Source organism: Mesorhizobium sp. ISC15 (genome assembly GCF_037162615.1).
Taxonomy (GTDB): Bacteria; Pseudomonadota; Alphaproteobacteria; order Rhizobiales; family Rhizobiaceae; genus Mesorhizobium; species Mesorhizobium mediterraneum.
On the sequence record NZ_JAVSPX010000001.1, the window covers coordinates 3711985 to 3823271 of the forward strand.

Annotated in this window: 109 protein-coding genes, 2 tRNA genes and 2 pseudogenes (2 of these 113 only partly in view); 67 read left to right on the forward strand and 46 right to left on the reverse strand. The window is 62.7% G+C overall.

The annotated features are described in order from the left end of the window. The 3 genes from metH to RPG13_RS17805 all read left to right on the forward strand — a co-directional run. On the forward strand, nucleotides 1–1286 hold the 3' end of the coding sequence (metH, locus tag RPG13_RS17795) for a methionine synthase (protein WP_292649828.1). It extends 2524 nt beyond the left edge of the window; only the last 1286 of its 3810 coding nucleotides appear in the window; its start codon lies off the left edge, out of view; it ends in the stop codon at nucleotides 1284–1286. 19 nt (nucleotides 1287–1305) lie between these two features. Beyond that, the gene (locus tag RPG13_RS17800; RefSeq protein ID WP_164897610.1) at nucleotides 1306–1455 is read left to right on the forward strand and encodes an HK97 family phage prohead protease; all 150 of its coding nucleotides are present in this window, start codon (nucleotides 1306–1308) and stop codon (nucleotides 1453–1455) included. 1237 nt (nucleotides 1456–2692) lie between these two features. Next, nucleotides 2693–2962, forward strand: a complete 270-nt coding sequence (locus RPG13_RS17805) for a hypothetical protein (RefSeq protein WP_337125651.1) — start codon at nucleotides 2693–2695, stop codon at nucleotides 2960–2962. Between the two features lie 186 nt (nucleotides 2963–3148). On the opposite strand, the gene RPG13_RS17810 is transcribed toward RPG13_RS17805, so the two are convergent. The 3 genes from RPG13_RS17810 to RPG13_RS17820 all read right to left on the reverse strand — a co-directional run bounded on the left by RPG13_RS17810 (nucleotide 3149) and on the right by RPG13_RS17820 (nucleotide 6004). Beyond that, nucleotides 3149–3222: transfer RNA gene (locus tag RPG13_RS17810), tRNA-Gln, on the reverse strand. 548 nt (nucleotides 3223–3770) lie between these two features. Then, nucleotides 3771–4703 carry a lysylphosphatidylglycerol synthase domain-containing protein gene (locus RPG13_RS17815; RefSeq protein WP_337125652.1) on the reverse strand — a complete coding sequence of 311 codons (933 nt, stop codon included), beginning with the start codon at nucleotides 4701–4703 and terminating at the stop codon, nucleotides 3771–3773. Nucleotides 4704–5017: 314 nt separating this feature from the next. After that, nucleotides 5018–6004, reverse strand: coding sequence for an IS5 family transposase (locus RPG13_RS17820; RefSeq protein WP_126103272.1), 987 nt, complete (start codon nucleotides 6002–6004; stop codon nucleotides 5018–5020). Between the two features lie 392 nt (nucleotides 6005–6396). Between RPG13_RS17820 and RPG13_RS17825 the strand changes: the two genes are divergently transcribed. Both RPG13_RS17825 and RPG13_RS17830 read left to right on the forward strand, forming a co-directional pair. Next, nucleotides 6397–7776, forward strand: coding sequence for a Ppx/GppA phosphatase family protein (locus tag RPG13_RS17825; protein WP_337125653.1), 1380 nt, complete (start codon nucleotides 6397–6399; stop codon nucleotides 7774–7776). A 306-nt stretch (nucleotides 7777–8082) separates the two neighbouring features. Further along, the gene (locus RPG13_RS17830) at nucleotides 8083–8778 is read left to right on the forward strand and encodes an RlmE family RNA methyltransferase (protein WP_128244389.1); all 696 of its coding nucleotides are present in this window, start codon (nucleotides 8083–8085) and stop codon (nucleotides 8776–8778) included. A 194-nt stretch (nucleotides 8779–8972) separates the two neighbouring features. Here the strand turns inward: RPG13_RS17830 and RPG13_RS17835 are convergent, their stop codons facing one another. Beyond that, a complete protein-coding gene (locus tag RPG13_RS17835; protein ID WP_337125654.1) occupies nucleotides 8973–10391 on the reverse strand; it encodes an MFS transporter in 1419 nt (472 codons plus the stop codon). 409 nt (nucleotides 10392–10800) lie between these two features. Between RPG13_RS17835 and guaB the strand changes: the two genes are divergently transcribed. Further along, nucleotides 10801–12303 carry an IMP dehydrogenase gene (guaB, locus tag RPG13_RS17840; RefSeq protein WP_095485726.1) on the forward strand — a complete coding sequence of 501 codons (1503 nt, stop codon included), beginning with the start codon at nucleotides 10801–10803 and terminating at the stop codon, nucleotides 12301–12303. 25 nt (nucleotides 12304–12328) lie between these two features. Then, the gene (locus RPG13_RS17845; RefSeq protein ID WP_164897609.1) at nucleotides 12329–12868 is read left to right on the forward strand and encodes a hypothetical protein; all 540 of its coding nucleotides are present in this window, start codon (nucleotides 12329–12331) and stop codon (nucleotides 12866–12868) included. Nucleotides 12869–12892: 24 nt separating this feature from the next. On the opposite strand, the gene rnd is transcribed toward RPG13_RS17845, so the two are convergent. The 3 genes from rnd to RPG13_RS17860 all read right to left on the reverse strand — a co-directional run bounded on the left by rnd (nucleotide 12893) and on the right by RPG13_RS17860 (nucleotide 16059). Further along, nucleotides 12893–14044, reverse strand: a complete 1152-nt coding sequence (gene rnd, locus RPG13_RS17850) for a ribonuclease D (protein ID WP_095485728.1) — start codon at nucleotides 14042–14044, stop codon at nucleotides 12893–12895. A gap of 97 nt (nucleotides 14045–14141) precedes the next feature. Beyond that, entirely contained in the window at nucleotides 14142–15386 is a 1245-nt protein-coding gene (locus tag RPG13_RS17855; RefSeq protein WP_337125655.1) for an MFS transporter, read from the reverse strand. A 166-nt stretch (nucleotides 15387–15552) separates the two neighbouring features. Continuing rightward, nucleotides 15553–16059 carry a DUF3280 domain-containing protein gene (locus tag RPG13_RS17860; protein ID WP_095485730.1) on the reverse strand — a complete coding sequence of 169 codons (507 nt, stop codon included), beginning with the start codon at nucleotides 16057–16059 and terminating at the stop codon, nucleotides 15553–15555. A 247-nt stretch (nucleotides 16060–16306) separates the two neighbouring features. Between RPG13_RS17860 and RPG13_RS17865 the strand changes: the two genes are divergently transcribed. Together RPG13_RS17865 and aspS are read left to right on the forward strand one after the other, a co-directional pair. Continuing rightward, nucleotides 16307–17101 (forward strand): GNAT family N-acetyltransferase, encoded by a 795-nt coding sequence (locus RPG13_RS17865; protein WP_337125656.1) that lies wholly within the window; start codon nucleotides 16307–16309, stop codon nucleotides 17099–17101. Nucleotides 17102–17299: 198 nt separating this feature from the next. Further along, nucleotides 17300–19090 carry an aspartate--tRNA ligase gene (gene aspS, locus RPG13_RS17870; protein ID WP_167391070.1) on the forward strand — a complete coding sequence of 597 codons (1791 nt, stop codon included), beginning with the start codon at nucleotides 17300–17302 and terminating at the stop codon, nucleotides 19088–19090. A gap of 81 nt (nucleotides 19091–19171) precedes the next feature. Here the strand turns inward: aspS and RPG13_RS17875 are convergent, their stop codons facing one another. Further along, nucleotides 19172–20362, reverse strand: coding sequence for a hypothetical protein (locus tag RPG13_RS17875; protein WP_095485733.1), 1191 nt, complete (start codon nucleotides 20360–20362; stop codon nucleotides 19172–19174). 284 nt (nucleotides 20363–20646) lie between these two features. Between RPG13_RS17875 and parC the strand changes: the two genes are divergently transcribed. Together parC and RPG13_RS17885 are read left to right on the forward strand one after the other, a co-directional pair. Beyond that, nucleotides 20647–22899, forward strand: a complete 2253-nt coding sequence (parC, locus tag RPG13_RS17880; RefSeq protein WP_337125657.1) for a DNA topoisomerase IV subunit A — start codon at nucleotides 20647–20649, stop codon at nucleotides 22897–22899. A gap of 244 nt (nucleotides 22900–23143) precedes the next feature. Continuing rightward, nucleotides 23144–24364 carry an AI-2E family transporter gene (locus tag RPG13_RS17885; RefSeq protein WP_337125658.1) on the forward strand — a complete coding sequence of 407 codons (1221 nt, stop codon included), beginning with the start codon at nucleotides 23144–23146 and terminating at the stop codon, nucleotides 24362–24364. Here RPG13_RS17885 and RPG13_RS17890 read toward each other — a convergent pair. The 3 genes from RPG13_RS17890 to RPG13_RS17900 all read right to left on the reverse strand — a co-directional run bounded on the left by RPG13_RS17890 (nucleotide 24352) and on the right by RPG13_RS17900 (nucleotide 26748). Further along, nucleotides 24352–25245: a DMT family transporter gene (locus RPG13_RS17890; RefSeq protein WP_337125659.1), complete on the reverse strand. Its 894-nt coding sequence runs from the start codon at nucleotides 25243–25245 to the stop codon at nucleotides 24352–24354. The two genes, RPG13_RS17885 and RPG13_RS17890, sit on opposite strands and share 13 nt — an antisense overlap. Before the next feature lie 129 nt (nucleotides 25246–25374). Next, nucleotides 25375–26139 (reverse strand): arginyltransferase, encoded by a 765-nt coding sequence (locus RPG13_RS17895; protein ID WP_095485737.1) that lies wholly within the window; start codon nucleotides 26137–26139, stop codon nucleotides 25375–25377. A gap of 138 nt (nucleotides 26140–26277) precedes the next feature. Beyond that, nucleotides 26278–26748, reverse strand: a complete 471-nt coding sequence (locus RPG13_RS17900; RefSeq protein ID WP_095485738.1) for an RDD family protein — start codon at nucleotides 26746–26748, stop codon at nucleotides 26278–26280. Nucleotides 26749–27057: 309 nt separating this feature from the next. Between RPG13_RS17900 and sthA the strand changes: the two genes are divergently transcribed. After that, a complete protein-coding gene (gene sthA / locus RPG13_RS17905) occupies nucleotides 27058–28446 on the forward strand; it encodes a Si-specific NAD(P)(+) transhydrogenase (RefSeq protein ID WP_127206314.1) in 1389 nt (462 codons plus the stop codon). Nucleotides 28447–28458: 12 nt separating this feature from the next. On the opposite strand, the gene RPG13_RS17910 is transcribed toward sthA, so the two are convergent. Continuing rightward, entirely contained in the window at nucleotides 28459–29130 is a 672-nt protein-coding gene (locus RPG13_RS17910; RefSeq protein WP_337125660.1) for an alpha/beta hydrolase, read from the reverse strand. Between the two features lie 270 nt (nucleotides 29131–29400). On the opposite strand from RPG13_RS17910, the gene RPG13_RS17915 reads away from it, so the two are divergent. Continuing rightward, nucleotides 29401–30594, forward strand: a complete 1194-nt coding sequence (locus RPG13_RS17915; RefSeq protein WP_337125661.1) for an OpgC family protein — start codon at nucleotides 29401–29403, stop codon at nucleotides 30592–30594. Between the two features lie 10 nt (nucleotides 30595–30604). On the opposite strand, the gene RPG13_RS17920 is transcribed toward RPG13_RS17915, so the two are convergent. Continuing rightward, on the reverse strand, nucleotides 30605–31687 hold the full coding sequence (locus tag RPG13_RS17920) for a LacI family DNA-binding transcriptional regulator (protein WP_337125662.1): 1083 nt from the start codon (nucleotides 31685–31687) through the stop codon (nucleotides 30605–30607). 144 nt (nucleotides 31688–31831) lie between these two features. Between RPG13_RS17920 and RPG13_RS17925 the strand changes: the two genes are divergently transcribed. Together RPG13_RS17925 and RPG13_RS17930 are read left to right on the forward strand one after the other, a co-directional pair. Beyond that, nucleotides 31832–31975, forward strand: coding sequence for a hypothetical protein (locus tag RPG13_RS17925; RefSeq protein WP_126106915.1), 144 nt, complete (start codon nucleotides 31832–31834; stop codon nucleotides 31973–31975). A 62-nt stretch (nucleotides 31976–32037) separates the two neighbouring features. Next, nucleotides 32038–32202: a hypothetical protein gene (locus RPG13_RS17930; protein WP_164547228.1), complete on the forward strand. Its 165-nt coding sequence runs from the start codon at nucleotides 32038–32040 to the stop codon at nucleotides 32200–32202. Nucleotides 32203–32276: 74 nt separating this feature from the next. On the opposite strand, the gene RPG13_RS17935 is transcribed toward RPG13_RS17930, so the two are convergent. Both RPG13_RS17935 and RPG13_RS17940 read right to left on the reverse strand, forming a co-directional pair. Further along, nucleotides 32277–32651, reverse strand: coding sequence for a DUF423 domain-containing protein (locus tag RPG13_RS17935; RefSeq protein ID WP_126106914.1), 375 nt, complete (start codon nucleotides 32649–32651; stop codon nucleotides 32277–32279). A 41-nt stretch (nucleotides 32652–32692) separates the two neighbouring features. Next, complete coding sequence (locus RPG13_RS17940) at nucleotides 32693–33952, reverse strand: multidrug efflux MFS transporter (protein ID WP_337125663.1); 1260 nt, start codon at nucleotides 33950–33952, stop codon at nucleotides 32693–32695. A gap of 182 nt (nucleotides 33953–34134) precedes the next feature. Here RPG13_RS17940 and RPG13_RS17945 point away from each other — a divergent pair, with 182 nt between their 5' ends. Next, nucleotides 34135–34800, forward strand: coding sequence for a GntR family transcriptional regulator (locus RPG13_RS17945; protein WP_337125664.1), 666 nt, complete (start codon nucleotides 34135–34137; stop codon nucleotides 34798–34800). An 85-nt stretch (nucleotides 34801–34885) separates the two neighbouring features. Continuing rightward, nucleotides 34886–35119, forward strand: coding sequence for a DUF982 domain-containing protein (locus RPG13_RS17950; RefSeq protein ID WP_245329884.1), 234 nt, complete (start codon nucleotides 34886–34888; stop codon nucleotides 35117–35119). 55 nt (nucleotides 35120–35174) lie between these two features. On the opposite strand, the gene RPG13_RS17955 is transcribed toward RPG13_RS17950, so the two are convergent. After that, the gene (locus RPG13_RS17955; protein WP_023798419.1) at nucleotides 35175–35333 is read right to left on the reverse strand and encodes a hypothetical protein; all 159 of its coding nucleotides are present in this window, start codon (nucleotides 35331–35333) and stop codon (nucleotides 35175–35177) included. Between the two features lie 204 nt (nucleotides 35334–35537). Between RPG13_RS17955 and RPG13_RS17960 the strand changes: the two genes are divergently transcribed. Further along, nucleotides 35538–36509, forward strand: a complete 972-nt coding sequence (locus RPG13_RS17960) for a glycosyl transferase family 90 (RefSeq protein ID WP_095485748.1) — start codon at nucleotides 35538–35540, stop codon at nucleotides 36507–36509. 33 nt (nucleotides 36510–36542) lie between these two features. Here the strand turns inward: RPG13_RS17960 and RPG13_RS17965 are convergent, their stop codons facing one another. Further along, nucleotides 36543–37586 (reverse strand): aldo/keto reductase, encoded by a 1044-nt coding sequence (locus RPG13_RS17965; RefSeq protein WP_127206263.1) that lies wholly within the window; start codon nucleotides 37584–37586, stop codon nucleotides 36543–36545. A 260-nt stretch (nucleotides 37587–37846) separates the two neighbouring features. Between RPG13_RS17965 and ppk2 the strand changes: the two genes are divergently transcribed. After that, nucleotides 37847–38767 (forward strand): polyphosphate kinase 2, encoded by a 921-nt coding sequence (gene ppk2 / locus RPG13_RS17970; protein WP_095485749.1) that lies wholly within the window; start codon nucleotides 37847–37849, stop codon nucleotides 38765–38767. A gap of 238 nt (nucleotides 38768–39005) precedes the next feature. On the opposite strand, the gene RPG13_RS17975 is transcribed toward ppk2, so the two are convergent. After that, complete coding sequence (locus tag RPG13_RS17975) at nucleotides 39006–39650, reverse strand: dihydrofolate reductase family protein (RefSeq protein WP_095485750.1); 645 nt, start codon at nucleotides 39648–39650, stop codon at nucleotides 39006–39008. Nucleotides 39651–40028: 378 nt separating this feature from the next. Between RPG13_RS17975 and RPG13_RS34975 the strand changes: the two genes are divergently transcribed. After that, nucleotides 40029–40217, forward strand: a complete 189-nt coding sequence (locus RPG13_RS34975) for a transposase (RefSeq protein ID WP_127206270.1) — start codon at nucleotides 40029–40031, stop codon at nucleotides 40215–40217. 23 nt (nucleotides 40218–40240) lie between these two features. On the opposite strand, the gene RPG13_RS17980 is transcribed toward RPG13_RS34975, so the two are convergent. The 3 genes from RPG13_RS17980 to RPG13_RS17990 all read right to left on the reverse strand — a co-directional run bounded on the left by RPG13_RS17980 (nucleotide 40241) and on the right by RPG13_RS17990 (nucleotide 42856). Further along, nucleotides 40241–40714, reverse strand: a complete 474-nt coding sequence (locus RPG13_RS17980) for a nucleoside deaminase (RefSeq protein WP_126106909.1) — start codon at nucleotides 40712–40714, stop codon at nucleotides 40241–40243. Nucleotides 40715–40907: 193 nt separating this feature from the next. Continuing rightward, entirely contained in the window at nucleotides 40908–41939 is a 1032-nt protein-coding gene (gene hemB, locus RPG13_RS17985) for a porphobilinogen synthase (RefSeq protein WP_337125665.1), read from the reverse strand. Nucleotides 41940–42037: 98 nt separating this feature from the next. Continuing rightward, nucleotides 42038–42856 (reverse strand): DUF2066 domain-containing protein, encoded by an 819-nt coding sequence (locus tag RPG13_RS17990; protein ID WP_337125666.1) that lies wholly within the window; start codon nucleotides 42854–42856, stop codon nucleotides 42038–42040. Nucleotides 42857–43018: 162 nt separating this feature from the next. On the opposite strand from RPG13_RS17990, the gene RPG13_RS17995 reads away from it, so the two are divergent. From RPG13_RS17995 to RPG13_RS18085, 19 genes are all read left to right on the forward strand, one after another. After that, nucleotides 43019–44062 carry an enoyl-CoA hydratase/isomerase family protein gene (locus tag RPG13_RS17995; protein ID WP_337125667.1) on the forward strand — a complete coding sequence of 348 codons (1044 nt, stop codon included), beginning with the start codon at nucleotides 43019–43021 and terminating at the stop codon, nucleotides 44060–44062. Further along, on the forward strand, nucleotides 44059–44481 hold the full coding sequence (locus tag RPG13_RS18000) for a DUF6163 family protein (RefSeq protein ID WP_337125668.1): 423 nt from the start codon (nucleotides 44059–44061) through the stop codon (nucleotides 44479–44481). The genes RPG13_RS17995 and RPG13_RS18000 overlap by 4 nt, the downstream gene beginning before the upstream one ends. A 256-nt stretch (nucleotides 44482–44737) precedes the next feature. Further along, on the forward strand, nucleotides 44738–45253 hold the full coding sequence (ldtR, locus tag RPG13_RS18005; RefSeq protein WP_126106904.1) for a transcriptional regulator LdtR: 516 nt from the start codon (nucleotides 44738–44740) through the stop codon (nucleotides 45251–45253). 332 nt (nucleotides 45254–45585) lie between these two features. Next, on the forward strand, nucleotides 45586–46839 hold the full coding sequence (locus RPG13_RS18010; RefSeq protein WP_126106903.1) for a L,D-transpeptidase family protein: 1254 nt from the start codon (nucleotides 45586–45588) through the stop codon (nucleotides 46837–46839). 107 nt (nucleotides 46840–46946) lie between these two features. After that, on the forward strand, nucleotides 46947–48593 hold the full coding sequence (locus RPG13_RS18015; protein ID WP_337125669.1) for a Na+/H+ antiporter: 1647 nt from the start codon (nucleotides 46947–46949) through the stop codon (nucleotides 48591–48593). Nucleotides 48594–48711: 118 nt separating this feature from the next. After that, the gene (glyA, locus tag RPG13_RS18020; RefSeq protein ID WP_337125670.1) at nucleotides 48712–50025 is read left to right on the forward strand and encodes a serine hydroxymethyltransferase; all 1314 of its coding nucleotides are present in this window, start codon (nucleotides 48712–48714) and stop codon (nucleotides 50023–50025) included. Between the two features lie 85 nt (nucleotides 50026–50110). After that, entirely contained in the window at nucleotides 50111–50677 is a 567-nt protein-coding gene (locus tag RPG13_RS18025) for a hypothetical protein (protein ID WP_442921390.1), read from the forward strand. A 150-nt stretch (nucleotides 50678–50827) separates the two neighbouring features. Then, nucleotides 50828–51319: a transcriptional regulator NrdR gene (gene nrdR / locus RPG13_RS18030; RefSeq protein ID WP_095485765.1), complete on the forward strand. Its 492-nt coding sequence runs from the start codon at nucleotides 50828–50830 to the stop codon at nucleotides 51317–51319. A 2-nt stretch (nucleotides 51320–51321) separates the two neighbouring features. Beyond that, nucleotides 51322–52452 carry a bifunctional diaminohydroxyphosphoribosylaminopyrimidine deaminase/5-amino-6-(5-phosphoribosylamino)uracil reductase RibD gene (gene ribD / locus RPG13_RS18035; protein WP_337125672.1) on the forward strand — a complete coding sequence of 377 codons (1131 nt, stop codon included), beginning with the start codon at nucleotides 51322–51324 and terminating at the stop codon, nucleotides 52450–52452. After that, nucleotides 52452–53069, forward strand: coding sequence for a riboflavin synthase (locus tag RPG13_RS18040; RefSeq protein ID WP_337125673.1), 618 nt, complete (start codon nucleotides 52452–52454; stop codon nucleotides 53067–53069). Before ribD ends, RPG13_RS18040 begins: the two co-directional genes overlap by 1 nt. A 342-nt stretch (nucleotides 53070–53411) precedes the next feature. Further along, nucleotides 53412–53906, forward strand: coding sequence for a 6,7-dimethyl-8-ribityllumazine synthase (gene ribH / locus RPG13_RS18045; protein ID WP_095485768.1), 495 nt, complete (start codon nucleotides 53412–53414; stop codon nucleotides 53904–53906). Then, complete coding sequence (nusB, locus tag RPG13_RS18050) at nucleotides 53903–54403, forward strand: transcription antitermination factor NusB (protein ID WP_095485769.1); 501 nt, start codon at nucleotides 53903–53905, stop codon at nucleotides 54401–54403. Before ribH ends, nusB begins: the two co-directional genes overlap by 4 nt. Next, on the forward strand, nucleotides 54400–55620 hold the full coding sequence (locus RPG13_RS18055) for an MFS transporter (RefSeq protein ID WP_095485770.1): 1221 nt from the start codon (nucleotides 54400–54402) through the stop codon (nucleotides 55618–55620). Before nusB ends, RPG13_RS18055 begins: the two co-directional genes overlap by 4 nt. Before the next feature lie 251 nt (nucleotides 55621–55871). Further along, nucleotides 55872–56783: a glycine betaine ABC transporter substrate-binding protein OsmF gene (osmF, locus tag RPG13_RS18060; RefSeq protein ID WP_337125674.1), complete on the forward strand. Its 912-nt coding sequence runs from the start codon at nucleotides 55872–55874 to the stop codon at nucleotides 56781–56783. Nucleotides 56784–57035: 252 nt separating this feature from the next. Then, nucleotides 57036–58202 (forward strand): ABC transporter permease, encoded by a 1167-nt coding sequence (locus RPG13_RS18065; RefSeq protein ID WP_095485773.1) that lies wholly within the window; start codon nucleotides 57036–57038, stop codon nucleotides 58200–58202. After that, complete coding sequence (locus RPG13_RS18070; protein ID WP_337125675.1) at nucleotides 58199–59137, forward strand: ABC transporter ATP-binding protein; 939 nt, start codon at nucleotides 58199–58201, stop codon at nucleotides 59135–59137. The genes RPG13_RS18065 and RPG13_RS18070 overlap by 4 nt, the downstream gene beginning before the upstream one ends. Continuing rightward, the gene (locus tag RPG13_RS18075) at nucleotides 59134–59898 is read left to right on the forward strand and encodes an ABC transporter permease (protein WP_337125676.1); all 765 of its coding nucleotides are present in this window, start codon (nucleotides 59134–59136) and stop codon (nucleotides 59896–59898) included. The genes RPG13_RS18070 and RPG13_RS18075 overlap by 4 nt, the downstream gene beginning before the upstream one ends. A gap of 26 nt (nucleotides 59899–59924) precedes the next feature. After that, on the forward strand, nucleotides 59925–60128 hold the full coding sequence (locus tag RPG13_RS18080) for a hypothetical protein (protein WP_292625329.1): 204 nt from the start codon (nucleotides 59925–59927) through the stop codon (nucleotides 60126–60128). A gap of 232 nt (nucleotides 60129–60360) precedes the next feature. Further along, entirely contained in the window at nucleotides 60361–62502 is a 2142-nt protein-coding gene (locus RPG13_RS18085) for a sodium-translocating pyrophosphatase (protein WP_292625331.1), read from the forward strand. Nucleotides 62503–62707: 205 nt separating this feature from the next. Here RPG13_RS18085 and RPG13_RS18090 read toward each other — a convergent pair whose 3' ends face one another. Continuing rightward, entirely contained in the window at nucleotides 62708–63250 is a 543-nt protein-coding gene (locus RPG13_RS18090) for an outer membrane protein assembly factor BamE (RefSeq protein WP_292625333.1), read from the reverse strand. A gap of 114 nt (nucleotides 63251–63364) precedes the next feature. Between RPG13_RS18090 and RPG13_RS18095 the strand changes: the two genes are divergently transcribed. From RPG13_RS18095 to RPG13_RS18125, 7 genes are all read left to right on the forward strand, one after another. After that, nucleotides 63365–63907 carry a ubiquinol-cytochrome C chaperone family protein gene (locus RPG13_RS18095; RefSeq protein WP_095485779.1) on the forward strand — a complete coding sequence of 181 codons (543 nt, stop codon included), beginning with the start codon at nucleotides 63365–63367 and terminating at the stop codon, nucleotides 63905–63907. 7 nt (nucleotides 63908–63914) lie between these two features. Beyond that, a complete protein-coding gene (locus tag RPG13_RS18100; RefSeq protein WP_292625335.1) occupies nucleotides 63915–64463 on the forward strand; it encodes a YceD family protein in 549 nt (182 codons plus the stop codon). A gap of 130 nt (nucleotides 64464–64593) precedes the next feature. Next, a complete protein-coding gene (gene plsX / locus RPG13_RS18105; protein ID WP_292222056.1) occupies nucleotides 64594–65664 on the forward strand; it encodes a phosphate acyltransferase PlsX in 1071 nt (356 codons plus the stop codon). Between the two features lie 9 nt (nucleotides 65665–65673). Beyond that, entirely contained in the window at nucleotides 65674–66645 is a 972-nt protein-coding gene (locus RPG13_RS18110) for a beta-ketoacyl-ACP synthase III (protein WP_127206621.1), read from the forward strand. Nucleotides 66646–66750: 105 nt separating this feature from the next. Beyond that, the gene (locus tag RPG13_RS18115; protein ID WP_095485783.1) at nucleotides 66751–67074 is read left to right on the forward strand and encodes an integration host factor subunit alpha; all 324 of its coding nucleotides are present in this window, start codon (nucleotides 66751–66753) and stop codon (nucleotides 67072–67074) included. A gap of 195 nt (nucleotides 67075–67269) precedes the next feature. Beyond that, nucleotides 67270–67812, forward strand: a complete 543-nt coding sequence (locus RPG13_RS18120) for a MerR family transcriptional regulator (protein WP_095485784.1) — start codon at nucleotides 67270–67272, stop codon at nucleotides 67810–67812. 76 nt (nucleotides 67813–67888) lie between these two features. Next, nucleotides 67889–68227: a hypothetical protein gene (locus tag RPG13_RS18125; protein ID WP_337125677.1), complete on the forward strand. Its 339-nt coding sequence runs from the start codon at nucleotides 67889–67891 to the stop codon at nucleotides 68225–68227. Nucleotides 68228–68282: 55 nt separating this feature from the next. Here the strand turns inward: RPG13_RS18125 and RPG13_RS18130 are convergent, their stop codons facing one another. Then, nucleotides 68283–68558 carry a hypothetical protein gene (locus tag RPG13_RS18130; protein ID WP_095485786.1) on the reverse strand — a complete coding sequence of 92 codons (276 nt, stop codon included), beginning with the start codon at nucleotides 68556–68558 and terminating at the stop codon, nucleotides 68283–68285. 461 nt (nucleotides 68559–69019) lie between these two features. Here RPG13_RS18130 and RPG13_RS18135 point away from each other — a divergent pair, with 461 nt between their 5' ends. From RPG13_RS18135 to RPG13_RS18150, 4 genes are all read left to right on the forward strand, one after another. Beyond that, nucleotides 69020–69304 carry a helix-turn-helix domain-containing protein gene (locus RPG13_RS18135; RefSeq protein ID WP_127206755.1) on the forward strand — a complete coding sequence of 95 codons (285 nt, stop codon included), beginning with the start codon at nucleotides 69020–69022 and terminating at the stop codon, nucleotides 69302–69304. A gap of 180 nt (nucleotides 69305–69484) precedes the next feature. Further along, nucleotides 69485–69561 (forward strand) — tRNA-Pro (locus tag RPG13_RS18140). Nucleotides 69562–69819: 258 nt separating this feature from the next. After that, entirely contained in the window at nucleotides 69820–70080 is a 261-nt protein-coding gene (locus RPG13_RS18145) for a hypothetical protein (protein ID WP_337125678.1), read from the forward strand. Next, the gene (locus RPG13_RS18150) at nucleotides 70080–70547 is read left to right on the forward strand and encodes a hypothetical protein (RefSeq protein WP_337125679.1); all 468 of its coding nucleotides are present in this window, start codon (nucleotides 70080–70082) and stop codon (nucleotides 70545–70547) included. Before RPG13_RS18145 ends, RPG13_RS18150 begins: the two co-directional genes overlap by 1 nt. A gap of 328 nt (nucleotides 70548–70875) precedes the next feature. Here RPG13_RS18150 and RPG13_RS18155 read toward each other — a convergent pair whose 3' ends face one another. The 8 genes and pseudogenes from RPG13_RS18155 to RPG13_RS18190 all read right to left on the reverse strand — a co-directional run bounded on the left by RPG13_RS18155 (nucleotide 70876) and on the right by RPG13_RS18190 (nucleotide 78907). After that, nucleotides 70876–71208 carry an RNA polymerase subunit sigma-70 gene (locus RPG13_RS18155; protein ID WP_128242149.1) on the reverse strand — a complete coding sequence of 111 codons (333 nt, stop codon included), beginning with the start codon at nucleotides 71206–71208 and terminating at the stop codon, nucleotides 70876–70878. Nucleotides 71209–71397: 189 nt separating this feature from the next. Beyond that, on the reverse strand, nucleotides 71398–72114 hold the full coding sequence (locus RPG13_RS18160) for a gamma-glutamylcyclotransferase (protein ID WP_127290711.1): 717 nt from the start codon (nucleotides 72112–72114) through the stop codon (nucleotides 71398–71400). Nucleotides 72115–72221: 107 nt separating this feature from the next. Continuing rightward, nucleotides 72222–72889, reverse strand: a pseudogene (locus RPG13_RS18165) (phage major capsid protein). 439 nt (nucleotides 72890–73328) lie between these two features. After that, nucleotides 73329–73970 (reverse strand): peroxiredoxin-like family protein, encoded by a 642-nt coding sequence (locus RPG13_RS18170; RefSeq protein ID WP_091590900.1) that lies wholly within the window; start codon nucleotides 73968–73970, stop codon nucleotides 73329–73331. Between the two features lie 337 nt (nucleotides 73971–74307). Further along, on the reverse strand, nucleotides 74308–75567 hold the full coding sequence (locus RPG13_RS18175) for an O-antigen ligase family protein (protein ID WP_292502552.1): 1260 nt from the start codon (nucleotides 75565–75567) through the stop codon (nucleotides 74308–74310). Continuing rightward, complete coding sequence (locus RPG13_RS18180) at nucleotides 75564–77099, reverse strand: undecaprenyl-phosphate glucose phosphotransferase (protein ID WP_095485790.1); 1536 nt, start codon at nucleotides 77097–77099, stop codon at nucleotides 75564–75566. Before RPG13_RS18180 ends, RPG13_RS18175 begins: the two co-directional genes overlap by 4 nt. Before the next feature lie 108 nt (nucleotides 77100–77207). Continuing rightward, nucleotides 77208–78338, reverse strand: coding sequence for a glycosyltransferase family 4 protein (locus RPG13_RS18185; RefSeq protein WP_126106885.1), 1131 nt, complete (start codon nucleotides 78336–78338; stop codon nucleotides 77208–77210). A 5-nt stretch (nucleotides 78339–78343) separates the two neighbouring features. Further along, a complete protein-coding gene (locus tag RPG13_RS18190; RefSeq protein WP_095485792.1) occupies nucleotides 78344–78907 on the reverse strand; it encodes a polysaccharide biosynthesis/export family protein in 564 nt (187 codons plus the stop codon). Between the two features lie 359 nt (nucleotides 78908–79266). On the opposite strand from RPG13_RS18190, the gene RPG13_RS18195 reads away from it, so the two are divergent. Next, entirely contained in the window at nucleotides 79267–81459 is a 2193-nt protein-coding gene (locus RPG13_RS18195; RefSeq protein WP_126106884.1) for a GumC family protein, read from the forward strand. 45 nt (nucleotides 81460–81504) lie between these two features. Here RPG13_RS18195 and RPG13_RS18200 read toward each other — a convergent pair whose 3' ends face one another. After that, nucleotides 81505–82734, reverse strand: a complete 1230-nt coding sequence (locus tag RPG13_RS18200; RefSeq protein WP_337125680.1) for a GNAT family N-acetyltransferase — start codon at nucleotides 82732–82734, stop codon at nucleotides 81505–81507. A gap of 91 nt (nucleotides 82735–82825) precedes the next feature. Here RPG13_RS18200 and RPG13_RS18205 point away from each other — a divergent pair, with 91 nt between their 5' ends. After that, nucleotides 82826–83881, forward strand: coding sequence for a polysaccharide deacetylase family protein (locus tag RPG13_RS18205; RefSeq protein WP_126106882.1), 1056 nt, complete (start codon nucleotides 82826–82828; stop codon nucleotides 83879–83881). A gap of 316 nt (nucleotides 83882–84197) precedes the next feature. Here the strand turns inward: RPG13_RS18205 and RPG13_RS18210 are convergent, their stop codons facing one another. Then, nucleotides 84198–85943, reverse strand: coding sequence for an adenylate/guanylate cyclase domain-containing protein (locus RPG13_RS18210; RefSeq protein ID WP_337125681.1), 1746 nt, complete (start codon nucleotides 85941–85943; stop codon nucleotides 84198–84200). Between the two features lie 560 nt (nucleotides 85944–86503). On the opposite strand from RPG13_RS18210, the pseudogene RPG13_RS18215 reads away from it, so the two are divergent. Both RPG13_RS18215 and RPG13_RS18220 read left to right on the forward strand, forming a co-directional pair. Then, nucleotides 86504–87101: pseudogene (locus RPG13_RS18215) on the forward strand (tyrosine-type recombinase/integrase). Between the two features lie 255 nt (nucleotides 87102–87356). Beyond that, nucleotides 87357–88709, forward strand: a complete 1353-nt coding sequence (locus RPG13_RS18220) for a phosphatase PAP2 family protein (protein ID WP_337125682.1) — start codon at nucleotides 87357–87359, stop codon at nucleotides 88707–88709. A gap of 226 nt (nucleotides 88710–88935) precedes the next feature. Here the strand turns inward: RPG13_RS18220 and RPG13_RS18225 are convergent, their stop codons facing one another. Beyond that, nucleotides 88936–89154: a DUF2842 domain-containing protein gene (locus tag RPG13_RS18225; RefSeq protein ID WP_337125683.1), complete on the reverse strand. Its 219-nt coding sequence runs from the start codon at nucleotides 89152–89154 to the stop codon at nucleotides 88936–88938. Between the two features lie 152 nt (nucleotides 89155–89306). On the opposite strand from RPG13_RS18225, the gene RPG13_RS18230 reads away from it, so the two are divergent. Further along, a complete protein-coding gene (locus RPG13_RS18230; protein ID WP_095485798.1) occupies nucleotides 89307–90398 on the forward strand; it encodes a COX15/CtaA family protein in 1092 nt (363 codons plus the stop codon). Here RPG13_RS18230 and RPG13_RS18235 read toward each other — a convergent pair. Genes RPG13_RS18235 through speB form a run of 3 tightly spaced genes read right to left on the reverse strand, consistent with a single transcriptional unit; the run spans nucleotide 90388 to nucleotide 93204 of the window. After that, complete coding sequence (locus RPG13_RS18235; protein WP_337125684.1) at nucleotides 90388–91227, reverse strand: aminoglycoside phosphotransferase family protein; 840 nt, start codon at nucleotides 91225–91227, stop codon at nucleotides 90388–90390. The two genes, RPG13_RS18230 and RPG13_RS18235, sit on opposite strands and share 11 nt — an antisense overlap. Beyond that, nucleotides 91228–92160, reverse strand: a complete 933-nt coding sequence (gene argC, locus RPG13_RS18240; protein WP_337125685.1) for an N-acetyl-gamma-glutamyl-phosphate reductase — start codon at nucleotides 92158–92160, stop codon at nucleotides 91228–91230. Between the two features lie 36 nt (nucleotides 92161–92196). Continuing rightward, on the reverse strand, nucleotides 92197–93204 hold the full coding sequence (gene speB / locus RPG13_RS18245) for an agmatinase (RefSeq protein ID WP_337125686.1): 1008 nt from the start codon (nucleotides 93202–93204) through the stop codon (nucleotides 92197–92199). Between the two features lie 405 nt (nucleotides 93205–93609). Between speB and RPG13_RS18250 the strand changes: the two genes are divergently transcribed. Next, nucleotides 93610–94668, forward strand: a complete 1059-nt coding sequence (locus RPG13_RS18250) for a glycerophosphodiester phosphodiesterase family protein (protein ID WP_337125687.1) — start codon at nucleotides 93610–93612, stop codon at nucleotides 94666–94668. 49 nt (nucleotides 94669–94717) lie between these two features. Here RPG13_RS18250 and RPG13_RS18255 read toward each other — a convergent pair whose 3' ends face one another. After that, entirely contained in the window at nucleotides 94718–95590 is an 873-nt protein-coding gene (locus tag RPG13_RS18255; RefSeq protein ID WP_337125688.1) for an aldo/keto reductase family oxidoreductase, read from the reverse strand. Between the two features lie 94 nt (nucleotides 95591–95684). On the opposite strand from RPG13_RS18255, the gene RPG13_RS18260 reads away from it, so the two are divergent. After that, nucleotides 95685–96593 (forward strand): LysR family transcriptional regulator, encoded by a 909-nt coding sequence (locus tag RPG13_RS18260; protein ID WP_337125689.1) that lies wholly within the window; start codon nucleotides 95685–95687, stop codon nucleotides 96591–96593. A gap of 78 nt (nucleotides 96594–96671) precedes the next feature. On the opposite strand, the gene rpsI is transcribed toward RPG13_RS18260, so the two are convergent. The 5 genes from rpsI to RPG13_RS18285 all read right to left on the reverse strand — a co-directional run bounded on the left by rpsI (nucleotide 96672) and on the right by RPG13_RS18285 (nucleotide 99016). Beyond that, a complete protein-coding gene (gene rpsI, locus RPG13_RS18265) occupies nucleotides 96672–97154 on the reverse strand; it encodes a 30S ribosomal protein S9 (protein WP_023717316.1) in 483 nt (160 codons plus the stop codon). A gap of 1 nt (nucleotide 97155) precedes the next feature. Continuing rightward, the gene (rplM, locus tag RPG13_RS18270) at nucleotides 97156–97620 is read right to left on the reverse strand and encodes a 50S ribosomal protein L13 (RefSeq protein ID WP_091591498.1); all 465 of its coding nucleotides are present in this window, start codon (nucleotides 97618–97620) and stop codon (nucleotides 97156–97158) included. 281 nt (nucleotides 97621–97901) lie between these two features. Then, a complete protein-coding gene (locus RPG13_RS18275; RefSeq protein WP_126106872.1) occupies nucleotides 97902–98300 on the reverse strand; it encodes a type II toxin-antitoxin system HicB family antitoxin in 399 nt (132 codons plus the stop codon). Nucleotides 98301–98318: 18 nt separating this feature from the next. Next, nucleotides 98319–98510, reverse strand: coding sequence for a type II toxin-antitoxin system HicA family toxin (locus tag RPG13_RS18280; protein WP_126107518.1), 192 nt, complete (start codon nucleotides 98508–98510; stop codon nucleotides 98319–98321). A 50-nt stretch (nucleotides 98511–98560) separates the two neighbouring features. After that, nucleotides 98561–99016 (reverse strand): PaaI family thioesterase, encoded by a 456-nt coding sequence (locus tag RPG13_RS18285; protein WP_292222091.1) that lies wholly within the window; start codon nucleotides 99014–99016, stop codon nucleotides 98561–98563. Nucleotides 99017–99183: 167 nt separating this feature from the next. Here RPG13_RS18285 and RPG13_RS18290 point away from each other — a divergent pair, with 167 nt between their 5' ends. The 6 genes from RPG13_RS18290 to RPG13_RS18315 all read left to right on the forward strand — a co-directional run bounded on the left by RPG13_RS18290 (nucleotide 99184) and on the right by RPG13_RS18315 (nucleotide 103641). Continuing rightward, nucleotides 99184–100005 (forward strand): enoyl-CoA hydratase, encoded by an 822-nt coding sequence (locus tag RPG13_RS18290; protein WP_337125690.1) that lies wholly within the window; start codon nucleotides 99184–99186, stop codon nucleotides 100003–100005. A gap of 2 nt (nucleotides 100006–100007) precedes the next feature. Then, nucleotides 100008–100430 (forward strand): VOC family protein, encoded by a 423-nt coding sequence (locus RPG13_RS18295; protein WP_337125691.1) that lies wholly within the window; start codon nucleotides 100008–100010, stop codon nucleotides 100428–100430. Between the two features lie 10 nt (nucleotides 100431–100440). Next, complete coding sequence (locus RPG13_RS18300; protein ID WP_095485807.1) at nucleotides 100441–101223, forward strand: AAA family ATPase; 783 nt, start codon at nucleotides 100441–100443, stop codon at nucleotides 101221–101223. Continuing rightward, nucleotides 101220–101741 (forward strand): CoA-binding protein, encoded by a 522-nt coding sequence (locus RPG13_RS18305; protein ID WP_337125692.1) that lies wholly within the window; start codon nucleotides 101220–101222, stop codon nucleotides 101739–101741. Before RPG13_RS18300 ends, RPG13_RS18305 begins: the two co-directional genes overlap by 4 nt. 247 nt (nucleotides 101742–101988) lie before the next feature. Continuing rightward, nucleotides 101989–103269 carry an O-acetylhomoserine aminocarboxypropyltransferase gene (locus RPG13_RS18310; protein ID WP_337125693.1) on the forward strand — a complete coding sequence of 427 codons (1281 nt, stop codon included), beginning with the start codon at nucleotides 101989–101991 and terminating at the stop codon, nucleotides 103267–103269. 21 nt (nucleotides 103270–103290) lie between these two features. Then, nucleotides 103291–103641 carry a cupin domain-containing protein gene (locus tag RPG13_RS18315; protein ID WP_337125694.1) on the forward strand — a complete coding sequence of 117 codons (351 nt, stop codon included), beginning with the start codon at nucleotides 103291–103293 and terminating at the stop codon, nucleotides 103639–103641. Here RPG13_RS18315 and RPG13_RS18320 read toward each other — a convergent pair. After that, nucleotides 103638–104369, reverse strand: a complete 732-nt coding sequence (locus RPG13_RS18320; RefSeq protein ID WP_337125695.1) for a transporter substrate-binding domain-containing protein — start codon at nucleotides 104367–104369, stop codon at nucleotides 103638–103640. The two genes, RPG13_RS18315 and RPG13_RS18320, sit on opposite strands and share 4 nt — an antisense overlap. A 25-nt stretch (nucleotides 104370–104394) precedes the next feature. Further along, a complete protein-coding gene (locus RPG13_RS18325) occupies nucleotides 104395–105645 on the reverse strand; it encodes a cytochrome P450 (protein ID WP_337125696.1) in 1251 nt (416 codons plus the stop codon). Between the two features lie 257 nt (nucleotides 105646–105902). Here RPG13_RS18325 and RPG13_RS18330 point away from each other — a divergent pair, with 257 nt between their 5' ends. Further along, on the forward strand, nucleotides 105903–107006 hold the full coding sequence (locus RPG13_RS18330; RefSeq protein WP_337127030.1) for an NAD(P)/FAD-dependent oxidoreductase: 1104 nt from the start codon (nucleotides 105903–105905) through the stop codon (nucleotides 107004–107006). 1 nt (nucleotide 107007) lies between these two features. On the opposite strand, the gene RPG13_RS18335 is transcribed toward RPG13_RS18330, so the two are convergent. Beyond that, nucleotides 107008–107595: a hypothetical protein gene (locus RPG13_RS18335; RefSeq protein WP_337125697.1), complete on the reverse strand. Its 588-nt coding sequence runs from the start codon at nucleotides 107593–107595 to the stop codon at nucleotides 107008–107010. 332 nt (nucleotides 107596–107927) lie between these two features. Between RPG13_RS18335 and clpP the strand changes: the two genes are divergently transcribed. The 3 genes from clpP to lon all read left to right on the forward strand — a co-directional run. Further along, nucleotides 107928–108557: an ATP-dependent Clp endopeptidase proteolytic subunit ClpP gene (clpP, locus tag RPG13_RS18340; protein ID WP_337125698.1), complete on the forward strand. Its 630-nt coding sequence runs from the start codon at nucleotides 107928–107930 to the stop codon at nucleotides 108555–108557. Between the two features lie 295 nt (nucleotides 108558–108852). Continuing rightward, complete coding sequence (gene clpX, locus RPG13_RS18345; protein ID WP_095485846.1) at nucleotides 108853–110127, forward strand: ATP-dependent Clp protease ATP-binding subunit ClpX; 1275 nt, start codon at nucleotides 108853–108855, stop codon at nucleotides 110125–110127. A gap of 286 nt (nucleotides 110128–110413) precedes the next feature. Then, nucleotides 110414–111287, forward strand: the 5' portion of a protein-coding gene (gene lon, locus RPG13_RS18350; RefSeq protein WP_337127031.1) for an endopeptidase La. 1538 nt of this gene lie beyond the right edge of the window; 874 of the gene's 2412 nt are visible here — the first part of the coding sequence; it begins with the start codon at nucleotides 110414–110416; the stop codon falls past the right edge of the window.

Genomic DNA, 111287 nt, shown 5'->3' on the forward strand with positions numbered 1-111287 from the left:
CGCTCGACGAGATGGCGCACATGGCCGCCGAGATGGAGCGCGAAGGCTTCGACATTCCGCTGTTGATCGGCGGCGCGACGACCAGCCGTGTGCACACGGCGGTAAAAATCCATCCGCGCTATGCCAGGGGCCAGACGGTCTACGTCACCGATGCCAGCCGCGCGGTCGGCGTGGTGTCGGCGCTGCTGTCGAACGAGACCAAGGGCGGCTATGTCGACAACGTCCGTGCCGAGTACAAAAAGGTTGCCGATGCGCACGCGCGCAGCGAAGCCGACAAGCAGCGCCTGCCGCTGGCCAAGGCGCGGGCCAACGCCCACAGGATCGACTGGTCGGCCTATAAGCCGCCGAAACCATCCTTCCTCGGCCTGAAAGTCTTCGAAGGCTGGGACCTGGCCGAGCTCGCGCGCTATATCGACTGGACGCCGTTCTTCCAGACCTGGGAGTTGAAGGGGCGCTATCCCAAAATCCTCGACGACGAGGCGCAAGGGCCGGCGGCGCGGCAATTATTCGAAGACGCCCAGGCGATGCTCAAGAAGATCATCGCGGAAAAATGGTTCGCGCCGAAGGGCGTGATCGGCTTCTGGCCGGCCAACGCCGTCGGCGACGACATCAGGCTGTTCACCGACGACGCGCGCTCGCAGGAGCTGGCGACCTTTTTCACGCTACGCCAGCAGCTGACCAAGCGCGACGGCAAGGCGAACGTCGCGCTGTCGGATTTCGTAGCACCCGCCGACAGCGGCAAGGCCGACTATCTCGGTGGCTTCATCGTCACCGCCGGCATCGAGGAAGTGGCGATCGCCGAGCGCTTCGAGCGAGCGAACGACGATTACTCGTCGATCATGGTCAAGGCGCTGGCCGACCGTTTCGCCGAAGCCTTCGCCGAGCGTATGCACGAGAAGGTGCGCAAGGATTTTTGGGCCTATGCGCCAGCCGAGAACCTGGCGCCGGACGAGCTGATCGGCGAACCCTATCGCGGTATCCGCCCGGCGCCCGGCTATCCGGCGCAGCCCGATCACACCGAGAAAGCGACGCTCTTCCGCCTGCTCGACGGCGAGCGCAATGCGGGCGTGAGCCTGACCGAGAGCTTTGCGATGTGGCCGGGCTCCTCGGTGTCCGGCATCTACCTGTCGCATCCCGAAAGCTATTATTTCGGCGTGGCCAAGGTCGAACGCGACCAGGTCGAGGACTATGCGCGGCGCAAGGCCATGCCACTAGCCGAGGTCGAGCGCTGGCTCGGGCCGATCCTCAACTATGTGCCGGCGCAGGGGCTGGATGCGGCCGCGTGAGCATAGTCGCAGACGGCCCTTGGGCTGGTTCGACGTCGAGACGCCAACCGGCATGTCGTTTGGATTCATGGCCAGGGCCGAGGATTGGACAGAAACCTCAGGGCTGCCGCTTAGAACGCTGACCGGCATCGATCTGTTGGAGGTAGCGCTTACCGGCTTCCCAGCCTAACAAGCGACCAGCGCAGCCTTGCGGCCTTTCGCCGTAGCAATGCTGCAACGAAGGTGCGCATGAAGATGGAGCTAGATCAGCGTGTGCGTGGTGTCCATTGATCGCATCGTCTTAGCTCCAGATGAACGCGAGGACGAAACCGGCAATAGCAATTGCCGAGATGACATTGGGCCATACGGCATCGTGGGCCGGTTTGGCTGGCTTGTACCTGTGCCCCGTGCGGGGCAGCAGGTCCGGATCGTAGCGCACGTGGCGCTTAAGATAGTATTTGATTGGCCGTTTCATCGCGGGCCTTGACCACCAGCGAGCTTAAGAGGAGGCGCTGTGCTGGCTGACCAAAAACTTGCGCTCAAGGCAACGGAATAGCATCATTCGAACGAACACTGTTCGTCATGACGAGTAGGGAAGTGAATGCGGTCGGCGCCGCTTTCAAAAAATCTAACCGCGCGTTCTGGCTTTCGGTTCTGGCGCGCTTTCCGACGGATTTTCAGTCAACTTTTCAGATCGCCGATCCCTTGCCAACAGGGACTTCTTTTTTCTCGCCGGCAGCTCATCACCCTCAGCGGTCGCGCGGCCATGCTTCGCGGCAATCGCATAGTCGGCTCTGTTCGTTCGATAGTCTTTTTTTGCACAGCTATCTCCCGATTCAGAAGATTAACGCGGCATAGCGCCAGGCAGTTCCGAAGGTCGCTAATGTACAGCGACAGCACGCTTCGCTCTGGGGCGGCCCAGCGGCTTGGTTAGGGGGTGAGGGCGCTGGGCCTGACCAGCGAGTCTTCGGGGCGCGCGCTCGACTGGCTGTTTAATATTTTAGCTAAATCTAATGTAATCGAAACATGCGAACGAAGTACGCGGCGGCAATGGTCGACGTTCGGTGAGGAGACCCGCGCTAGCCCTTCAGCCTCACGCCCGGCCCGCCTCGAAATTACAAGCACAATCAGCAAGTAGGCGGTTTCGCATATCACGACTAGACTTTTAAGGCGAAAATGCCTTATGATTTCAATATCTTACAAGATATTGCTCTTGCGTCAGCTTCGATTCTCCGCCATGCTTTCTGGCGAGGGAAGGGTCACATGGGTCGACGCGGCGGCGGACCAGACCTTGGCCGGGGTGGCATAGCTATGTCCAAGGTCGAGACCTAAAAGCTTGCCGGCGATTTCCAGGTCGTCTCACACCACCGGCTGCCGGTGCCACTTCCGGCTTGGCTTTGTGAGAGCCGCAACCTGGAGACTTGCAAATGAACTTCCACGTAAACGCTGCCGGCATCGACGCCGACTGGCAATTCGAACTAGGGGCATGGATCACACACCGCGACCAGCCCATGCCGTCGCTGGTGCTGTCTCGAGCGAAAGCCGGAAAGCTAGGAGATGTTTACGGCGTGCGCTCATTCGCAACCGTGGATCCGAATAGAGACAGGATGATATTGGGTAGCCTCAAGCCGATCGATGACGCGGCTTGGGCGGTTTGCTTGTTAACACCGAAATGGGCCGCCGAACTTGCGGCCTAGCTGGTGGGCGAAGCACCGGCAAACGACAAAACCCCGCTCCGACGGGAGTTTTTCATGTCGCCATGTTGCTATTCGCAGCCTCCGCTCATTACCAAGCCTTACAAATCAATGGCTTATGTTGCTGCCAATTCCAGCGCTAGCAACATGGTTTTTGGCGATTTAGGCAGCTAAGTGCTTGATTTTGTTTGGCTGGGGAACCTGGATTCGAACCAGGACTAACGGAGTCAGAGTCCGTGGGTCTACCGTTAACCTATTCCCCAGCAGGCGCGGTTGAAGAAAACCGCGCGGGCAGGGCGGCGATGGCGCCGCGCGTGCCTTGTAGCCGCCGCCGGAAAATAGTCAAGCCTGTGCCATGCTTCATTTGGGGCAATCGCGTCAGGTTTTTGATGCGTCCCTTACCCTTACACATTCCTCGACGAGACAGTGAAGCCACTGCATCGCTGCGTTCTTCGGCCACTGTAACGGCATGGATCCTAGGGTCTGCGCGACGTCGCTTCGCTCCTGCTTCGCCCTAGGATGACGAAAGGAGTGTAGTTTCGGCCAATCTCCAAGGTTGGAGATTTGCCATTAGCGTCAGCTTGGTTTGCGACCGGTGCTAATTTTCAACATTTGCGACTAGCCGTAAGCCAACACGCCTTCGTCATCCTAGGGCGGAGCAGGAGCGAAGCGACGTTGCGGAGACCCTAGGATCCATGCCGTTACCTCTGGGCGTCGCGGCGTTGAACAGCAGGGGGCCGCGCCTCACTCAGCGTTGCGGCCCTCTTCCCCATTCTTCGCGCATCACCGTCTGAAACGATTGCCCGGCATCTCACTTCCCACCCCGCCCGAGCTGCGAATGCTCGAAGTACAGCACCACGCTGAGCGCGATCACCAGCGGGATGATCAGGTAGAACAGCCGAAACACCAGGAGTGCGGCCAGCACGCCGACCGGGTCCATGTGCGACAGGCCGGCGAGGAAGACCACCTCGAACACGCCGAGCCCGCCCGGCGCATGCGAGATCTGCGCGATCGAGAACGACACCAGGAAGACGCCGAGCACGACGAAATAGCCGGGATTGCCTGATACGGGCAGGGCGAAGAAGATGATCGCCGCCGCTGCCAGAAGCTCGATCGGGCCGATCAGCAATTGCCGCGCGACGATCGGCAGGGCCGGATAATGAACCTGGAAGCTGCCGATCTTCAGTGGCCTGAGATGTAGCCAGCTGCCGAAGATGTAGGCCGCCACCAGCAGCAACATGGCGACGCCCGCGGCAATCGTCAGGCCATGGTGCGGCGCGCCGGAGAACCGGTCGATGATCTCCGGCTCGAAGACCAGCACGAGGCCGGAAACGAGGATCGTCGACAGCACGAAGGTGATCCAGCAGATCGCCACCAGGACGCCGACATCCTTTCCGGTCAGGCCCCTTGTGCCGTAGGCGCGGTAGCGGATCACGGCGCCTGAAAATACCGAGCCGCCGATATTGTGCGACAGCGCGTAGGTGGTGAAGGAGCACAGGGTGACGAACAGCCAAGAAACCTTCTTGCCGATATGCAGGAGCGCGATGTGGTCGTAGCCGGCCAGCGACGCATAGGCGATGACCGAGCTCAGCGCGGCGAGCACCCAGCCGCGGGCCGGGATGGCGACGATGCCGTCCCAGACATCGTCGAGCGAAATGCCGCGCAGCTCGTGCAGCAGCAGCCACAGCGAGAAGACGACCGCCGCAATGCCGACGACCGGCCAGAAATAGCGCCTCCAATTCATGACGTGACGATCATGCGTTGCAGCCCCGTTGCCCCTTTTTCGGTTCGCGTCGGGAAAACTGTCCGCGATTCCGAATGTTCCATCCCCGCCATTTCAGAAATGCCTTATCGAAGCCGGCTATTCAACCGGCAAGGCGCGCTGCGGCGGCCTCTTCTTCCCTTCTCCCCTTGTGAGGGCTTTGCACGGGGAGCGAAGTGGATTTCGGTGGTCAGTGAGGGCCTTTTTGAAGGCCGGCAGAGCGGTTTTCCGCGGCCCTTGCGGGGCCTTTGTCGGTTTAGGCAGCCATCCTGCCGGATTGTGGACGCACTCCTCCCTCATGTCCGCCTCTCATCGGGTGGATAGAGGACGCCAATCATGGTGCGCAGATTGTAAGCGCAGGCGGCCAGTATGCACTGCGTGCGGTTGGTGGCGAGGTTGAAGAAGCGCAGGCGTCGCATGCCGTAACGCTCCTTGAACACGGCGAAAGGCCGCTCCACTGCCGCCCGCACCTTGGCGATCAGCCGGTTGCGCAGCTTGTGGCGCGGCGGCAACTCGGGGTGATGCTTGTTGGGCCGCCGCATCAGCCGGTCCTTAATGTTGGCGGCGGCGAGCCGGGCATGGCGGGCGTGGGTGTAATAGGCTTGATCGCCATAGGCCGCCTTCTCGTCGCCGCAGATCAACTGGTCGGCCGGCTCGGTGTCGGTGACCGAGGCGTCGCTCGCCTCGACACGCCGGATCAAGGTGTGCTCCTGGTCGACGCCGATGTGCATCTTGTAGCCGAAGGTGCTCTTCTTGCCCTTCTTGCCCCAACGCGCATCCTTGTCGGCCGACGGCTTGACCGGACCTTGGTGGCCCTTTTTCGGCTGCTTGGGCGGACGGCCACGAGCCTGCAGGAACGTGGCATCGACCAAGGTGCCGCGCTTGACGATCAGGCCCTTCTCCTCCAGCTGACGGTTGATCTCCTCAAAGACCTTGTCGATCAGTCGCTCACGCGTCAGCTCCTCGCGGAAGCGCCACAGTGTCGAATGGTCGGGCGTGCGGTCCGAAAGGCTGAAACCGGCAAAGCGGCGGAACGACAATCGGTCCCGGATCTGCGCCTCAAGCGCCGGATCGCTCAGCCCATGCCACATGCCCAGCAAAAGACAGCGCACCAGCGGTTCCGCCGGATAGCTGGTGTTGCCCGAGCCAGGACCGCTGCGCTGACCCAGCAATGTTCGGATCGGCGCCCAGTCCAGTTCCTTCGATACTAGGTCGAAAATCGTCTCATCCGACGCCGCCAGACCGTCCGCCAGACTCAACTGACCCAAAACACGATCCGCCATCCCGAATCTCCCTGCTCCAACCTTCACCACAGAATCACCGTTCGGCTTCTGTGCAAAGGTCTCCTTGTGGGAGAAGGTGGATCGGCGCGTAGCCCCGAGACGGAAGAGGGGTGTTGCAAGAAACTCGGCGCTGATGCCAAGCTGGAACACCCCTCATCCGACCGAGGAGCCTGTCCTCGGGCTTGCCGGAGGCAAGACCCGTGGGCTCGGCCACCTTCTCCCACAAGGGGAGAAGGGGTCACCAACGTCGCCGCATTTCATGCCACCCCAAAATTCGCCCCCTGCGCTCTTGGTGATCCGGGCCGGCGCTGCTAGTCTGGCGGCAACTTAGAACACATGACAGCGCCTGCTGCGTCCGGTCTCCGGTTCGCGCGGCGCCGGAAGGAACTGAAGTGGAAGACCACGACACCGGCGCTGGCGCGCCGGAAGTGGGCGTGTCCAGGGCTACGCCGCCGCCATCAGGCCAGGCAAGCCCATCCGCCGGCCGGCACAATGGCCGCCCGGTGCAGCCTTGGTCCGGTCATGGACAGGCAGGCGACGCGCCCCAGCATCAGAATGGCCAGCACAAGGCCAAGACCAGGAAGCGACGCAAACGCCGGCGCGGCCGCAAGGTTTTTGTGCGCGATGACGCTCAGCTCGCAGCGGCCGGACTGTCGGCGCCCGCCGCCACCGGCGCTCCAGCCAGCCGTCCGCCCGAGGCGATCGTCGTGCCTTCGCCCTCGGCTGCGCCGAGCAGGCCGGAGCAGGACATTCGCCGCCCGCCGGTGCAGGAACTGCCGGTGTTTGCCGCACTTGACCTCGGCACCAACAATTGCCGGCTGCTGGTGGCGGTGCCGACGCGGCATGGCCAGTTCCGCGTCATCGACGCTTTCTCGCGCATCGTCCGGCTGGGCGAGGGCCTCACCGCCAATGGTCGGCTCGGCCAGCCGGCGATGGACCGCGCGGTCGAGGCGCTGAAGATCTGCGGCGACAAATTGCGCAGCCGCAAGATCAGGAAGGCCCGGCTGATCGCCACCGAAGCCTGCCGCACGGCCGCGAACGGCGCCGAATTCCTCGACCGAGTCGAGCGCGAGGCGGGTTTGAAGCTCGAGATCATCGACCGCCAGACCGAGGCGCGGCTGGCGGTTTCGGGCTGCGGTTCGCTGGTCGACCGCGACACGCAAGGCGTCGTCCTGTTCGACATCGGCGGCGGCTCCTCGGAAATCGCGCTGATCGATCTCACCGGCCACCGCTCGCCGAGGCTCGCCAACCATATCGTCTCGTGGACGTCGCTGCCGGTCGGCGTGGTTTCGCTGGCCGAGCGCTTCGGCGGCCGCACCGTCACCCGCGAGATCTTTGCCGCCATGGTCGAGGATGTGGCTGTGCGCTTGCACGCCTTTGACGGACGCGACCGGCTGAGCCATGTGCTCGCCAGCCCGAAATTCCATCTGCTCGGCACCTCGGGCACGGTGACGACGCTGGCCGGCGTCCACCTCGACCTGGACCGCTACGACCGCCGCCGGGTCGACGGGCTGTGGATGGACCGCGACAGCGTCGACCGCATGGTCGAAAAACTGGTCGGCTGGGACTTTCAGCAGCGCGTCGCCAACCCCTGCATCGGCGCCGATCGCGCCGATCTGGTGCTGGCCGGCTGCGCCATCCTGGAAGCGATCCGCGCGGTATGGCCGTCGGAAAGGCTGCGCGTTGCCGACCGCGGCCTGCGTGAAGGCATATTGAGCGAATTGATGGCCGACGACGGTGTCTGGCGCAACAGTGGACGTGGCAGAGCATGATCCCGAACCGAAGGACCGCGTCAGCGAAAAGTGGCAACCGGTTTTCTCGGACCCAAGCGGAAGCATTGCTTAGGTGAACAGTCGACCCCCACTCCGTCGAGCTTCGCTCGACACCTCTCCCCCGATCGACGGGGTAGAGGAAGGGCGCGAGCTTATGCAGGCTGGCGCCCTTCCTCTCCCTCCGGAGGGGGGAGAGGTGGCGCTGCGAAGCAGCGACGGAGTGGGGGAAGCCGTTCACGAAACGCGCAGCCGCCGAAAAACGGCCGCAACTCGGCGAGCGAGAAAACTCAAACAAGAAATCAAGCAATGACCAAGAAACCGGAAAAACCAGGCTCTGCCAGCATTCGCGTGCTGAAAACGCGGATCAAGAAGAAAAGCGGGCTGAAGGAATCGTCACGCCGCTGGCTGCAGCGTCACATCAACGATCCCTATGTCCAACGCTCCAAGGCCGACGGCTACCGCTCGCGTGCGGCCTACAAGCTGATCGAGATCGACGACAAGCACCATCTGCTCAAGCCCGGCATGAAGGTCATCGACCTTGGCGCGGCACCCGGCGGCTGGTGCCAGGTCGCCGCCGCGCGCACGAAATCGACGGCCGAACACCCGCATGTCGTCGGCATCGACTATCTCGAAATGGATGCGGTGCCCGGCGCGCCGGTGCTGTTAATGGATTTTCTCGACCCCCAGGCGCCGGAAAAGCTCGCCGAAACGCTGGGCGGCCGACCGGACATCGTTTTGTCCGATATGGCGGCGCCGACCACCGGCCATCGCCGGACCGATCACATCCGCACCATGTATCTGTGCGAAGTGGCTGCCGATTTCGCGCTGTCGGTGCTCAAGCCGGGCGGTCATTTTCTCGCCAAGACTTTTCAGGGCGGCGCCGAGAACGAATTGCTCGCCAGGCTCAAGCAGAATTTCCGCTCGGTCCATCACGTCAAGCCGCCGGCCTCGCGGGATGAATCCGTGGAGCTTTATCTGCTGGCGAAGGATTTTAAGGGATAGGGGCTTTTCCTTCTCCCCTTGTGGGAGAAGGTGGCCTCGCGAAGCGAGGTCGGATGAGGGGTGTTCCAGCTTGGCGCAAACTCTCGTATACATCGGCAAAATCGCCAACGCCGCATTCCGTCCAGCACCCCTCAACCGTCTCGGCGCTGCGCGCCGATCCACCTTCTCCCACAAGGGGAGAAGGGAAGGAGTTCTCAACTCCCCGGTGGGCCCACCTCCAGCGCCTTCGGCGCTGTCAGCCCGCCATATCCCGACACCGCGTTGCCGGCGTCCGGCGCCAGCCGCATGAATGACAGCGATGCAGCCGCCGACACGGCGGCGACGATGAAGAACGCGATGTGGAAGTCGCTTAGCGTCAGCGGCCCGCCATGGATTGTCGTCGACACTTCCAGGATGCCGCCGGCCAGCGCCACGCCAAGCGCGATCGACAGTTGCTGGAACACCGCGGCGATCGGCGTTGCCCTGCTGGTGTCGGCGGTCGAAATCTCGGCATAGGCGAGCGCGTTGATGCCGGTGAAGAACATCGAGCGGATGAAGCCGCCGACGAGCAGGGCGGCGAGGATCAGCAGATAGGGCGTCTCCGGCGTGAGCAAGCCGTTGATGGCAATCGACGCCGCCGCGATCAGCGAGCCGAAGATCAGCACACGGCGGAACCCGGCGACCCTGAAGATCAGTGCCGTGACAAATTTCATGCCGATGGCGCCGATCGCCGCCACGAAGGTGATCATTCCCGATTGGAACGGCGTCAGCCCGAAGCCGATCTGGAACATCAGCGGCAAAAGAAAAGGCACGGCGCCTATGCCGATGCGGAACAGTCCGCCGCCGAGAACCGAGGAGCGGAACACTTGGTTGCGGAACAGATCGAGCGCCAGCAGCGGGTTCTTGGCGCGGCGCGCATGCAGGAGGTAAAGCACCGCTGCTACCAGCCCGACCGCCACCGTGAGAAAGCCGGCAATCGGCGGCAAGGCGGGCAGGCTGACCACCGACAGGCCGAACACGATGCCCGATGCCGCCAGCCCGCTCAGCACGAAGCCGACGAAATCGAGCGGCGGCGTCTGCGCCGATTCGGTTTTCGGCAGGAAGCGGGTGGCGAGCCAGATGCCGATCAGCCCGATAGGCACATTGATCAGGAATATCCAGTGCCAGGTGAAATAGGTGGTGATGAAACCGCCGACCGGCGGCCCGACGAGCGGCCCGACCAACGCGGGAATGCTCAGCCAGGACATCTCGGCGACGAGCTCGCTTTTCGGCGTGGCGCGCACCAGCACAAGGCGTCCCACCGGCGTCATCATGGCGCCGCCAATGCCTTGCAGGAAGCGCGAAACCACGAAAGCCGGCAGCGAATTGGATACGGCGCAAGCGATCGAACCGACGATGAACACGGCGATTGCCGCGCGAAACACGTTCTTGGCGCCGAAGCGGTCGGCCATCCAGCCGCTGATCGGAATAAAGACCGCCAGAGAGACAAGATAGGCGGTCAGCGCCAGCTTGAGCGCGACCGGACTGGTCTGCAGGTCGACGGCGATCGCCGGCAGCGACGTCGCGATCACGGTCGAATCCATGTTTTCCATGAAAAGAGCGACCGCCAGGATAAGCGGAATGGTGCGGTTCATGGAACGCGTCCGGATTGAATGTTCACCGCCGATTGCTTGCCGGTCCCTCGGGGGCAAAGGAGTGGGCAGGCAGGGCGGTTACCACGGCATAGGTCGGCTGTCGCCTTACTTTGCCGTCACATTTGTGCGACCAGGGCAGCGGTGCCAGTCCGGAGCCCTGCGGAGAATGGCGCCGAAACAAAAAACCCGCCTCGGCGGCGGGTCGCTGGCGCAAATCAGCACCATGAATAAATTCCTAGCATAGTTGCCGTCACAAAGCAAGGGTCACGAGCCCGCATACGTGCACAAGCAATCGGCTTTTCATCGGCGACGGGACGTGTTACGAGCCAGCGCCAATCCTGAAAGGGAAGAAGACGAGTCGGCGCTGTCCATCCGGTCCAGCGCTTTTCATGCATTCCGAGGGCTGGCCATGGCAAAAATTATCGAAACGTCCACGGGCGCGTTGGCGCTGACCTTTGACGACGTGCTGCTTCAGCCGGGTCATTCCGAAGTCATGCCCGGCGAGACCGATATCCGCACCCGCATCGCCGGCGACATCGACCTGAACGTGCCGATCCTTTCCGCCGCCATGGATACCGTCACCGAGGCGCGCCTTGCCATCGCCATGGCCCAGGCCGGCGGCATCGGCGTCATCCACCGCAATTTCTCGCCGGCCGAGCAGGCCGAGCAGGTGCGGCAAGTGAAGAAATTCGAATCCGGCATGGTCGTGAACCCCGTCACCATCGGCCCCGAGGCGACGCTCGCCGATGCGCTGGGCCTGATGCGCACCTACAGCATCTCGGGCATTCCCGTGGTCGAGAATGGCGGCGCTGGCGGGCATACGGTCGGACGGCTGGTCGGCATCCTGACCAACCGCGACGTGCGCTTCGCCTCCGATCCGGCCCAGAAAGTTTACGAATTGATGACCCGTGAGAACCTGATCACGGTCAAGGAGAACGTCGATCAGGACGAAGCCAAGCGGCTCCTGCACCAGCACCGCATCGAGAAGCTGGTCGTGGTCGACAGCGACGGCAATTGCGTCGGGCTGATCACCGTCAAGGACATCGAGAAGTCGCAGCTCAATCCGCACGCCACCAAGGACGTGCAAGGACGCTTGCGCGCGGCGGCCGCCACCAGCGTCGGCGATGACGGTTTTGAGCGCGCCGAGCGCCTCATCGATGCCGGCGTCGACCTTCTGGTGATCGATACCGCGCATGGCCACTCGCAACGTGTCCTGGATGCGGTGACGCGGGCCAAGAAGCTGTCCAATTCGGTCCGCATCCTGGCCGGCAACGTCGCCACCGCAGAAGGCACGCTGGCGCTGATCGATGCCGGCGCCGACGCCGTCAAGGTCGGCATCGGGCCGGGTTCCATCTGCACCACCCGCATCGTCGCCGGCGTCGGCGTGCCGCAGCTTTCGGCGATCATGTCGGCGGTCGAGACGGCGCAGAAATCGGGCGTCTCGGTCATTGCCGATGGCGGCATCAAATATTCCGGCGATCTCGCCAAGGCGCTCGCCGCCGGCGCCAGTGCCGCCATGATCGGCTCGCTGCTGGCCGGCACCGACGAGAGCCCAGGCGAGGTCTACCTGCACCAGGGCCGCTCGTTCAAAGCCTATCGCGGCATGGGCTCGGTCGGCGCCATGGCCCGCGGCTCAGCCGACCGCTATTTCCAGGCCGAGGTGCGTGACACGCTGAAACTGGTGCCGGAAGGCATCGAAGGGCAGGTGCCCTACAAAGGACCTGTGTCCGGCGTGCTGCACCAGCTTGCGGGCGGCCTGAAAGCCGCTATGGGTTATGTCGGCGGGCGCGACCTTGCCGATTTCCGCGACCGCGCCACCTTTGTACGCATATCCAACGCCGGACTTCGTGAAAGCCACGCCCATGACGTCACGATTACCCGCGAAAGCCCGAATTATCCCGGCGGAGCCTGACCAGCTTGCGCGAAGCCTGACGGCAATGATGCTGCGGCTGTCCCGCCACGCCGCCGCACTCTGTTTCGTCTGCGTGGCGGTTTTCGTCGCCATGACGGCGATGGAGTTCCTGTATTTCCGCCAGTTGAGCGGTGGCCTGCCGTCGCTCGATTTGCGCTGGACCGGTTTCACCCCGGATGAAGGCATGGCCTGGCTGACGGCGCTCGGCCGGCGCGGCAGCGAGATCATCCTGGTCTGGCATTATCTGACCTTCGACCTCTTGTTCCCGGCGCTGCTGTCGCTGACGCTGGTCAGCCTGATCCTGGCCACGGGGCGGCGGCTGAAGAATTTCCGGGCGCTGTCCGCGCAGCTCCAGTCGCTGTTCGCGCTTGTCCTGGTGCTGCCCTACACGCTTGCCGATTATGCGCAGAACTTCGCGGTGGCCCGCCTGCTCTCAGATTTCCTGTCGGCCAATCCGGATTCGCTGTCCTTCGCCTCGGCGCTGATCGTCACCAAATTCGCGCTTTTGGCGATGCCGGTGATCGTCATCGCGGTTTTTCATCTGGCCGGTCAGAAACAGCGCTGAGCTTAGGGCCGGACAGGCTCAAGACTACAAATCGAACAGCGCGATCTTGCGCTTGTCGAACTTGATCGCGATCTCGCCGCGCACCAGTTTGAGCGCGGCCTCGCCGAACACGGCGCGCCGCCAGCCTTGCAAGGCCGGCACGTCGGCGGCCTCGCCCTCGGCGGCGATGCGGTCGATGTCGTCGCTGGAGGCCAGCACCTTCGAAGCGACGCCCTCCTTTTCAGCGACGATCCGCAACAGCACTTTCAGCAGTTCCGCGGCGGCATTGGAGCCTTCGGGCGGCTGAAAACTCTTCGGCAGCTTCGGCATGTCTTCCCTGGGCAAGGCAAGCGCGGTGTTGACCGCGCCAAGCAGCGCCGTTGCCGTCACCGAGCGTTCCCAGCCTTTCGGCGTGGTGCGCAGCTTGGCGAGTGCTGCCGCATCGCGCGGCGCCTGCTGCGCCACCTCGTAGATGGCGTCGTCCTTGAGCACCCGGCCGCGCGGCACGTCGCGTTCGCGCGCCTCGCGCTCGCGCCATGCGGCCACCGCTTGCACGATCGCCAGCTCCTGCGGCTTGCGCAGCCGCATCTTCAGCCGTTTCCAGGCGTCCTCCGGGTGCGGATCGTAGGTCTCGCGCGCGGTAAGAACTTCCATCTCCTCGTTCAGCCAATGGGCGCGGTTCTCGCGCACCAGCTCGGCGCTGAGGTGCTGGTAGACCTCGATCAGATGGGTGACGTCGGCAAGCGCGTAGTCGAGCTGCTTCTCGGAAAGCGGCCGGTGGCGCCAGTCGGTGAAACGTGAGGACTTGTCGAGCCGGGCGCCGGTTATCTTCTGGACGAGCTGGTCATAGGAGACGCTGTCGCCGAAGCCGCAAACCATCGCCGCCACCTGGGTGTCGAACACCGGATGCGGGACCAGATCGCCGAGATGAACGATGATTTCGATGTCCTGGCGCGCCGCATGGAAGACTTTGACGACGGCCTCGTTGGCCATCAGCCTGAAGAACGGCTTCAGGTCGATGTCGGGTGACAGCGGATCGATCAGCGCCGTCACGCCGGGCGCCGCCATCTGGATCAGGCAGAGGATCGGCCAAAAGGTCGTCTCGCGAATGAATTCGGTGTCGACGGTGACGAAATCCGACTTTTCGAACGCGGCAACAGCGGTCTCGAGTTCTTCTTGGGTGGTAATGACGTGCATCAAATCGCTTTTGGCAAAAGGGTAAGGTCTCCTTCAATTTCAGCCGCGCGGGCTTTCGTCAAGCCGCAGCCCCGGGTTCAAGACATATGGGCCGTCATCATTGCTTCCCAGGCCCATCGGAATCATCGTTGCGCTTGGCCAGCCGGGCGAAGACCGTCGATGTGCGCAAAAGGCCGATGAAACGGCTGCGATGGCCGGCCGGCACGCCGGATCGCACCTGCATCCGGTACAGGATGACGACGACGAAGATGGCGTAGACGACGGCGGTGAACACGAACAGCGCGCTTGGCCCGAAATTCTGCATCGCCGTCGAGGCGGCGAACGGCCCGCCAATGGCGCCGAAGGAATAGAACAGCATCAGTGCCGCGTTGATCAGCACGAACTCGCCCTTGTCGGCACGGTCGTTGGAGTGCGCCGCCGATAGCGAGTAGAGCGGCATGGCGAAGCAGCCGAAGATGAAGACGATCACGAAGTTGAGGAACGGGTCGCTGTGCGCCCAGAACACCAGCGCCAGCGATACGAGCATCGCGCAGCAGGTCGTCATCAGCAGCACGGAACGCCGGTCCCAGCGGTCGGACAGATAGCCGAGCGGATACTGGATGATGGCGCCGCCGAAGATGCCGACGCTGACGAAGGTGACGACGTCGGTGACCGACATGCCGATCTGTTCGGCGTAGACCGGCGACAATGTGCGGAAGGCGCTGTTGGTGACGCCGACGGCGATGCAGCCGAAGCAGCCGAGCGGCGAAATCCGCCAGACGCGGGCCAGGTCGAGCCTGACGTCTTCCGGCGGGGTCGGGTTGGAGCGGTCGCCGAGCGACACCGGCACCAGCGAGAGCGTGATCATGATCGACATGATGGCGAAGATTGCAAAACCGCCGGCGCCGAAGATCGGGATCAGGAACTGTGCGCCTGTCACCGAACCGATGTCGACCATCCGGTAGATGGCCAGCACCCGAGCGCGGTCCCTATTGGCGACCCCGGAATTGAGCCAGGCTTCCATGATAGTGAACAGGCCGGCGAAGCAGAACCCGCCGGCAAAGCGCACTGCGCACCACATAACCGGATCGACGACCAGCACCAAAAGCAATGTCCCCGCCGAAGCGATCGCCGCCAGCGCGGAGAAGGCGCGCACATGGCCGACGGCCTTCATGATGTGGGTTACGGCGAGGCAGCCGAGCAGGAAGCCGGCGAAATAGAACGTGCCCATCAGGCCGATGGTCGAGGCCGAAAACCCCTCCTGCGCGCCGCGCAACGCGATCAAGGTGCTCTGCAGTCCATTGCCGCCGAGCAGGATGCCGGCGGCAATAAGGAGTGGGATCAGCGGGCGCATGGAGGACATGAAGGAAGGCCTGTCGTTGATCCTTCTTGAACCATCGCCTGCGCCAATGCCAGCGGCAATTCCCGGCGATTAGCGGGCCAGCACCGGCAATCAGTATCTCAACTAGAATTTTGGCTTTGGGAGCGGTCTTTCGCACTCCCGACGGCGCACTGGGGTGGCTGTCCGCCTACCGCAGGATTCTGTTTGTCATCAGCCATCTCACGGAGCGGGGCCACGCGTAGTTCGGACCCATGCGAAGATCGGTAAAGCCTTGCAAAACAGCTTTCCCGGTTTCAGCGTCGAGGATGCGAATGAACATAGTATGCTCTGTTCGGTTGACGCGCGTCACGACGCCGAGCAAGGCAAGAGACGCGCCGTGCTCTTTGGCAATTTTGCCTTCACAGCCCCCGCAGTTGCGTAAGCCGTGCGGCGCACCCGCCTGCTCATCCCTCGCTGGCACATCAACGACTGTAAAACGCCCAGACTTGGAGAGCATGTCCTTCGCCATTTGTGCCGACTCGGACAGATAGCGCCTATCGTGTTCATCCGGGGGGATTATTCCTGCCCCAGCGCTCTTGTCCTCCAATTCGAAAGGAAACACCTCGATTGACATCGGCTTTGTCTGCTGAGCGTGCGCAAATGTGCAAGTGCCGACAAGCAGTGTCATCAGGACAGTCAATGTGCGAATGCGCATGGTAGTCCTCACATCAATGGACGGCCATTGTACACGGCTTGATCACCCTAATCACGATCAAAGCAGAAGATAGCAGTCGCCTTCCGTCAGCCGCGGCGCGTAGTCCGCTTCGGAACGGGCGATGCCGAAAATCTCCTGCGCGCCGCGCCATACCCTGAAGGAGCCGGGCTGGTTCCAGCGGGAACCAGCTTGGCTGTATTCTATCGTGCTTGCTATACTCCATCGGGCACGTCACAGGGGGCTTCCCATGTCAGGCTATTTCGGCACAGAGGTTCAGCAACGCCTGCAAGCTCAGGCTGAGGCGAGTGTCGACTTCATCAATGTGACCCCCGGCGCGTGCCAGACCGGGCGCACTATGGGGTGCGATGATCCCGACCGGTTCGGGTGGGAGCTGATCGACAAGATCCTCAATCGCGACGGCATCTGCGGCTTTCGTATGATACCAGCAAGCAAGGCGGATGAGCTCAAGTCGAGATTGGCCAAGGGGGGCTTCCGCTTCGATACCTGGGACGTTTTCTTGGCCGACCAGGCAAGTGCCCTGGCGGCGTCTGAGGCAATTATCGATCAGGGACTGCCCGACGGACTTCTCGATCAAGACAAGCCGACCGAGCCGGATGATGAGTATACGGCTCGCATCCAGGCGTTCATGGCGGCGTCGGGCGTAGTGCCATTTTCGGGGTCGCTGCTGGCCGGAACGGTGGGACCGGCGACGACAGTAGTGGTGGGCGACAAGACGGGTACCGTCGCGGCAACCGCGCATGGCTACTTGGCTCACAATTCCTACAGCACCTATCACCGATATGCGTGGGGTGGACTGGTTGCGGTCGCGCAATCGCAGAGGGGCCGAGGGCTCGGCAACCACATCAACGCTCGCATGATCGTCAGTGTGTTTCGCGATCTGCATGCGACGCACATCTATGAGCTCGTATCAGCCTCGAACGTACCGTCCCGGCGAATGGTGGAATCATGCGGGCTTCGTCGCGATCCCCCTGTTGTGTGTGGGGTTGCTACGCCTGGCGATAGTGCGCGCTTCACCCGCTGACCGCCATGGGCGGTCGATGTTGGATCGCAGCTTATTCCGAGCGATGATCGCGTAGGGCGAGAGCCGAAGTCCAACCTGAGATGCTGCCCTAGCGCCGTCTGCCTTGACAAAGGCGGCCTCTCATGTGCTTTTCGCGCAAATTTTCGGGCCAGGCCATCATGCCTTGGCCGCAATCAACATCCGGACTTACCAATGACAATGCATCGTTACCGCAGCCATACCTGTGCCCAGTTGAGGAAGAGCGACGTCGGCTCTTCCGTTCGCCTGTCGGGTTGGGTGCATCGCGTTCGCGACCATGGCGGCCTCCTCTTCATCGATTTGCGCGACCACTATGGCCTGACCCAGATCGTCGCCGATCCGGATTCGCCGGCCTTCAAGATTGCCGAGACCGTGCGCGGCGAATGGGTCGTCCGCGTCGACGGCGAGGTCAAGGCGCGTCTGGCAGAGACCGCCAACGCCAATTTGCCGACCGGCGAGATCGAGGTTTTCGCGCGCGAGATCGAAGTGCTGTCGGCGGCCAAGGAATTGCCGCTGCCGGTGTTCGGCGAGCCGGACTATCCCGAGGACATCCGCCTCAAATACCGCTTCCTCGACCTGCGTCGCGACACGCTGCACAAGAACATCGTGGCGCGCACGAAAATCATTGCCGAGATGCGCAAGCGCATGGGCGAGGTCGGCTTCACCGAATTCTCGACACCGATCCTGACCGCTTCATCGCCCGAAGGGGCGCGCGACTTCCTGGTGCCGTCGCGCATCCATCCCGGCACTTTCTACGCGCTGCCGCAGGCGCCGCAGATATACAAGCAATTGATCATGGTGTCGGGCTTCGACCGTTACTTCCAGATCGCGCCCTGCTTCCGCGACGAGGACCCGCGCGCCGACCGCCTGCCGGGCGAGTTCTACCAGCTCGACCTGGAAATGAGCTTCGTCGAGCAGGACGATATCCTGGCGACCATGGAGCCGGTGATGCGCGGCGTGTTCGAGGCCTTTGCCGCCGGCAAGCCGGTGACGCAGGAATTTCCGCGCATCGCCTATGACGTCGCCATGCGCAAATACGGCACCGACAAGCCGGACCTGCGCAACCCGATCGAGATGCAGGCCGTCTCCGATCATTTCCGCGATTCCGGTTTCAAGGTATTCGCCAACATCCTCGCCAACGACCCGAAGGCCGAAGTCTGGGCCATTCCGGCCAAGACCGGCGGCTCGCGCGCCTTCTGCGACCGCATGAATTCCTGGGCGCAGGGCGAGGGCCAGCCGGGCCTCGGCTACATCTTCTGGCGCAAGGAAGGTGAAAAGCTCGAGGGCGCCGGTCCGCTCGCCAAGAACATCGGCGAGGGGCGCACCGAGGCGATCCGCCAGCAACTCGGCCTTGCCGATGGCGACGCTGCCTTCTTCGTCGCAGGCGACCCCAAAAAGTTCGTCTCGTTCGCGGGCGCCGCACGCACCCGCGCCGGCGAGGAGCTGAACCTTGTCGACCGCGACCGTTTCGAATTGTGCTGGATCGTCGACTTTCCCTTCTTCGAATGGAACGAAGACGAGAAAAAGATCGATTTCGCCCACAATCCGTTTTCCATGCCGCAAGGCGGCATCGATGCGCTCAACGGCGAGGATCTGCTCGGCATCAAGGCGTTCCAGTATGACATGGTCTGCAATGGTTTCGAGATCGCCTCCGGCGGCATCCGCAACCATTTGCCGGAAACCATGGTCAAGGCGTTCGAGACTGTCGGGCTGGATCGCGAGACGGTTGAGGAGCGCTTCGGCGGCCTCTATCGCGCCTTCCAGTATGGCGCGCCGCCGCATGGCGGCATGGCGGCCGGCATCGATCGCGTCGTCATGCTGCTGGTCGGCGCCAAGAACCTGCGCGAAGTGACCATGTTCCCGATGAACCAGCAGGCCTATGACCTGTTGATGAGCGCGCCGGCGGAAGCCAGCCCGCAGCAGCTTCGCGAATTGTCGCTGCGCGTCGCGGTGACCAAGAAAGAGGTTTAAGAACCTCCCGCAACCGATTCTGTTCATTCACAAAAAAGCCCGGCATCGCGCCGGGCTTTTCGCTTCAAGGGACCGCTTCGGTCAGTCCTCGTTCGCCTTGACCGTCACGCCAAGCGTCTTCGTCAGATCCACCGGGTTGGACATGGCGCCTGCCATGATCAGCGCGAACGGCACCGCCGCCGGCGGCTCGGCCAAGATTTCGAGGCTCTGCGGATCGTCGAGATATTTGCCGACTGCAGCCGACACCTGCGCCGTCAATTCCGGATTATTGAGCTGTGCCATGCCGAAAGGCACGATCGCCTTGGCCTGGTTAGCGATATCCTTGCCGGACATGCCTTGCTGCTTGCCGACATAGTCCAGCACCTTGTTGGTCAGCGAATCGTCGTCGAAGCGGATCGAAGCGCTGTTGAACGAAAGCTGCTGCAAGACGCCGAGCATGGCCATGCCTTGCGCCGAATTGTCGGCGCCTTCGGGCTGGGCCGCCATCTTCTTCTGCGCCTCCTGCAGCGATTTGATGACGTCAAGCGTGTAGCCGCCGAGACCGAAGGTCATGCCGAGCGTTCCGGCATTGTCGACGGAGATGTCGTATTTCGACAGCTCCATCTTGCCGTCCGAAGGCTGCCAGGTGCCCGCCATTTCAAGGTTTCCGGTGATGTTCTGGTAACCGAGCGCGTTGATCACGTCCTTGGACTTCGGATCCTCGATCAGCGTCAGGTCGGCATTGAACTTCTCCGTCGTGCCGGAAAATTCCATCGCCTTGCCGTCGGCCGGCGGCGTGATCTCGATGGCAAGCCCGTCCATCGAGAAGGCGGTCTTGTCGGCAACCTTGACAGTCATGTTGTCGAGCTCTGCCGATTTGTACATCATCAGCGAGCCCAGCGGGCCCGTGGTGCCGTCGGCCGGAACCGTCATGTCGTGGATGATGAACGGGCTGAGGTTGAGCGTGACGCCGTCCTCGCTGTGCTGGAACGCCGCAGTCGAGACCGTTTCGATTTCATAACCGCCATTGGCTTCGGTCACGCCTTCAAGCGTGACGTCGCCAAGCTTGAGCGCTTCCTTTTCGGCCGCCGGTTTGACGGCGACGCCTTGCAGCACCATGCTGGAGGCATCGCCCGTCACCCCGGTCCATGAGATGTCGACGCCCTGGGCGGCGAGAGCTGCCTTCAGCCGGTCGGCGACCGCAGCATCCTGCGCGAAGGCCGCGTTCAGCGGCAGCGTCAGCAGGAAGGTCGAAAAAGCGAGCTTGTTGAGTGTCGAGCGTCTGATCGTCATCGCGGTTCCCTGAGCGTGTCCTGAGATTATTTTCAATTCTTTGCGCCGTCACCCTTCCGTGACGAACTGGACGGGAAAAAGGCGTTCTCCCGCACAATGGTCGAAAACCATGGCGAAAGGCAAATTCGATCCATCGCGCCCCCGATCCATCGCGCTTGCCATAGAGGGGGGATGTAACCAATTGATGTTGGTCGTTGCTGGAGTGCGTTCAGTTCGTGTTGCAGAAGGCGCCTCACATCCAAGCGCCTCTTGCCGCGAATCACCCGCTCGGCTAGTCCCAGCCCATGGGAAAAAGGCTTTTACCGCCTGGCGATGGCGGTGGCGACAACATCGAGCCGGTCGATCTGAAGAAAGCGCTGGAAGAGCGCTATCTCGCCTATGCGCTGTCGACCATCATGCACCGGGCGCTGCCGGATGTGCGCGATGGGCTGAAGCCGGTCCATCGCCGCATCATGCATGCCATGCGGCTGCTCAGGCTCAACCCCGACCAGGGCTTCGCCAAATGCGCCCGCATCGTCGGCGAGGTGATGGGCAAGTTCCATCCGCATGGCGACCAGTCGATCTACGACGCGCTGGTGCGGCTGGCGCAGGATTTCTCGATGCGTTATCCCCTGGTCGACGGCCAGGGCAATTTCGGCAATATCGACGGCGATAACGCCGCCGCCATGCGCTACACCGAAGCGCGCATGACCGATGTGGCGACCGAGCTGCTGTCCGGCATCACCGAAGACGCCGTCGACTACCGGCCGACCTACAATGAGGAGGACGAGGAGCCGGTCGTGCTGCCCGGCGCCTTCCCGAACCTGCTGGCCAACGGCTCGTCCGGCATTGCCGTCGGCATGGCGACCTCGATCCCGCCGCACAATGCCGCCGAGCTCTGTGACGCCGCGCTGCATCTGATCGAGCATCCCGATGCGCCGGTGACGACGTTGATGGACTTCGTGCAAGGTCCGGATTTCCCGACCGGCGGCATCATCGTCGACAGCCGTGCCTCGATCCTCGAAGCCTACGAAACCGGTCGCGGCGGTTTCCGCGTCAGGGCGAAATGGAGCCAGGAGGACCAGGGCAGGGGCACCTGGAGCATCGTCGTCACGGAAATCCCCTACGGCGTCCAGAAGGCGCGGCTGATCGAAAAGATCGCCGAGCTTTTGATGGCGCGCAAATTGCCGCTGCTCGAGGACATCCGCGACGAGAGCGCCGAGGACGTCCGCGTCGTGCTGGTGCCGAAGAGCCGTTCGGTCGATCCCGGCATCCTGATGGAATCGCTGTTCAAGCTGACCGAGCTCGAAAGCCGCTTTCCGCTCAACATGAACGTCCTGTCGCGCGGCAAGATACCTAACGTGTTGTCGTTGAAGGGCGTGCTCAAGGAATGGCTGGAGCACCGCCGCGAGGTGCTGATCCGCCGCTCCAGGCATCGCCTCGGCGAGATCGAAAGGCGGCTGGAGATCCTCGCCGGCTATCTGATCGCCTATCTCAACATCGACGAGGTGATCAGGATCATCCGCGAGGAGGACGAGCCCAAGCAAGTGATGATGGCGCGCTGGTCGCTCACCGACAACCAGGCCGAAGCCATCCTCAACATGCGGCTGCGCGCCCTGCGCAAGCTCGAGGAGTTCGAGATCCGCAAGGAATTCGACGGTCTCACCACCGAGAAGAAGCAGATCGAGGCACTGCTTGCGTCCGACGCCAGGCAGTGGTCGACGATCAAATGGGAAGTCTCCAGCATCCGCGAGAAATTCGGACCGGAGACCGAGCTCGGCAAGCGCCGGACCCAGTTCGCCGACGCGCCCGAACATGACCTGACCGATATTGCCCATGCCATGATCGAGCGCGAGCCGGTCACCGTGGTCGTTTCGGAAAAGGGCTGGCTCAGGGCGATGAAAGGTCATCTGACCGACCATTCGACGCTGACCTTTAAGGAGGGCGACAGCCTCAAGCTCGCCTTCCACGCCCAGACCACCGACAAGGTGCTGGTCTTCACCACCGGCGGCAAGTTCTACACGATCGGCGCCGACCGGCTGCCGGGTGGGCGCGGCCATGGCGAACCGATCCGCATCATCGTCGACATGGACAACGACCAGGATATCGTCACCGCCTTCGTCCATGATCCCAAGCGCAAGCTGCTCTTGGTGTCGCATGACGCCAACGGTTTCATCGTGCCGGAAGAAGAGGTTGTCGCCAACACCCGCAAGGGCAAGCAGGTGATGAACGTCAAGGCGCCCGACGAGGCTCAGCGCTGCGTGACGGTCGCCGGCGACCATCTCGCCATCGTCGGCGAGAATCGCAAGATGCTGGTCTTCCCGCTCGCCGAGATCCCTGAGATGGGCCGCGGCAAGGGCGTTCGCCTGCAGAAATACAAGGATGGCGGCGTCCTCGACCTCAAGACCTTCACGCTCGAAAGCGGTCTCTCCTGGCAGGATTCGGCCGACCGCACCTTCGTCAAGTCGCGTGAAGAGCTGATCGAATGGATCGGTGCCCGAGCCTCGGCAGGCCGCATGGTGCCGAAGGGATTCCCGAGGACGGGGAAATTCGGGTAGCTGCTAATCTCCCCCCTCGAGGGGGAGATGTCGCCGAAGGCGACAGAGGGGGTCGGCACGTCCTGACGCGACCTCTTATTGTGGACTGAGGACGCCGGCGCTTTATGCGCGGCGACCCCCTCTGGCCTGCCGGCCATCTCCCCCTCGAGGGGGAGATATCCAAACATTTGGAATGCCGTCACGATTGCTGCACTATATCAGTGCATAAGTATCGCTACATGAGCCGTTTGGGAGAAATGGGCATTTGAAGGAAGCTAGGATTCGGAAACCGGAAGGCCAGCAGCGCCTGTTTGGCCTGTCGACGCCGCTCAGATCCGCCGTCATTCCGCCGCTGTCGGCGGCGCGCTGGCTTCTGGTGCTGATCGTTGCGGCCGGCGTCTATTTCTTTCATGGTTTCCTGGTCCCGGTACTGGCCGCGCTTGTCATCGCCTTTGCCAGCTGGCCGCTCTATCGGCGATTGCTCGCTGGTGTCGGCGGCAACCGTACGATCGCCGCGACGTTGGCGATACTGTTCATCCTCACCTTCCTGGTGGTGCCGATCGCGCTCGCCGGCGCCTACGCCACCAACGAAGTCCGCGAATGGGTTGGCTGGGCGATCGAGACCAACCGCGAAGGCGCGGTAACGCCGCACTGGATCGCCACGCTGCCTGTGGTGGGCGAGTGGCTGAACGAGCAGTGGACGCGCAATCTCGGCCATCCCGGCGGCATCGGCGAACTGATCCAGCTGATCAGCGGCGCCAACATCGGCAGCATCTACCGCGGCGTGCTGGCTGCCGGCGGCAGCGCCTTCGGCCTTCTGCTGGCGCTGCTGTTCATGATGATCGCGCTGTTCTTTGCCTATCGCGACGGCGAGCATTTCGCCGGGCAGATCGACCGTCTCGGCGAACGCATCCTGCCGACCAGATGGGAGCGGATTTCGCGTGTCGTGCCGGCGACGATTTCCTCGACGGTGACCGGCATGACCATTATCGCCATCGGCGAAGGGGTGGTCCTGGGCGTGGCCTACTGGCTGGCCGGTGTGCCGTCGCCGGTGACGCTCGGCGCCCTGACCGGCATCATGGCGCTGATTCCCGGTGGCGCACCGCTGTCCTTCACGCTTGTTTCGATCTATCTCGCCGCCAGTGGCTCGCCGGTGGCTGGGTTGGCGCTGTTCATCTGGGGGACCGTCGAACTGTTCATCGTCGACAAGACATTGCGCCCTAAACTGGTCGGCGGCCCGATAAAGCTACCGTTCCTACCGACCTTTTTCGGCCTGATCGGCGGCGTCAAGACGATGGGCTTTCTCGGCCTGTTCATCGGCCCGGTGCTGATGGCATTGCTGGTCGCGATCTGGCGCGAATGGCTGCGCGAGGTGGAATTGGCCGACGAGCTTGCCCCTCCAGCGCCGGACGACCTGGAAGGTGCTCCGCCGCAGATCGACATCGTCGCGGAGCACGCCGCCGCGAGGAAGAGTCAGGCCGGGTGACTGACCGCGAGGGTGGCGCGCCTGCGCCCTTCATGCAGCTGCCATAGCGAATGGGCGACCAGCGTGACAATGAGGATCGCGCCGCCGATCAGGCTGTTGCGCGACGGCGTTTCGGCAAAGATCATCCACATCCAGACCGGCGCCAGCACGGTTTCGAGCAGATAGAACATCGCCACCTCCGGTCCCGAAACATATTTCGGTCCGTTGGCGAGGCAGAAGAACGAGATCGGCATGATGACGGCGCCGTTGAAGATGATCCACCACGGCGCGTTCACCTGAAGGCCTTCGCCTGAGACCATGAACACCGCGACGGCCAGGGGCAGGATCACGCCGATCAGCGATGTGAACCCCATGTCCTTGCCGCTGGCGCGCGAGATGGTGATGGCCAGAGCGATGAAGAAAGCCGAGCACAGCGCCATGAGATCGCCGAACAGGTGCCCGGTGCCGATCGAATCGCCGACGATGATCGCGACGCCGAGGATCATGACCAGCATCGCGACCACGGTGACCAGTCGCGGCCGCTCCTTCAGGAACACCCAGGACAGCAGTGCCGCGAACACGGTGTTGAAGGCCAGGATGAAGACCAGATTGGCGGTCGTGGTGTAATAGATGCTGGTGACGAAGGTGACCGAGGTCAGCCCGTAGCATATGGCGACAACCAGCCCCGACCAGCCGGGGATGAGCTGCGGCGCGTTCCGGCTCAGCGAGCGCCAGACAGCCCAGATGACCAGCGCCGCGACCAAGGTGGTGGCGGTGCGCAGCAAGAGGATCGTCCATGCGCCGCCGTCGGCGAGGCGGATCAGTGGAATGTCGACGGTCAGCGTCAGGCCGCCAATGGCGGTGATGAGAAGGCCCTTCTGGTGATCGTTATGGGACGACATGCGGCAATTCTCGCAATGAATGTGGAGGCAGGCGCAAAATTGGCCCAGCGTCTGTCCTTCCAGCCAAGCGGCCGAAAACCAGCAGCATCCTCCTTGAACAGTTTTAAGGATGATTGGCGGAAGGGCGGATCAGCGCGAAACCGCTTCGTGGTCGTAGCGTTCCCAGCCTTTGGGGCCGAGATGCTCCTGCGGCATGAAGCGCATCTTATAGTTCATCTTGCGCGAGCCGTTGACCCAGTAGCCGAGATAGACATGGGGCAAGCCCATCGCCCTGGCGCGGGCGATGTGGTCGAGGATCATGAAGGTGCCGAGCGAGCGATCCTCGAAGTCCGGATTGAAATAGGAATAGACCATCGACAGGCCGTCGGCCATCTTGTCGGTGAGCGCCACCGCGATCAGCTCGCCCTGGCCCTTGCCGGTGATGAAGCTGTCGGGGCCGCGGCGCCGGTACTCGATGACCTTGGTGTCGACATGCGTGTCCTCGACCATCATGGCGTAGTCGAGCACCGTCATGTCGGACATGCCGCCGCGGCGATGGCGGGCATCGAGATAGCTGCGGAACAGCGAATACTGCTCGGTGGATGGTTGCGCGTCGTGCATGGCGCCGATGAGGTCTGAATTGTGCTGTATCACCCGCCTCATGTTGCGGCTGGCGGTGAATTCCTGGGCCAGGATGCGCACCGAAACGCAGGCACGGCAGGTCTCGCAGGCCGGCCGGTAGGCGATGTTCTGCGATCGCCGGAAGCCGCCTTGCGTCAACAGGTCGTTCATCTCCGACGCCTTGTCGCCGACCAGATGCGTGAACACCTTGCGCTCGAACTGGCCCTCAAGATACGGGCACGGCGACGGCGCGGTCAGGAAGAACTGTGGCGACTGGGTTGGATGCTGCGTCATCGAACCTTGGAAACACTCCTGCGAATCATCATACCTTTGGCGCGCGCAGCGAAAAATTCAACAGGATTGTGAAAGCGCGCCGAGCGGACGCCTTCACTTTGCACATAAACGCTCGCGGGAGACTCGCGAAAGCTGTCCTCAGCGGTCACTGCGGCTGACCACCGTGCCCAACAGCAGGTCGTGCAGCGTGCGCTTGCGGTCGGCAAACAGCGACACCAGGAGGACCAGCGGCGTCAGGATAACGTTGCCGGCCCAAAACAGCACCGAATGCACCACGGCCGTCAGCCCGTCGATGCGGGTGCCGTCGAGGCGGTCGAGCCGGATACCCATCATCTTCATGCCTGTCGTGGCCTGGTCGGTGCTGCCGAGCGTGTTCCAGATGTAGAGGATGGCGACGGCCGGCACGAGGACGGAAAACAGCATCCAACCGAGGCCGAGCGTCAAGATCCCGAGGAAGAACACCAGGATCGCGAACGGAATGGTGAGCAGCGCGACGATGCAATAGTCGATGATGAAGGCGAGGACGCGCCGCGTGCGCACGCCGTCATAGGCCCTGATATCATCGAGCCTGGTGGTGATGATTTCGCCGTCGAGAACGCGCGCGTTCATGTCATTTCCTCGTAATCAGGCCCGGGATAGGGTGCGGGCCGCCTGGTGTTGAAATGGTGAAGTCTCGCGACGGAATCAAGATCGAGCCGTTTTCAGCCTGCGACCGGAAGCAGCGCCGAACCTAATGCATGTCGCGCAAAAAGTGCGCAGCGGTTTTGCGATAACGACATGCATAGAAACAAGGGCTTAAAGCGCGTCGCATGAATCCGTTCGAACGCGAGCGCTTTAGCTTGGATCGGTTGAATTTGCCGCGCGGATGGCGTTAGTTTGCTGCGGCGCAACATATCGGCGGGCGAGGGACGGGGCGACATGGACTATGACATGCTGGTCATTGGCAGCGGCCCTTCCGGGCGCCGTGCCGCGGTGCAGTCGGCCAAGCTTGGGAAATCCGTTCTGGTGGTCGACAGGGGCCGGCGTCTTGGCGGTGTTTCCGTGCACACCGGCACCATCCCGTCGAAGACGCTGCGGGAAACTGTGCTCAACCTCTCCGGTTGGCGCGAGCGCGGCTTCTACGGGCGCGGCTACCGGGTCAAGCAGGACATTTCGGTCGGCGACCTGATCGAGCGCCTGCACAAGACACTCGATCATGAAGTCGAGGTGCTGCAGCACCAATTCATGCGCAATACGGTCAAGAGCGCACGCGCCGGGGTCAAATTCCTCGGTCCCAACAGAGCGAGCCTGACGACGGAAACCGGCGACTATAGCGAAGTCGGTTTTGCGCATGCGCTGATCGCAGTCGGCACCCGCCCGCACCGGCCGCGCGACGTGCCCTTCGACAAGACCCGTATCTTCGACAGCGACGAGATGCTGGAGCTCGAGCGCCTGCCGCGCACGCTCACGGTGATCGGCGCCGGCGTCATCGGCGTCGAGTACGCGACGATCTTTTCGGCGCTCGACGTGCCGGTGACGCTGGTCGAGCCGCGCAACACCATCCTCGATTTCGTCGACCGCGAGATCGTCGACGACTTCATCCATCAGATGCGCGACCGCGGCATGACCATCCGGCTGGGCAGTGCGATCAAGGAGATCGCCTCGAAACCCGACTACGCCGAGGTGACGCTTGCCGACGGCCGCACCATACGCTCGGAGATGGTGCTCTATGCCGCGGGGCGCACCGGCAATGTCGGCGCGCTCGGCCTGGACGTGGTCGGCATCGAGTCCGACTCCCGGGGCCGCATCAAGGTCGATCCGCAGACCTTCCGGACCAGCGTGCCGAACATCTATGCCGCCGGCGACGTCATCGGCTTTCCGAGCCTCGCCTCCACCTCTATGGAACAGGGCAGGGTGGCCGCCTGCCATGCCTTCGGCGTGCCCTTGCCGCCGCCGCCGGAAACCTTTCCCTACGGCATCTACGCCGTGCCGGAAATCTCGACGGTCGGCCAGTCCGAGGAGCAGGTGCGCGAGAGCGGCGGCGCGTATGAGGTCGGCGTGGCGCGCTTCCGCGAAACCTCGCGCGGCCATATCATGGGCGTGACCACCGGCTTCCTGAAGCTTCTGTTCTCGATCGAAACACGCCGGTTGCTCGGCGCGCATATCGTCGGCGAGGGCGCGACCGAACTCATTCACATTGGCCAGGCGGTGATCAATCTCGGTGGCACCGTCGATTTCTTCGTCAACAACACGTTCAACTATCCGACGCTGGCCGAAGCCTACAAGATCGCCGGGCTGGATGCCTGGAACCGCATGGGGCGAGCGTAAAACCACGGCTCATCAGTTCGCCTGCGCGACGGCGATTGCCGGGCCCGCCAGCCATCGCCTGACGATTTCAGCATCCCGATCGCCGATTTCATGGCCGGAGGCGATGGTGCGGGCCTCGACCTCGGCACCATGTGATTCGAGCAATGCGACCAACGCCGGCGCGAAGGGCGCGTAGGTCAGGTCGGCGGCACCTGCGATGATCAGCACGCGCGCTTTGGACAAGTCGGCTGGTGGAACGTCGTCGAGCACCGGCATCGGGCGCAGCAATGCTGCCCGTTCGATGAGGCCGGAATGCAGCAGCATCACGCTCGAAACCAGATTGGCGCCGTTCGAATAGCCGAGAAAAATCGTTCGGGAGAGATCGAGACCGTGGCGCTTCGCGGCCTCGGTGACGAAGCCCGCGAAAGCGTCCGCCTCGGTGCGGATGCTCTCCTGTTCGAAGCGCGTCGGCGTGACCCTCGCGAACCAGCGGAAACCGTCCTCCTGGGCGATGCGTCCACGGACCGCCAGCAGCACGGCGCGCGGTGAGATTTGCCGCGCCAGCGCCACCAGCGTCGTCTCGTCGACCCCGGATCCATGCAGCAGGAAAAGGCATTCGCCGCTCGAATCAACGGGTCGATAGAGCCGGTAGAAAAAGGCCAGATCGCGCCGCAAAATGCCATCTTCCGGAGGTTTTTCCGCCATAGTTCATCCCTTTGATTTCGTGACGGTTTTGTTCATTTGCCGGCTTCAAAACGGAATATTTTCGGGCTCCTTCAAAGTTGATTGAACCAGGCGCATTTCAGTCCGTTTCTTCGCCGATATGCTCCTGCGGGAGGAATCGAAGCGGTGCGTCCGGCGGTCGCATCGATTGCCGGCATGAACAACCAGCTTTGAGGCCTTTTATCGATGACCGTGCCAAATTCACCGGATCGCGCTATGCGAATCCGGGATACGCGTATCCCGGATCGCGATATGCGTATCTCGGATCGCGTCATGCGTATCCCGGAACGCGATACGCGTATTGATGTGTTCCGCGCTCTCGCTCTGCTGATCATATTTGTCGACCATGTCCCGGGCACGGTTTTCGAAACCCTGACCTATAAGAATTTCGGGTTTTCGGATGCCGCGGAGGCCTTCGTGCTGATCTCCGGCATGTCAGTCGCGCTCGCCTACGGTTCAAAATTCCAGTCCGGAAACCGGCTCATGGCGACACTGAAATTGTGGCGCCGCGCCGGTGTGCTCTATGTCGCCCACATCGTCACGACGATGGCGGTGGTGGCCATCTTCTGCGCGGCGGCGGTGTTCGCGAAGCGGCCGGACATGCTGACGCTGATCAACATCGAGCCATTGATCAGGAACCCGCCGCAAGCGTTGATCGGCATCGCCACGCTTGGCCATCAGCTCGGCTACAACAACATCCTGCCGGTCTATGCGGTGCTGCTGCTGATGGCGCCAATCATGCTGCTGTTCATCAGCCACAGGCCTTTGGCGGCGCTCGCGATATCCGGAGCTCTGTGGCTGGTTGCCGGGATCTACCAGATCGCCCCGCCGAATTATCCTGAGCCCGGCTTCTGGTTCCTCAATCCGCTGTCGTGGCAGTTCCTCTTCAACATCGGCCTGGCAAGCATGCTGCATATCAGACGCGGCGGCACCATTCCGGTCAATCGCTGGCTGGTCAGCGCCTCGGCGGTCTATGTCGCGGCGGCATTGGTCTGGGTGCACAGCCCGCTATGGGGGCAGGTGTCGTGGCTGAACCTGCCCGTGGTGCTGACCGGCTTCGACAAGACGTTCCTGTCGCTGCCGAGGCTGCTGCACATCCTGGCGGTGAGCTACCTGATCGTGGCGTTTCCTTCTGTCTCGAACCTGTTCCGCACCAGCCGCGACCATCCGCTCGCCATATTGGGCAGACGATCGCTGCCGGTTTTCATCGCCGGCACGGTGCTCGCCATGGCGGCGCAGGTGATGAAGCTGATCAACCCGGGCGGGTTTGCCTATGACAGCTTGCTGATCGCCGCAGGCATCGCCATGCAGTTCGCGCTCGCCTATTATCTCGAATGGCTGTCGGGTCTTGGACGGTCCGGCAAGAGCAAGCCGGTCCGCAGCGAGGCGCCGCCAGTCCATGCGTCCTTCGGGGTGCGAGCCATGGCGACAGGCATCAATCGATAGGCGTCCGGGCTCAAGCTGTTTTGGGCGGCGGTCCGGAAGATGCCCTGACGACAAGCTCGACGCCGAGCGTCTCGCGCCGCACCGTGCCGTCGAAATCGAGGATCATTCGTGCCGCCCGGCGGCCAATCTCGGCGATCGGCTGGGCGATCGTGGTGAGCGCAGGATCGGAAAGTGCGGCTTCAGGCACGCCGTCGAAGCCGACGACCGAGACGTCGCCGGGAACCGCGATGCCCCGCGCGGTCAGCCATTCGATCGCGACCATGGCCATCCGGTCCGACATCGCCAGGATTGCGGTCGGCGGCTCTGCCGAGGCGAAGATCGTTTCGAGGCCGGCCCTTGTGCTGGCTTCGTCGTTTTCAGTCTCGTATACCGGAATCCCGGCGGTATCGACGCCGAACCGGGAAAGCGCCTCGAAATAGCCGATGAGGCGATCGCGTGTGCCGGTGTAGGCGGCCGTCCGGACTTGGCTCGGCGAAACAAGACCGGTGCTGTCGTCGGCGAAAGGCAGCGCCAGAACGGCGAAGCGCCGATGACCAAGCTCGGCGAGATGCTGCGCTGCCAGGCGGGCGCCGGCGACATTGTCGACGCCGATCGCCGAGACCGTGTCATCCTCCGAGCCGAGTTCGAGCGCGACGAAGGGGAGCTTTCGTTCACGCGTCAGCTCGACGAGGCGCGGACCTCCCTCGATGCAGAACAGGATGAAGCCGTCGACCAGCGCGCTCTGGATGTTCCAGGCAAGTTTCTCCTCATTGCCGGCCGATACCAGCGCGATACCGGCGCCGGTGGCGTCACATGCCTCGGAAATCCCGGCCATCATCGTGCGGGCAAAGGGATCGTCGAAGAAATAGGACAGCGGCTCGGTCGTTGCGACGCCGATCGCGTTGACCTTGCCGGCGCGCAGCAGCCGGCCCTTGGGATCCGGACCCGCATAGCCCATCGCCTCGGCCGCTGCCTTGACCCGTTCGCGGACTTCCTCGCGCACGATCTCGGGACGGCTGAACACGTTGGAGGCGGTGCCATGCGAAACCCCGGCGGCCTTGGCTATATCGGCCAGCCGGATGGGTCTTGTATTGCCTTCGGTGGATGACGCCATTCTTTTTGCCTCCAGGCAGCTACCTAGCACCTTTGTTGGATCGATTCAAATTTTTGCTTGACATTGGCGCGGGCGGGTATATCTTTGAATCGATCCAAACGTTGCGCTAACCGTCGATTGGATCGATTCAGGAAGGAGAGTGCCATGCACCCCGTGAATTATCTGTTCGAAGACATCTACCGCAACGACTGGAGCATCACCTCGAATGCGATGACCAGGACACGTCGCGGCAGCGCCGGCCCATGGATCCGCGACCTGCGTTTTCTCGTGGAGCGCAAGCGGAGCTGATCGGCAGCGCTTTTTCGTACCTGTCGGTTGGATCGATTCAAATTGGAAAAGGGAGCCTTGCCATGCATCCGATCAAGCACCTGTTCGAAGACATCTATCGCAACTATTGGGGCATCTCGCCGGCCACAGATCGGCCGGAGCGGCGCCGCCTGACCAAGCCGGCCGCACGCGATCGCGACCTGCCGGTCCGGCCCGCACGCCGGCAGGATTGGCCGACATCTGACTGACCTTCGTTTGGCTGAAACGGGCCCCGGCCGTTCGCCTGTTACCGCCGCACTTTGAGGCGGGAGGGAATGCCGTCTCAGGAGCGCGGGCGCACCAGCGCCGAGGCTGCAATCGCCAGCCAGCCGGCGATGAGCAAGGTACCGCCGATCGGCGCCGACATCGGGAAAAGCCGCGAGCCGAGGAAGTCACGGGCGAGGAGATCGCCGCAGAACAATACAAGCCCCACGAGAAGAATAAGGCTTGCGATTCGCAGGATCCGGTTTGCGCCGACGAGGCCGATTGCAAGAAAGACTGGCGCATGCATGAGCAGGAACGACGCGACCATGCCGACGAAAGCGCCGCCCAGATGCGCCGCCGCGGCGGACAGCGCCACGCCGGCCGCGCCGCACAGGCCGCCGACGAAAACGAAGGTGCGGCCGCTGCCGCTTGCTGGTTGCTCGGCCGTGCTCATGTCGCTGGTCTCCGCAAAGTAATGACAGTCCGCAAACGGTGTCACGGCTTGCCGGCCTGCACCAGCATGTCGCGCGCGCGGCGCGACTGGACCAGCCAATTATACGCAGCTCCGCCGGCCAGCAGCACCGATGTGCCGAGAAACACCGCGCGCATGCCGAAATGACCGCCGACGAAGCCGCCGAGCAGTGGTCCGGCGACCTGTCCGACATATTGCGCCGAGATCGATAGGCCGAGCACATTGCCGCCGACGCCGTCCGGAACATTGTGGCGGATGACGCTGGTGATGCAGGGCAGGAGACCACCGAGCGCCAGCCCCATCAGGAAACGCAGGCCGACGAGCTGCCAGCCCTGCGTGACGAAGGCTTGCGGGATCAGCAGCAGCGCCGATACGGCAAGCGCCCCAATGATGACGTTCCAGTGGCCGACGCGGTCGGCGAGCTTGCCGAGGCGCGAGGCCGACAGGATGGCGCCAAGTGCTGCCGCCGACATGACGACGCCCGAGATCAGCGTTAACAGGCTTTGGTCCTCGATGAGCTGCTGGACGTAGACCGTGATGATCGGCTCGATCGACATCGTGGCGAAACTCAGCAGCATGCCGGTCACCAGCATGGCGACGACGGGGCGCTTGTCCTCGATTTGCGACCAGCCGCCTTTCTGCTTCTCAGTCGATGCTGCCTTGTCGGCTGTCAGGCGAGGATTCTCCTTGATGAGAAAAGTCGTTGCCAGGAACGCCAGGAAAATGACGCCGCCGGCGAGCAGGAAGGTGGCGCGGATGCCGATCAAAGGCGGCAGCGCGCCACCGAGCAGGGGACCGACGAGAGCGCCGGCGGTGATGCCGGCTGACAGCACGCCGAGCGCCCAGCCGGACCGATCCTTCGGCGTCTGCATGGCGACGAGAATGGTCGAGCCCGAGGAATAGCCGCCTGCGAAGCCGATCAGCAGGCGTAGCAGCACCAACTGCCAGACAGTCTCCACCATGCCGGTCAGCGACATGCAGATGGCCATGCCGAAACTGGCGCGCACCAGCATTAGCTTGCGGCCGTAGCGGTCGCCCAGCCGTCCCCACAGCGGCGCGACCAGCGCGGCGGCGAAGAAAGTGGCGCCATAGGCGACGCCGGACCACTGCACGATAGCTGCATGCCCCTCGGCGCCCAGCTGCTCGACATAGAGCGGCAGGAAAGGCAACAGCAACGTCATGGCGACAAGCGTGCTGAACGAGCCAGCAAAGCACACGGCGAGATTGCGGCGCCAATGGATGTTGTGGGTGCCTTGCACGGCGAGGGTGGCGTCTTGCGGCATGTCATGTCCTGTCCGGCCAGCTTGTATGAAAAACTTGCTGCGGATACCATCTTGGGATACCAAGTTGGTATCCGTCTTGGACGCAAGCTTGACCGCTGTCAATGCGGCCCTCTCAAACGTGATTGGCAAACGGTGGCAGGCGAACCGATCGCCAGCAAAACGGCCAGAAATCGGAAACCGCAATGTCGCAGATGCAGAATGTTGAAATTGGGCTTCGCGAGATGATCCTCGGCCTCGAGGTCGGTCCGGGCGAGCGGCTGACGGAACGCTGGATCGAAAGCCGCTTCGGCGCGTCGCGCACGCCGGTCAGGGCAGCATTACTGCGGCTCGAAACGGAAGGTCTGGTCTGCCGCGACGGGCGCGGCTGGACGGTGTCGCCCATCAACCTCGCCGAGCTCGAGCAGATCGCCGTGTACCGCGAGGCGGTCGAGGTCGCGGCCGTCAGGCTGACTTGTGCCTTGGAGGACAGGACCGCCGTCGAAATCATCGAGGCGATGCTGAACTCCTGCGACGCCGGCACCCCGCGCGAGGAATGGCACCGCGTCGGCATGGATTTTCACATCGAGCTGGCACGCCTGTCCGGCAACGAGTTCCTGTTCAGGGCGGTCCGCGATGCCATGACGCGCCTGTCGCGCGCCCGTTGGCTGGAGGTGCGCGACGAGGCGGCACTCGGCCGCGCCTGGGCCGAGCACCATGCCATTCTGGCAGCGGTGCGGGCTGGCGAAGCCGATGAGGCGGCACGTCGGCTTTCGGCCCATATCGTCGGCAGCCGCGACCGGCTGGTGACATCGCTGCACAACGACCGGCGCGGCCTGCGTGCCAGGGGATTTGCCGTCGTCGCGGCCTGATTGCCGAGGCAACCACTTTCGCCCTCGCTTCGCGGGCGCCGATGGCGTAAGAGCGGCGATGGAAAACAACCGATTTGAAACACCCGTGACCGTCAAGTCGGGCGCGGAGGGAACCACTCAGCTCTTGCGTACGGCCCGCGAGGCTTCCGATTACCTCCTCAACAACTGGCCCGGCAAGCGCAGTCCAAAGCATCGCGAAGCGCTGCAGGCCTGCCATGATGCGTTGGCCGGCGACAAACCGGCCATGATCGCGAGGCGCGCCTTCATAGCCGCCGCGCGCGAAGTGAACGTTTTCGTCAGCGACAAGGCGCCGGCCTGAAGACGCAGCGGGATTCCTAGGCCAAATCCGATCCGCCTCGCGGGCCGGACGCCGTTTACTCTGCAGTTTCCGTTTCGGTCTCGGAGGTGGTCTCGTCCTCGGGCTTCGAACGTTCCTTGGCTGCGACCTTGGCCGCCTGCTTTTCCGCCTTCTTGGCGGCCTTCTGCCGGTCGCGTTCCTTGCGTTCTTGGCCGTAATTCGGTGCTCGCGCCATATCTCTTCCTTTCGCAATGCTGAAGGTTGTTAGCCCTGCCTAGGAGCATTGGGCTGCAAACACAACACCGCAAAGGCCGATCGGCTCCATACATAGCCGGCAAGCCGGCTGCACGCGGTTCCGGGCTTGCAAGATGGCTGGCACAATGGTGTAGGAGAGACCGGGGTACAAATAACAAGCTCACCTGTTTTTACCAAGTGACCGATGGCCACGCTTCAAAGAAACGCACAGAAGCTATTCTACTATGCGCGCAATGCCATGCGCGATATCGCGCCGCAGGCGCTGTTCCGCCGCAGGCTCGCCGGGCTGCTCGATCGGGCCAGGCTTTCGGACGGGTCGATCCGCGCGCGTCTCAACTATTACAACAGGCTGCAGGACGCTTTCGCGCCGAGCGCCGATGCCGTGCCGGTCAGCCGGCTGCCGACAGACCGGAGCATGTATTACTACGACCTGAAGGAATTCACCCGCTATTTCGATCCCGATTTGCGCATCGACCTCGAATTCGGCGACGTCATCGAGGTGCCTGCGATGCCGTCGATCGTCAAGGATCGGCCGATCGCCGGCGACAACAGGAACGGGGTCCTGTTCAAGCTCAACAAGTTCCGCCACTTCCACATGCCCGCCGACGATGTTGCCTTCGCGGACAAGCTTCCGGTCGCCGTCTGGCGCGGCGAGCTCAACAATCCGATACGGACCTTGCTTCTGGAGGCCGCGCGCGATCTGCCCTTTTGCGACGTCGGCACGCCCAAACCGACGGCAGCGCCGGAATATCGCAAGCCTTATCTGAGCATCGATCAGCAGCGGCGCTACCGCTACATCATTTCGCTCGAGGGCAACGATGTGGCGACCAACCTCAAATGGATCATGAGTTCGAATTCGCTGTGCCTGATGCCGCCGCCGACATACGAGACATGGTTCGGCGAAAGCGAACTCGTGGCTGGTGTCCACTATGTGCCGCTCGAACCGGATTTCTCGGACCTCGCCGAGCGGGTGCAGCACCTCGAGAAGCATCCGCCTGAGGCCGAACGCATCGTTGCCGCGGCCAACGCCTATTGCCGCAAGTTCGCCGATGAGCGGGCCGAGCAGGCGATCTGCTTGCTCGTGCTCTACAAATATTTCGTGCTCAGCGGCCAGATCGAGCCTGATCCCGAGGTCTGGCGTTTTATCTCGGGCTAGCCCGCGGCGATCTTCGACCTGATCCGGACCCTGTCAGATAGCATCCCGGTCGAGGACCAGATCGGCCGGACCGAACCGGTCTTTTGCGGTGAACTGCTGGTGCCAATAGGGGTAGAGAACAGGAGGCCTGCTCACAGCGTCCAGGCGTGCGCGCTCATCGCTGGTCAGAACCAGGCTGGCGGCGGCGATATTGTCCTTGAACTGCGCTTCGGTCCGGCCGCCGATGACCAGCGAGCTAACGGCCGGCCGGCCGAGCAGCCAGGCAAGCGCCACCTGTGCTGCCGACACGCCATGGTTCTTGCCGATATAGGCAAGCACGTCGACGATCCGCCACAGCCGGTCCTCGTCGCGGATCGGCGGTTCTTTCCAGCCGCTGAGCTGACGGGAGGTGGCCTGGTCGCGGTGATATTTGCCGGACAGCAATCCACCGGCAAGCGGGCTCCACACCAGCACGCCAAGCCCCTGATCGACCGAGATCGGCAACAATTCATATTCGGCTTCGCGCGCTTCCAGCGTGTAGTGGATCTGCTGGGTGACGAAGCGCGGCTGGTGCTGGCGATCGCTGATCCCCAGTGCCTTCATCACTTGCCAGCCGGAATAGTTGGAACAGCCGACATAGCGGACCTTGCCCTGGCTGACGAGCGTGTCGAGCGCGGCGATGGTCTCCTCGAGCGGCGTCGTGCCGTCCCATTCGTGCAGGAAATAGATGTCGATGACATCGGTCCTGAGGCGCTTCAGGCTTTTCTCGCACTCGCGGATCAGATGGTAGCGCGACAGCCCTTCGTCGTTGGGGCCATCGCCGATCCGCATGCGCGCCTTGGAGGCGATCAGCACATCGCCCTTGCGTTTGCCGCCGAGCGCTTCGCCGATGATCTCTTCCGAAAGCCCGTTCGAATAGACGTTGGCGGTGTCGATGAGATTGATGCCGGAATCGATGCAGAGGTCGATCATCCGGCGCGCCTCGTCGAGATCGGTCTTTCCGACCGCCGAAAACGCGCCGGCGCCGCCAAAGGTCATGGTGCCCATGGTCAGCGTCGAAACCTTCAGCCCGGAACGGCCGAGAGTGCGGTACTCCATGTCAGATCCTCGCAATTGCGTTGAGAAGGCGGTGCTTCGAAGGCTGCCCGAAGGAGCCTGGCATTTGTAGGACAAGTCGCGCGGCTTGTCGCCCATCCCATGGAGGGCGGATCGATCACATCTTACGGATTTGGGTGACCGGCGCACGAGCCGACTGCAATAAAACCGTCATTGCCGGCCTGTATGCAAGTCGGCTCAAGGTGTTCGATCTCGGCCGGCAGGCCGGACGCCGACACGGGCGTGCACGCGGAGCAGCATAAATGACCGAAGCAAAACAGAATTCTCCTGCCAGGGATTGGCTGGAAGCGGAGCTAGCCGACACGCTCGACGAAGACTACGAGCTGGAAATGTCGGAACCCGCGCTGTCGCTGGAAATCGCCAAGATCTACAAGAACGCGCATCCGCCCTCGATGGATCGCATGCAGTATTTTCGCGACCTGATCACGCTGCAATCCGAATTGATCAAGCTGCAGTCCTGGGTGGCTTACCACAAGAAGAAGCTGGTGGTGGTTTTCGAGGGCCGCGACTCGGCCGGCAAGGGTGGCGTCATCAAGCGCATCACCCAGCGGCTCAATCCGCGCATCTGCCGCGTCGTAGCACTGCCGGCACCGACCGAGCGCGAGAAATCGCAATGGTATTTCCAGCGCTACGTCCCGCATCTGCCGGCAGGCGGCGAGATCGTGCTGTTCGACCGCTCATGGTACAACCGCTCCGGCGTCGAAAGGGTGATGGGATTTGCCGAACCGGATCAGGTCGAGGAGTTCTTCCGCGACGTGCCGGAGTTCGAGCGCATGCTCGTCCGTTCCGGCGTCACGCTGGTCAAATACTGGTTCTCCATCACCGACGAGGAGCAGCAGATGCGCTTCCAGATGCGCATCCATGATCCGATGAAGCAGTGGAAGCTCTCGCCGATGGACCTGCAGTCGCGCGTGCGCTGGGAGCAGTACACCAAGGCCAAGGAAGAAACGTTCGCCCGCACCAACATTCCCGAAGCTCCTTGGTTCATCGTCGAGGGTAACGACAAGAAGCGGGCGCGGCTGAACTGCATCGATCATCTCCTCAAGCAGATGCCTTATGAGGAGGTGCCGCACGAAGAGATCACGCTGCCCGACCGCGTCTTCAATCCCGAATACGAGCGCCAGGTGCTGCCGCGCGAGCTGTACGTGCCGGAGAAGTATTGATCATCTGGGACTGCTAAAGACCCGGACGGGCGGCATTCCTTCGCGCCCCCCTCTGTCCTGCCGGACATCTCCCCCACGAGGGGGGAGATTGGCAGCGTCGCCGACGGTGCCAATCTTGCAACGCTGATGATTGGCGAAAGCCGGCGCGACATCCGATCTCCCCCCGTGTGGGGGAGATGTCCGGCAGGACAGAGGGGGCGCGAAGGATCGCGGCGCAGAGGGCTGCGCCTCAGTGAGACTACGCGCGCTTGATGATGACGTGCGTGGCATTCGGCGTCGCGACCTGCTCGCTGCACCGGTAGCCGAGCTTGAGCATGTCGATGCCGGCAAAAAGGTTCTCGCCGGAGCCGAGCAGCATCGGCGATATCGCCAGATGCATGTCGTCGATGAGCTTTTCCCTGAGATATTGCCGGATCGTGGCGACACCACCGCCGAGCCGGACATCCTTGCCATCAGCCGCTGCTTTCGCCTTTTCCAGCGCTGAGTGGATACCGTCGGTCACGAAATAGAAGGTCGTGCCGCCCGCCATGACGATGGGATTCCGCGGATGGTGGGTGAGCACGAAGACCGGCACATGGTAGGGTGGATTGTCTCCCCACCAGCCTTTCCAGCTTTCATCCGGCCACTCGCCGCGGATCGGCCCGAACATGTTGCGGCCCATTATCCACGCCCCGACATTTTCGAAGCTGCGCGCCACGAACCCGTCGTCCGTGTCTGTGGTCCCGCGATCGTCGCCAGACATGTTGCGGAAGGTCCGGGTGCCGAACATCCAGTTGTGCAGGGCTTCCCCACCTACGCCCAGCGGCTCTTTCAGGTCCTGGTCGGGACCGGCGCCATAGCCGTCGATTGACAGGGTGAAAGCGTTGACGCGAAGCTTGGACATGAGTACCTCCCTCGAGACCAGTTGTGAAATGCAAGCAGTTGCTTTTAGCTATACTGATTGCATTTTGCAAGCGGTATTTTGAAATCTCCGCCGAGCGATGAGCGGCTTGTTTGGGCCAGCCGCGTCAGGACCGCAGCCAAGACGGGTGGTTGCAGCAGCAGTTGCTTGCGCCGCGATGCCTCGAGGATGCGTTTACGTCATCAAGCATGGCCTGCAATGGAAGGATGCGCTGCAGGCCTACGGGGGCAGATGAGCGGCCACAAAGGGGCACGCATGGTTCTCGATGCCCTGCCGCCCTGCCAAAGCCCTGATTGCGGATCGCGGTTATGACAGCGCCATTTCGCGAGGCTTTGTGGAACAAAGGCATCGAGCCTTAGCATCCCGTCGAGCCGAAGTCGGAAAGTCCCATATCCCTACGACAGGGCACTCTATCGCCAGCGCCACAAGGTCGAGAACCTCTTCGCCAAGCTCAAAGACCGGCGGCGCATTGCAACCCGATACGACCGATGCGCGCATAACTTCTTCTCGGCGATCTGCATCGCCGCAACCGTCATCTTCTCGCTCTAATCAGAGCGTCCTGAGCCGAGGCTCTAAGCCTTGCCCAGATGCTTTGGCCAGAATTCCTGGTGGACTTCGGCGGCTTCGTCTTCGAGGTTCGTCGGGCCAACCACAGTGACGATGCGCGCGCCGGTCTGCAACACCGCCCGGCTCGGCACGTTCAACCCGATCCCAGCGATCTCGCCCAGCCGCGCTTCGGAGCACGCAAACACCATACGCCCGATGCCCGACCAGTAAATCGCCCCGGAGCACATCGCGCACGGCTCGGTGCTGGTGTAGAGCGTGCAGTCAGCGAGAAAAGCAGCGTCGTAGTGCTGCGCCGCTAGTTTAACCAGGTTCATCTCGGCGTGGTTCGTCATATCGTGGCCGGTGAAGACGCTGTTTTCGGCGCGCAGGATTACTTCGCCGTCCCTCACCAGCACCGAGCCAAACGGTTCGTCGCCGCGTTCCATTGCGGATTTCGAGAGCGCAATTGCCTCGCGTAAAAACGGCTCGTGGCTTTCCATCAGAGTCTCCCAAAAAGCTAGAGTGGGATGATTGTCTTGAATCGGAGGGATTTCCAAGGGCTGCAGATCAGATTCAGTTAGGCGATCTGCATCGCCGCAACCGTCATCTTCTGGCTATGCGCACGGCCGACTGTTTGATCTCGGCCTTCAACATAGGATGAAGGCTGTCGCGTGTGGTGATGATTGCGAGTGCCTACCCCTTCAGCATCGCCGCCACTTCGGGCGCGAAATAGGTGAGGATCCCGTCGCAGCCGGCGCGCTTGAAGGCGAGAAGCGATTCCAGCATCGCCTTGTCGCCGTCGATCCAGCCATTGGCGGCAGCCGCCTTGATCATCGAATATTCGCCCGACACCTGATAGGCGAAGGTCGGCATCCGGAATTCGTCCTTCAGCCTGCGAATGATGTCGAGATAGGGCAGGCCGGGCTTGACCATCAGCATGTCGGCGCCCTCGGCGAGATCCTGCTCGGCCTCGCGCACGGCCTCGTCGGAATTGGCGTGATCGAGATAATAGGTCTTCTTGTCGCCCTTGAGCAGGCCGGCGGTGCCGACCGCCTCGCGATAGGGTCCGTAGAAGGCGGAGGCGAATTTCGTCGCGTAGGACATGATCGCCACATCCTGAAAACCATTGGCGTCGAGCGCATCGCGGATGGCGCCGATGCGGCCGTCCATCATGTCGGAAGGCGCAATGATATCGGCGCCGGCCGCCGCCTGGATGACGGCCGCCGCCGTCACCTGTTCCACCGTCTCATCGTTGACGATGATGCCGTCGCGCAAGATGCCGTCATGGCCGTGCGAGGTGAAGGGATCGAGCGCCGCGTCGGTGATGATGCCGATTTCGGGCACCGCGTGCTTGATGGCGCGCGTAGCGCGGTTGATGACGTTTTCCGGATCGAGGATGTGCGAGCCGGTCTGGTCGCGCAGGCCGAGCTCGACATTGGGGAAGGTTGCGATCGCCGGAATGCCGAGCTTTGCCGCGAACTCGGCCTCCTTGACGGCAAGGTCGAGCGACAGGCGGAAGACGCCGGGCATGGCGGCGATCGGTTCGCGGATATTTTTCCCATCGACGACGAAGATCGGCCAGATCAGGTCGTCGACGGAGAGCCGGTTCTCCTGCACAAGGCGGCGCGACCAGTCGGCCTTGCGCATGCGGCGCAAACGGCGGCTGCCGGTGATCTCGTCGACGCTGCGCGCGCCGGCAGGCTTTGCTGGGGTGAATTTGTTCATCGCCAAAACTCCGGATCGGCGACTTTTACCACGAGCCTCCGCCGCTGACCAATGCGACACGATTGTGCCAGGCTGGCATCGCCTGGATATCGGTATACCTATGGCTGACCGTTGCCGGACAGGACCTGCGCCGCTCCCCGCATGGCGACGCGGAACGCCTCGTCGAAACTGACGCCGCGCACCTGCCAGTGATAGGTCTTGCCGCCCGTGGCAAGCCGCCAGTCGGCGATCCAGCCCAATTCCTTGTCGCTCCAGACGATGCTACCGGCAAGCGCCTGGTCGGCGCCGACCTGTTTGGCGGCCTTATCCAGAGCCGCCATGTCCGTCTCGTGCAGCGCCTTGTCGTCAAGCCCGGATTCGGAGAGGTGTGACGCCTCGGGAAATGCGATCCGCATCGCCAGCGGGTCGGCAGCATTCACGAATGATTCGCGCATCGGTGCGCCGCGCTCATCGTCTGCGGTCAGCGCGAAATGCCTGGCGCCTCGCTCCGTTGCCAGAAAGATCGCCAGCTGCGGCCGCTCGGCAAGCCACGGCCGGCTGCCGAGCGATGCCAGCACCGGGTCGATCACGGCGGGTTTGTACAGGCAAGTAAGATCGTGCGGCCGGTCATGCGTGCCCTGTTCGTCGTGGATCGGAATGCCTTCCATCCGGTCGCGGTAGCGGAATTCGGCAACGAAGCTGCCAGCCTTGTCGCGCAGTGCCGCCATCTCAGGCTTTTTCGGCAGCCGCTGATCGCCGGAGACCCTGACCAGAACCGCATCCAGGCAAGCCTTAAAACCGATCTGGCGGTTCTGCTCGCCTTGGCCGGTCACGATGGTCCGCGCGCTATAAAGGTCGTCATTGGCGGATGCAGGATGGGCAGTCGCGCATACCATCAGGCCGATCGCCACAAGGGCAAGACGCAAAAATCCAGGCATGGTTCAACGTCCGGTTGGAAAGCCCGTCATCAAGATAGTCAATTCTAGCATCGGGCGCCGGCGGCGACCAAGGCGGCAGGATTGCACCGTTGGCATTGACGCACCCATGCGCCACGCTTTAGCACTTCAGTCCCGGCGGCGCGGGGGAGGGATTCTATCGCGATGGATTTTGGCGGCGGCGACGAGATCCGCTTCGAACGATTGGGCAAGGCTGGCGTCGTCACGCTGACGCGGCCGCAGGCGCTCAATGCCGTCACCCATCGCATGGTCAAGGCGCTCGACAAGGCGCTGCGCGCCTGGGAGCGGGATCATGAAATCGATGTCGTCGTCGTCAAGGCCGAGGGCAGGGCGTTTTCGGCCGGCGGCGACATCCTCCACGTCTACGAGGCCGGCCGGGCGGGAAAGCCGCCGGTCGATTTCTTCGCCGACGAATACCGGCTGAACGCCCGCATCGCGCGGTTCAAGAAACCCTATGTCGCGCTGATCGACGGCATCGTCATGGGCGGCGGCGTCGGCATCTCGTTTCACGGCTCGCAGCGCGTGATGACCGAGAACGCTCAATTCGCCATGCCGGAAGTCGGCATCGGCTTTTTCCCAGATGTCGGCGCCAGTCATCTCCTGCCGGACCTTGGCGGCAGCTTCGGCATGTATCTGGCCCTGACCGGAAACCGCATCCGCTATGGCGATGCTTTGTGGTCGGGCCTGGCGACGCATACGATCAAGGCGGAGGATCAGGCCGGCTTTCTCGATCGGCTGGCGGCGAGCGGCGATCCGGAATCGGTGCTGCGCGGTTTCTTCATCCCGGCGCGGCGCGAGACGGACGGGCCGACGCTGGAAGCGATCGCCCGCCATTTCGCGCAACCGTCGCTGTGTGACGTCATCGGTAGCCTGGAACGAGCTGCTCTCACCGATGCGTTCGCGGCCAAGACGCTGGCGACGATCCGCACCCGCTCGCCGACTAGCCTGCATGTCGCCTGGCGTGAGATCAGCGCCGGGCTGACGCTGTCGATGGACGAGTGCATGCGTATGGAGTTCCGTATCCTCAACCGCATGCTTGCCGGCCATGATTTCTACGAAGGCATTCGCGCCGCCATCATCGACAAGGGCTCGACACCGCTCTGGCGGCCGGCAGGCATCGATAAGATCAGCGCTGCCGATGTCGACGCCTATTTCGCGCCGCTCGGCGAACGGGAACTCGAACTGTGAGCGAGGCCACGTCGAGACGCGTCGTGCTCCAGCCCTCGACGATCGAGATCATCTTCGCCTGGTTCCAGCGCGTCGTATCCGGCTACTGCCTGTTGTTCGGGATTTTGTACTGGATCAGGCTGATCGGCTTCTACCCCGGCCCGTTGTGGCGCTTCGACCTGATGCCGGTGCATTGGCAGGTGGCGGCGGTGATGCTCGCCGTCTTCTTTCCCTTCGCTGCCGCCGGCCTGTGGATGCTGGCCTCCTGGGGGCCGGTGATCTGGGTCATCTGCGCGGTGACCGAGACCGTCATGTATGCCGGCTTTCCCGAGCTCTTCGGCCACCGCCTGCTGATCGTCGCCTCGCATGCGGCGGTGGCGCTGCTCTACATCGTCTTTCGCGTGGTGATCTGGATGCAGAAGCGCCAGACCCGGCAATAGAGCATCGGACCGATGCTCAACAAGAATAGCGCCGCGCGTCCCATTGGACGCCCAAATTTCCGCCCGGAACCATTGGCTATATCTTTAGGTTAATCATCCTTGTTCGGGTGACCCTTCGTTAAGCCTCTTTCGAAACCTCTTACCGGTAAGCTCTTGTTAGCCCTAGCGTTTAAGTCGAATTTTATGAGTATTCGATAGTGTCGCGATCAAGGTGAAAAACAAAAAATCACCAGGCGACAAACGAGAGGCAAAGACAATGATCAATTCCCGTCCGGCGGCGAAGACCGCCAACGTATCCGATGACCGCCGCGAGGCGATCCGTTCGCTGTACATGGAATCGCTGCAGCTGGTGGAGCGCCTGCACCGCCGTCTGCTTGACGTGATCAAGGACGAATTCGATCGCAACGGCCGTTCCGACATCAACGCCATCCAGGCGCTGCTGCTCTTCAACATCGGCAATTCGGAGCTGACCGCCGGCGAGCTGCGCTCGCGCGGCTACTATCTCGGCTCGAACGTCTCCTACAATCTGAAGAAGCTGGTCGATCTCGGCTTCATCAACCACCAGCGCTCGCGCATCGACCGCCGTTCGGTGCGGGTCTCGCTGACGCCGAAGGGCAATGAGGTGGCGGAAGTCGTCGGCGGCCTCTACGAGCGCCATGTCGGCTCGATCGAGCAGGTCGGTGGCATCAACACGGAAGAATTCAAGCAGATGAACCGCGCCCTGCAGCGGCTGGATCGCTTCTGGAACGATACCATCGCTTATCGGATGTAAGGCATACGCCACTTCTAGGGGAAAGCCGCGCCGAAGAGGCGCGGTCGGATAGCGATCTAAAGACCGGTGGCCGAAAAGCACCGGTCTTTCCGTTTCGTGAGGGCGAGCCGATCCAAATCGCGCTCAGGGCCACGTTGCCGCCATATTCCCGGTGAAAGCGAGAATGCGGGTGATGTTGCGGCAAAGGCCAAGCATTTCCCTGAACGCGCGTCGCCCCCGGCGCGTTCTCGCAGCCGAAGGGGCCATGGTTGGCTAATTGTTAAGAATGCCAACCCTAGAGTGGGCGGGATCGCCCGGTGAAAAGATTTGTTACAAGACTGTCTGGAGCGTACATGAGAACCAGTCGCCGTTTCTTCCTTTCCGGAGCCTCCGCGTTGGCAGCGACGATGCTTGCCAGTGGCGCCAGCGCGCAGGACGTGATCGGGGATATCCTGAAATCCTCGGGCCGCGGCAACTGGGACGACCAGTTCGACGCCCGCGCCAGCCAGGGCGGCAAGGTGGCCTCGACGCTGCCGATCGTCAGCCCGCAGACCGTTTCCTTTACCGAGCAGGCGATAGCGCAGTATCAGAATATCGTCGCGCAGGGCGGCTGGGAGCCGGTCCCGGACACCAAGAAATTGCAGCTCGGCGTCATCGACCCCGACGTGGTGCCGTTGCGCAGGCGCTTGATGGTTTCGGGCGACCTGGCGCAGAGCGCCGGCCTGTCAGAGGCCTTCGATTCCTATGTCGATGCCGCGGTCAAGCGCTTCCAGGCGCGCCATGGCCTGCCTTCCGACGGGACCCTGGGCCAATATACCTATGCGGCGATGAATGTTTCGGCGCAGGTCCGGCTTGGCCAGTTGCAGACCAATCTGCAGCGGCTGCACGAGCGCGCCGGCACGCTGGGCAACCGTTATGTCCTAGTCGACATCCCGGGCGCCCAGATCGAGGCGGTCGAGAACGACCGCGTCGTGCTGCGCCACACCGCCGTTGTCGGCAAGATCGACCGCCAGACGCCGATCGTCGATTCCAAGATCAACGAGATCATCGTCAATCCCTACTGGAACGCGCCGGTCTCGATCGTGCGCAAGGACATCATTCCGCTGATGCGGAAGGACCCCAACTATCTCAAGGACAGCAAGATCCGTCTGTTCGCACCTGATGGCAGCGAGGTCGATCCGCTGAACGTGGACTGGTCGACCGACGACGCGGAGAAATACCGCTTCCGCCAGGATCCGGGCGCCGGCAATGCAATGGCCTCTGTCAAGATCAATTTCCCGAGCCCGGACGGCGTCTACATGCACGACACGCCGCAGCAGAGCCTGTTCGGCAAGATGATGCGTTTCGATTCCTCGGGCTGCGTGCGCGTCCAGAACGTGCGCGATCTCGTCACCTGGATCCTGCGCGACACGCCAGGCTGGAACCGTCAGCATTTCGAGGCGGCGATCAAGAGTGGCGAGAACATCCCGGTGCAGGTCAACAATCCGGTGCCGGTCTATTTCCTCTACATCTCGGCCTGGTCGACGGGGCCTGGTGTCGTGCAGTTCCGCGACGACATCTACGGGCTCGATGGAGCCAACGAGCTGCAGATCACCTCTGCGCTCTAAGCGACTGATCTTTTTACTGAAAGGCCGCCGCTGAGGGCGGCCTTTTTGTATCCGGCTGGAGGGCGCGCTTTGCGCGTAGCCGGAAAAGCGCCATTCGGTATAGCACTATGCAAGTTGCCATCTTCATCCTGGTCGTGCTCGGCTTCGTCGCGGTTTCCGGTGCGCTGGCCCGGCTGGTGCGGGTGCCGTTGCCGGTGCTGCAGATTGCCATAGGTGCCGCACTCGCCTGGCCGGTGCGCGGCGTCCATATCGAGATCGATCCCGAGCTGTTCCTGCTGGTGTTCATCCCGCCGCTGCTGTTCAGCGATGCCGTCACTGCACCGAAGCGCGAATTGCTGGCGCTGCGCGGCCCGATCCTCGACCTTGCCATCGGGCTCGTCTTCTTCACAATCGTCGGCTTCGGCTATGCCTTGCATTGGCTGGTGCCGAGCATCCCGCTGGTCGTCGCCTTCGCGCTCGCCGCGGTGCTGTCGCCGACCGACGCGGTGGCGGTGTCCTCGATCGTCGACAAGAATGTGGTTCCGGCGCGGCTGATGCACATTCTGGAAGGCGAGTCGCTGCTCAACGACGCGTCTGGCCTCGTCATGTTCCGCTTCGCCGTGGCGGCAGTGCTGACCGGCAGCTTTTCCTTCGCCGCCGCTTCGCTGAGTTTCCTCTACGCCGTTGCTGCCGGCATCCTGGCCGGTGTGGTGGCGGTGTTCGCCGCCGCCAAGGCGCTGCAATTGCTTAACCGCATCGGCGGTGTGCCGGCCGAGGCACAGGTGCTGGTGATGATCCTGATCCCCTTCATTGCCTATCTCGGCGCCGAGCATGCCGGTGCGTCCGGAATCCTGGCCGCCGTCACCGCCGGTGTGCTCACCAGTGGGTCCGGCATATTCCGCTATCTCGGGGTATCGGCGCGCATGCAGACCATATCGCTGTGGACGACGCTGTCCTTCGTCTTCAACGGTGCGCTGTTCATCCTGCTCGGCCTGCAGCTTCCCGACATCATCCGCCATGTGCCGCCTGAGCTGAGCAGCCGGCATTGGCTGATCGAGCCGATCCTGACTGTGCTGATCCTTACCCTATGCCTGATCGCGCTGCGCTTCCTGTGGATCTGGATCGGTGACATCGCGGCACGCCTTGCCGCGCGATTTGGCAAGCGCAAGGCCGAGACGTTCGGCCTGCGCGTGCGGCTCGCCGGCTCGGTGGCGGGCGTGCGCGGCGCCATCACGCTGGCCGGCATCCTGTCGCTGCCGCTCGCCATGCCGGACGGCTCGCCGTTTCCGGCGCGCGATGTGGTGATCTTCCTCGCCGCGGGCGTCATCATCTGTTCGCTTGTCATCGCCAGCCTTGCCTTGCCGAAGATAGCGCGCGGGCTGGTCGAGCCGGGCGAGCATCCCGGTGCTGCCGAGGAACGCCTGGCGCGTGTCGGCGCGGCCAAGGCGGCGATCGCCCGCATCGAGAGCATCGCGGGGGCACAAGACGGGGACGAAGGCGAGGTGCCCGGTGCCCGGCTTGCCGCTGCCGACAGCATCGTCGCCGGTTATCGGCGTCGCATCGCCGCCTCCGACGAGGCCGATGAAGCCCGCACCGAGGCCCGCGAAGCCGGACGGCTCGAGCTCGAAATGAGGCTTGCCGGCATCGAGGCCGAGCGCGCGGCCGTGCGCGCCATGTTTCGCAGCCGTGAGATCAACGACCATACGATGCAGGCGCTGTTGACCGAGATCACGCTTACCGAAGCCTTGCTGAAGGGCCGTCAGGCGAGAAAATAGCCGGCTCTTCGCCTTGCTGCCGCAATCCGGCCAGCAAATTTCGCGCCTCAAACGTGGCGGGGCGGAAGCAACTGTGTTAATGGCGCGGCAGACCCCCCGGACGACAAGGATCTCAAGCATGGCAACAGCAGCGGCAGTGTCGAACAAATTCGAATCCTTCTTCGAAACCACGCTTGCCGATGCCGATCCGGAGATTTTCGGCGCGATCCGCAATGAACTTGGCCGCCAGCGCCACGAGATCGAGCTGATCGCTTCGGAAAACATCGTCTCCCGTGCCGTGCTGGAGGCGCAAGGGTCGATCATGACCAACAAGTATGCTGAGGGCTATCCGGGCAAGCGCTACTATGGCGGCTGCCAATTCGTCGACGTGGCCGAGGAACTGGCCATCGAGCGCGCGAAAAAACTCTTCGGCTGCAACTTCGCCAACGTCCAGCCGAATTCCGGCAGCCAGATGAATCAGGCGGTGTTCCTGGCGCTGCTGCAGCCCGGCGACACCTTCATGGGCCTCGACCTCAATTCCGGTGGGCACCTGACGCATGGCTCGCCGGTCAACATGAGCGGCAAATGGTTCAAGGTCGTTTCCTACGGCGTGCGCAGGGACGATCATCTGCTCGACATGGATGCAATCGAGAAGACCGCCCATGAGACGAAGCCGAAGCTGATCCTGGCTGGCGGAACCGCCTATTCGCGGGTCTGGGACTGGAAGCGCTTTCGCGAGATTGCCGACTCGATCGGCGCTTACCTGATGGTCGACATGGCGCATATCGCCGGCCTGGTCGCCGGTGGCGTGCACCCGTCGCCGCTGCCATATGCCCATGTGGTGACCACCACCACGCACAAGTCGTTGCGTGGCCCGCGCGGCGGCATGATCCTGTGCAATGACGAGGACATCGCCAAGAAGATGAATTCGGCCGTGTTTCCGGGCCTGCAGGGTGGTCCGCTGATGCATGTCATAGCTGCTAAGGCGGTAGCCTTCGGCGAAGCGCTGAAGCCAAGCTTCAGACTCTATGCCGAGAGCGTCGCCGCCAATGCCAAGGCGCTCGCCTCCAGCCTGCAGGAAACCGGCCTCGACATCGTTTCCGGCGGCACCGACAACCATCTGATGCTGGTCGACCTGCGTCCCAAGAACGCCACCGGCAAGCGCGCCGAGGCAGCGCTTGGCCGCGCCAACATCACCTGCAACAAGAACGGCATTCCTTTCGATCCCGAAAAGCCGTTTGTCACCTCGGGTGTGCGGCTCGGCACGCCGGCCGGCACCACGCGCGGTTTCGGCCAAGCCGAGTTTCGCGAGATCGGCAAGCTGATCGCCGAGGTGCTGGACGGGCTCAAGGCCGCAAATTCCGACGAGGGCAATGCGGCCGTCGAGGCCGCGGTGAAGGCGAAGGTGGCCGCGTTGACGGACCGCTTTCCGCTCTATCCATATCTCGGCTGAGCCCACGCAAACTGTCATCCCTTATCGGCCGTAGGAGAAGCACCGTTCCAGCGGGGACGGAGTCCGGACAGGAGCCCTGACGATGATGCAGATTTTCCGTGTCGCTGGCTTTGGCGCGCTTGGCGTGTTGGCCACATTGACCATCTTGCCGCTGTCCGTCGCCTTGGCACAGTCCGCGCCGAAGACGGAAACCTTCGGCAAATGGTCCACCACCGTGGACGAGATCGATACCGGTGAGGATCTGCGCAAGACCTGCGTCGCCTCGACCGCCTTTCTCGACGCGAGCGGCACCAGCGGCACTCTCACGCTCGCCATCTCGAACGGTGATGTATTGCCGCCCGATGGCTATCCGACCCTTGTCATCGCCATGAAAAACAAGGACTTGCCCACCGGCGAGAACATTCCGGCGGTGTTCGGCGACAGCAACGGCAAGGTCAAGGCGACCGTCAATGCTCTTGCCGGCGGGAAATGGATGTTGAACAACAAGACTGAGATCAGTCTGGCGCTGCTGCGTGCCATGCGCCGCGCCGGCGCACTCGATATCGTCTTCGCCGACAACCCAGTCGCAACCGTATCGATGGACGGCTTCACCAAGGCCTATCGCAGCCTCGGCGTATCCTGTGGATTCCCGACCGGCGATGTCGCGCCGTAATCGGCCGGCGTTGCCGTCAGGCATGATGCTGGCAATTTTCCTCGCGCCTCGCTATCTCTGAGGCGCGAGAGGCCATCCCCGGTGCTTTGCCATCCCGACAAAAACCTCTAAGCCTTTCGCTCCACGAGAATCGCGAACACAAGGCTCTCCATGCGCTGTCCCTACTGCCAGTCCGAAGATACGCAGGTGAAGGATTCGCGCCCCGCCGAAGATGGCGCGGCGATCCGCAGGCGGCGCGTCTGCCCCGATTGCGGCGGTCGCTTCACCACCTTCGAGCGCGTGCAGTTGCGCGACCTCGTGGTGGTGAAGAAGTCCGGACGCAAGGTGCCGTTCGACCGCGACAAGCTGCTGCGCTCGGTCGAGATCGCGGTGCGCAAGCGCAATGTCGATCCCGAGCGCATCGACCGCGCGGTGACCGGCATCGTGCGCCAGCTCGAAAGCTCGGGTGAGACTGAAGTCGCCTCGGGCGAAGTCGGCCGCCTGGTGATGGAGGCGCTGAAATCGCTCGACGACGTCGCCTATGTGCGCTTCGCCTCGGTCTATCGCAATTTCCGCGAGGCCAAGGATTTCCACGACGTGCTGGGCGAACTGAAGGGCGACGAGCTCAAGGGTGACGAGCTCAAGGAAGAGGACGCCGGCTGAGCATGGCAAGGCCCGGGCGCAGTCAAGCCGAACAAGAGGTTCTTGATCGCCGCTTTATGGCGGCGGCACTCAGGCTGTCGCGGAAAAACGCCGGGCGGACCTCGACCAACCCTTCAGTCGGCACGCTGATCGTGCGCGACGACGGCACCGGGCCGATGATCGTCGGCACCGGTGTCACTGCTGTCGGTGGCCGGCCGCATGCCGAAACGGAAGCTCTGGCCGAGGCCGGCGAGCTGGCCCGCGGTGCCACCGCCTATGTCACCCTGGAGCCCTGCGCCCACCATGGCCGCACGCCACCTTGCGCCAATGCGTTGCTCAATGCCGGAGTCACGCGGGTGGTTGGGGCTGCGAGCGACCCCGATCCACGCGTGTCCGGCAATGGCTATGCGATCCTGCGTGCCGCCGGTGTCGAAGTGGTCGAAAAGGTGCTGGTGGCAGAAGCCGCCGAGCAAATGGCCGGCTATCTCACTCGATCTCTCAAAAAGCGTCCGGAAGTGATTCTGAAACTTGCACTTTCCAGCGACGGCAAGATCGGCATGGAAGGCGAGGGGCAGGTCTCGATCACCGGCGACATCGCTCGGCGCGAAGTCTATCTGATGCGGGCCGAAGCCGACGGCATACTGATCGGCATCGGCACGGCGCTGGAGGACGATCCGGCGCTGACGGTGCGGTTGCCGGGGCTGGAAAACCGTTCGCCGGCGCGCATCGTGCTCGATCGCCAGATCAGGCTGCCGGAGACGTCGAAACTGGTAGCCGGCGTCGACCGGGTTCCGCTTTATGTCGCCGCCTGTGCTGAAGCCGATCCGCACCGGCGGGCCGCGCTCGAACGCGTCGGCGTGCGCTTCATCGGCACTGAGACGTATGAAGGCGATATTGCGCTGCCGGAGCTGCTCGAGGACCTGGCCGCGCTCGGCATGGCGAGCGTGCTGGTCGAGGGCGGCGCCAAGGTGGCCAGGGCCTTCCTCGCCGAAGGGCTGGTCGACCGCATCGTGCTGTTCCAGGGGCCGGAGCCGATTGGCAAGGGCGGCATTGCATCGCCCATCGACGCCAGCCATATCCCGGCAGGATTTCGCAAATTGCGCGACATGCGTTTCGGCGAAGACAGTTACGCCGAGTGGATAAGGGATTTCTGATGTTTACCGGGATTGTCACCGATGTCGGCACCGTCGCTGCCGTCAAGCCACTGAGGGAAGGGGTCGGCTTGCGTATAGACACCGCCTATGACCCTGAAACAATCGCCATTGGGGCTTCGATTTCTTGCGGCGGCGTCTGCCTGACCGTGACGGCGCTGCCGGAAAGCGGCGCCAATGCGCGCTGGTTCGAGGTTGAGGCCTGGGAAGAGGCGCTCCGGCTGACGACAGCGGCTGACTGGAAATCCGGCGCCAGGATCAATCTTGAGCGAGCGCTGAAGATCGGTGACGAACTCGGCGGCCATATCGTGTCAGGCCATGTCGACGGCATGGCCGAGATCGTGGCGCGCGAGGAGGAAGGCGACGCCGTGCGCTTCACGCTGGAAGCACCGCGCGACCTGGCCAAGTTCATCGCCCCGAAAGGCTCCGTCGCGCTCGACGGCACGTCGCTCACCGTCAACAAGGTCGAAGGCACACGCTTCGACGTGCTGCTGATCCATCACTCGCTGACGGTGACCACCTGGGGCGAACGCCAGGTCGGCGACCCGGTCAACCTCGAGATCGACACCATGGCCCGCTATGCGGCGCGCTTGGCCGAAGCGGCGAAAGAGGGGCTTTAGAAATTTCTTCGCAACCCCGAGCGATAGCGGTAGATGGTCGTCAGGAGAACGGAACGGCTATGACTTCGCTTGAATGCCGACCTTTGGGGCTATCTGATCGGGACCGCCAGGTTTTCGTGGATGCTCTTCTCAAGCCGCAGCCGGTGAACGATCGTTTGCGCGACACGGTGCGCAGATATCGGCGGGCTACTTGCCCTCGGGAGGCGGGCTCTGAGTCTGTCGGGCCGAAAGACTTGCCTCCGGCACGGCAGGAATAGCAGGGCGCCTGGCAACATTCCAACAATCTTCTGCTTGCGATCATATCGGCTTCGGCCTAAGTCACCGGCGATCCCGGAGACATCTATGGCTGGCACATCCCAACACGGCAAAGCGTTCATTCGCCCGAAGAAGAAGGCCCACCTTCTTGTCATCGAGGCACGCTTCCATGACGATCTTGCCGACGCGCTGCTCGAAGGCGCGACAACCGCGCTCGATGAAGCGGGCGCGACATACGATGTCGTCACCGTTCCGGGCTCGCTCGAGATTCCCGCGGTGATTTCTTTCGCGCTCGACGGCGCCGCCGAAGGCGGGCCAAGCTATGACGGTTTTGTCGCCCTCGGCACCATCGTGCGTGGTGATACCTATCATTTCGACATCGTCGCCAATGAATCGAGCCGAGCCCTGATGGACCTGTCCGTGCAGGAAGCGGTCTGCATCGGCAACGGCATCCTGACCACAGAAAATGACGAACAGGCCTGGACGCGGGCCAAACGCTCGGAAGGCGACAAGGGCGGCTTTGCCGCGCGTGCGGCGCTGACTATGATTGCCCTCAAGCAACAGTTGGGAGAGCGATCGTGAGCGAACCCGCATCACCCGGCCAGCCCGCGGCACGCCACGCCAACAAGCGCGGTGCTGCCCGTCTGGCCGCCGTGCAGGCGCTCTACCAGATGGATGTGGCCGGCAGCGGCGTCTTCGAGATCACCGCCGAATACGAGGCGTTCAGGCTCGGCAAGGAGGTCGACGGCGCCCTCTATCGCGAGGCCGACGCGCAATGGTTTCGCGCCATCCTCGCCGGCGTCGTCGAGAACCAGAAGACCATCGACCCGATCATCCGCCAGGCGCTGACCGAGGACTGGCCATTGTCCAGGCTCGATTCGACGCTGCGCGCCATATTGCGCGCCGGGGTCTACGAGCTGATGAAGCGAGAGGACGTGCCGGTGGCTGTCATCGTTTCGGAATATGTCGATATCGCCAAGGCGTTTTACGAAGAGGACGAGCCGAAGCTGGTCAACGCGGTGCTCGATCGCGTGTCGCGCCGGGTGCGCGGCGAGGGGCGTGGCAAGGACGCTTCATGACGGCCATTGCTATCGCCGAGGCTGGTAGGGAAGCGCGTCGAACCGCGTTCATCCTTGCGGCCTCGCAGGCCATCATCGGCTCGGCCGCGCCTATCGCCATTTCCCTGGGTGCGCTGGCCGGACAACATCTGCTCGATGCGGACAAGTCGCTGGCGACGGCGCCGGTCACGGGCTTCAACGTCGGCGTGGCGCTCGGTTCCCTGCCGGCGGCAGCCATCATCCGCTGGCTCGGCCAGCGCGACGGTTTCATGGCCGGCACGATTATCACTGCGCTGGGTGGACTGGTCGCCACACTGGCGCTGTTCCACCCCAACTTCTGGCTGTTCGCCTTCGGACTGGCTGTGATCGGGGTGGGCGGTGCCTTCGTCCAGCAGTTCCGTTTCGCTGCCGCCGACAATGCGACGCCGGAGTTCAAGGCGCGCGCCATCTCCTTCGTGCTGGCCGGCGGCGTCGTCACCGCCATACTCGGGCCGCAGATCGTCATCTTCACCCGCGATCTGTTCTCGCCGGTGATGTTTGCCGGCTCGTTTGCATCCATCCTGGTGCTGGCCGCGGTCGGCGCCGCCATTCTCTCTTTGCTGCGCATTCCGGCCAAGGCAACTGGCAAAGTGGAGATCGCCGACAGCGACGCGCGGCCGCTCTCCGAGATCGTCACCAGGCCGCGTTTCGTTGCGGCGCTGTTTTGTGCCGTCGGCAGCTACGCGCTGATGAGCTTCGTCATGACCGGCGCGCCGCTGGCCATGGTCGGCTGCGGCCTGTCGACGGACGATGCCACGCTCGGTATTTCCTGGCATGTCATGGCGATGTTTGCGCCGAGCTTCTTCACCGGGTCGCTGATCCACCGCTTCGGCGCCGAGCGGATCGTGGCGGCCGGACTGGTGTTGCTGATCGGCTGCGCCGTGGTGGCGCTGTCGGGCTTGGCGCTGTGGCAGTTCTGGACGGCGCTGATCCTGCTCGGCCTCGGCTGGAATTTCGGCTTCATCGGCGCCACCGCCATGGTGGCCGACAGCTATCGGCCGTCCGAGAAAGGCAAGGTCCAGGGTTTTCACGACTTCGTCCTGTTCGGCTCCGTCGCCTTTGCTTCGCTGATGTCGGGTGCGGTCTACAATGCCTGGGGCTGGGAAATGCTCAACTGGATCATCTTCCCTGTCGTCGTGCTGTGCTTCGTGGCTCTGGGCGCATTGAAGATGACGAGCGCGCGGCAGACCAGCGCATGACCCCGAACCGAAGGTTCGGAAAGGATCATGCGCAAAATCAAAAGTGCTACAGCGTCCTTGCGCGTCCAAACGGACGCGCGGCGCTGTAGTGACATGACGCTGTCGGGACGAGGCAGCAGCGGATTCACCCGCATCCGAACAAAATTATTGCGCCCATCCCCCCTCTTATGAAACCGTGTACCCCGACGGGGCATTGAAGCCATGCTCATATGCGGCAGCCGTAATCCGGTTCTCAGCAAGGGATTTGTGAAATGTTTTCAGTCAAGGTTCTGGCCGGCGCGGCACTGGCGCTCGGCATCACCGCGGCCTCGGCGAGCGCTCAAGTGGTCGTGTCGTCGAAGATCGACACCGAAGGCGGCGTGCTCGGCAACATCATCCAGCTGGTGCTGAACGCCAACAACATCCAGACCACCGACCGCATCCAGCTCGGCGGCACCCCTGTGGTGCGCAAGGCGATCACCGCCGGCGAGATCGACATCTATCCGGAATACACCGGCAACGCCGCCTTCTTCTTCGAAAAGGCCGACGATCCCGTGTGGAAGGATGCGGCGAAAGCCTATGAGACGGCCAAGAAGCTCGACTACGATGCCAACAAGATCGTCTGGCTGTCGCCGTCGCCGGCCAACAACACCTGGGCGATCGCACTGCGCAAGGATGTCTCCGAGACCAACAAGCTGGCGACGCTGTCCGACTTCGGCAAATATGTCTCCGGCGGCGGCCAGGTGGTGCTGGCGGCCTCGGCCGAGTTCGTCAATTCGGCCGCCGCGCTGCCGGCGTTCCAGACCACCTATGGCTTCACCCTGAAGCCGGACCAGCTGATCACGCTGTCCGGCGGCGATACGGCGGCGACCATCGCCGCTGCGGCGAACCAGACCAACGGTGCCAACGCCGCCATGGTCTACGGCACCGATGGCGGCATCGCGTCGTCCGGCCTGGTCGTGCTCGAAGACGATAAGGGCGTGCAGCCGGTCTACCAGCCGGCGCCGATCATCCGCGAGGCGGTGCTGAAGGAGCATCCTGAGATCGAGACGCTGCTGAAGCCGGTCTTCGCCAAGCTCGATCTCGTCACCCTGCAGGAACTGAACGGCCGCGTGCAGGTCGGCGGCGAGCCAGTCAAGGGCGTCGCCGAAGATTTTTTGAAGAAGAACGGGTTTCTGAAGTAGTCAGCCCGTTTGGAAAATGACGCCGGTGCGAGGCGCCCCCCTCTGGCCTGCCGGCCATCTCCCCCACACGGGGGGAGATTGGATGCACGCTCGGCTTTCGCCAATCGCCAACGGGGAAGATGGATCGGCGGCAATGAAGCTGCCGATCTCCCCCCAAGTGGGGGAGATGTCCGGCAGGACAGAGGGGGGCGCGACGGAGCACGACGGTCCTGACGTCAGGTCCTCAAGTCGCCGCCATCGCATAGGTACGTCATGACCATCCGCTTCGACAAGCTCGGCGTGGTCATCGCCGTGATCGTTGCCTATGCTGCTTTCGCGGCGCCCTTCGCCACCTTCCGCGCCAACCGCATCGTGCCAGGCGAGGCACGCTCGATCCTCGACGCTCTGCCTGCGGTGACAGGCCCGCTGCTGCTGGCAATCGTGCTTATCGCGGCGCTCATCGCGCTGTTGAAGACACCGCTGATCCTGCGCCTTGCCGCAAGTGTGGCCGCGCTTGCAGCACTGGCGCTGCTGATCGGGGTCGCCGGCAGCTTCCTGACGCCTGAGGGCAACACCTTTGCCCGCATCTCACCGGCCTCGGGTTTCTGGCTGCTCATCTTCGCCTTTACGCTTTTGCTCGCCGATGTGCTGACAAGGCTGAACCTGTCGCCAGGGGCGCGGATCGGCGTGCTCGTCGTCGCGACAGCGGCGATCGGCCTGCTGCTGGTCTCGGGAAGCTGGAACAGCCTGTCGATCCTCAAGGAATATGCCAACCGTGCCGACAGTTTCTGGGCGGAAGGCTCCAAGCATGTGACGCTGGCGCTGGGGTCGCTGGCGGCGGCGGTGATCGCAGGCCTGCCGCTCGGCATTCTCTGCCACCGCGTCGAGAAATTGCGGGCCGGCGTGCTCAACGTGCTGAACATCATCCAGACCATTCCCTCGATCGCGCTGTTCGGCCTGCTGATCGCGCCGCTCGGCTGGGTCGCGACGCATGTGCCCGGCGCGGCTTCCCTCGGCATTCGCGGCATCGGCACCGCGCCCGCCTTCGTCGCCCTGTTTCTCTATTCGCTGCTGCCGGTGGTGGCCAACACCGTGGTCGGTCTTGCCGGCGTGCCGCGCGCCGCCAACGACGCCGCGCGCGGCATGGGCATGACCGAGCGCCAGCGCCTGTTCGGCGTCGAATTTCCGCTGGCTTTCCCGGTGATCCTCACCGGCATCCGCATCGTTCTGGTCCAGAACATCGGCCTTGCCACCATTGCCGCGCTGATCGGCGGCGGTGGCTTCGGCGTGTTCGTGTTCCAGGGCGTTGGCCAGACCGCGATGGACCTGGTGCTGCTCGGCGCCATACCGACGGTGGCGCTCGCCTTTGCCGCCGCCATCATCCTCGACGCGGTGATCGAGATGACCTCTACCAAGAGACGCGAGGCACAACCGGCATGATCGAGATCGAAGGCATTACCAAGCGCTATGATGCGACAACGGTGGTCGACGACGTGTCGATGGTGATCGAGCCGCGCACCATCGCCGTCATCGTCGGCACTTCCGGTTCCGGCAAGACGACGCTGCTTCGCATGATCAACCGGCTAGTCGAGCCGACCGCGGGCGTGATCAAGCTCGACGGCGCCGACAACCGCTCGCTGCCCGGCTATGAGCTGCGCCGCAGCATCGGCTACGCCATCCAGGGCCACGGGCTGTTTCCGCATCGCACGGTGGCGCAGAACATCGCCACCGTGCCGGTGCTGCTCGGCTGGGACAAGGCCCGCATCAAGGCCCGTGTCGACGAGTTGATGACGCTCTACCAGCTCGATCCCCAGGCGTTCGGGCCACGTTATCCGCACGAGCTCTCCGGCGGTCAGCAGCAGCGCGTCGGCGTCGCCCGCGCCCTTGCCGCGGAGCCTAACGTGCTGTTGATGGACGAGCCGTTCGGCGCGCTCGACCCGATCATCCGCAACAAGGCGCAGGAGGATCTTCTGGCGATCCAGAAGCGCTTCGGCACCACCATCATCCTGGTCACCCATGACATGGAGGAGGCGGTGCATATGGGCGACAAGATCGCGGTGATGGATGCCGGCAAGCTGGTGCAGTATGCCCGGCCCGCCGAGATCCTTGCGAGGCCGGCCAGCGCCTTCGTCGAGAGCCTGGTCGGCGCCAGCGAAAAACCGTTCAGGCTGCTGTCGCTCGGCCGCGTGCGCGACGCGGTCGAGAAGGGCAGCGCCGAGGGCGAGGCGATCCCCGGCGACGCCAGCCAGCGCGATGCGCTGGCTGAGCTCCTCTGGTCGGGCCGCCCGGCGCTGCCGGTGAAAGGCGCCGACGGCAAGCCGCTCGGCCGCGTGACGGTGGACGGATTGGTGAAGCGCGCGGCGAGGCCGGCATGAAAGAGGCTGGCTTAAAAGCTTGGCTTCCGTCGCTGCTCAGGCTTGTCCTGGTGGTGTTGCTCATTGCCTTCGTGACCAATCCCGATTGGTTCGAACCGCTGCTGAAGCCGCTTACCGAGAACAACGCGCCAGTGATCTACAACCAGGGAAGCCTGCTGTCGCTGACGCTGCTGCATCTGAGGACCGTGCTGATCGCCACCGTGGCCGCGACCATCTTTGCTGTGGCGCTCGCCATCCTGGTCACCAGGCCAGCCGGCGTCGAATTCCTGCCGCTGTCGCGCAGCCTGGTCAATATCGGCCAGACCTTTCCGCCGGTGGCGGTGCTGGCGCTTGCCGTGCCGGCCGTCGGCTTCGGCGAGAGGCCGACGCTGATCGCGTTGTTTCTCTACGGCCTGCTGCCGATCTTCGAGAACGCGCTGACCGGGCTGACGACGCTGCCTGTCAACGTGGTCGAGGCGGCGCGCGGCGCCGGCATGACCGGCTGGCAAAGGCTGGTCAAGGTCGAGCTGCCGCTCAGCGCGCCGATCATTCTCGGCGGCATCCGGCTGTCTGTGGTCATCAGCCTCGCAACCGCGACAATCGGCTCGACCGTGGCGGCCAGGACGCTGGGCGAGGTGATCATCGCCGGTCTGTTGTCGAACAACCTCGCCTTCATCCTGCAGGGCGGCCTGATCGTCGCCGCCCTTGCCGTGCTGATCTATGACGGGCTGTCGGCGATCGAGCGCTATACCGCGCGTCGCATGGGGCGAGAGACAGCGTAGCACCTCGGCGAGGGTCGTTCGCTTCAGTGTCCGCCCGAACGCGCCGGGTGATCGAGCGTCACCTCGAGCGTGGTGCCCGTCTCGCCCGAAATCCAGCGGCGGCGGACGATTGCAAAATCATATTGTCCAGCGTCTGGAACGGCCAGCAGAAGACTTTCATGTTGTACATGACCATGCTGGCGGTGCTGATCTCCGTCGTCCAGCCGGACGGCGACCTGCGCAAAGGCTGACGACCGCCAGCCGATTTCAATCGATCTAATCGGGCGGCGGCGCCGGCGGGCGTGTCGCCGCCCATAGCTTTTGGGCGAAAGCCGGGCAAAAACCGAACAATATCTTGACGTTCACTGCCCTGTTTCGCATAAGCCGGTGCGAAGGGAGCGGATTCCGCGCGCGGAATCCGCTCCCTGTCTTAACGGCCCAGGGAGGGGTTCTTTTGGGTCATCAATCGAGGAAAATCCGGCAATGACCATAATTTCAGCTGTCATCGCCTGCGGTCTGCTTTCAGTCCTTTACGCCATCTGGGCGACACGTTCGGTCCTCGCGGCCGATCAGGGCAATGCACGCATGCAGGAAATTTCCGCGGCCATCCGCGAAGGCGCCCAGGCCTATCTGGCGCGCCAGTACACCACCATCGCCATCGTCGGTGTCGTGGTCCTGCTGCTCGCCTGGTGGCTGCTTTCGATCACCGCCGCCATCGGCTTCCTGATCGGCGCCGTTTTGTCGGGCGCCGCTGGCTTCATCGGCATGCACGTCTCGGTGCGCGCCAATGTGCGCACCGCGCAGGCGGCTTCCAACAGCCTCGCTGCCGGCCTCGAGATCGCCTTCAAGTCGGGCGCCATCACCGGCATGCTGGTCGCTGGCCTGGCCCTGCTCGGCGTCTCGATCTACTACCTGATCCTCACCCATTTCATGGGCCTTCAGCCCAACGACCGTGTCGTCATCGACTCGCTGGTTTCGCTCGGCTTCGGCGCCTCGCTGATCTCGATCTTCGCCCGTCTCGGCGGCGGCATCTTCACCAAGGGCGCCGACGTCGGCGGCGATCTCGTCGGCAAAGTCGAAGCCGGCATTCCCGAAGACGATCCGCGCAATCCGGCCACCATCGCCGACAACGTCGGCGATAATGTCGGCGACTGCGCCGGCATGGCCGCCGACCTGTTCGAGACCTATGCGGTGACGGTGGTCGCCACCATGGTACTCGCCGCAATCTTCTTCGGCGGCACCGCCGTACTCGGCGCCACGATGCTCTATCCGCTGGCCATCTGCGGCGCCTGCATCCTGACTTCCATCGTCGGCACTTTCTTCGTCAAGCTCGGCTCCAACGGCTCGATCATGGGCGCGCTCTACAAGGGCCTGATCGTCACCGGCCTGCTGTCCATTATCGGCCTCGGCGTCGCCACCTCGGTAACACTGGGCTGGGGCGAGATCGGCACGGTCGCCGGCATGGCCATCACCGGCAGGAACCTGTTCATCTGCGGCCTGATCGGCCTTCTGGTGACCGGGCTCATCGTGGTGATCACCGAATACTACACCGGCACCGACAAGCGCCCGGTGAACTCCATTGCCCAGGCTTCGGTCACCGGTCACGGCACCAACGTCATCCAGGGCCTTGCGGTCTCGCTGGAATCGACGGCGCTTCCGGCGATCGTCATCGTCGGCGGCATCATATCGACCTACCAGCTCGCCGGCCTCTACGGCACGGCGATCGCGGTCACCACGATGCTCGGCCTCGCCGGCATGATCGTCGCGCTCGACGCCTTCGGCCCGGTCACCGACAATGCCGGCGGCATTGCCGAGATGGCCGGCTTGCCCAAGGAAGTGCGCCAATCCACCGATGCGCTCGACGCTGTCGGCAACACCACCAAGGCGGTGACCAAGGGGTACGCCATCGGTTCGGCCGGTCTCGGCGCGCTGGTGCTGTTCGCGGCCTACTCTAACGATCTGAAGTTCTTTGCCGCCAATGGCGACAAATATCCTTACTTCCAGGGCATGGGCGAAGTCTCTTTCGACCTCTCCAATCCTTACGTCGTCGCCGGCCTGATCTTCGGCGGCCTAATCCCCTATCTGTTCGGCGGCATCGCCATGACGGCGGTCGGCCGCGCGGCAGGCGCCATCGTCGAGGAGGTGCGCAAGCAGTTCCGCGAGGATCCGGGCATCATGGCCGGCACGTCGAAGCCGAACTATGCGCGTGCGGTCGACCTTCTGACCAAGGCGGCGATCCGGGAAATGATCGTTCCGTCGCTGCTGCCGGTGCTGGCGCCGCTGGTCGTCTATTTCGGCGTGCTGCTGATCTCGGGCTCGAAGGCATCTGCCTTTGCAGCGCTTGGCGCCTCGCTGCTCGGCGTCATCGTCAACGGCCTGTTCGTCGCGATCTCGATGACCTCTGGCGGCGGCGCCTGGGACAACGCGAAAAAATCGTTCGAGGACGGCTTCACCGACAAGAACGGCGTCAAGCACCTCAAGGGCTCCGAGGCGCACAAGGCCTCGGTGACCGGCGACACGGTCGGCGATCCTTACAAGGACACCGCCGGCCCGGCAGTCAACCCGGCGATCAAGATCACCAACATCGTCGCCCTGCTGCTGCTGGCCGTGCTCGCGCACGGCTGAGGCCGCTTAGCCCCAGGGCCGAAATCCAGACCGAACCCGCGGGAGCGATCCTGCGGGTTTTTCATTTTTGGATGTTTCGCGTGGCCTGCGACAATGGCTGCTGCCTCAAAACGAAAACCCGCAGGATCGCTCCCGCGGGTTTTCGGTCGCCTGAGATGTTGCTGCTTCCAAGGAAGCAAAAGAGAGGAAGAAAGGCCGAAAGGAATCAGCCGCCGGGCATGCCGCCGCTACCGCCGGGTAGGCCGGGCGCCAGCTTGCTGGCGCCGTTGATGATCTGGCTGAGGAAGTTCTGATCCTTGCCGCCGGTCGGCGTGGTCCGCGAGATGAAGTCGAACACCTTGCCGTCCTTCAAGCCGTAATTGGCGATCTGGGTAACGCGCCCGTCCTCGCCGAAATAGACGGCCAGCACCTTCTGGTCGACCAGCCTCGGCTTGTCGAAGGCGACGTAACGCTTGCGCGTCTGTGAGATGTAGTAGAAGGCCTCGTTGTCGAAAGTCGCCTTCGTCGATGGCGTGCCGAGCGCCAGAAGCACCTGTTCGCGGCTTGAGCCGACCGGCACCAGGTCGATCGCCTGCTGGTCGATGACGTAGCCCTGCGTCAGCGTCTCGCTCGGATTGAGATCACCGATCATCTTCGACGAGTTGCAGGCGGAAAGCGCCGAAGCGAGCACCAGCAGCGAGATCGCGCCGGCGGACCTTGACAAAGCGGGCCTGGGCAGAAAAGTCGACTTGATTTTCAGCGCGCGCAACTACAACTCCATTAGCTGGCCGCAACTTGCGCTGGGCCGCAAAACCGGTAAACCAGCTTGCTCGCCGATGCAACAAGGCCAATTCAACAAACGGTCCCCGGGAGACCACCCTCAATGTTCCAGCGCCTTTTTGGTCGCGAACGTCACGCCAACCGCGCTATCACCGAGGCGCTTTACGCACAAATCGTGGCAGCGGCGCGGCAAACCGTGTTTTATTCCGACTGGAATGTACCGGACACGCCGCTTGGCCGCTTCGAGATGCTGTCGCTGCACATGTTCCTGTTTCAGCACCGGCTGCGCGGCGAGGGCGGCGTTGCCGGGGAGGTCGCGCAGGTGCTGATCGACGAGTTCTTCATGGATGTCGAGCATTCGCTGCGGGAACTGGGCGTCGGCGACGTCGGTGTGCCGAAGCGCATGAAGAAACTGGCGAAGATGTTCTACGGCCGCACCGCCGCTTATGACGATGCGCTGGAGCGAAATGACCACGACGCACTTTCTATTGCCCTTGCCCGCAATGTCAGGCCCGATGCCGGCGCCTGGCCGCAAGCAACGGATCTGGCCGGCTACGTCGCCGATGTCTCCAGGCGACTCGCGGAACAGCCGACCGAATCGATTGTTTCCGGCACGGTGGCATTCCCCGTCCCCAAGACTATCTAAGGAAAAGATGAAACACGCCGATTCCCAGAGCCCTGTGTCCTTCCTGGCCAATGTCGCCCGGCTGCCGCAAAAGGGGCTGCCGGTGGTGATCGAGGCCGACGCCGCGCAACGCGCCGCGCTGGCGGGCGAGCACGAGCTGCTCTCGGTCGAGAACTACCGCGCCGAACTCCTAGTGACGCCATGGAAGCGCAACGGCGTCAAGGTCAGCGGCCGCGTCGAGGCCGACATCACCCAGGCCTGCATCGTCACCCTCGACCCGGTCACGGCGCATATCGACGAGGCGGTCGACGGGTTGTTTCTGCCGGAGCAGTCCAAGCTCGGGCGGCAGGGTTTCGAGGGCGGCGGCGAGATACTGCTCGATGCCGAAGGGCCGGACAGCCCGGAGACATTTTCCGGCAATACGATTGATGTCGGAGCGCTTGCCGAACAGTTCTTTGGACTGGCGATCGATCCCTATCCGCGCAAGCAAGGCGTTTCGATGGAGGCTGCCGACGATGCCGGGACTGAGGAAAGCGAATTCCAGCAAAAGCTGCGTTCCCTGCTGGGAAAATCCTGAAAAGCCGACCCAATCGGAGAAAGCCGGTTGTGCGGCAGCCCAAAAACGCTATTTTCGCCGAACCTTCGCGAGCCCCAAACCGTTGCCAGCGCCAGGCGCTCGCTCAAGCAAACTGTGAGATGAATACCGCGTGATCAGGATTTCCATCGATGCCATGGGCGGCGATCACGGACCAAGCGTGGTCATCCCTGCGCTCATGACGGTCGCGACCCGGCGTCCCGACATCCGTTTCGTCATCTATGGTCGCGAGGAGGCGGTGCGCCCCGAGCTCGCAAAATTCCCCAAGCTGGCGGAAGTGAGCGAGTTCATCCATTGCGAGATAGCGGTCAGGATGGACGACAAGCCGAGCCAGGCGCTGCGCCATGGTCGCTGGAAGTCGTCGATGTGGAAAGCCGTCGAGGCGGTCAAGGCAGGCACCGCCGACGCCTGCATCTCGGCCGGCAACACCGGCGCGTTGATGGCGATGTCGAGGTTCTGCCTTCGCACCATGGCGACCATCGACCGCCCGGCGATCGCGGCGCTCTGGCCGACATTGCGCGGCGAAAGCGTGGTGCTGGACGTCGGCGCCACCATCGGCGCGGATGCGCATCAACTGGTTGATTTTGCCATTCTGGGCACCGGCATGGCGCGCTCGGTTTTCGGCATCGAACGGCCGAGCGTCGGCCTGCTCAATGTCGGCGTCGAGGAGATCAAGGGCCAGGAAGAGGTCAAGGAGGCGGGCCGCATGTTGCGCGAAGCCAACATGGCCTCGATGAACTACCATGGCTTCGTCGAGGGCGACGACATCGGCAAGGGCACGGTCGACGTGGTCGTCACCGAAGGATTTGCCGGCAACATCGCGCTGAAGACGGCGGAAGGAACGGTACGACAGATCGCCGGTTACCTGCGCGCCGCGATGAACCGGACGCTGATGGCCAGGATCGGCTATATATTCGCCAAGGGCGCCTTCGATCGCCTGCGCGAAAAGATGGATGTCGGCCGCTCCAATGGCGGTGTTTTCCTGGGGCTGAACGGCATCGTGGTGAAAAGCCATGGCGGGGCTGATTCGGACGGCTTCGCGGCGGCGATCGAGCTTGGCTACGACATGGTGCGCAACAATCTGCTCGATCGCATCGAAGCCGACCTCGACCTGTTCCATGCGCGCAATCCGCATGCCCAGACATCTAGGAAATCCGACGTCGTTGCCGACGCAGAGGAATAGGAAAGAGCCTTGATCAGATCAGTCGTGCGCGGCACAGGCGCCGCGCTGCCCCGCCGCATTATGAAGAATGCCGATTTCGAAGGCATGGTCGAGACGTCAGACGAATGGATCGCCCAGCGCACCGGCATCCGCCAGCGCCATATCGCGGCCGACGACGAGACGACGGCTTCGCTCGGCGAGGCGGCGGCGCGCGCGGCGCTGGCCAATGCCGGCCTGACGCCAGCCGATATCGACTTGATCGTGCTGGCGACGTCGACGCCCAACAACACCTTTCCGGCGACCGCTGTCGAGATCCAGAACCGGCTCGGCATGCATCACGGCTTCGCCTTCGACATGCAGGCGGTATGCTCGGGCTTCGTCTACGCGGTGACGACCGCCGACCTCTATATCCGCGGCGGCCTGGCAAAACGCGTGCTGGTGATCGGCTCGGAAACCTTCTCGCGCATCCTCGACTGGAGCGACCGCTCGACCTGCGTCCTGTTCGGCGACGGCGCCGGCGCGATGGTGCTGGAAGCAGGAGAGGGGGCGGGCAGTATTGCCGACCACGGCGTTCTGGCGGCCAGCCTGCGCTCCGACGGGGCCCACAAGGACAAACTGTTCGTCGACGGTGGACCGTCGACCACCGGAACGGTGGGCCATCTCAGGATGGAGGGCCGCGAGGTGTTCAAGCACGCGGTCGGCATGATCACCGACGTCATCGAGGCGACGTTCGCACAGGCCGGCATCACCGCTGAAGATCTCGACTGGTTCGTGCCGCATCAGGCCAATAAACGAATTATCGACGCTTCCGCCAAAAAGCTCGGGATAGCAGAGAAAAAGGTGGTGGTTACGGTCGATCTGCACGGCAACACCTCGGCTGCTTCCGTGCCGCTGGCTCTGTCGGTGGCCGTCGCCGACGGCCGCATCAAGAAGGGTGACCTGGTGCTAATCGAGGCGATGGGCGGGGGCTTCACCTGGGGCGCGGTTTTGGTTCGCTGGTAAGTTTGCCGAACTGACAGGTTCGGTCCTTGACCTTGCCGGATCAATTACTTAGGCTCTATCTTTGCTTGTATCGATTTATATTTTTGAGCTGATGGGACGGTTCGCATGGGGGGAAAGACACTTACGCGCGCCGATCTTGCTGAAGCCGTTTATCGCAAGGTCGGCTTGTCGCGTACTGAATCGGCCGAGCTCGTCGAAGCGGTTCTGGATGAGATTTGCGAAGCGATCGTTCGCGGCGAGACGGTGAAATTGTCGTCGTTCGCGACGTTCCATGTCCGCTCCAAGAACGAGCGCATCGGGCGCAATCCCAAAACCGGCGAGGAAGTGCCAATCCTGCCGCGCCGCGTGATGACCTTCAAATCATCGAATGTGCTGAAGAACCGCATCCTGCGCGCCCATCAGAACAGCAAGGCCAAGGGCAGCAAATAGCGCCTGCGCTTCAAAGCCTAGTTGAAAACGGCCGCCTCCTTTGACGCCGGGCTTGAATATTGTTTCATAAACCGCTGAAATAAGGCCCGATTCGGCAGAACAAGCCGGATCGGAATGGTTCTTTGTTGAGCATGATCTTGCCCGAAAACCGATTCCCACCTTTCGGGATCATGCTCCAGCGTGAGGATTTCGCCCATGGACAAGAGCCCCGATGCTTTCCGCACCATCAGTGAGGTCGCAGAAGATCTCGACCTGCCGCAGCATGTGCTGCGTTTCTGGGAAACGCGTTTCAACCAGATCAAGCCGATGAAACGCGGCGGCGGCCGCCGCTACTACCGGCCGCAGGATGTCGAACTGATCAAGGGCATCCGCCACATGCTCTACGACCAGGGCTATACGATCAAGGGCGTGCAGAAGCTGCTGCGCGAGAACGGCAACCACTTCCTGGTCGCCATCGGCAATGGCGACATGGCGGCCGTCGAGGCGATCTCGCAACGCCGGCAGGCCGATGCGGTGCCGCTGACGCCGGCGGCCCAGCCGCGCGGCGCCGATGATGAGATGCTGGTCGGCGAGCCCAAGGTGAAACCCAGCCGGCGCTTTTTCGGCCTGGGCAAAACCGACGACGAAGGTCCGGTGCAGCCGGGCACGTCGAAACTCTCGCGCGACAATCGCGCTTTGCTGCAGGAAGCACTGTTCGACCTTCTGGAGTGCAAGCGCCTGCTCGATCAGGTGCGCTAAGAGCCGATCGATCGCCGGCAGAACCGGAACTGCTTCCGGAATCATGCGTTCCTCCCGGAAAGGAAGGAAGCATATCATGGTATCATTTTCGACCCTCTCCCACATCGACCTTGAAAAGCAGGTCGCGGCCCTCTCCAGGGAACTGGCGGCGCTGAGGAAAGCCGTGTCCAGGCGGGGCAGCGCCTACTACGAGGACGGGCGTGACACAGCGTCGGACTATTATTCGGATCTTGCCGAGCGCTTCAGCGAGGCGCTGCCTGCGATCAGGAGGCAAAGCAGGGTGATAGAAAAGTCAGCCCGCGAGCACCCGGCGACAGCGGCCGCTGTCGGGCTGGTTGTGGTCGGCCTCGTCGCCAGCCTGCTCCTCAGCCGACAGCAGAAAACGTCGCGAGCGACGTCGAGATCGGCACGTTGAGGCAAAAGAAAGTGGCGGCCATCCCGTAGACAGCCGCCCCTTTCGTCGAGGTGGATCAGCGCGCGAGCTTGAGCCTGTTGTTCGGGCTGACCTGGGCGGTCTGGCTGCATTTGCCGTAGACAGTGCCGTTGGAATCGGTGGCATCCGTGTATGTGCCCTTGCAGTCGAGCTGCAGCACCAGGCAATGACCCGCGCCCTTACAAACCGCGCCGCCGCCGCTCGGATGCGTGCCGTCGGCGAAGGCCGAGCTCGGAACGGAAATCGAGCTGAAGGCCGAGACGACGATGGCAGCGGCGAGCGACAGGCGCTTGAAGTTCGAGATATTGGTCATTTGAGCATTTCCTTCTCTTGGATCGAGGATCGCCGTCCTGGCGTCCTTCCGGTTGGGGAGCGCCTTTCTTGGCGTCCATACCGTCTTGGTGCGGCTCGGAGAGGAAAGGTTCACGCGTCGGTTCAAAAAGAATGGCAGGTGCTGACGCGTTCTGCGCTTGGGTCAAGCTCCCGCCGCTGTTTCGATCCTTCCAAAACGACTGGCGTGCCGGCGACAGGCGCCTAACGAGCGAGGGCTGAGAGCCGTCGAAGAAATCGACGATCGGCCAGTCGAAGAACCTGATCGGGACGGCGCCCCGCGCCGGCGCCGCTGAGACCGATGCCGCGGCCGCGCCGGTCCGGCATCACGTTGCCGTGACGGTTCCTTTGGTGCTTGGCAAATCGTTAATGACCGGGCATTGTCGCGGCCGTCCCAGGCAACATCATTATTTGATCAAACTCTTTCAGACCACGGAGTTGCCAATGTCCCAAATAGCAAAAAAAGAACCCTTCTCCGAACTGGCGGCAATCGAAGCTACGCCTGATCACAGCGCCCTCAGAACCATCCGGGAAACCAGGGGATACAGCATGGAAGAGCTGTCTCTGACGTGCGGCCTGGCGGTCGATGAGATCGCGGACATCGAGAACGGCAAGAATGCCGATCCATCGAAGCTTCGACGAATAGCCTCTGCGCTTAGGCTTCCGGAAAACGCGCTGGTCAATACACCCGTGCTGACACAATCCGCGGACAGTCGACCCGTCTCATAGCAGCGACGCCAGAGCATCAAACCATACGAGCAAACGAGCGTGATTCTGGATTTGAAGTTCCTGAGTGCTGACGACATGCAACAGAGCAGGAACTTCAAATCCATCGCGCCGGGCATCGGCGTGACGGCCGCCGAATTCGGTTGACCCGAACCGGGTTATCACGATACATCGCGACCGGTCCGGAGTGTAGCGCAGCCCGGTAGCGCACTTGACTGGGGGTCAAGGGGTCGTCGGTTCGAATCCGGCCACTCCGACCAAATAAGCCTTTGAAGACTAAGGCTTATTTGAAATCCGGGGAAACTAGCGACGACGCGAAAAGTAAAATTGGGGCCTTTCTGGGGCCTTTTCCTTTTCTGGGGGCCGTGCCAGTCTGGGGCCATGCCGGCCGCAGATTCCGTTCCCCGCGACAATTGCCGGCCCGAATTGCGCGGCCTGAGTCGCGCCGTGAACGGGCCGACGATCGGCGGCGTACAATGTGCCCGGCAGCGATTCGCTGCCGGCAAGGGCAAGGGCACATGCTTTTCAATGTAAGCGGGGTCGAGGCGCAGCACCGGCCATTGATCCAGAATGGCAATCTTGGCGACGCCTACCGTGCCGGCACATTCGGATGCGTCAGGTTGATCGAGGATGTTGTTCGCGGAGGAAGCTGGAATGACGAGCGCGCCACTTTCGTCGTCATCGAACTTGCCGTTCGCATGATCAACGACTGCGGTGCCGCTGGCCAATTGCCTTGGCCGGCTTCTGGTCGGCGGCGGGCCATCAGGTTCGCGATCTAGTGGAATGCCATCAGCTGATCGAATATTTCCGCTATCAGCCTTCTCGCGCGCAACCGTGGCTCGATTGCGTGGGCAAGGAGCGCCACGACAAATTCAACTTCGGCTTAGTCGGTCGGGAGCTTGAGAAGCTGCGCGGACCAGCGAAGTTCGACCTCAAGCAGAGTTTCGGGTTCTATTCGAATGCAGGGAGCCATCCCAGCACCGGCGGCCTTGCGTGGCAAATGACGGACGTTGGCCAGAAGCTCATCGGGCCGGTTCCGCACCCGGATCGCTTCCGCCTTTTCATAGGCGATCTGTGGGCGCATGCGACGAGGGCGACGCTGGATTTTGTCGACACCATGGATGCGCTCAATCCGGACCACGAGCCGATCCGCGATCAGTTTCGTTTCAGCCATGCCGTGGTCGTCGGCGGAAGGAACTTGCTCGCCAGCATCACCGCCGAACAGGTGCGCGAGTTCTGGAAATAGCCGGCCGCGCGCTGCGGCGGCGGTAATGGCCGCCTGGGCGGCGCGGATACACGCGCCCGTTGCTAGACGGGACGGCCTCCTTGGGCAAAGCTCCGAATCGCGGGGGCCATTGGCAATCCCGCAGGGTCGGCGGGTTCAGGCAATGCCCATTGAAAGATGGGCTGCCGACTTCCCCTTTTTGGCTGTAGCGCTCGGCGGCTGGCGCTCTCGATTGCCGTTTCGTTCGTGAGCGAAACGGTGAACTTCCCATTCACGTCTTGCTCTTGTTTAGGGAGCAATTGCATTCGGGATCGGCCATGGCGGCGACCATGGGCGCGCTGTCCTTTCGTCATTTGCCGGCGGCATCCGGCGCGCTCGGCGGCGGCGCATATTGCGACCAGCCAAATCGGCTTTGCAGGCTGAACATGATCGCTTTCAACGCTGCGCCGTCATTGCCGCCGGCAATGCGCAGCAGATTGCGGATCAGCTCGGCCTCGACGCGCGCGGCGCCTCGGCGAAGTTCAGGCCGATAGTGCCGATAGAGCGTCGATCGCGGGATATCGAGCGCATTGCAGATCTGTGCGATCGGGACGGCGGAACCGGCGAGCACCTCGACTGCCAACCGCCTTGCTCGAGTCGGCTCATGCGGCGGGCGCCCGCGTTTGATCGGCTGTGCGCTCATTTTTCCATCTATGGAGTCCCTAAAATGCCCGGAAGCCCAGCCTCGTTTTTTATAGGACAGAAAAAAAATTCTCCGCATGCCGCCCGCACCGGCCCGGCGCCGCGCGGCCTTGGGAAGTTTGCACCCCGCCCCCTGAACCAGCGGGGAGGCGAAACTACCGCCTAGGGTGGGTCACGGTCTGACTCCTGTTCACTGAGGACGCGGAGGATTCGCGGCGGCTGTCGCTTCAATGCGTTTGGCTACCAACTCCTGCAAACGCCACAGCTGCTTGTCATGAATCCCCAAATCTTCAAGGTGACTTACAGTGCTGTGGAGATAGTCGGCCATGGAACCCCACGGACCGCACGCGACCGCGAGCGCATCGGCGATCTGTTCCAGCGACAGCCCGCGGACATAGCGCTCGCTGCTCCGGTTAATCACAAAGGTGATCGCGTGGAGCGCTCCTTTATCGGTGCGAACATTCACCCAACGCGGCGAATGAGCGGACGGCTTGGCTCGTATCTCACGACGAAAGAGCCTGCCGAGATTGGCCTCGATAGCATTCGGTGGCAGGCGATAGACCGCGCCCTTGCACCGCCCGCCACGGTCGAGCGACAACATGAGTGCGGGTCGCCTGTCTGATCCTCGAAACCACCGGTCCCAACCGAGGCAGAAGGAGCGGTGCCACCCGGGCACAAAGCCTACCCGCTGCTCCACGAAATCACAGGCCGGGTTCCACATCAGTGATCCATAGGCAAAGATCCAGACCTCATCAGCCGACGGTGCGGCGGCAAGTATAGCCCGGACAGTGTCATCATGGTCTGCGTCGGACGGCGCAGTAAAGGGCGGCGGCAGAGATTCGTCCACACTGAGGACTCTCGCGACCAGCTCGGGCGTTAATCGCATTCGACTTGGTTTTGGGACCATCGCTCGCTATCACTCGCACCAGTCGACTGAGGCATCAAGCATTAGATACCTACGGCTCGATGATAGCTGACGGGATCATCTACAGATTGCGCGCGCCGATATCGTCGTCAGGCCACGTTGCCGAAGTCGCCATAGGTCAGCGCTGTCGGCTGCTTGACGGCAAGACCGATCCGCTCCTCGGCCAAGATGGCGACTAGGTTGCGCACAAAGAAATCAGCATGCTCGGTGCTGACCTCAACGCGCGCGGCCCAGCGATCGTACAAGGTGCCTGCCTGCTGGTAGCTGCCGACCAAGAACTTATCGACGGCCATCGCTTGCGTCGGCACGACAGGCAAGCCGAACAGAGCGGGCTGCACAACAGCTTGTGGATCGCCCAAGATGTACCGGCCATCACCATCCTTCAAAAGCCGGAGTCGCATCCAGTCCGACGGATGCATGACGATGCCGTCCGCCGGGAAGTCGGCCAGCGCGTTCTGCAGGATCGCGAGGCCGATCGTGTCGAGCATCGTCGGATCGGCGATGGTGAACGGCGCCGCGAAGGCCGTGGCGTTCGTGACAAGGCCGTTGAGGTTGCTGCCGGTGCCGTCGCCGTTGAGCAACTGCGCTTCTTCAGCGAGCGCTAGGCCATAGCGAAGCCGTCGATTATGTCGCGAAGCTGCGGCACATCATCGAGCACCTGCCGCGACGCCGGAATCCAATGCGCAATGACTTGCGTCGGCAAGGTTCGCAGGACGAATGCCAGCGCGCTTTCCGGCTTCGTTGCGCCCTCGGCCACGGTCGCCGCGTTGTTCGTGCGTCCGGTCTGCGCCGGCCGCCTATGCGCTTCGATTTTTCCATGGGCAGTAGGGAAAAACTCCTCGACCGATTTTTCGCCGGCAAGAAAAAATTCTCCGCATGGGGCCCGCGCGGGCCCGCCGGGCGGCGGGCTTGGCAACTTTCGACCGTCCCCCTGATGCTAAACTACCGCTTAGGGTGGAAACTTGCCGTATGCGCGCCTGTCGGAACGACGTGATTGCGGCAAGGAGCGGACGTCGCCCCGCCTATGCGGCTTGCTCACTCTAGCGTCGGGGCGGTCCGCAGACCGTTGAATCGAAATCGCTACGAAGCCCACGGGCAGACCTTAGCCTCCTGCGCTGAGCATTTCGATGATTGTTAAATCCAAAGAATCACCACAGGACGGTGGCCGTCGAGCGAGTTTTCAGCAGCCCAGCCTATTAATGTGCAACTTGGGAAGCTGCCGACATCAATTCCTCGGGATTCAGCGCTCTGAAGGTGTTGAGGCCATCCTCCAGAACTTCAGTGAAGTTCCAGCGTACGATGCCCGCCCGGTCGATTAGGAACTGACCGACAAGCTGCGCCTGGCTGGAAGCCATCGCCTGCTGATCGACTTCCGTAATCTCATATCCTTCCTTCTTGTTAAGAAATTCATTCATTGCCATGACGTTCATAGGCTCGGGCAACTCGCCCGGGAGATGGAACGGTATCGCCATAACCGTGTCCATCCCGACCTCGCGCAAGCCGAAAGCACGGTGCGAGGCTCGCTCCGGGTCGGATGCGGCGAGAAGATCGGGTGCCGGGTGGTAACGGAAATAGAGCCGCGCCCGCTCGACCGGCGTATTGACCACAGCCAGGCATTCGACGCCTTTCTCACGCAGGGCCGGCTTGAGTTGCGCCATCGCCGCGACATGGCGCCGGCAGAACGGACAGTGCAGGCCTCGGAACAAACCGATCAACAACGGGCTCCGGCCTCGAAAATCATCGAGCGCGATCTTGCCTTCGCGTGAGATCGCATTGAGCACAACATTCGGTGCCCGGTCGCCCGGCTGCAGCGGGCGGTCAACACTACTCGTGGACATGGACAACCTCCTCGCCCCGGGGTCAGTCAGGGAAAGCAGCACACCCAGCGTTTCGGAGGCGATCAAGTGCTGGGGCGAAAGCTTCCTGTGCCAAGGCAATAGCTTTCGACCTCTGCCATATTGCCGAGGTCGAGATTACGCGCGTTGTAAGCCCATCATAACACGAAAAAGCATCTGCGGGTGCCGCCAAATGTGGTGAATTACCTTACGCGAGCGCACTCCCGAATGCTCTTGCGCTGAAGGTCAGGTTCCCGACCTCGATTTGGAGGTTCGGGTCGTCGGTTCGAATCCGGCCACTCCGACCATTTCAAAACTTAGACTTGTCCCCAGAAATCGATCATGCCCCAGCCGCTGGCACAGGCAGCTCCACCGGCCGCAACTGCCGCTGGTGGCGGTATTCGAGCGCGATGGCACCCCAGATCAGGCCGAGCAGCAGATAGACATGGCGCCAGTGGTCGATGTCGATGAAGGTGCCCAGCCCGATATTGCCGATGAAGGCGACATAGGCACACAGAAGATAGGGCTGCCACGGCCTGTCGCGCAGGAGAATGCGGAAGCCGGCCGCTATCGTCCAGCAGGTCAGCGCCAGAAACGATACGAAGCCCAGCCAGCCATAGTCCATCAGCATCTTCAGCCAGATGTCGTGCGTGTCCTCGCCGAAAATCGTGCCGAAGACGAGCGGGCCGATGCCGAGCGGATGCTCCAGCGCCATCTGGAAACCGATCGTGTAGCGGGCGAAACGGCCGAGGCGGGCGGTGTCGTAGCTCTGCTCCAGTTGGGCGCGGCTGGAAAACATTTCGGAAACGCCCGGCAGCTGCAGGATGACGAGCATCGCCATCACCAGCAGCGAGATGGCGGCGATGGTCATGACGACGACGCGCAGCCGGAACTTGCCGCTGGCGCTCTGCAGGAACAGAGCGCCGGTGAGCAGGATCGCCGAAACGCCGAACATGCCCCAGGCGCCACGCGAGAAGGAGAAGAAAATGCCGGCCGTGATAATCAGCAGCGGCACTGCCAGCAAGGGCATGCGTGAGACGGGACCCGTCAGCATGAGATAGAGCAGATAGATGCCGGGAAGCACCAGGAACGGCCCGAACACGTTCGGATCCTGGAAGGCGCCGGTGGCGCGGTCGTATTTGGTGAATATCTCCGCCCCTGGGAAGGCATGGAAATAGCCTGCTATGCCGAGCAGCGAGGTCAGCGCCGCCGATATCACATAGGCCAGGAAGATCGACCGGTAGAGACTGGGCTGGACCGATGTCACCGAGGCGACGAACACCGCGGTGAAGGCAAGGAACAGCGACACTGAGAGATAGAGCGGGGCGCCGGTAATATCCGACATCTGGGTCATCGAGATCATGCCGCCAATGTTCATGATCACCAGCAGCACCAGCAGCGGCGCTGCCGCGCGCGATATGCGCAGGCCGAACAAGGCCCACACCACGATCAGCCCGGCCATGTAGATGTCGTATGGGGCAGGCTCGGCAATGACGAAGCCGGACAGGAAGACGCCTAGGAAAACCGCGCCCGACGCAATCAGCGCAATCAGCTTGGCATTGACTGCGGCCGGCGGCAGTTCATGCGTGACGGCGCTCAATAAGCATTTTCCGTGTTGAGCAGCCGGATCGGTGTCAGGAACAGGATCCTCAGGTCGAACAGCAGCGACCAGTTCTCGATATAATACAGGTCGTACTCCGTCCGCATGCGGATCTTCTCGTTAGTGTCCATCTCGCCGCGCCAGCCATTGATCTGCGCCCAGCCGGTGACGCCGGGCTTGACCTTGTGGCGTGCGAAATAGCCGTCGACCACCTCATTGTAGAGAAGGTTGTGCGACTGGGCGGCAATGGCGTGCGGGCGCGGCCCCACCAGCGACAGCGAACCGAAAAGCGAATTGAAGAACTGCGGCAGCTCGTCGATCGAGGTCTTGCGGATGAAACGGCCGACGCGAGTGACGCGCGGGTCGTTCTTGGTCACCGTCTGCTTGGCCGTCGGATCCGCCTTGTCCGTGTACATCGAACGGAACTTGTAGACCTCGACGATCTCGTTGTTGAAGCCATGCCGCTTCTGGTGGAACAGCACCGGTCCCTTGCTGTCGAGCTTGATGGCGATCGCGGTCACCAGCATGACCGGCGAGAACACGATGATGCCGATGATCGAGAAGACGATGTCGAAGGCGCGCTTGGCGACCGAATCCCAGTCGTTGATCGGCTTGTCGAAGATATCGAGCATCGGCACGGAGCCGATGTAGGAATAGGCGCGCGGCCGGAACTGCAGCGCGTTCGAATGCGCCGAGAGCCGGATATCGACCGGCAGCACCCACAGCTTCTTCAAAAGCTGCAGGACGCGCGATTCGGCGGTCAGCGGCAGCGACACGATCAGCATGTCGATGCGGGCGATGCGGGCGAACTCGATGAGCTCGGAAACGGTGCCAAGCTTCGGGTAGCCGGCGACGATGGGTGGCGAGCGCTTGTCGCCGCGGTCGTCGAAGATGCCGCAGATGCGGATGTCGTTGTAGGGCTGCCTTTCGACGGAGCGGATCAGGACTTCCGCCGCCGTGCCGCCACCGACAATGACGGCGCGGCGCTCCATGCGCCCGTCGCGCGCCCAGCGCCGGATAAGCTTCGACATCAGCAGCCTGAGCCCGAAGATCAGCAAGAAGCCGACGACGAACCAGGTGCCGAAAAACAGGCGCGAATAGTCTTCCGACGTTTTCATGACGAATGCCGTGAGCGCCATCAAGGCGAATGTCCCCGCCCAGACCAGCAGGAGACGGCCGAAATTGGCGATCGGGCGCATCAGCGAGACGATCTGGTAGCAGTCGGTGACGTCGAGCAGCACCACGGCAAGGAACGAGGCGGCGGCGATCGTCAGCGGATATTGCCAGGCGAGATGGCTGAAGAAGCCGACATAGTAGAAATAGACGCAGAGACCCGACAGGAACAGCAGCGCGAATTCGACCAGTCGCAAGACGCCGCTGACCATGATCGGCGACATGGTATCGCGCCTGTATTGCGACGCGACCTGACGGGCGACGTCGTTCATCCCGCCAAGGCTATCGCCATTCGCCGGGCCGTCGAATTTGCGCACCGCGTCTATCGAAAAGCGGCGAGCGGGATCGATCTCGTTCATGGGTGCATCCGCAAAGCTTCCCTCAGGTGAATAGCAAAAGAGAGCTAAGAAACCCTTCAAACAACAGGTGGCTTTGGAGAAGCTTTTGGGGCTAGCGCCTTTTTGGAGCTAACGCTTGAGCGCGGCGAAATAGGCCGTCTCGATCGCGGCGGCCATCACGTCGGCGCCGAATCGCGCCTTGAGGTCGGCGGTGTCGGGCATCAAAGCGCCATAGGCTTTGGGGTCGGCCAGCGCCGCGCTCATCTTGTCGCCGAGCTCGCGCGGGTCGGGCCGGATCAGGGCAGGGGAACCGGCGCCAAGGATTTCCGGGATGCCGCCGACGGCGGTGGCGATCATCGATTTGCCGGCGGCGAGCGTCTCCAGCACGATATAGGGCATGGCTTCCGCGCGCGAGGGAACGACAACCAGTTCGGCCAGCGCGAAGGCTTTGCGCGCCGGCATCGGCGGCAGGAAGCGTATATGGCCTTCGAGCCCGAGCCGCTTCACTTGCGCATGGTAGCGCGGCAGGTCGTCACCGTCGCCGACCATCACCGCTTTCAACGGGCGGCCAAGCCGCGTTCCGGCAAGAACCAGCGCATCGATGAAGATGTCCGGTCCCTTGAGGTCGCGCATCATGCCGATATAGAGGACATCGGCCGCATTCTGCTCGGTCCGCACCGGCTCGAACTCGGCGGCGCGCAAGCCGTTGTGGACAAGGTTGTTCGGTGTGGGCGGCTCGCCGACCTTCCTGCGATAAGTCTGTCTTTCATAGTCGGAGACAAACAGAAGATAGTCGGTGAAGCGCGCCATGAACCGTTCGAGCGCGAAGAACAGCTTCCCCGCGACGGTGGTCTCGTCATAGTGAAGAGAGCCGCCATGGGGCGAATAAACGCGGGCTACGCGAGACCTTGATACCCGCAACAATGAGCCGAACAGGCGGGCATAGGCGCCACCCTTGGCGCCGTGCCCATGAAGCACGTCCGGCCGCAATTCCTTGATAATCCCAAAGGTGCGCCAGGCCGAGGCGAGGTCGCCCGGCCCGACATGCCGCTGCATCGGCGTGCGATGGATGCCGAGCGCCATTCTGCCTTTCATCTGTTCGAACAGGTGTTCCTCGAAATCGCCGCCCGTCGTCGAATCGCAGACGATGCCGACCAAATGCCCGGCGGCGACCTGCGCCTCGGTCAGGTCGCGCACATGACGAAAAATCCCTCCGACAGGTGAGCGAAAGCAGTGGACGATCCTGAGTGTGTCCGCCACGTGGTCTAGAACAGGCGTTCGCGAACGTAGACCGTGTCACCGGGCAGAAGCGGGTCGGAGGTGGCCACGCGACCGGTCATGACCTTGCCGTTGATGTCGCGGGTGATGTCGACGCTTTCCTGGTTGGCGCGCGGGCTGAAACCGCCGGCGATGGCGATCGCCTTTTGCACGGTCAGGCCGGGAACATAGGAGTATTGGCCCGCGGCACCGACTTCGCCCATGATGAAGATCGGCCGGTAGCGGTCTATCTCGACCGAAACGTCCGGATCGCGCAAATAACCCTGGCGCAATTTGTCGGCGATCTCGCCTTCGAGCTGCTGTGCGGTGTGGCCGCGCGCCGGCACGGCGCCGACGAGCGGGATCGACAGGTAGCCGGATTGGTCGACGCTGTAGACGTTGGTCAATCCTTCCTGCTCGAACACGGTGACGCGGACCCGGTCGCCGGCGCCGAGGCGATAGGGCTGATCGAGCATTTTATGAAAGGCGGCCGGCGCCGGCCGGTAGCTGGAGCAGCCGGCAAGCAACGACACGGCGAGCAGCGCGTGGAAGAGGGAAGCAGTGCTTTTCATGACCGGACACGTACCTTCGACTGGCCGCTGTTACGCCGCGGCAAACTTTGGGAGTCGAGGTCCGTTATCATCCCGTTAGGGTTAATGGCCGGTAAAGGCGCGCAGCGGAAGCGGCGGCATCCGACAAAAGACGACCGGTTTCGATGCTTTTATTGCCGCTTGCGAGTAAAACCTAACAGATGCTTACCGCGATATTAACGGCTGAGTTACCATAGTTGTTTACCGTGCATCCTGACCAATGCATGTCGCCCAAAAGTGCGCAGCGGTTTTGGGACAACGACATGCATGAAAACAATAGCTTAAAGCGCGTCACCTGACCTGTTCAAACGCGACGCGCTTTAAGTACCGGAGCAGGATGCATGTCCGTTCAATCCGCGGCCGCAGATGTCGACGTCGATCTTAGGCAGCTCTTCGCAAGCCTGGCGAGGAACTGGCTGCGCATTCTTGTCGTGGCGCTTGTAGTAACCGGCCTGGCGCTCGCGCTCGCCTGGCTCGCCACGCCGCATTACATGGCCGAAACACGGCTTTTGATCGAAACGCGCGAATCCGTCTACACGCGCCCCGACGGCACCAACAACGACGACAGGCCGATTCTCGATGAGGAAGGCGTGACCAGTCAGGTCGAGGTCATTTCCTCGACCGACATCCTCAAGCAGGTGGCGCAGAAGCTCAATTTATCGCGGCTTGCCGAGTTCGACGAGGCGGCTGACATGCCGGTGTTGAGTCGTCTGCTCGTCATTGCCGGCCTGAAAAGCGACCCCAACGAGATTCCGCCGGAAGAACGCGTGCTGAAGACCATGCGCGAGAAGCTCAACGTCTATCGTGTTGAAAAATCGCGCGTTATCGTCATCGAATTCTCCTCGGAAAACCCCAGGCTTGCCGCCGAAATTCCGAACGCCATCGCCGACGCCTACATCTCCGTCCAGGGCAATGCCAAGACCGAATCGAATTCCGCTGCAACCGACTGGCTGGCGCCTGAGATCGCCGACCTGTCAAAGCGGGTGAAGGATGCCGAGGGCAAGGTGGCAAGCTACCGCGCCCAGTCCGATCTTTTGATGGGCGGCAACAATTCGGTGCTCGCCACGCAACAGCTTTCCGAACTGTCCAGCGAACTGTCGCGGGTGCGCGCCAATCGCGCCTCGGCGGAAGCGACTGCCGACGGCGTGCGCAGGGCGCTGCAGAATGGCGGCTCGCTGGATGCGGTGCCGGAGGTGCTGTCTTCCGAACTCATCCAGCGTCTGCGCGAGCGGCAGGTCGAGCTCAAGACCAATATCGCCGACCTTTCCACCTCCTTGCTCGACAATCATCCACGTATCCGGGCGCTGAGGTCGCAGCTTGCCGATCTCGATCGCCAGATCCGCAACGAGGCGGAAAAGATCATGAGAGGGCTGATGACGCAGGCGCAGACCGCCCAGGCCCGCGAAAATCAGCTTGTCGCCGACGTCAACACCCTGAAGGCCGCATCGGCGCGCGCCGGCGACCAGCAGGTCGAACTGGACGCGCTGCAGCGCGAAGCGACCGCCCAGCGCCAGTTGCTCGAATCCTACCTGACCCGCTACCGCGAGGCATCCTCGCGCAAGGACAGCAACTATCTTCCGGTCGATGCGCGTGTCTTTTCCCGCGCGGTGGCGCCGTCCGAGCCCTATTTCCCAAAAATCCTGCCGATCGCCGGTGCAGCCTTCGTCGGCTCGTTGCTGCTCATGGCGATCGTGACGCTTCTGCAAGAGCTGTTTTCGGGTCGCGCCATGCGGCCGGCCGCCGGCGCCCGCTTCGAGCGGATCGAGCAGGTCGCGATGCCCGTTGCTAGGCAGGAGCCGGCCGACATCGAAGAAGGCGATATCGAAGAGGTCGAGGACCGGGCGGCGGAAGCGGAGGCAGAGCCGGAAGCGGTTGCCGCAGTGCAAGCAACGGCCCCAGCAACTGGCGAGGTCGTCGAGCCGGCGCGCCCCACTCTTGGCGAAGTCGAGATCGACAAGGCGGTGGAGAAACTGATCTCAAGCGGTGCTGCACGCGCCATATTCGTGTCGCCGGAAGGCGACGAGGCGGCCGCCTCGGCGGTGCTGGTGGCGCGAGAGGTTTCCGACGCCGGCCTGCGTGTGCTCCTGCTCGATCTTACCGCTTCGGGCGCCGCCTCGCGGCCGATGCTGGACAGCGGGCTTTTCCCGGGCATCACCAATCTGCTCGCCTCGGAAGCGCAATTCAGCGACGTGATCCATCCCGATCTCTATTCGGACTGCCACGTCATTCCCGTCGGCACTGCCGATCCGGTCCGCGCAATGCGCGCCGCCGACCGGCTGCCGATCATCATGCAGTCGCTGACCACCGCCTACGATCTGGTCGTGGTCGAATGCGGACCCACCGACGCGCAAGGCATCGGCCGCCTTGTCGGCGAGGGCACCGAGGTCTTCCTGTCGATGCTGGAGCCGGACGACGAGGTTACGCATGCCGCGGTCGAGTTGATCGAGAGCGGCTATCCCGACCTGACGCTGGTGACGCCGGTCGGCCATGCGACGCCAGGGACGCCGGTGCCGGGACGGCGCTCCGCCGCCTGAGACGGTTCGATAGTTTTCCCGAAGTCCCCGAAATCCCGGCAGCGATCAGCTGTCGTCTTCGCCAGCGGCAGGTGCTGCGTGCCCGGCCGTCTTGCGGCGCAGCACCTTGGTCAGCTTCCAGATCGTCGGACTGTTCTTGACGAAGGCTTTCAGGCGCGCGCCTTGCTGTAGGATAAGCGCCAGCGCGCGGCCCTTCAACGTCAGCGGGACCAGGACCTCGAAATGCTGGGTCTCGATATCGCACCACAGTCGCTTGTAGGGTTCGTCGCCGACCGAGAAATCATAGACATCGAACCCGCTCTCGCAGGCCTCTTCGATGTTGTCGAAGAACAGGAAGTCTCCGGGGCTGGTATGGGCGAGGTCGTCGTCGGCGATCGCCCCGAATTCGCAGATCAGGCGTTTTCCCGAGCGGCTCGATCCGGTGACGGCGCGAAGCTTGCCGGCGACCTCGAGCCCGTGCAGCACGAACGACGGCTTGTCGTCGCAAAGCGCTTCTGCGAACAACGCACGGAAGAAAGCACGAACCTCCGGCTCGCCGAAGACGTTGGCGATGCCCATCTTGCGGAAGCGGAACTCCTTCATCTCGAAAAACGCATCGAGCAGTCTGTTCACCTCGTCCGCTGTCCGGGCCTCGATCCGGCGGTGGCTGCCGACGGCCTCGAACTTGCGCGTCTGCGAGCGGTGCTTCTTGCGCTTGCGCTTGCCGCTCGCGCGGGACAGCAGTGCATCGAAACCTCCCGCCAAGTCCACGGCCAGCGACAGGTTGGGGCTCGGATAATTGGGCAGCGAGGCAAGCGGATTGGCAATGCCTTCGAGATCTGGCAGCAGCCGCTCCAGTGCGACGAGGTCGATGTCCGGCCGCGCCTCGGCGACCGCCGCCAGCATAGAGCGGATTGCCGCGCCGTCTGTCTTGGTCAGCCAAGACGGGTCGGCGGCGGCGAAATTGCCGTTGGCATGGCGGCCGCCCATGAAACGGGCGACGCGGAATGGACCGCTGCTGGTGACTTCCAGCGCCAACGAAAAAACCGGCCGGCCTTCAGCGCTCAGCGTCGCCAAAACGCTGTCCGCCTCGGCATATTTGGCCCAGTTCAGGATCCAGGCCGGGCTCTGCGCCGGCGCGAACAGCGCCGAACGGCAGAACTCGGCATAAGCTGCAAATGCTAAACTATCGGCGACCGAGACCGACAGGCCGACATGATCCGCCGGCAACGCGCGCGGCGCCGCCTCCACTGCTTCGAGCCGATTGCCATCAAATGACGCGGTGGCGTCAACCATACCTCAATCCTTTAAGGCGTATTCACCGCGATTGGGGGCTCGCGTAGGCGCATTCCCTGCTGGGATGAGCCTAGGCGCAAAAGGTGAACGAATGATCGACGGGGGCGAGGCAATCCGGAAACTGGCGCTCAACGTCGTCCGCTATACCGGTCTTGCCCCGCTGGCCAAGCCGTTTGTCGGCGGCATCGGCGCCATCCTGATGCTGCACCGGGTCACCGCCACGCCGGAAAAGCCTGGCAGCGTCAACCGGCATCTCAACATTGCGCCTGAGTTCCTCGATGCCGTGATCGCCGACATGAAGGCGAACGGCTATACATTCGTCACGCTGGACGAGGCGGTCGAGCGCATCAAGGCCGGCGGCAAGGGCGGCCAGTTCGCGGCGATCACCGCCGACGACGCCTACCGCGACAACATGACCGAGGCGCTGCCGGTGCTGGAAAAGCACGGTGCGCCGGTCGCCATCTACGTCGCTCCGGGGCTGATAAACGGCGCCGCCGATCTATGGTGGGAGGTGGTCGAGGACATCGTCAGCGCGCGGGACCGGTTGCTCCTGACAACGCCGAACGGTCCGGTGACGATCGACTGCTCGACCCCAGGCAAGAAACTCCAGGCCTTTGCCCGCCTGCACGACTATCTGACGCTGGAGGTCCGCGAGGAGGACCAGCGCGCGGTGCTGCGCGAATTGGCGCGGTCGAACGGTATCGAGTTGGACGCACGCCAGGGCATGTTGATGAACTGGGACGAGATCCGTGCCATGGCGGGGCATCCGCTGGTGACGATCGGCGCGCATACGGTCAATCATCGCAATCTGAAGCGGCTTTCCGAAGCCGACGCGCGCCATGAGGTTGACGATGTCAGGCGCATATTACAGGCCGAACTCGGCGAGGCGCCGCGCCATTTCGCTTATCCCTATGGCTATGCCAGCGCCGTCGGCGGCCGCGAAGTCGGCTTTGCCCGCGACGCCGGCTATGCCTCGGCGGTGACGACCCGCCACGGCGTGCTGCGCGCCGAACATGCCGGCTTCCTGCAAGCGCTGCCGCGCATTTCGGTCAACGGTCGCTACCAGAGCGTTGCCCATATCCGCACGATGCTGTCGGGCGTGACGACGCCGCTGGCCAACGCCGGCAAGATGCTCGTCACCATCTAATGGTGAAAGTCTGACACTTGGTACCGGTGGACGGCAAGAACCGACCCCTTGCGGACCATCCCTGATGGCAGGTCAAGGGAACGTCGTGACCTGAAGGCGACATTTGTCTGGACCGTCGTTAGGTCTCGTCAGGCTGGAAACCGGAAGTTCGACGCGAACCCAACAGAGAGCTCGCCGGCTGTTCACGGCTGCTCTACGCGCTCAGTCCTCGGACAAGCCGGCCAGAGAACTATCCTTCCAGAAGCGACGCGGGATCAAGGGACGTCGCCTGGCCGGACGTGACGCGCAGGAGAGGGCATCTTTGCAAACGTGACGATCACTCCGGCACGCCGGCAATACCCAGCGCCTCGACGTAGCGCTCGGCGAACACCTTGTCGCGCCACGGGTTGATCTGCCTCTGCAGGCCGAGCGTGTAGGTCGGGAACGCCTCCATCAGCCGCCGCGCCGCCGCCTGCGCCTCGTCCAGCCGATTGAGTTTGACCAGCGCCATGATCACCACCCGGTGCGAGGAGCCGTAATTCGGCATCTCGCGCAGCGCTCGTTCTCCCCAAGCCAGCGCTTCCTCGTAGCGTTCGAGCATCAGGTAGCTCATCCCGATGCCGGAGAGCGCGATGCCCTTCTCGGGGTCGACCGGGCTCAGCCGCATTGCCCTGTGGAAGTGCTCGATCGCGACGAGGGGGCGGCCGCAATGGGCGTTCACCCAGCCGCTGCCCGTATAGCCCTGCGCCGAATTGGGATTGAGGAGCAGGGACCGTTCGATCGTGTCCAGCGCCGTCTCGTAATCCTTGGCGCTGTAGGCGATCACCTGCGCGGCGAAACGCAAGCTTGTCGGGTCGTCTCGCGCGTCGGCCAGCACCTCGCGGGCCATGCGCACGGCGACGCGGAAATCGTCGGGCTCGTGCCAGCACTGACTCACGGACAGGCTGCGGATATAGGCACCGAGTGCCTTCGCCAGGGTGAAGCCTGGGTCGATGCTGAGCGCCTCGTTGGTGAGCCGGCGCACGTCGGCAAAGCCTTCGCGCGTCATGCTGTAGAAGCGCGGCAGCGCGCGAAGGTAGAGGTCGTAGGCGCCGATGTAGTCGGTCGGCTTCATGCGCGCCTGCTTTATTTCCTCCAGCCGGATGCTCGGCTCGACTGCGCCGACGACGCTCTCGGTCACCTTGTCCTGCAGGTCGAAGATGTCGCTCACGTCGCCCTCGAAGCGGTCGGCCCAGACATGGTGTCCGCTGATCGCGTCCACCAGCTGCCCGCTGATGCGCACCCGCGATCCTGCTCTGCGGATGCTACCTTCGAGCACGTAGCGGACGCCCAGCTCACGCCCGACCTGGCGCAGGTCCACCGCTCGGCCCTTGTAGGTGAAGGACGAGTTGCGGGCGATCACGAAGAACGAGTTCACCCGGCTCAATCCCGTGATGATGTCCTCCACCAGCCCGTCGGCGAAGTATTCCTGGTCGGGGTCGCCGCTCATGTTGGTGAAAGGCAGAACTGCGATCGAGGGTTTCGTGGGCAGGGGAGGCGGTGCAGCCACCGAGGCGCTGGCGTCGGTCTCGACGCGATAGGCGCGCACAGGCCGCTCGATGTTCTTGAGGCGCAGGTCGCCGAGCAGCGTGAAGCCGCCGTCGAGCTTGCCTTGAAGGTGGTCGTAGGCGGTGCCCGAGACGACCACGGCGCCGGGATCGGCGATGCTTTCGAGGCGGGCGGCGATGTTGACACCGTCGCCGTAGAGATCGCCGTCCTCCTCGCAGACCACGTCGCCGAGATTGACGCCGATGCGGAAGCGTATCCGCTCTTCCTCGGGCGTCTCCGCCTCGTGTTCTGCCAAAGCCTGCTGGATCGCTATCGCCGAGGTCACCGCGTTGACGACACTCGCGAACTCACACAGAATGCCGTCGCCAGTGAGCTTGACGATCCGGCCCTGATGCTCGGAGACCAGCGGTTCGAGGAGGTCCTTGCGGTATGTCTTGAGCCGCTCGAGTGTGCCGCGCTCGTCGCGCTCCATCAGGCGCGAATAGCCGACCACGTCGCAAGCCAGGATCGCTGCCAGGCGGCGCTGCGCGGTCATTGCACCGCCCGGCCAGGCACGTGCACGCGGGCTGCCTTGCGCCCATGCCCCGCCAACTTCCAGACGTCCAACGTGCATGGTATCCATCTCTCCCAGCCGCTGCCCATCGCCGACTCAGAACGGGGAACGCGGCTTGACCTTGCCTTCACGAGATTTCGCTATCCCGCTTGCGAGGCGTGGAGCGATCCAGTCACCGCGCTAACAGCCAACCGGCGACACGCCCACGCAGCCTCTGGGGACGCTGACACGCCACTCCCAGAAGGCCGGAGATATTTGCTGCCCTTGGTAACCGGTTGACGCCACCGTGGCGGTGCTTTTGTCACCGCGATGTAACAGCGAGATGCCTTACGGGCGCGCGCATCAGGCATCACACCAGACGTTCGCGCTTAGAGGTGCTGAGGTCGGAAAGTGGCGCGACTCTACCCATCGAGCACTGCGTCGACCGGGCTGACATCCGGCAACTTGTGCGATCGAATCCTCGAAGACAACGCCCTTTAGCCGCTACAATTCGCGGCTCGCGTCGGGCGCTGCGGTGCGGAGGGCGGCATGGGAGAAGGACCATGCCCAGTTGCTACCGGGGCCACATCGTTGGCCAAAAGCCTCCTCTGAAGCCGCGTGAGGTCTGGAGTATCCGGACACGACTTCAGGTGTCGGGCGCTGAACGGGATCTAGCGCTCTTCAATCTCGCCATCGACAGCAAGCTTCGAGGTTGCGAGCTGGTGGCCGTCACTGTCGGAGACATAGCCCTTTCCGGCAGCGTCCGCGATCGGGCGGTGATTGTTCAGAGGAAGACCGGGGCGACCTGTGCAATTCGAGATCACGGAGCAGACCAGAGCCGCAGTCGGTGCATGGATAGCCCGTCGCCACCTCACCGAAAGCGAGTTCCTGTTTCCCAGTCGCGTGCGAGTTAAGCCGCATATGTCGACAAGGCAGTACGGGCGGATCGTCGAGAAGTGGGTATCCAGCATTGGGCTCGAACCAAAGCGACACGGAACGCATTCAATGAGACGCACGAAGGCTTCACTGATCTACAAGAAGACCGGCAACATTCGTGCGGTTCAGCTGCTGCTCGGTCATACCAAGCTGGAGAGCACCGTGCGCTACCTCGGCATAGAAGTAGATGACGCTTTGGCGATCTCTGAACAGATCGAACTGTAAAGCCATGCGGAGCGGCGCTATCATCCAAGTGTCGCTCCGTGACCCGAGCCTGACCTTTCCGTCGCGGGCGTAAGGGTCCGCAGCGGGCGGAAAAGATGACGATCAACCTTCGGTCGCGACGTTCAAAAACGCGCCTGTATTCGCTTTGGTTGGGGGCGCCTTTGTGTATAATTAGATACCGCTAAAATAATGACGCGACGAGAGCCGGCAAAACTGATAGGTACTTGGGCTGGGGTCAGGAACCGGAGACCCAACATGCTCAGAGCCCTAGGCAAGGCGTGCGCGGTAATCCTTTTGTCAGGAAACTGCGCTTTCGGCCAATCGGATTCGATAGAGCCGGAGGCTGGAACGTGGAAGACGTGGGTGATCACGTCAGGAAAGGATCTCCGCGTACCGCCGCCACCGGACGATTCCGCAACTGAACTGAAGCAGCTCCGCGATCTTGTCGCAAAGAACGATGCGCAGACTGCCGCCGGGATCACGTTCTGGGATGCCGGATCGCCCGGCTATCGATGGATCGAACTGGTCAATAACCGCCTTCTCGAAAACCAGCAGATTCCCAATGCACACCGCGTCTACACCTATATGACCATGGCGATCCACGACGCCACGATCGCGGCGTGGGAGTCGAAGTATTTCCACAATCGCCCACGCCCGAGCGAGGCGGACACGACGCTGCCGACTGCGCTGCCGACGCCTCGCAGTCCATCCTATCCCTCTGAACATGCGGCAACTGCCGGAGCCGCCGCGGCGGTTCTTTCCTATTTCTTTCCCGACGAGGCGTCGTCGTTCCAGTCAATGGCGAAAGAAGCGGCGCAGTCTCGTGTCCTTGCCGGTGTCCAATTCCCAAGCGACTCTTCCGCCGGCCTGGAATTGGGGCGACGCGTGGCAGAGCAGGTGATTGCACGGGCAAAGGCCGATGGCTCCGACGCCGTTTGGACCGGTACGGTGCCGACCGGGCCGTGCATGTGGGTCGGAGACAAACCGGGTAATGCAACCATGCCGAACTGGAAGCCGATATTGCTGAAGGCAGCCAATGAATTCAGGCCACCGGCTCCACCCGACTGTGCGTCGGAGACGGTGAAGGCCGAGGTTGATTCAGTTCTACAGTTCGAGCGGAAATTTCCAACCAACTACAAAGCGTTCTACTGGCAAAGTCCATCCGGCCTGTTCACCGACTGGTATGACTATGCCAGCAAATGGATGTCCGAGGACAAGACGGATTCGAACCCCCCGCGCGCCGCACGGGCTTACGCGTTGCTTGCAACGGTCCACTACGACGCCTTCATTGCAAGCAACGACGGGAAGTACGCGTATTGGTACCTGCGGCCCAACATGCTTGACCGGAGCATCACTCCCCTGTTTGCGGTGCCGGGCCATCCCAGTTATCCGTCGAACCACTCCACGCTCTCGACTGCCCGATGCGAGGTCCTTGCGTACCTGTTCCCCGGCCATGCGGAATTTATTCGTGCGGTCGGCAAGGAGGCGGGCGATTCCCGCATCTGGGCTGGCATCCACTACGAAATGGACAACACGGCAGGCGTCGCGCTCGGTAAAGCCGTCGCGGGCAAATTCATCGAAAGGGCAAGAACGGACGGTGCAGACTAGCGAAGGGGCAGACAGCCAAGATGCGGCAACTGCCCAGCTAACCACACGGCCAAATGTCTGTTGTAGCATAGGTAGCCAGAGTTTGACCGAGCGCCCCGAAATGTCCGCTCATAGCGCTGCCTGCGCGTTCCGATCGGCGACACGGAAGGCAGAAAACCACCCTGAGCTGCCCTACACGTCGGGTAGCAAGCGTCAGGCTTTCACCATCTAGCGGCGGCGGGGAGCCTCAACTCTTCGGCCGCGGCGGCTCCAGGATCAGCCATTTGATGATGCCCATAGCCGGCAGCACCCAGAGCATGCCGCTGAGCAGGAAGAACAGGAAATGCGCCCACGGTCCCGATTCTGCCAGTTGGGCAACCGCCACGATCGATGCGACCAGCGCATAGACGATGACCAGCGCCACCAGCAGGAATGTTCCGATCAGCTTCTTCAGGCGAATGGGCATTTCGTGGTCCCGTTGATCTCTATCGCTTAGGCCCAACGAAAGAGGCGCGCAACCCGCAAGAAGCGGCGCGACGGCGTGCCGCGCTGTCCGGTCTTGCCAGCGGGATGGCGATGGTTCACCAATCCGCGACTGCAATCTGTCGGGACGAGCCTATGGCTGCCATATCAGCTGCCGCGCCTTTCGTGGCCCGCGACCGCGACCTGCGCAACCGGGCGCTGGTGCGCGGCTGGCTCTACGTCGTGCTTCTGGTGCTGTTTGTCCTGGTCCTGGTCGGCGGCGCCACCAGGCTCACTGAGTCCGGCCTGTCGATCACCGAATGGAAGCCGATCCACGGCATCATCCCGCCACTCAACGACGCCGAATGGCAGGAGGAGTTCCAGCGTTACCAGCAGATCCCGCAATATGCCGAGCTCAACAAGGGTATGAGCATCGAAGCGTTCAAGTCGATCTTCTGGTGGGAATGGGTGCACCGGATCCTGGCGCGCGGTGTCGGCCTGGTTTTCGCCGTGCCGCTGGTGTTTTTCTGGGCGACGCGCCGCATCGAACGCGGCCTGGGGCCGAAACTTATCGGGATTCTTCTTCTCGGCGGCCTGCAGGGCGCGATCGGCTGGTGGATGGTGGCGTCCGGGCTGGTCGAGCGGGTCTCCGTCAGCCAGTACCGGCTGGCGACGCATCTGACGCTGGCTGCACTGATCTTCACCGCGACCATGGTGGTGGCTCGCGGGCTCGCGCCTCATTCAGAGCCCGCCGCCGACCGTTCGACGCAGCGTCTGGCCGGCTTTCTGGTGTTGCTGGCGCTGATCCAGATCTATCTCGGCGGGCTGGTCGCCGGGCTCGATGCCGGCCTGAGCTACAACACCTGGCCGCTGATGGACGGCAAGCTCATCCCCGGTGATCTGCTGATCCTAGAGCCGGCATGGCGCAACTTCTTCGAGAGCCCGAAGACGGTCCAGTTCATCCACCGGCTCGGCGCCTACACGATCTTCGTAGCAGCACTTTGGCACATGATCGCGACGCACCGCCGCCTGCCTGAAACGACGCATGCGCGTCGCGCGACGCTGCTGTTTCTGCTGGTGCTGGCGCAGGCCTTGATCGGCATCGGCACGCTGATGATGCACGTGCCGCTGCACATGGCGCTGACGCATCAGGCCTTCGCGCTTGTCCTGCTTGGTTTTGCAGCAGCGCATTGGCGCGGTACCAAGGGCGCCTATCCGCTGCCCAACCGGATCGCCATCAGAGGCTGAGCCGCACCGTCCTGATCGCCGTGGCAATGGACAATTCGCGGCTTTCCTCGATCGCGTTGCCGTCCTCATGGTGCCATGACGCCGACAGGCAGCCATAGGCGATGGCGTGATCCAGAATGGCGAGCGGTGTCTGGCCGAGCGTTCTGGCGAATATCTCGGCCATGTGGGCAATGCCCCGGGGATCGCGGCAAAGGTCATCGCGGTCGAGCGGGTTGTAGAACATGTTCGCCGCATCAAAGCCGGGATCGCCGAGAACGCCCTTCGGATCGATTGCCAGCCAGCCACGCGGCCCGTGCATGATGTTGTCGTGATGCAGGTCGCCATGCAGCGGCAGCACGTCGACAGGGTCGGCCAACAGCCGTTCCGCGGTCGCAGCCGCTTCGACATAGAGGCTCTTTTTGCCGGCGTCGCGATCCGTCTTCGCCTTGTTGAACAGACTGGAAAACCGTGCCCGCAGCGGCTGAAGATCCGGCGGGGCAGGGTAGTCAGATGGCGAGAACAGTCTTGCCATCACTTCGGCCGCGATTGCGGTGGCGGCATTGTCTCCCTGCTCCGCCAGAACCTGTGACAGCAAGGTTTCGCCGGCATATTCGAGCAGCATGCAGTGACCGTCGTTGCCGAGCAGCCGCACCGCGCCTTCGCCGCGCCGCCAGGCGAGAAAATGCTCGCCGCGCAACTCGTCTTCGACGTCGTCGAAAGGTTTGAGGGCCTTGACGATCGCCGGCGAGCCGTCCGCGCGAAAAACCTTCCAGATGCGGCTGCTGAAGGTTTCGGCGATCAGTTCTGGCGCATTGACGTTCCAGCGTGTTGGAAATGCCGGAGCGTCCATTCAGTGCTTGAGGCCGAGCATCAGATCCATGTTCTGCACGGCAGCACCCGAGGCGCCCTTGCCGAGATTGTCGTACACGGCGAGCAGCAGCGCCTGGGCCCTGTCGTCGTTGGCGAAGACATAGAGCTTCATCCGGTTGGTGCCGTTGTAGATTTCGGGATCGATCTCCGGCACGCGCTCCAGTTGCTCATAGGGCGCTACCTCGACCACGCCGCCATCGATGGCGGCGAAATGGTCGGCGATCGCCGCATGAAGCTCGGCGCCAGTCGGCACATAGTCGAGGCCGCCGAGCTGCAGCGGCACCACCGTGATCATGCCTTGCGCGAAATTGCCGACCGCCGGCTGCATGATCGGGTCATGCGACAGTTTCGCATAGGTCCTGAGCTCCGGCACATGCTTGTGCTGGAGGGTCAGCCCGTAGGGCAGGAATTCCGACGCATCCTCGCCCTTGGCGACATAGTCCTCGATCATCGGCCGGCCGCCGCCCGAATAGCCCGAAATGCCATTGACGGTGATCGGAAAATCCGGCGGCAACAGCCCGGCCGCCACCAGCGGCCTCAGCGTCGCGATCGGGCCTTGCGGCCAGCAGCCGGGATTGGCGACGCGCTTCGCCCTGGCAATTGTCTTCGCCTGCTCCTTGTCCATTTCGGCGAAACCGTATTCCCAACCTTCGGCCACGCGATGCGCGGTCGAGGCATCGATGACCCTTGTGGTGTCGTTGGTGATCAGCGACACGCTTTCTTTCGCGGCTGCGTCTGGCAGGCACAGGATCGCGACATCGGCAGCGTTGAGGAACTCGGCTCTAGCTGCCGTTTCCTTGCGGCGCTCGGTCGGAATGGAGATGATCTCCAGGTCGCCGCGCTCGGCAAGCAGCGCCCTGATCTGGAGACCGGTGGTGCCGTGCTCGCCGTCGATGAAGATTTTCGGTTTCATTGCCTGCCTGAATTCCCTGATATTTCAAACTCAAAGTTATATGCCGCTTGCCTGGTTCAACGCGGCAACGACGTGATTGCCGCTGTTCAGCTCTTCGAGCCGGGCTTTTCGTTCCGCCAGGAGCCCGAGATAGTGCATGGCCACCGTCGACCCCGCAATTGCCGTTATATCGGCGTGATCATAGGCCGGCGCAACCTCCACGACGTCGGCGCCGACGATATCGACCTGATTGATCTGGCGCAGCACCGACAGGATTTTTGCCGAGGACGGCCCGCCGGCGACCGGTGTGCCGGTGCCGGGCGCGAAGGCCGGGTCCAGGCAATCGATATCGAAGGTGACATAGGCCTTCTTGCCGCCAGTGCGGTCGACGATGGCATAGGCGATATCGGACGCGCGCATTTCCTCGACTTCGTGGCCATACAGGATCTTGATGCCGAAGGTATCAGGCGCATGGGTGCGGATGCCGATCTGGATCGAACGGTCGGGGTCGATAATGCCCTCCTTGACCGCACGGCCGACGAAGGAGCCGTGATCGATGCGCTTGCCATCGTCCGGCCAGGTGTCCTGGTGGGCGTCGAACTGCACCAGGGCCAGCGGTCCGTGGATGGCGGCATGCGCCTTGAGCAGCGGCCAGGTGACAAAATGGTCGCCGCCGAGCGATAGCAGGAAGGCGCCGGATTTCAGGATTTTCGCCGCCTCACGCTCGATCGTTCCTGGCGTCTTCTGGTGATTGCCGCTGTCGAGGAGGCAATCGCCATAATCGACCACGGCGAGATGTTCGAACAGATCGCGCGAAAACGGATATTGCGGATCGTTGTCGAGGATGGTCGAGGCGCGGCGAATCGCCTGCGGCCCGAAGCGCGCGCCCGGCCGGTTGGTGACGGCTGCGTCGAAAGGGATGCCCCACACCACTGCGTCCGCGCCTTTCACGTCCTTCGTGTATTTGCGTCGCATGAACGACAGCGCGCCGGCATAGGTCGGCTCGAAGGACGCGCCCGTCCTGGCCCGGGCGGTGAAGGCGTGGTCGATGTTGCTGTTCGGCATGAAGCGATCTCCTGTGCGTCGAGGCGCAACCTTATTGGACATAATTCTCAGAAATGCGACCCCTTCCGGGGACCATGGTCATTCGAGCCAGTCACAAATTCTTGCTTGCCAGGTGAGCCCACATGGCTGGCCCGGGAATTGTCCAGCTAAGCACGAATGCAACCGAAAGTAGCCAACCGTCCCATCGTCGGACGGTGTCGGCCACACCGACCGCGACAGCGGCGGCATCGATCTCGGCAAGCTGATTGGCAGCGACCTGCTGATTGCCGTTATGATTCGAGGTCGCAGAACGGCCGTTTCAACCGGCATTGACCTGACTTTCCGGCATTTGCGAAGCCGGCTTCGTTCACTGGGCTGTCACGTGAGTCGCTTAACCGGGTCTCCATCCGGTACGGAGCGATTCTCATGCGAACGACCTGGCTGAACCTTCTGCTTTCCGTTGCCTTGGCGCTCTTCACAGGCCCGGCATCGGCAGGCGAAACACGCGCCAGACAGATTCTCGACCGTTTCGAACACGCCAACCAGTGGCGCGACCACGTCATGGTGGCGGCACACCGCGCCGGCAGCATGCAGGCCCGCAAGACGCTCTATGCGGAGAACTCGATCGCCGCCGTCGAGGCATCGATCGCGCTTGGTGCCGAAATCGTCGAGGTCGACGTCAGGCGCTCGAAGGACGGCCAGTTCGTCGTCATGCATGACAGCTGGCTCGACCGCACGACGAATTGCAGGGGCGAGGTGGTGAAGCGCACGCTGGCCGAGCTCAAAACCTGCAGGCTGGTGATCGAAGGCACCGGCGCCGTCACCGATGAGCCGGTCTCGACGCTGCGGGAGATGCTGATGGCGACAAGGGACAGGATCCTCATCAACATCGACAACAAGCTCGATGTCGACAGCCTGGCCGGCATGATCGCGGTCGCGCGCGACCTGGGCATGGCCGAGCAGGTGATCGTCAAGGAAAACTTGTGGAACCCGGCCCGGATCACCACGGTCAAGGCCGCCATGGGCGCGATCGGCAGTGGTTTCCAGTTCATGCCGATCATTGCCGACGACGCGGTTCGTGACGCCCGCTTCGCCGAGAAGGTCAGCGGGATCTTTTCGCCGCGCGCGGTCGAGATGATCAACTGGCGCGCGGGGTCGGAGACGCTGACCGACACCGGCGGTCCGCTGTTCAGCCCCCGCATGCGGGCGGCGGCGATAAGGGGCGACTGGCACATCTGGGCCAACACCTACGCCATCGTCAACAAGCCGGGCGGCTTCCTTGCCGGCGGTCGCGGCGACGAGTTGGCGGTGCTCGCCAGCCTGCCGCGCGAGACGTACGGCTTCTGGGCCGAGCGCGGCGCCACCATCATCCAGACCGACGAGCCGAAAGCGGCGATAGACTGGCTGGCGGCGAATGGCTACCGCGTGCCTTATCCCGATGAGGCGCGGTCAGCGGAGTCGGCGAACACCGCTAGCATCAACTAGACTGGATCGAAGCGGGCAAGGAGCCGCTTGGATGGTCACCAGCCCGCCGTCAGGCAGCCATCGCCACGCCGTCCAGCTCGCTCACGGCGTCCTCTGGTAGATCGAGTTCGGCTGCGGCGAGATTCTCCCTGAGATGCGCGACCGACGAGGTGCCTGGAATCAAAAGAATATTCGGCGCGCGACGGAGCAGCCAAGCGAGCGCGACCTGCATCGGCGTGGCGCCCAGGCGCTGAGCGACGCCGGATAGGGTAGACGACTGCAGCGGGTTGAAGCCGCCGAGCGGAAAGAACGGCACGTACGCGATGCCGTCACGAGCAAGTTCATCGATCAAGACATCGTCGCCCCTGTAGGCCAGATTGTATTGGTTCTGCACGCAAACGATCTTGGCGATCCGCCGCGCCTCTTCGATCTGTGCTGACGTGACATTGCTTAGCCCGATATGACGCACCAGGCCCTGTCGCTGCAGCTCGGCCAGCATAGTGAGCGGCGCCTCGATCGACCCTTCGGCGGGGCCATGCGCGTCGAACATGATCCTGAGGTTGACCACATCCAGCACGTCGAGCCCGAGATTGCGCAGATTGTCGTGCACCGCCTCCGTCAGCGCTTCGGGCGAGAAGGCCGGAAGCCACGAGCCATCCGCGCTGCGCCGCGCACCGATCTTGGTGACGATCGTCAGGTTGTCGGAATAGGGCGCGAGCGCCTCACGGATGAGTAGGTTGGTGACGTGCGGGCCATAAAAGTCGCTGGTGTCGATGTGGTTCACCCCGCGCGCAACGGCTTCGCGCAGCACTGCCAAGGCTGCGTCGTGATCCTTGGGCGGACCGAACACGCCGGGTCCTGCGAGCTGCATGGCGCCGTAGCCGAGCCGCTTCACGGTGCGGTCGCCGAGAGTGAATGTGCCTGACTTGTCGATGCTGGACATGGTCTATCTCCGTTCAAGATAAGGCTGAGATAGGCGCTATCCGATCTCACGATAATTGGGCACACTCCGCACGGGCTGTACGGAATGTCGAACAATGAAGATCGATCTCGGAGATCTGAACGCTTTCGTAGCTGTGGCGCGGGCCAAGGGCTTTCGCGATGGCGCCCGTGCCAGCGGCGGCAGTGCGTCGGGCTTGAGCGAGGCGGTGCGCCGCCTCGAGACGCAGCTCGGTGTCAGGCTGCTCAACAGGACGACCCGCAGCGTCGTCCTGACTGAAGCGGGTGCGAGCTTGCTGGCCCGGCTCGGCCCAGCCTTGACCGAGGTCGAGACAGCACTTGACGTTGTCAACGGCTTCCGCGATCGGCCGGCAGGTACATTGCGCCTCAACGTGCCGGTCAGCGCGGCGCGGCTGGTGCTGCCCGGTATCGTCCCTCGTTTCCTCGCCGCGTATCCCGGCATCCGGCTTGAGGTGATCGCCGAGGAGAGCTTTGTCGACGTGCTGGCGGCCGGCTGCGACGCCGGCATCCGTTACGACGAGCGGTTGGAACAAGACATGATCGCGGTGCCGATCGGACCGCGGGTGCAGCGCTTCGCCACCGCCGCCAGCCCTACCTACCTTGATCGCCATGGCCGGCCGCAACACCCGCGCGACCTGCTCGGTCACGCCTGCCTGCGTGGCCGCTTCGCCAGCGGTGCGCTGCCGCCGTGGGAGTTCGAACGCGACGGCGAGGTGGTGCGGGTCGATCCGACGGGGCCGCTTCTCGTGACCTTGGGCGGAGCGGCCGATCTCGCTGTCGATGCGGCCATCGCCGGCACCGGCATTGTCAGCCTTTTCGAGGATTGGCTTCGCCCTTACTTCGAGAGCGGTGCGCTTGAACCCGTCCTCGAATCTTGGTGGCAGAGCTTCTCCGGGCCGTTTCTCTATTATCCCGGCCGGCGTCTCGTGCCGGCGCCGTTGCGGGCGTTCATCGACTTCATCAAAATACCGGCTGATCGGCCTTGAATTTGGGCCAGGTTAGTAATCGCCAAAGAAAAGGCCACCCGGAGGCGGCCCTTTCGAATGTCTGAAGCTGCGCAGCGCTTAGCGCTTCGAGAACTGGAAGGAGCGGCGGGCCTTCGCCTTGCCGTACTTCTTGCGCTCGACGACGCGGCTGTCGCGGGTCAGGAAGCCGCCCTTCTTGAGCACGGCGCGCAGCGCCGGCTCGTAGTAGGTCAGCGCCTTGGAGATGCCGTGGCGCACGGCGCCGGCCTGGCCGGAAAGCCCGCCGCCGATGACTGTGGCGACGATGTCGTACTGGCCGGCGCGGTTGGCGGCGATGATCGGCTGGTTGAGGATCATCTGCAGGACCGGGCGCGCGAAATATTCGGCGAACACCTTGTCGTTGACGACGATCTTGCCGGAGCCGGGCTTCACCCAGACGCGCGCGATGGCGTTCTTGCGCTTGCCGGTGGCATAGGCGCGGCCCGACTTGTCGAGCTTCTGGACATGGACGGGTGCAGCCGGCTGCGTGTTGGTGTTGCCGGTGGCAGTTCCGAGTTCTGCGAGCGAGGAAAGCTCAGCCATTTTACGAAACCTTCTTGTTCTTGGCGTTCAGCTTGGCCACGTCGAGCGTGACGGGCTGCTGGGCGACATGCGGATGTTCCGTGCCTGCATAGACGCGGAGATTCTTCATCTGGCGACGGCCGAGCGGGCCACGCGGGATCATGCGTTCGACGGCCTTCTCGACGACACGCTCGGGGAAGCGGCCCTCGAGCAGCTGGCGCGCGGTGCGCTCCTTGATGCCGCCGGGGTGGCCGGTGTGCCAGTAATAAACCTTGTCGGTGAATTTCTTGCCGGTGAACACCACCTTGTCGGCATTGATGACGATGACGTTGTCGCCGTCGTCGACATGCGGGGTGAAGGTGGGCTTGTGTTTGCCGCGAAGATGATTGGCGATGACAGTGGCGAGACGGCCGACGACGAGACCCTCGGCGTCGATCAGCACCCACTTCTTCACCACATCCGCAGGCTTCTGCGAAAAGGTTGTCATGGATTTGTTGCTTTCGGTTCGGACCGTCCCTTATTCACGAATGACAAGGGAAGGCGTTTCTTGTTGCTTGGATTGGCGCCGAGCGCTTGCCCGCCGCCAATAACAAAACGGCGGCCTTTGCGGGCCGCTGCTTCGTGAGGGCTTATAGGCGAGGGGAGGGCATCACGTCAAGGCGAATTTAAAGACGAGTGGCGCAGAAAATCAGGCAAAAACAAAGGATTGAATGAGAGGTATTATTTTACCACATCGATTTAGTGTTACCTGCGGTGCCGAATCCGGCCTTAGTGCTTTGCCTCGATTTCCTTGCGGGCCGCGCTGGAGAGGAACGCAGATCGCGTTATGCCGCGTTCGCGCGCTGCGATGTCGATCGCCCGCAAAACGCCGCGCTCGAAAGTCACGTTTGCCCTGACGACGGCGCTGTCATTGTCGATGAGCGGCACCGAGACCAGATAGGCTCCTTCGGCGAGCGCGTTGCGTATGTCGGGAAGCGCGACAATCGCTTCGTGGTTGGACGGCTCCGGAACGGGCATATCCTCTGCCCACAATTGCAAGGCTTCAACGGCTTTGGGCACGATGTCTTCTGCCGCGTCCGCAGCCGAAAAGCAGCCGGGAATGTCCGGAAAGCGGATGCCGAATGCGCTGTCGGGATCTTTGTCGACCAGTGCGAAATAGTTCTTCATTGCAATCTCCAGGGCACTTCAGCTCGTCTTTATCCAGCCTGCCTGCTTGGCGATCGCGCGAGCGGTGCCGGTTGGCAGATCCTTCTCGGGATGCGGAACGATCAACACGATCTCGCCCCTTCGGAATTTGTGATGCGAGCCGCGTACGGAAATCAGTTCGAAACCATCGTCCTTGAGACGCTTCACGATCTTGCGGCTGTCACGTTCCAGCAAAGTTCACTTATGCGCACATATATACACATCAACTGGAAATTCAATTGTCAAGAAGGCGCCCGCGTCGGCGGAATCGAATAGGTCCCCGTCGCGTGTGCTACCGTGTGTCCTTCCGGTCCGGCGACGATGTCGATATCGAACACCATCAGGCTCTTGCCCAGCTTTAGGATGCGGCAATGGCCGTCGATCGGCCCGGCCTCGGCCTTGCGGACAAAATTGATGTTGAGGTTGGTGGTGACCGAAAGCGCATCTGGCCCGGCATGCGAAAGCACGCAGACATAGCCGCCTATGTCGGCCAGCGTGAACAGCGACGGGCCGGACACGGTTCCGCCGGGGCGCAAATGCCGCTCGTCGGCATTGAGCCGCACCGTGCAGCCGCCCGGAAACACGTCGATCGCCTCGTAGAAGGTGAACTGGTCGTTGAGCTGTGGGTAGACGGTTGCCATCAGCGCATTGATTTCAGCCGCCGTCAGCACCGGTTTGAGATTGTCTTGGACGGGCATAAGCGGTTTCCTATATGGAGCCGGCACGGGGTCAGGTGGACGCCTGGGCCAATTGTCGGGTTTGAGAAAACACGTCTCAAGGCTGTTCTTCAATCGGCAGCGTGCTAGTTCTTTTGTTTCATGGCCCACGAATCCGATGCCGCTGGCCAATGAAGAGGTTGGAGAACATGGCCGAAATCGTCGCCATCAAGCCGGCCGTTGCCGAAGGTCCTGTTGTCGCGAGACTGGACAAGGGCGTGCTGCGCCTCACGCTTGCCAATCCGCCGGCCAATGCGCTGTCGCTGGCGGTGATGGCGGCGCTGACGGCGGAGCTCGACCGCGCGAAATTAGACAGATCCGTCCGCGTCATTATCCTGGCAGCGGCCGGAAAAGTGTTCTGCGCCGGACACGACCTCAAGGAAATGACCGCGCGCCGCACTGATGCCGATCGCGGCAAGGCATTCTTCGAGGAGACATTTTCCGCTTGCGCGGAACTGATGCAGGCGATCGTGCGCCATCCCAGGCCGGTGATCGCCGAGGTCGATGGTCTGGCGACGGCAGCCGGGGCGCAACTGGTCGCGAGCTGCGATCTCGCCATCGCCTCGCATGAGGCGACCTTCTGCACGCCCGGCGTCAATATCGGCCTGTTCTGCTCGACGCCGATGGTGGCGCTGTCGCGCAACGTCTCGCGCAAGCACGCGATGGAGATGCTTTTGACCGGCGAGACCATCGATGCGGCGACGGCCAAGGAATTCGGCCTGGTTAATCGCGTGGTGCCGCGCGAATATCTGAACCAGATTGTCACCAAATACGCGCAAACCATTGCTGCCAAATCGTCTTTGGTCGTGAAGACCGGCAAGGAGGCGTTCTACGCGCAGGCCGAGATGGGGCTGGCCGAGGCCTATGCCTATACCGGCCGCGTCATGGTCGAAAACATGCTGGCACGCGACGCGGAAGAGGGCATTGGCGCCTTCATCGGCAAGCGCAAGCCGGAATGGACGGACGATTAGAGATGGAACCCCGCATCTCAATCATCACCATCGCCGTCGACGATCTCGAGCGCGCCACGCGCTTCTACGAGGCGATGGGCCTGACCCGCCATGCCGGAATCACCGACGGCGTCGCCTTCTTCCAGATGGGCGGCGTCATTCTCGGCCTGTTTCCGCGTGAAAGCGCCGAAGAGGATTCGGGCATCACCTTCGGCACGGCGCCGTCGGCGGTCTATCTCGCCTACAACACCCGCTCCGACACGGAAGTCGACGACGTGCTTGCGATGGCCGAGAAGGCCGGCGGTCGTATCGTCAAGCCGGCCGGCCGCGCCTTCTGGGGCGGCTGGTATGGCTATTTCGCCGACTCGGAAGGGCATGTCTGGGAAGTGGCGCACAATCCGGCTTTTCCGATCGCGGAAGACGGAACGATCTCGCTGCCGGACTGATCGCTGCCGCATGGCTCCCCGCAAGCAACTGACGCGGCTGAAGGCTCCCTATCTCAAGCGCATCCTCATAGAGCCGGCGCGGGTCGCAGATTGGGAAAAATACCCCTGGAACCTGCCGATCTTCCGCAGCCACGATTTCGAGCTCGAATTCACCACGCCGATCACCATCATCGTCGGCGAGAACGGCACCGGCAAATCCACGCTGCTCGAGGCGATCGGCGCGCTGGCCGGATACGACGAGGCCGGCGGCGGCAAGGGCTACATGCCCATCGACCATTCAGCTGCCATCGATACGAGCGGCGCCGCACTGGCTAAGACGCTGCGCGGTCACTGGCTGCCGAAAGTCACCGCCGGCTGGTTCTTTCGCGCTGAATCCTTTTACTCCGTCGCCCGTTATCTCGATCAGGCGGCACTCGAAGATCCGTTCAAGCCACCTCCGCCCGATTTCCTGTCCTGGTCGCATGGCGAGGGCTTCATCCGTTTCTTCGAGGAGCGCTGCCGCCGGCAAGGCATCTACATCCTCGACGAGCCCGAAAGCGCGCTCTCGCCGACGCGCCAGATCGAGCTTCTCAAGATGCTGCGGCGGATGGACCAATCCGGCACGGCGCAAGTGATCATGGCGACGCATTCGCCGCTGCTGATGGCCTGTCCCGGCGCGCGGCTGTTCCGCATCAGCCGGTTCGGCCTCGACCCGACCGATTTCAGCGATACCGACCATTTTCGGATGATGCGCAGTTTCTGCAACGATCCGGATGGTTTTCTCGCCGAAGCTCTGTATGAGGACGAGGCATGAACCACGACGCCTACGACAATGCCTATATCGCCGGCATCCTCAATTCGGTGAAGACCATCGCCATGGTCGGCGCGTCCGCCAATGATGTGCGGCCGAGCTACTTCGTGCTGAAATATCTGCTCGCCAAAGGGTTTTCGGTGTTTCCGATCAACCCGGGACAGGCCGGCAAGGAAATCCTCGGCCGAACGGTCTATGCTAGGCTCGCCGATCTCCCCGAGCCCGTCGACATGGTCGACATCTTTCGCGCTTCCGCGGCAGTGCCGGGCGTCGTCGACGAGGTCCTGCGGCTCGATCCGTTGCCGAAAGTCGTCTGGATGCAGCTCGGCGTGCGCCATGACGTGGCGGCCGCGCGCGCCGAGGCCGCCGGCATCAACGTGGTGATGAACCGCTGCCCCAAGATCGAGTATGGCAAGCTGTCGGGTGAAATCGGCTGGACCGGCGTCAACTCCGGCGTGCTGTCGTCGAAGAAGCCGCTGATGCGGCCGGGATTCCAGAGCTTCGGCGTTCGCCAGAAGTAGACCATGATCCCGAAAAGTGGAAACCGGCTTTCGGAAAAGATCATGGTCAAACAAGAAAGATAGAGCCCCATCCCGATCCTATCGGGTTGGATCAGGCTCGAGACGGAAATTTATTCCGGTAATCGGAACATTTTCTCGCGCCTCGATCACAGAACGTGCGTCGAAGGGCATTTTCTTCTTTGCATTCGTGACCGGGCTTCGCCAAGAATGCCCGGCGATTTTCAGAAGGTTCAAAGGGAGGTATTCGATGACCCGCACGCCCGGTTTCAACACGCTCGCCGTCCATGCCGGTGCCAAGCCCGATCCGGCGACCGGCGCGCGTGCCACGCCGATCTACCAGACGACCTCCTTTGTCTTCGACGATGCCGACCATGCCGCCTCGCTTTTCGGGCTAAAAGCCTTCGGCAACATCTACACCCGCATCATGAACCCGACCCAGGCGGTGCTGGAAGAGCGTATCGCGGCGCTCGAAGGCGGCACGGCAGGGCTGGCCGTGGCGTCGGGTCATGCCGCGCAGGTGCTCGTCTTCCACAATCTGATGCAGCCCGGCGACAATTTCGTTGCCGCGACAAGGCTTTACGGCGGCTCGATCAACCAGTTCGGCCATGCCTTCAAGAATTTCGGCTGGCAGGTGCGCTGGGCCGACACCAACGACATCTCGACCTTCGAAAGCCAGATCGACGACAAGACCAAGGCGATCTTCATCGAGAGCCTGGCCAATCCAGGCGGTGTCTTCGTCGACATCGAGAAGATCGGCGACATCGCTCGCAAACATGGCCTGCCGCTGATCGTCGACAACACGCTGGCCTCGCCCTATCTGGTACGGCCGATCGAGCATGGCGCCGACATCGTCGTGCATTCGCTGACCAAGTTCATCGGCGGCCATGGCAATTCCATCGGTGGCGCCATTGTCGACGGCGGCACCTTCGACTGGTCGAAATCCGGCAAATATCCGATGCTGTCGGAGCCGCGCCCCGAATATGGCGGCCTCGTCCTGCACGAAACCTTCGGCAATTTCGCTTTCGCCATCGCCGCGCGCGTGCTTGGCCTGCGCGACATGGGCCCGGCGATCTCACCCTTCAATGCGTTCCTGATCCTGACGGGCCTGGAAACCCTGCCGCTCAGGATGCAGCGCCATTGCGACAATGCGGTTACTGTCGCCGCCTGGCTGTCCAACCACCCGAAGATCGCCTGGGTGTCCTATCCCGGCCTGCCCAGCGACAAGAACAACGCGCTGCAGAAGAAGTACTCGCCGCTTGGCGCCGGTGCGGTGTTCACCTTCGGCCTGAAGGGCGGCTATGCGGCGGGCATCAAATTCGTCGAGGCGCTCGAACTGTTCTCGCACCTTGCCAATGTCGGCGACACCAAGTCGCTGGTCATCCACCCGGCATCGACCACGCATCGGCAATTGTCGGACGAGCAGAAAGTTACGGCGGGCGCTGGGCCGGATACGGTCAGGCTCTCCGTCGGCATCGAGGATGTCAACGACATCGTCGCCGATCTGGAACAGGCTCTCGCCAAGGTTTGATCCCCGCTGGAAGGAGTTTCCATGACCGCGCCGAAATTTCTCTCCGTCAATGTCGACAGCGTCGAACCGGAACTTGGCGCGCCGGCGCCGGGTCGCCTAATCTCGGGCGATCCGAAGTTTCGCACCTGGAATGTCGAGGAACGCGACGGCGGGCTCTATGCCGGCATCTGGGAGGCGACGCCGGGCAAATGGCGCATCGAGTATGACGAGTGGGAATTCTGCCACATCCTGTCGGGCGTTTCAGTGATCGCCGAGGAGGGCGGCGAGGCGCGCACCGTCAGGGCCGGCGACAGTTTCGTGCTCAGGCCGGGCTTTAGGGGCAGCTGGGAAGTGCTTGAAACGACGCGCAAGGAGTATGTGATCCGCCTTTAGAGCGTTGGGCTCAGAAGGCAATCGATGTCGGTATCGGAAAATCCGTATCCGCTCATCATGTCCCTGTGCCAGGAAGTTCCCAGCAAATCTTCCAGGCATGAATCGATGCGCCGGCGGAGCGCCGCGTCGCCCTTAGCGAGAGCGAAAGCGCCGGCGGCCGGCTCTTTTTCGGCTGCCGGAACGTCGATGACCGCAAGAGGCGCGTCGGGACGCTGAGCCAGGTAGCCCCGATGCGCCATGGCGACACTGGCATAGGCATGCACGACACCGGCAGCGACAGCATCGGCCGCGCCCGCTTGCGTGGCGAAAATTCTTATCCGCTCGGGTGGAACGCCATTTTGCAAGGCTGTCTGATGTTGGATCTGGCCCGATATGACGGCGATCAACGCCGCCTCATCTTCGGCGATGGATCGATAGCCCTTGAATTCGCGCGGATTGCCTTTCGCGACGAGCAACCCGTCCTGCAACACCCAGATCGGTCGCGTGAAGTCGACGGGTTTCTTGCGTTCGTCCGAGATGAATAGGCCGGTGGTCATGTTCCACTCGCCACTGGTCAATCCTGGAAGCAATCTGGCGAACTCGGTTTCGACAGGCGAAAAGGCCTTTAACCCAAGGGTCTGGCAAACCTTCCGCGCAAGCTCCGTGTCGCAACCAGCGACTTCCCCGGAAGCGTCGGTGAAGCAGAAGGGCGGCTCCTGCAGAAAAGCGAAGGTCAATTTTTCAGTCATGTGGCCTGGGCCTCGGGTCGGGCTTTCAAAAGGTCACCACGAGCGCTTCCAGCCCGTGAAAATGATAGGTGTCGCGGAAGCGCGGCTGTTCGGCGAGATAGAGCCGCGGTAGCCGGTCGAACAGGGTTTTCAGCGACACCTGCAATTCGAGCCGGGCGAGCGGCGCGCCGATGCAGAAATGGATGCCGGCGCCGAACGAGACGTTCTTCTGGTCGGCACGGCCGGGCCGGAAAGCAGCGGGTTCGGCAAAGGCCAGGGGATCGTGATTGGCCATGCCGAGCAGCAGGCCGATCGTCTCGCCCGGCCGCACGAGAATGCCCGGAGCGACCTCGATCTCTTCATAGGCATAACGCGTGAACATGTGCAGCGGCGCGTCGAAGCGCGGGCATTCCTCGACGGTCGCGGCGGTCGCTTCCGTAGAAATGAAGAAGCGGCGCGGGTCGCCGCCCTGCGCAAGGATCGAGCGCACCGCGTTGCCGGTCTGGTGGACGGTTGCCTCTTGGCCGGCGTTGAGCAGCAGGATGGCGGAGGACACCAGCTCGTCCTCCGAGAGTTTTTGGCCATCGTCTTGCGCCGAGATCAGCAGCGACAACAGATCGTCGCCGGGTTTCTTCCGCCGTTCCGCGACATAGCTGCGCAGGAAATCGGAAAAATGGCGCGCGGCGCGATTGGCTGTCTCTTCCGTTTCGCGTGTGCGGCCATGCATGTACATGGCGACCATCTGATGCGACCAGTCGAGCAGTTGCGGCCCCATCTCGACCGGCACGCCGAGCATCTCGGCAATGATGGTGATCGGCAAAGGCGACGCGAAAGCCGGCAGCAGATCGACCTGATCCGGTTCGAAACGGTCGATCAACTCGTTGGCGAGCGCCTCGACGCGCGGCCGAAGCCGCTCGACCTGGCGCGAGACGAAGGCGCGGTTGACCAGCGTTCTGAGCTTGGTGTGAACGGGCGGTTCCAGCTCCAGCATCGAATTGGCCTCGATGCCGTCGAAGGCGCTGAGATGCGAGCGGTCCTGGCCGGTGCCCCGGCTGTCGGGAATGCCGGCCGGGTTCTGGCGGCCGAAGCGGCGGTCGCGCAACAACCGGTTGACGTCGTCGAAGCCGCCGAAGCACCAAAAGCCGAACTCCTCCCAGAAGAAGGCGTTCGATGCGCCATGCATGAAGGCATAGGCCTCGTATGGGTTCTGGAAAAAAGCCGGCTCGTGCGGATCCATCCGCACACGGCGGGTGGCTGGATCGAAGGCAAGGTAGGGAGGCGGCGTCAAGTCGGTCATAGCAGACCATTAGCGCATGAGCCCGAAAACCGGAATCGGTTTTCGCTGGGGATCATGCGCAGATTCAAAGTCTTGGAGCGTCCTTTGCGCGTCGAACGACGCGCGGCGCTCCAAGGCTTGCCAGCTTGATGCCAGACCGTATGTTGGGCGCCCGATAGTTCGATGCATGTCGCCCAAAAGTGTGAAGCGGTTTTGGGACAACGACATGCACAAAAGCGCGTTGAGCCAGCCGACACGGCTGCGGAAAGACTGACTTGATGAATGTGATCGTGGTTGGCGCAGGCATCGCAGGGCTTTCGACGGCGTGGTCGTTGGTCAAGGCCGGGCACCGGGTCACGATCGTCGAGCAGGGAGCGATTCCCAATCCGCTTGCCGCCTCGGGCGATCATCACCGCATCATCCGCCGCGCTTATGGTGCAGCGGCGGGCTATGGCCGGCTGATCACCGAAGCCTATGAGGCCTGGGACGAGATGTGGGTTGATCTCGGCGAAAACCATCTCGATCCGCGCGGCTTCATCTGCATTTCGCGCGACGAGGGTGATGACGCCGAGCAGATGCGCGACGGCCTGGCGGCCGGCGATTTTGCCTTCGATATGATCGAGCCGGGCGAGGCCGTTGCGCGCTGGCCGTTCCTCGAGAGCGGAAGTTTTCGCTACGCTTTCTTCTCGCCGGAGGGCGGCGTACTGCATTGCCGCAAGATCGCGGCGGGACTCGCCAAATGGCTGCGGGCCAACGGCGCCAACGTCTACGAAAACAGCAAGGTGACGAAGATCGACGCTGAGGCCGGTCACATCGTGCTTGAAAGCGGCGAGACGATGCAGGCCGACCGCATCGTCGTCACATCAGGCGCCTGGGTGCTGAAGCTGTTTCCGGAACTGGACGGCGAACTGAAGACCTGGCGCAACGCGCTCGCCTATGTCGAACCGCCGGCGGACTTGAAAGCGGCGTGGCAGGAGGCCCCGGTCATCCTCGATGTCGGTGGTGCTGTCGACGGCTACGTGATCCCGCCCTCCGGCGGGGCCGGCATGAAATTCGGCTCAGGGCTGCACAGGGTGCCGACCAGCGACGCCGACTGGAACCGGCGGCCAGTGGCGGGCGAGGGCGAAGCGATCCGCAACCTGTTTTCGCCGCCGATCGCCCGCATCGATGAGTATGAGGTGACTGAAGTCGTCACCTGCGCTTACACATTCACCGCCGACGAGAAGTTCCTGGCGCATGAGAAGGGGAAATGCCTTGTTGTCTCGGCCTGCTCCGGCCACGGTTACAAATTCGGCGCAGCGGTCGGCAGGCGCGTAGCGGCGGCCGTCGGCGACGGCGATATCGCGGGCTTGAAGACATGGCTAAGGGCGGAGGTGGCCTGAGCTAATACCTGCAATGCTTTGGAATATGCACCTGCCGCCAACTGGTCGAGCCTTCCTGCACCATCACGCGGCGCGCCACCTTCTGGTATGATGGCGCGATCTCAGTGATGCGCCGCCGCTCCGGTCGCACCAGCACTTCACGGGCAACGCTCTCATATTCGGCTGGGAGGACAACCCGTCGGGTGCGCTCGGGTTCAACGACCACTGTTTCGGCGACGCGCGCGTAACGGGCCTTGCGCCAGATCTTGCACAGCACCTTGCGGCCGTGGATGATGCGCCATTCCCACGCATGGCCGCCATCATCGATCTTGACCTTGTGGTAGACGGTGCGGGTGATGGCTGGCACGACCTCGTATGTGACGCGGGGCGGTGCGATCTGCTCGACGCGCTCAACCGTGCCATAAATCGGCGGGTCGTAGTCGATCACTTGGCCGCCGGGGCTGACCACGTTTTCATAGACGGTATCGTAGACGGCCGGCCTGTTGACCTGCTCGTAGCATTCGACCGCGCGTCCGCCGGCTGCCGTTTCAGACAGCATGCCGAGAACGGCAACGCCGGCGATGCCCAAGGAAGCAGTTTTCCTGATCATGGCACTCCCTGTTGAACCTTCAGCGCAAGCTCAACGTTGAATTGTAGGGGAAGCCGTATCGCGGGAAAGCAGTTTCGAGATATTTCCTTAAGCGATGCGGTTAAGAAAGTGCTACACGGCAGCGCCGCTTCAAGAGCAGCAGAAGGCTGACCGCGCAGCTTCGGGCGAATCCTGTGCAGAAAGCTTGATTCGACTTAACCGGATGGCTAGGAGGGGCGGCCTTGCGCTAGGGTGAGCCGACATCCTATTTACAGGACAACGATCCAGAACCGATTCTGCCCGACTTTCTAATCTCCCGGCGCCGGAATCCCATCCTCAATAAGGGATAGTCCATGAAGAACCCCGTCGAAACCTACATGAACCTCGTTCCGATGGTGGTCGAACAGACCAATCGCGGCGAGCGGGCCTACGACATTTTCTCGCGGCTCCTGAAAGAGCGCATCATTTTCATCACCGGTCCGGTCGAGGATGGCATGGCGACGCTGGTCTGCGCGCAGCTCCTGTTCCTCGAGGCGGAGAATCCGAAGAAGGAAATCAACCTCTACATCAATTCGCCAGGCGGCGTCGTCACCTCGGGCATGGCGATCTACGACACCATGCAGTTCATCAAGCCGGCGGTGGCGACGCTGTGCATCGGCCAGGCCGCCTCGATGGGCTCGCTGCTTCTCACCGCAGGCGAGAAGGGCATGCGCTTCGCCACGCCGAACGCCCGCATCATGGTCCACCAGCCTTCCGGTGGCTTCCAGGGCCAGGCTTCCGATATCGAGCGCCACGCCCAGGACATCATCAAGCTGAAGCGTCGCCTCAACGAGGTCTATGTCAAGCACACCGGCAAGAGCTACGACGAGATTGAAAAGACGCTCGACCGCGACCACTTCATGACCGCCGACGAGGCGAAGGATTTCGGCCTCATCGACAAGGTCATTTCGTCGCGTGAGCCGGTCGAAGGTGTTGCCACATAAGCCCGGTGGCAGTTGGATGGCGGGAAAACACGCTTTTGATGCCGCTTGCGGCATTTCGGCCACAATTGGCTGTTCCCTCGACGGGAGCAATTGCCTACGTTAAGCCTATGTTGATTTTCGACGGCTTAGCTTTGTGCGGGGTTGATGCGAATCATTGCGACGTTTTCTGATATGTGTTTCGTATGGAATGCGTTGCGGGAGCCGGGACACTGGCGGCGGCGATTTCCCGCGATAGATTGAATATATGCGCCCTTTCAACCAGACCATCGGCGGGCGGCTATGAAAGGACATGAAAATGAGCAAGGTCGGCAGCAACGGCGGTGATTCCAAGAACACGCTTTATTGCTCGTTTTGCGGCAAAAGCCAGCACGAAGTGCGCAAGCTGATCGCCGGCCCGACGGTGTTCATCTGCGACGAATGCGTCGAGCTCTGCATGGACATCATCCGCGAGGAGAACAAGACCTCGATGGTGAAGTCCCGCGAGGGCGTGCCGACCCCGCAGGAGATCCTCAAGGTTCTCGACGACTACGTCATCGGTCAGCCCTACGCCAAGCGCGTGCTGTCGGTGGCCGTCCACAACCACTACAAGCGCCTCGCGCATGCCGGCAAGAACAACGACGTCGAGTTGGCGAAGTCCAACATTTTGCTGATCGGCCCGACCGGTTGCGGCAAGACGCTGCTTGCGCAGACGCTGGCCCGCATCATCGACGTTCCCTTCACCATGGCCGATGCGACGACGCTGACCGAGGCGGGCTATGTCGGCGAGGATGTCGAGAACATCATCCTGAAGCTCTTGCAGTCGGCCGACTACAATGTCGAGCGCGCCCAGCGCGGCATCGTCTACATCGACGAGATCGACAAGATCTCGCGCAAGTCGGACAATCCTTCGATCACCCGCGACGTGTCGGGCGAGGGCGTCCAGCAGGCGCTGTTGAAGATCATGGAAGGCACGGTCGCCTCCGTGCCGCCGCAGGGCGGCAGGAAGCATCCGCAGCAGGAGTTCCTGCAGGTCGACACCGCCAACATCCTGTTCATCTGCGGTGGCGCCTTCGCCGGCCTGGACAAGATCATCTCGGATCGCGGCCGCAAGACCTCGATCGGCTTCGGCGCCACCGTCGCTTCGCCCGAGGATCGCCGCACCGGCGACGTTTTCCGCCTGGTCGAGCCTGAGGATCTGTTGAAGTTTGGCCTCATTCCCGAGTTCGTCGGCCGTCTGCCGGTCCTGGCGACGCTGGAGGACCTCGACGAGCCGGCGCTGATCCAGATCCTGACCGAGCCGAAGAACGCGCTGGTCAAGCAGTACCAGCGGCTGTTCGAAATGGAGAATGTCGACCTGACCTTCCACGAGAATGCGCTCTCGGCGATCGCCAAGCGCGCCATCGAACGCAAGACCGGCGCGCGCGGCCTGCGCTCGATCATGGAAGCGATCCTGCTCGATACGATGTTCGAGCTGCCGGCGCTGGAAGGTGTGCGCGAAGTGGTTATCTCGGAAGAGGTGGTGTCCGGCAACGCCAGGCCGCTCTACATCTATTCCGAGCAGAAGGAAAAGAAGGGCAACGTCAGCGCCTGACGTGAGCCTGCACAATGGATTTTTTTGAAACGGCGCCGCGAGGCGCCGTTTTGCTGTTGCGGACGGGCCGACTTGTGATGAACGGATTGTGACAGATTGGATGAACGGTTGCGTGTTGACCCTTGATCTTTGCCCCCCGTGCCTCCAACTAACTGAGGAAGGCCGGGGTGCCGAATTCTGTGCTGTAAAACTCCCGTCACAAACGGTGGTAGGCGGAACGATCCTCGGTCGTTAGTATGAGATTCGCGGTTGGCCGATTGGAAGCCGCGACATGAAAGGTTGGACAATGGCCAAAATATCCAAGGCTCCCAGCGACGGCGTCTTCGCAGTCCTCCCACTGCGCGACATCGTGGTGTTCCCGCACATGATCGTTCCGCTCTTCGTCGGGCGTGAAAAGTCGATCAAGGCGCTGGAAGAGGTGATGGGTCAGGAAAAGCAGATCCTGCTTGCGACCCAGATGAATGCCGCCGATGACGATCCCGAGTCCGATGCGATCTTCGACATCGGCACGCTCGCCAATGTGCTGCAATTGCTGAAGCTGCCGGACGGCACCGTGAAGGTGCTGGTCGAAGGCGCGACGCGCGCGAAAATCGTTTCGTTCACCGACCGTCCCGACTTCCACGAGGCACGCGCCGCGGCGCTGGTCGAACCGGAGGAGGAAGAGGTCGAGGTCGAGGCGCTGGCCCGTTCAGTCGTCACCGACTTCGAGAACTACGTCAAGCTGAACAAGAAGATCTCGCCAGAAGTGGTGGGTGCCGCCAGCCAGATCGACGACTATTCCAAGCTCGCCGATACGGTTGCCTCGCATCTTGCCATCAAGATTCCCGAGAAGCAGGAGATGCTGGCCACGCTTTCGGTCAAGGAGCGGCTGGAAAAGGCGATGGGCTTCATGGAAGCCGAAATCTCCGTCCTGCAGGTCGAGAAGCGCATCCGTTCGCGCGTCAAGCGCCAGATGGAGAAGACGCAGCGCGAATACTACCTCAACGAGCAGATGAAGGCGATCCAGAAGGAGCTCGGCGAGGGTGAGGACGGCCGCGACGAGGCCGCCGAGATCGAGGCGCGCATCAAGAAGACCAAGCTCTCCAAGGAGGCCCGCGAAAAGGCGGAAGCCGAACTGAAGAAGCTGCGGACGATGTCGCCGATGTCGGCTGAATCGACCG

What these genes read in the sequence shown, in the direction of transcription:
- RPG13_RS17805 (WP_337125651.1), top strand. Translation starts at nt 2,693, where the DNA reads ATGAACTTCCACGTAAACGCTGCCGGCATCGACGCCGACTGGCAATTC.
- RPG13_RS17815 (WP_337125652.1), bottom strand. Translation starts at nt 4,703, where the DNA reads ATGAATTGGAGGCGCTATTTCTGGCCGGTCGTCGGCATTGCGGCGGTC.
- RPG13_RS17820 (WP_126103272.1), bottom strand. Translation starts at nt 6,004, where the DNA reads ATGGCGGATCGTGTTTTGGGTCAGTTGAGTCTGGCGGACGGTCTGGCG.
- RPG13_RS17830 (WP_128244389.1), top strand. Translation starts at nt 8,083, where the DNA reads ATGACCAAGAAACCGGAAAAACCAGGCTCTGCCAGCATTCGCGTGCTG.
- RPG13_RS17835 (WP_337125654.1), bottom strand. Translation starts at nt 10,391, where the DNA reads ATGAACCGCACCATTCCGCTTATCCTGGCGGTCGCTCTTTTCATGGAA.
- guaB (WP_095485726.1), top strand. Translation starts at nt 10,801, where the DNA reads ATGGCAAAAATTATCGAAACGTCCACGGGCGCGTTGGCGCTGACCTTT.
- RPG13_RS17845 (WP_164897609.1), top strand. Translation starts at nt 12,329, where the DNA reads ATGATGCTGCGGCTGTCCCGCCACGCCGCCGCACTCTGTTTCGTCTGC.
- rnd (WP_095485728.1), bottom strand. Translation starts at nt 14,044, where the DNA reads ATGCACGTCATTACCACCCAAGAAGAACTCGAGACCGCTGTTGCCGCG.
- RPG13_RS17855 (WP_337125655.1), bottom strand. Translation starts at nt 15,386, where the DNA reads ATGTCCTCCATGCGCCCGCTGATCCCACTCCTTATTGCCGCCGGCATC.
- RPG13_RS17860 (WP_095485730.1), bottom strand. Translation starts at nt 16,059, where the DNA reads ATGCGCATTCGCACATTGACTGTCCTGATGACACTGCTTGTCGGCACT.
- RPG13_RS17865 (WP_337125656.1), top strand. Translation starts at nt 16,307, where the DNA reads ATGTCAGGCTATTTCGGCACAGAGGTTCAGCAACGCCTGCAAGCTCAG.
- aspS (WP_167391070.1), top strand. Translation starts at nt 17,300, where the DNA reads ATGCATCGTTACCGCAGCCATACCTGTGCCCAGTTGAGGAAGAGCGAC.
- RPG13_RS17875 (WP_095485733.1), bottom strand. Translation starts at nt 20,362, where the DNA reads ATGACGATCAGACGCTCGACACTCAACAAGCTCGCTTTTTCGACCTTC.
- parC (WP_337125657.1), top strand. Translation starts at nt 20,647, where the DNA reads ATGGGAAAAAGGCTTTTACCGCCTGGCGATGGCGGTGGCGACAACATC.
- RPG13_RS17890 (WP_337125659.1), bottom strand. Translation starts at nt 25,245, where the DNA reads ATGTCGTCCCATAACGATCACCAGAAGGGCCTTCTCATCACCGCCATT.
- RPG13_RS17895 (WP_095485737.1), bottom strand. Translation starts at nt 26,139, where the DNA reads ATGACGCAGCATCCAACCCAGTCGCCACAGTTCTTCCTGACCGCGCCG.
- RPG13_RS17900 (WP_095485738.1), bottom strand. Translation starts at nt 26,748, where the DNA reads ATGAACGCGCGCGTTCTCGACGGCGAAATCATCACCACCAGGCTCGAT.
- sthA (WP_127206314.1), top strand. Translation starts at nt 27,058, where the DNA reads ATGGACTATGACATGCTGGTCATTGGCAGCGGCCCTTCCGGGCGCCGT.
- RPG13_RS17910 (WP_337125660.1), bottom strand. Translation starts at nt 29,130, where the DNA reads ATGGCGGAAAAACCTCCGGAAGATGGCATTTTGCGGCGCGATCTGGCC.
- RPG13_RS17915 (WP_337125661.1), top strand. Translation starts at nt 29,401, where the DNA reads ATGCGTATCTCGGATCGCGTCATGCGTATCCCGGAACGCGATACGCGT.
- RPG13_RS17920 (WP_337125662.1), bottom strand. Translation starts at nt 31,687, where the DNA reads ATGGCGTCATCCACCGAAGGCAATACAAGACCCATCCGGCTGGCCGAT.
- RPG13_RS17925 (WP_126106915.1), top strand. Translation starts at nt 31,832, where the DNA reads ATGCACCCCGTGAATTATCTGTTCGAAGACATCTACCGCAACGACTGG.
- RPG13_RS17930 (WP_164547228.1), top strand. Translation starts at nt 32,038, where the DNA reads ATGCATCCGATCAAGCACCTGTTCGAAGACATCTATCGCAACTATTGG.
- RPG13_RS17935 (WP_126106914.1), bottom strand. Translation starts at nt 32,651, where the DNA reads ATGAGCACGGCCGAGCAACCAGCAAGCGGCAGCGGCCGCACCTTCGTT.
- RPG13_RS17940 (WP_337125663.1), bottom strand. Translation starts at nt 33,952, where the DNA reads ATGCCGCAAGACGCCACCCTCGCCGTGCAAGGCACCCACAACATCCAT.
- RPG13_RS17945 (WP_337125664.1), top strand. Translation starts at nt 34,135, where the DNA reads ATGTCGCAGATGCAGAATGTTGAAATTGGGCTTCGCGAGATGATCCTC.
- RPG13_RS17955 (WP_023798419.1), bottom strand. Translation starts at nt 35,333, where the DNA reads ATGGCGCGAGCACCGAATTACGGCCAAGAACGCAAGGAACGCGACCGG.
- RPG13_RS17960 (WP_095485748.1), top strand. Translation starts at nt 35,538, where the DNA reads ATGGCCACGCTTCAAAGAAACGCACAGAAGCTATTCTACTATGCGCGC.
- RPG13_RS17965 (WP_127206263.1), bottom strand. Translation starts at nt 37,586, where the DNA reads ATGGAGTACCGCACTCTCGGCCGTTCCGGGCTGAAGGTTTCGACGCTG.
- ppk2 (WP_095485749.1), top strand. Translation starts at nt 37,847, where the DNA reads ATGACCGAAGCAAAACAGAATTCTCCTGCCAGGGATTGGCTGGAAGCG.
- RPG13_RS17975 (WP_095485750.1), bottom strand. Translation starts at nt 39,650, where the DNA reads ATGTCCAAGCTTCGCGTCAACGCTTTCACCCTGTCAATCGACGGCTAT.
- RPG13_RS17980 (WP_126106909.1), bottom strand. Translation starts at nt 40,714, where the DNA reads ATGGAAAGCCACGAGCCGTTTTTACGCGAGGCAATTGCGCTCTCGAAA.
- hemB (WP_337125665.1), bottom strand. Translation starts at nt 41,939, where the DNA reads ATGAACAAATTCACCCCAGCAAAGCCTGCCGGCGCGCGCAGCGTCGAC.
- RPG13_RS17990 (WP_337125666.1), bottom strand. Translation starts at nt 42,856, where the DNA reads ATGCCTGGATTTTTGCGTCTTGCCCTTGTGGCGATCGGCCTGATGGTA.
- RPG13_RS17995 (WP_337125667.1), top strand. Translation starts at nt 43,019, where the DNA reads ATGGATTTTGGCGGCGGCGACGAGATCCGCTTCGAACGATTGGGCAAG.
- ldtR (WP_126106904.1), top strand. Translation starts at nt 44,738, where the DNA reads ATGATCAATTCCCGTCCGGCGGCGAAGACCGCCAACGTATCCGATGAC.
- RPG13_RS18010 (WP_126106903.1), top strand. Translation starts at nt 45,586, where the DNA reads ATGAGAACCAGTCGCCGTTTCTTCCTTTCCGGAGCCTCCGCGTTGGCA.
- RPG13_RS18015 (WP_337125669.1), top strand. Translation starts at nt 46,947, where the DNA reads ATGCAAGTTGCCATCTTCATCCTGGTCGTGCTCGGCTTCGTCGCGGTT.
- glyA (WP_337125670.1), top strand. Translation starts at nt 48,712, where the DNA reads ATGGCAACAGCAGCGGCAGTGTCGAACAAATTCGAATCCTTCTTCGAA.
- RPG13_RS18025 (WP_442921390.1), top strand. Translation starts at nt 50,111, where the DNA reads ATGCAGATTTTCCGTGTCGCTGGCTTTGGCGCGCTTGGCGTGTTGGCC.
- nrdR (WP_095485765.1), top strand. Translation starts at nt 50,828, where the DNA reads ATGCGCTGTCCCTACTGCCAGTCCGAAGATACGCAGGTGAAGGATTCG.
- ribD (WP_337125672.1), top strand. Translation starts at nt 51,322, where the DNA reads ATGGCAAGGCCCGGGCGCAGTCAAGCCGAACAAGAGGTTCTTGATCGC.
- RPG13_RS18040 (WP_337125673.1), top strand. Translation starts at nt 52,452, where the DNA reads ATGTTTACCGGGATTGTCACCGATGTCGGCACCGTCGCTGCCGTCAAG.
- ribH (WP_095485768.1), top strand. Translation starts at nt 53,412, where the DNA reads ATGGCTGGCACATCCCAACACGGCAAAGCGTTCATTCGCCCGAAGAAG.
- RPG13_RS18055 (WP_095485770.1), top strand. Translation starts at nt 54,400, where the DNA reads ATGACGGCCATTGCTATCGCCGAGGCTGGTAGGGAAGCGCGTCGAACC.
- osmF (WP_337125674.1), top strand. Translation starts at nt 55,872, where the DNA reads ATGTTTTCAGTCAAGGTTCTGGCCGGCGCGGCACTGGCGCTCGGCATC.
- RPG13_RS18065 (WP_095485773.1), top strand. Translation starts at nt 57,036, where the DNA reads ATGACCATCCGCTTCGACAAGCTCGGCGTGGTCATCGCCGTGATCGTT.
- RPG13_RS18070 (WP_337125675.1), top strand. Translation starts at nt 58,199, where the DNA reads ATGATCGAGATCGAAGGCATTACCAAGCGCTATGATGCGACAACGGTG.
- RPG13_RS18075 (WP_337125676.1), top strand. Translation starts at nt 59,134, where the DNA reads ATGAAAGAGGCTGGCTTAAAAGCTTGGCTTCCGTCGCTGCTCAGGCTT.
- RPG13_RS18085 (WP_292625331.1), top strand. Translation starts at nt 60,361, where the DNA reads ATGACCATAATTTCAGCTGTCATCGCCTGCGGTCTGCTTTCAGTCCTT.
- RPG13_RS18095 (WP_095485779.1), top strand. Translation starts at nt 63,365, where the DNA reads ATGTTCCAGCGCCTTTTTGGTCGCGAACGTCACGCCAACCGCGCTATC.
- RPG13_RS18100 (WP_292625335.1), top strand. Translation starts at nt 63,915, where the DNA reads ATGAAACACGCCGATTCCCAGAGCCCTGTGTCCTTCCTGGCCAATGTC.
- RPG13_RS18115 (WP_095485783.1), top strand. Translation starts at nt 66,751, where the DNA reads ATGGGGGGAAAGACACTTACGCGCGCCGATCTTGCTGAAGCCGTTTAT.
- RPG13_RS18120 (WP_095485784.1), top strand. Translation starts at nt 67,270, where the DNA reads ATGGACAAGAGCCCCGATGCTTTCCGCACCATCAGTGAGGTCGCAGAA.
- RPG13_RS18125 (WP_337125677.1), top strand. Translation starts at nt 67,889, where the DNA reads ATGGTATCATTTTCGACCCTCTCCCACATCGACCTTGAAAAGCAGGTC.
- RPG13_RS18130 (WP_095485786.1), bottom strand. Translation starts at nt 68,558, where the DNA reads ATGACCAATATCTCGAACTTCAAGCGCCTGTCGCTCGCCGCTGCCATC.
- RPG13_RS18135 (WP_127206755.1), top strand. Translation starts at nt 69,020, where the DNA reads ATGTCCCAAATAGCAAAAAAAGAACCCTTCTCCGAACTGGCGGCAATC.
- RPG13_RS18145 (WP_337125678.1), top strand. Translation starts at nt 69,820, where the DNA reads ATGCTTTTCAATGTAAGCGGGGTCGAGGCGCAGCACCGGCCATTGATC.
- RPG13_RS18155 (WP_128242149.1), bottom strand. Translation starts at nt 71,208, where the DNA reads ATGAGCGCACAGCCGATCAAACGCGGGCGCCCGCCGCATGAGCCGACT.
- RPG13_RS18160 (WP_127290711.1), bottom strand. Translation starts at nt 72,114, where the DNA reads ATGGTCCCAAAACCAAGTCGAATGCGATTAACGCCCGAGCTGGTCGCG.
- RPG13_RS18170 (WP_091590900.1), bottom strand. Translation starts at nt 73,970, where the DNA reads ATGTCCACGAGTAGTGTTGACCGCCCGCTGCAGCCGGGCGACCGGGCA.
- RPG13_RS18180 (WP_095485790.1), bottom strand. Translation starts at nt 77,099, where the DNA reads ATGAACGAGATCGATCCCGCTCGCCGCTTTTCGATAGACGCGGTGCGC.
- RPG13_RS18190 (WP_095485792.1), bottom strand. Translation starts at nt 78,907, where the DNA reads ATGAAAAGCACTGCTTCCCTCTTCCACGCGCTGCTCGCCGTGTCGTTG.
- RPG13_RS18195 (WP_126106884.1), top strand. Translation starts at nt 79,267, where the DNA reads ATGTCCGTTCAATCCGCGGCCGCAGATGTCGACGTCGATCTTAGGCAG.
- RPG13_RS18200 (WP_337125680.1), bottom strand. Translation starts at nt 82,734, where the DNA reads ATGGTTGACGCCACCGCGTCATTTGATGGCAATCGGCTCGAAGCAGTG.
- RPG13_RS18205 (WP_126106882.1), top strand. Translation starts at nt 82,826, where the DNA reads ATGATCGACGGGGGCGAGGCAATCCGGAAACTGGCGCTCAACGTCGTC.
- RPG13_RS18210 (WP_337125681.1), bottom strand. Translation starts at nt 85,943, where the DNA reads ATGACCGCGCAGCGCCGCCTGGCAGCGATCCTGGCTTGCGACGTGGTC.
- RPG13_RS18220 (WP_337125682.1), top strand. Translation starts at nt 87,357, where the DNA reads ATGCTCAGAGCCCTAGGCAAGGCGTGCGCGGTAATCCTTTTGTCAGGA.
- RPG13_RS18225 (WP_337125683.1), bottom strand. Translation starts at nt 89,154, where the DNA reads ATGCCCATTCGCCTGAAGAAGCTGATCGGAACATTCCTGCTGGTGGCG.
- RPG13_RS18230 (WP_095485798.1), top strand. Translation starts at nt 89,307, where the DNA reads ATGGCTGCCATATCAGCTGCCGCGCCTTTCGTGGCCCGCGACCGCGAC.
- RPG13_RS18235 (WP_337125684.1), bottom strand. Translation starts at nt 91,227, where the DNA reads ATGGACGCTCCGGCATTTCCAACACGCTGGAACGTCAATGCGCCAGAA.
- argC (WP_337125685.1), bottom strand. Translation starts at nt 92,160, where the DNA reads ATGAAACCGAAAATCTTCATCGACGGCGAGCACGGCACCACCGGTCTC.
- speB (WP_337125686.1), bottom strand. Translation starts at nt 93,204, where the DNA reads ATGCCGAACAGCAACATCGACCACGCCTTCACCGCCCGGGCCAGGACG.
- RPG13_RS18250 (WP_337125687.1), top strand. Translation starts at nt 93,610, where the DNA reads ATGCGAACGACCTGGCTGAACCTTCTGCTTTCCGTTGCCTTGGCGCTC.
- RPG13_RS18255 (WP_337125688.1), bottom strand. Translation starts at nt 95,590, where the DNA reads ATGTCCAGCATCGACAAGTCAGGCACATTCACTCTCGGCGACCGCACC.
- RPG13_RS18260 (WP_337125689.1), top strand. Translation starts at nt 95,685, where the DNA reads ATGAAGATCGATCTCGGAGATCTGAACGCTTTCGTAGCTGTGGCGCGG.
- rpsI (WP_023717316.1), bottom strand. Translation starts at nt 97,154, where the DNA reads ATGGCTGAGCTTTCCTCGCTCGCAGAACTCGGAACTGCCACCGGCAAC.
- rplM (WP_091591498.1), bottom strand. Translation starts at nt 97,620, where the DNA reads ATGACAACCTTTTCGCAGAAGCCTGCGGATGTGGTGAAGAAGTGGGTG.
- RPG13_RS18275 (WP_126106872.1), bottom strand. Translation starts at nt 98,300, where the DNA reads ATGAAGAACTATTTCGCACTGGTCGACAAAGATCCCGACAGCGCATTC.
- RPG13_RS18285 (WP_292222091.1), bottom strand. Translation starts at nt 99,016, where the DNA reads ATGCCCGTCCAAGACAATCTCAAACCGGTGCTGACGGCGGCTGAAATC.
- RPG13_RS18290 (WP_337125690.1), top strand. Translation starts at nt 99,184, where the DNA reads ATGGCCGAAATCGTCGCCATCAAGCCGGCCGTTGCCGAAGGTCCTGTT.
- RPG13_RS18295 (WP_337125691.1), top strand. Translation starts at nt 100,008, where the DNA reads ATGGAACCCCGCATCTCAATCATCACCATCGCCGTCGACGATCTCGAG.
- RPG13_RS18300 (WP_095485807.1), top strand. Translation starts at nt 100,441, where the DNA reads ATGGCTCCCCGCAAGCAACTGACGCGGCTGAAGGCTCCCTATCTCAAG.
- RPG13_RS18305 (WP_337125692.1), top strand. Translation starts at nt 101,220, where the DNA reads ATGAACCACGACGCCTACGACAATGCCTATATCGCCGGCATCCTCAAT.
- RPG13_RS18310 (WP_337125693.1), top strand. Translation starts at nt 101,989, where the DNA reads ATGACCCGCACGCCCGGTTTCAACACGCTCGCCGTCCATGCCGGTGCC.
- RPG13_RS18315 (WP_337125694.1), top strand. Translation starts at nt 103,291, where the DNA reads ATGACCGCGCCGAAATTTCTCTCCGTCAATGTCGACAGCGTCGAACCG.
- RPG13_RS18320 (WP_337125695.1), bottom strand. Translation starts at nt 104,369, where the DNA reads ATGACTGAAAAATTGACCTTCGCTTTTCTGCAGGAGCCGCCCTTCTGC.
- RPG13_RS18325 (WP_337125696.1), bottom strand. Translation starts at nt 105,645, where the DNA reads ATGACCGACTTGACGCCGCCTCCCTACCTTGCCTTCGATCCAGCCACC.
- RPG13_RS18330 (WP_337127030.1), top strand. Translation starts at nt 105,903, where the DNA reads ATGAATGTGATCGTGGTTGGCGCAGGCATCGCAGGGCTTTCGACGGCG.
- RPG13_RS18335 (WP_337125697.1), bottom strand. Translation starts at nt 107,595, where the DNA reads ATGATCAGGAAAACTGCTTCCTTGGGCATCGCCGGCGTTGCCGTTCTC.
- clpP (WP_337125698.1), top strand. Translation starts at nt 107,928, where the DNA reads ATGAAGAACCCCGTCGAAACCTACATGAACCTCGTTCCGATGGTGGTC.
- clpX (WP_095485846.1), top strand. Translation starts at nt 108,853, where the DNA reads ATGAGCAAGGTCGGCAGCAACGGCGGTGATTCCAAGAACACGCTTTAT.